Source organism: Streptomyces sp. BK340 (assembly GCF_007827595.1).
Lineage (GTDB): Bacteria > Actinomycetota > Actinomycetes > Streptomycetales > Streptomycetaceae > Streptomyces.
Map to the genome: position 1 here is coordinate 335,330 of NZ_VISR01000002.1, position 114,509 is coordinate 449,838.

A 114,509-nucleotide genomic window follows, 5' to 3' on the forward strand; every position below is an offset into this window, starting at 1 on the left:
CGAGAACCACTCACCGCCGATCGCGATGAACCCGGCGCCGAAGAGCAGCACCAGCATCAGCAGCCCGTAGGTGGACCAGCGCCGGGCCCGGTCGTGATCCTGCCGCGTCCACAGCCAGGTGCCCCGGATCAGGACGAGCGCGGCGACGGTCTCCCACACGATGATTGCGACGTACGCGGTGTCCTGAAGTGCGGTGCTGGTGATCGCCCGCCACATCAGGTTGTCGTCCTTGAAGGTCGTGTCCATCGCGAGGACATGCCGCACGAACTGCTGGTTCGTCCCGAAATCGGTGATGTTCCCGAGGGCGACCAGGGCGATGTAGAGGGCGAGTATGCCGGTGAGCACACCGGCGGCGAGCCTGAGGCCGGTGTGGCGCGTGGGGGTGGTGGTCATGGCTGGATTCTCCCTGACGAACGCCCCCTCCTCCCACGCGCATTGAGCCAGAATGTGGAGGCTGACCTCGGGGGAAGGGCGTACGGATGGCGCGGGCACGGCGGTCGATGCAGGAGCTGATCGGGCGGCGCCGGCGGGCCGGATTCGTCGGCCGGAGCGACGAACGGGCCGCATTCCGGGAGAACCTGGACCTCCCTGCGGAGGACGAACGTCACCGCTTCCTCTTCCACGTCCACGGCAACGCCGGTGTCGGAAAGACGTTCCTGGTCCGGGAGCTGGAGCAGATCGCCCGGGAGCGGGGTGCGCTCACGGCCTACGTCGACGAGGCTGTGGGCAGCGTGCCGGAGGCGATGGCGGCGATGAGCCGCGAATTCGCCGGTCAGGGTCACGAGTTGAAGAAGTTCGACCGTGCGCTGGCCGCCTACCGGGAGCGGCGCCACGAGGCGGAGGCGGTGGCGGCGGGGCTGGAGCCGGAGGGCCCTTCACCGGTGACGGCCACCGCCGTCCGCGCCGGGCTCGCGGGCCTGGGCCTGATACCGGGCGCCGGACCGTTCGTGGGCGCCGTCGACCCGGTCCAACTCGCCCAGTACGCCGACAAATTGAAACGCGGCCTCAGCGCCCGATTCGCCAGCCAGGACGACGTGCAACTCGTCCTGTCACCCGAACAGGTGCTGACACCCAAGCTGCTGGACGAACTGGCCGACCTGGCGACTGCCGTGCCCTGGATCGTGCTCTTCTTCGACACCTACGAGCGGATCGGGCCCTTCGTGGACGCCTGGTTGAACGAGGCGATGACGAGCGACCGGCACGGGACGCTGCCCGCCAACGTGATCGTGGTGACCGCTGGCCAACGCCCCTTCGACACCGCCCGCTGGCCCGGCTTCGCGGACTTCATGACGGACGTACCGCTCGGGTCGTTCACGGAGGCGGAGGCTCGGGGCCTGCTCGCGGACCGGGGTGTGGTGGCCGAGCCGGTCGTCTCAGAGGTACTGCGCCTGACGGGCGGGCTCCCGCTGCTGGTGTCCACCCTGGCCGAACAGCGTCCCGCCGACCCGGACGACATCGGAGACCCCAGCGCCACGGCCGTCGAACGCTTCCTGAAGTGGGAGCCGGATCCGGTCCGGCGGGGTGTGGCACTGGCCTGTGCACTGCCCCGGCGCCTGGACGCCGACGTCTTCCGGGCGGTGGTGGAGCGTCCGGAGGACGAGGCCGAAGTCCTGTACGACTGGCTGCGGGGCCTGCCGTTCGTCAGCGAGCGCGGCGACCGGGCGCAGTACCACGACGTCGTACGCGCCCCGATGCTCCGCCTGCAGCGCCGGCGCTCGCCCCGGGGCTGGACGCAGCGGCAGCGGCGGCTGGCCGAGGAGTTCGGCCGCTGGCGGGAGGAGACGGCCGCGGGACGGGACACCGACGAGCTGTGGGCGGACGCGCAGTGGCGGGAGCTGCGGCTGGCGGAGTCGTACCACCTGCTGTGCGCGGGACCGGCCCGCGAGACCCTGCCCATGGTGCTGGGCGACATGACCGGCGCCTGCAAGGAGGGCGAAGCGGTGGCCCGCCGGTGGGCACGGACCCTGGCGGAGGCGGGCGAGGACGCGGACGACGAGACCGTGCGCGTCTGGGGACGTGACCTGCTCGGCGTGCTGGAGGAGGGGATCTTCGAGGCGCTCGGCCTGCTGTTGGGCAGGGGCGGCCTCGACACGTCGGCCCAGGTGCTCGCACGGGTGCTGCGCGCCCGTGAGCTGAGACTGCGCTCCGACTACGAGCGTGCCGTCGCCGAGTGCGAACACGCCATGGCGGCCGACGCGGACAGCTGGCTTGCGTACTACTGGCGCGCGCTGGTCCGCGCCGACCTCGGCGACCGCGAGTCCGCGGTCGCGGACCTGGTCCGCGCCGGGGAACTCTCGCCGGACAACGCCAGGGTCCTCTACGCGCGCGGCGAGTACCGGCGGGAGCAGGGCCACTACGAAGCGGCGCTCGGCGACCTGGACCGTGCCGTGGCCCTGCAGCCGGGCTACGGCGGAGCGTGGGCGTCCCGGGGCGTCACGCAGTACGCTCTGGGCCGCCTGGACCGCGCGCTCATCGACCTGGACCGGGCCCTGGACCTCGATCCCGAGGACGTGTGGGCCCTGGCGAGCAGGTCCCGGGTGTGGCGCGCCCGGGGCGAACACGACCGCCAGCTCGCGGATCTGGACCGCGCGCTGCGACTCCATCCGGACTCGCCCTGGATCGCCTGCGTACGGGGCGACGCGCTCAGGAACGCGAGCCGCGACGAGGAGGCACTCGCCGAGTACGACCGGGCCCTGCGCACCAACCCCGACTACGCCTCCGCCCACGCCAGCCGAGGCGCCTCCCTGGCCAACCTTGGCCGCCACCGCGAGGCACTCACCGCCCTGGACCGCGCTCTGGAACTCGCGCCCGACTACCCCTGGGCCATGAACCGCCGCACGGAGGTGCTCCTGGTGCTCAACTCCGCGCCGCGAACGTGAGGAACTCCGTCCAGGTGGGGCCGGTGACGGTGAGTCGGGCGCCTTGCTTGTTCTTGGAGTCGCGGATGTGGATGGTGGCGGGGGTTATGGCTACTTCGACGCAGTCGGGACCGTCAGCGCTGCTGTAGCTGCTCTTGAACCACGTCAGCGTGGAGGTGGTCATGCTTCGTCTCCCAGCACTTTCTCGATGAACGCCATCGACTCCCGGGGCGGGAGAGCCTGTGCTCGGATCATTCCATAGCGCATGTCGAGGATCTGTACTTCCCGGGGGTCGCTGATCACTCTGCTGTGCAACTGGACTTCCAAGTGTCCCAGCGTCTTGCCGTTCCGGAGCTTGAGGAGTCGGATGGGTCCGCTCAGCCCGGCGTGATCCTGCCGGTCCGTAGGCATCACCTGGATCTCCACATGCGGCAACTTGCCGACGTCCAGGAGGTGTTCCAGCTGCCGACGCAGAACCTCTTTGCCCCCGACGGGCCTTCGCAGGGTCACCTCCTCCTGAACGAACGTGATCAGCGGGCGCGGCACCCTGGCGAAGACGGACTTCCGTGCCATGCGCGCTGCGACGAGCCGCTCGATCTCGTCCTCTGTGTAGGACGGGCGCCGCAGCGTGTACACCGCCTGGGCGTACTCAGCCGTCTGCAACAAGCCGTGGATGTGAGAGCTGACGTAAGCCCCCATCTCGATGGCCTCGTCCTCCAACTTGGCCAGGTCCCGCACGTTCTTCGGATAGCGGGCCCTCTCCACGTCCTCCTTCATCGCGGACAACTTCCCGCCCGCGCCCAGCACTTCATCGGCCTTGTCGAGGAAGTCGGGCTTGGCGAGCCGACGCCCACGCTCCACCGAGGAGACCATCTCCTCGCCGTACCCGATGGCATCGCCCAGCTCGGTCTGCCGCATCCCGGCCGACTCCCGCCACAGCTTGATCTGCCGTCCGACCGCCTTGAGTACGGCCTCGGCCTCCTCGTCCTCCACCCTCACCCCTCCTGACGTACGAGCCGTACGACGGCACAAGGCACCCGGACAGTCACGTTGCGTACCGTGGTCGTCGCTGTTCAGAGTAGGGAGCGGCGGCCACGCTGGGTGACGTGAATCAGAAAACCCACCTCAGGATCCAGCTCTCCGCCACCCGCAGAGGTGCCCGCCTCGCCCGCCTCCTCACCGAGCGCCAACTGGATGAGTGGGGCGTGCCGTTCGAGGAAGCGGCGCAGGTGGTGGCGGAGCTGGCCGCCAACGCCGTACTGCACGGCCGGGTCACGGGAAGAGACTTCCGGCTCGGCCTGGCACTGCACGACGACGGCACGCTCCGTATCGAGGTGACCGACGCCCGGGGCGACCGGATCCCGCGAACCCCGGACCCGGCGGACGGGGCGTCGGAGTCCGGCCGGGGATTACTGATCGTCGCGGCCTGTGCCCACCGCTGGGGCGTTGACGAGGCCCCCGCCAACGCCAAGACGGTCTGGGCCGAACTCACACCGGGACGCGCCGGGGCGTGACCCGGCGGCTCCCGACGCCAAAGACCAAAGAACCGGGGAAAGAACCAACCCCACCCCCACCGCCCCCGTCGATCACCCGCGGGAGTGAATATGCCCAACGCAACTGGCGCGGTGGGACAGTTGTGGTGCAACGTCGGCGAAAGCAACCCCAGACATGCATCGGCCCTCGCCGGGACGGCAATCCCAGTGCGAGGGCCTGATCACCTAGGAAGAAAGCCCCTTCCCGATGACTGACAAGCAGCCTAGCGCGCCCGCGTGCGCCAAGACCCCGCCTTCCCACTCCGGTGTCACCCATGTGAAGGAACGCCTCGACGGCAACTTCACCGTCATCAGCAATGAACTGCTCCAGCACCCGGAGTTGTCCTCCACGGCGAAGGGCATCGGGGGCTACATCCAATCGCTGCCCGAGGGCGCCCCGGTCGGCATCAAGGCGTTGGCGGAGCAGTTGCCCGAGGGGGAGATCAGGATCGCCTCCGCCCTGCGCGAGTTGGAGAAGTACGGGTTCTACTCACGCCCCAAGGAGCGTCTTTCATCGGGCCAGGTCGTGACCCGCACGATCTGGTACAACAGGCCGCGTCGCGCGGTGGTGGAAGCCGGCCGGGCCCCTCAGGAGTCGGCTGCCGTCCCTGCCCCGCCGAAGGCTCCGGCGCCGCACCACAAGGTCGCCGAACTGCTCGCCGGACTTCGCGCGCACGATTCCCGTCTGCTCCTCACCGAACGGGACGTATGCCGTCTGGGCCCGTCCGTCACCGAGTGGCTGGACAGAGGCGTGCCCCCCACAGTCGTCGTACGCACCCTCACGACAGGTCTCCCCCAGGACCCGATCAAGCACCCGGCGGCCTTCCTGGCCCACCGCCTCACCACCCGACTGCCCCCGCACCTGCCCGATGCTCCGCCCCCGAGCGTCACGCCACCTCGCCCCGACCCGCTCCAGACCTGCGACGGCTGCGATCGGGCCTTCAGGGCCCCGCGGCCAGGGCGCTGCCGCGACTGCCGGGCGCCGTCCGAGCAAGCAGCCTGACCTGCCGAGCTCCCTCAGGAGAGGAATCCGATGACCTACCAGTACCGGCCGACGGACTACAGGTACCGGCCCACGCCCAAGGCACGCATCTTCGCGGGGCACGACGACCTCGCCCAGCACCCGGAGTTGTCCCTCATGGCGATCGGCGTCGGGGTCCACCTCCGGATGCTGCCCGAAGGGGCCCCGACCAGCGTCCAGGCGCTGGCCTCGCAGCTCCGGGACAGCGAGTTCGAGATCGCCGCCGCCCTGCAGGAGTTGAAAGACCACGGCTTCCTCCCCAAGGCCTGACGGCTCCCATGCCCGAGCTGACGCCGGAGGCGTTGCGGGCGGCGGTCGCGTGCATCGCTCCGAGTCGGGTGCGCTGACGCGGCACCTCCTCGAAGCTACGACCAACGCGCAACAGACCCAGAGCCTCGCGCCGCTGTGCGCCTTCGTTCACTCCTGGGCCGTGTTCGTGGCGATCGAACGGCACCCCGAACGTGCCGCCCGACTGAGGGAGCTGGAACGCATCGTGGATGCGGGGGAGCAGGACCCCGCAGAGGCCATCGTGGAGATCCGGTCGATCCGAGAGGCGGCCGAGAGGGAGGCCGGGCTGTGACGGATTTCGCGGCTCACCGCTCCGCCGCCGGGACGAGCCCCGGCGCGAACCGGTAGGAGACCGACTCCATCAGCGGCTTGCGCTTGGTGTTGTGGAAGGCCGCGATGCGCCACGCGCCGTCGCTTCCGCGGACCAGGGTGTACGTCTGGATCTTGGTGAGCTTGCTCGGCCGCTTGCCCTTGTAGGTGTCGCCGCGCCCGTTGACCACGGCCGTGTCCGTTCCGTGGAAACGGATGTCGAGGACCTCGTCGGCGAGCCTGGTGCCTTTGAGGAAGCCCGTGAACAGGGTGCGGTGGCTGTCCACGATGTCCTGGCGCCCCTGGTAGAAGGTGCCGACGTAGGTGATGTAGGTGGCGTCGGCGGTGAACAGCTCGCCGTAGGCGTCGGCGTCGTGCCGCTCCCATGCGGCGACCAGTTCGTTCAGTACGGAGGTGATGGCGGCGACGTCGTGGCTGGCGTTCGACATGGTGGAGGTCTCCTCTGCTCGCTAGACTGCATGCAGATTCTGAACGAAAGCAGTATCTGCATCCGTGCAGATAAATTTAGGAGGGAACTCCGGTGGTGGCAACCCCTGTGGGTGGCGGGGACGAGCACGTGATCTTCCGCCAGTACCTGGACGCGGTGGGCCTCCAGGGCCTGGCCAGCGCGGAGGCCGCCGGTCTGCACACGTCGGAGTGGTACGCGCTCAGCCTGATCGCGGCGGAAGGCGGGCTCACCTCGGGTGAACTGGCCACCAGGACCGGGCTGACCACCGGTGCGACCACGCGCCTGATCGACCGCCTGGAGCGGGCCGGGTACGCGCGCCGCACCGCGGACCCCAGGGACCGCCGACGGGTGATCGTCGAGCCGGTCCCGGACGCGCTCGGCCGGATCGAGGAGGTCGTGGGCCCCGCCCGCCGCCACATCGCCGAGATCCTCGCCCGCTACACCCCTGACCAGCGCGCTGTGCTCTTCGACTACTTCGAGCACGCCGCGCCCGCGTTCCGTGCGGCCACCGAGGAGATCCGCCGGTCGGTGGCGCCCAGGCGCAGGAGGGCCGCGCGGCCCGAGGACGGCGGCTGACCCCTGCGTCACGGTGCTTCAGCGCACCGCCGCGTCCCCCGTCACCACGGGCCGTACCTTGTTCAGCATCAGGTCCAGGAACTGGTCCGGGTGCCGGAAGGACGCGAAGTGGCTCGCCTCCCTGATGAGGGCGAAGTCCTTCACGGGGGCCGTGACGTCCTCGAAGAAGCGGCGGGCCGGCTCCGGTGGGGTCAGGACGTCGCTGTCGCCCTGGAAGAGGAAGAAGGGGAGGCGGAAGGACGTGCCCTCGGCCCGCTCGTCGACCGTCATCGCCTGCGGGCCCAGCTGCTCGGAGAAGTTCATGCCCTTCAGGTACGAGCGCAGCCCGCGCAGGGTGTGGAACGGGGAGAACCACAGCGAGCGGATCACCACCGTCTTCATCGTGTCGTAGGTCAGCGGGTCGGTCGTGACGACGATCTTCGCGTGCTCCGACCACTCGTGTGCGGACCAGGCCGTGCGGTCCGGGCCCATCGCCACCACCTTCGCCAGCTCCTTCTTCTTGCCCGCCTTCTCCAGCCGGGCCAGCAGCGCCTCGTACGACGAGGTGTCGCGGCCACCGCCGATGATGTTCTGGTCGGTGCCGACGTACGCCGAGTACAGCTCGGGGTGGTTGCGGGCCAGCCGCAGACCGGTGACCGTGCCGAAGCTGTTGGCGACGAGGAGGAGCTTGGCGACGCCGAGGCGGGCGCGGACGTGTTCCGTCACCTCCAGGGCGTCGGCGTAGAGGCGGTCGAGCGTCATCTCGCCCTGGCCGGCCGGGCCGCCCGCCGCGAACGTCCTGCCCGCGCCCCGCATGTCCCAGCGCACGATCGTGAAGTGCCGCTCCCAGGCGCGGGTGCGCGGGGTGAAGATCAGGTTGGAGGCGCCGGGGCCGCCGTGGATCTCCAGGACCACGGGGTTCGACAGGTCCTCGCCGCGGATGGAGATCCACTGGTCGATGCCGCCGATGCGGACGTACGACCCCTCGTCGATGCCGTTCGGCGCGGTGATGCGCAGTTTCTTCGCGAGCGACGCGCGCTTGAGGGCCCGGTAGGTGAGCAGCATGGTGTTCCCCCTAAACTGTTTATGCCGTCAGCAGTTGTGTTTACGGTATATACAGTTGGTGGTCGGAGTCAACGGGCTTCGTCCGGACCGAAGGGGAGGGACCGCATGGCCGCCCGGAACAAGGAGCAGGACAAGCCGCGTGACCCGCGGGCGAGCCTCGCGCTGCTGTGGGGCGAGCAGGAGCAGCCCACCCGCGGGCCCAAGCCGAAGCTGTCCCCGCAGCGGATCGCCGCGGCCGCCGTCGAACTGGCCGACGGGGAAGGGCTGGACGCCGTCTCGATGAGCAAGGTGGCCGGCGGGTTCGGTGTCTCGGCGATGGCGCTGTACCGGTACGTACCGGGGAAGACCGAACTCGTCGAGCTGATGGTGGAGGCGGTGCTGGCCGAGGGCCCGGATCTGTCGGGTGTGCCGGACGGTGACTGGCGGGCGGGGGCGCGCGAGTGGGTGCGGCAGTGTGCGCGGGTCTACTCCGCCCACCCCTGGCTGCTCTCCGCCACCGCGATGCGCCGCCAGGTCATGGGGCCGCGGCAGCTGGGCTGGCTGGACGCGGCGCTCGCCGCCCTCGAACCGACCGGCCTCGGCGCCGCCCAGCGGCACCAGGTGTTCCTGCTCCTCGTCGGACTCGTGCGCAACCTCGCCCAGCAGGTGTCCGATTACGACGAGGAGCAGGACCGGGAGTGGGACCGGCTCACCGGCGAGCTCCTCGCCCGGCACGCGGACCGCTTCCCGGCCCTCACCAGGGCGATCGCCGAGGGCGCCTTCGACCCGGCAGGTGTCGATCCGCTCGACTTCGGCCTCGACCGGATTCTGGACGGGGTCGAAGCGCTCATGGCTGTGCGGGAATGACCGGGCGGGCCTGATTTGCCCCCGTGAACCGATCGTCCCTGGTCGATTACAGTGCTGAGCGTCGTACGTACGGACGGTGCCGTGAGGAGGTCTGAGTGAGTACGACGTCCGTTGCCGTCTGGGGCCGCGTGGAACAGCAGGACTTCCGCAGCCGGGTGCGCGGCACCCTGCTCGGCGCGGCCGTCGGCGACGCGCTCGGCGGGCCTGCCGACGCGCTCGCCCTGGACGAGATCCGTTCCGTGTACGGCGGGGAAGGACTGCTCGACCTGGCCTTCGGGCACGGGCGGCGCGGTACCGTCACCCACCACACCCAGCTCACCCTCTTCACGGTGGACGGGCTGATCCGCGCCCAGGTGCGCCGCGACACCGGCGCCTGGCATCCGCCGACCGATCTGCACCGGGCGTATCTGCGGTGGGCGGCCACCCAGCGGGACTGGGGCCCCGACGAGCGCCGCAAGGACGACGGCTGGCTGGCGCGGGAGGAGTGGCTGTACGCCCGGCGGGACCCGACCCGGGCCCTGCTCGTCGGACTCGGCGACGAGACCATGGGCACGCTGGAGGCCCCGAAGAACCCCGGTGAACTGGGCCCGGAGGCCGTGGCCCGCTCCGGCCCCTTCGGTCTCCTGGTCGGCTGGGAACCCCAACTGGTCATCCAGCTGGCCGTGGAGTGCGCCGCCCAGACCCACGGCCACCCCATCGCCTACCTCTCGGCGGGCGCGTACGCCGTCATCGTGCATGCGCTGGCCCGCGGGGAGAGCCTGGACAGCGCCGTGCAGCGGGCCCTCGCCCTGCTCGCCGCCAGGCCCGGGCACCAGCCCGTCTCCGACGCACTCCAGCACGCGCTGGGCGCGGTACGGCAGGGCCTGCCCGGCCCGTCAAGGGTGGAGGAACTGGCCGGCGACGGCACCGCGGACGGCCTGCTGGCCGCGGCCGTGTACTGCGCGCTGGTGGGGGAGGACGTACGCCACGGCCTCTGCCTCGCGGTGAACCAGAGCGGCCCCTCCGCGGCGGCGGGCGCCCTCACCGGCGGGCTCCTCGGCGCCCTCCACGGCGAAACGGCCCTCCCCCCGGCCTGGCTGACCGAGCTGGAGGGCCGTCCGACGATCCTGGAACTCGCCGACGATTTCGCGATGGAGATGACCCAGGGGCCCGCGCTGCACGGCCCCGCGGGGTCGTCCCCGGGGTGGCTGGCCCGATACCCGCGGGCCTGAGCCAGGTGTCCGCTACGGCGCTCCCACCACGTCGTCCCCCGCGCCCGCCGGCACCGGGACCGCCGCCGCGCCGTCCCCGTCCGTGTTGACCTTCTCGATGATCGCCAGGCGTTCGGGGGTGTCCTCCGGCTTCAGGTAGCCGATGAGGACGTACAGGACCAGGGAGACCGCCAGCGGGATCGAGACCTGGTACTGGAGCGGGACTCCGCCGTCGACGTTCCAGTTGATGGGGTAGTTGACCAGCCAGAAGGCCAGCAGGCCCGCCGCCCAGCTGGTGAGTGCCGCCGTCGGGCCGGAGCGGCGGAACGTGCGCAGCAGACCCAGCATCATCGGGATCGCGATCGGGCCCATGAGACCGGCGACCCACTTGATGACGACCGTGATGATGTCCTTGAAGGCGGGGGAGTTGACCTGCGTCGCGACCGTCATGGACAGACCGAGGAAGACGACGGTCGTCACCCGGGCCGCGATCAGGCCCGAGCGTTCCGTCCACGACCGCGCCTTCGTCGACACCACCGGCGCCACGTCCCGCGTGAACACCGCGGCGATCGCGTTCGCGTCCGAGGAGCACATGGCCATCGTGTGCGAGAAGAAACCGACGATGACGAGACCCAACAGGCCGTGCGGCAGCAGCTGTTCGGTCATCAGGGCGTAGGAGTCCGAGCCGTCCGGCTTCTGCGCGTGGACGAGCAGCGGGGACATCCACATGGGGAAGAAGAGGACGACCGGCCAGACCAGCCAGAGGATCGACGACAGGCGCGCCGAGCGCTCGGCCTCGTGCGCGCTGCCCGTGGCCATGTAGCGCTGGGCCTGGTTGAGCATGCCGCCGTTGTACTCGAAGAGCTTGATGAACAGGAACGCGAGCAGGAAGACCGTGCCGTAGGGGCCGACCAGCGGCTTGCCGTGGCCGTGCAGCGCGGGCTCGTCCCAGGCGCCGGAGAAGCCGATGTTCTTGTCGTCCAGCTTCAGCACGACCGCGACGAACATCGATATGCCGGCCAGCAACTGGATGACGAACTGGCCGAGTTCGGTCAGCGCGTCCGCCCACAGGCCGCCGATCGTGCAGTAGACGGCGGTGATCGCGCCGGTGATGAGGATGCCCTGGTTCAGCGACACCCCCGTGAACACCGACAACAGGGTCGCGATCGCCGCCCACTTGGCGCCCACGTCCACGATCTTCAGCAGTATGCCCGACCAGGCGAGCGCCTGCTGTGTGGGCAGGTTGTAGCGGTTCTTCAGGTACTCCAGCGGAGAGGCCACATGGAGCCGGGACCGCAGCCGGTTGATGCGCGGCGCGAACAGTTTGGAGCCGATGGCGATGCCGAGCGCGATCGGGAAGGACCAGGTGATGAAGGAGGTGACGCCGTAGGTGTAGGCGATCCCCGCGTACCCCGTGAACATCACCGCGCTGTAGCCCGACATGTGGTGCGAGATGCCGGACAGCCACCAGGGCATCCTGCCGCCGGCCGTGAAGAAGTCGCTGACGTTGTCGACGCGCTTGTGCGACCAGACGCCGATCGCGACCATCACTCCGAAGTAGCCGATCAGCACGGCCCAGTCGAGACTGTTCATGTGCTCGATCGTGGGTGCGGTCACGTGAACACGACAAGCGACCGTAAGGTCAAGTCAGAGTAAAGATGTTCGACGAGATGACTGACGTTCATCTATATGAACAGCTAGCGCATCAGCTCCCCCGCGTTGACCAGCAGCGACTGTCCCGTGACGGCCCTCGCCCGGTCCGAGGCCAGGAACACCGCCGCGTCGGCCACGTCCCCGTCCGTCGCCAGCTCCGGCAGCGCCATCCGCTCCGTCAGCCGCCCGAGCACCTCCGCCTCCGGCACCCCTTCCGTGTGCGCGGTGAACTGGACGTACGCCTGCACCGGCGGCCCCCACATCCAGCCCGGCAGCACCGTGTTGACCCGGATCCGGTCCGGTCCCAGCTCTCGCGCCAGTGAGTACATCGCGCTGGTCAGCGCCCCCTTCGAGGCGGCGTACGCGGCCTGCTTCACCTGTGAGGGCGCGGCGACCGCCGACTGCGTCCCGACGAAGACGACCGATCCGCCGCCCGCCGCCCTCAGGGCCGGCAGGCACGCCCGCGTCATCCGCAGCGTCCCCAGCAGGTTCACTTCGATGACCGACTGCCAGGTCGCGAAGTCCGCGTCCTCGACCCCGCCGAAGTAGGAGTCCCAGGCGGCCACGTGCACCACGGCGTGAACGGCCCCGAAGCGTTCCCGCGCCAGTGCGGCCAGCGCCTCGCACTGCCTCTCGTCGGTGATGTCGGTCGCCCGGTACGCCGTGTGCCCGCCGGCCGGATCGATCTCGGCCGCGCTCTTGGCGAGGTTCGTCTCGGTGCGCGCCCCCAGCACCGCGTTCCCGCCGTCCCGTACGACGGCCGCGGCGACCTGATGGCCGAGCCCGGCCCCGACTCCCGAGACGACGACGGTCTTGCCTGTGAGCAGTGACATGGCGGACCTCCAGCTGTCCTGGCTCTGGCGCATCATCTGACGGAGCGTCAGAGTATGGGCGAGTGGAGGAGGACGGAAGGGGAGGAGCGTTCATGTCCGAGGAGACCGACACCCGTAGCGAGACGTACGCCGAACTGGCCGCCGTGGGCCCCTACGGCGTCCACCCCGGCCACGCCCTGATCACCATGGTCGAGCCGCATCCCGGCCACGAGTACGCCTACAACCGCTGGTACGAGGACGACCACTACTACGCCGGCGCCATGGCCATGCCCTGGATGTACACCGGCCGCCGCTGGGTCGCCACCCGCGATCTGCAGCTCCTGCGCTACCCGGAGAAGTCGGCCGTCGCCCAGCCCGTCACGGCCGGCTGCTACATCTCCACGTACTGGATCACCGACGGCCGCTACGACGACCACATGAAGTGGACCGTCGCCATCAACAAGCGCCTCAACCGCGACGCCCGCGTCCACCACGCCCGCACCCACGTCTTCACGGCCTTCCAGGACCACGAGAGAACGGTCTACCGGGACGGCGCGGCGGGCCCCCGGGACTTCCACGCCCTCGACCACCCGTACGCGGGGCTTGTGGTCGGGGTGATCGACGCGGAGTCGGCGGAGCAGCGGGCACGGCTCGTCGAGTGGCTGACCGCCCGCCAACTGCCCCGCCGCCTGGCGGGGTCCCCGGCCGCGATGGTGACGCTCTTCCGGCCCACACCCCTGCCCGGCGACCGTATGACCTACGTGAAACAGGTCGAGGGCGTCGACACCCGCCTGACCCTTCTCTGGTTCCTGGAGAAGGACCCGCGGGAGTGCTGGGAGGAGCACTTCACCGGGTGGGACGAGCAGGTGGCGGAGTCAGGCCTGGGCCGGGTCGAACTGATGGCCCCGTTCATCCCCACGATCCCGGGCACGGACCGGTACGTCGCGGAGCTTCGCGGCTGACAGCCGGGCTCACTTCAGCTCGTCGGGGCAGGGAGTACCCCGCGGCAGCTGATACGGCGCGGCCAGGTGGTACGTCCCGGCCTTCGGCGCGAGCAGCGTCGTCCACTTGTCGCCCTTGGAGTCCTCCGGCGACTCCATCAGGCACCCGTTGACGTTGTCGTACGTCAAGCCGTCGGAGGTCTTCTGCGGCGGCTTCAGGCTCTTGCCCTGCCCGTCGACGATGCTCAGCCAGGGCGAGTACGGGATCTTGATCAGGATCCGGCCCGGCTTGTGCACCTGCAGCGTCATCTCGCCCTGCTCGGCCCGGTCCACCACCGTGTTCGGCTCGGCGAGCGACGTCGGATCGGTCACCCGGAACAGCTGCCAGTTGGCATCGCCCCAGATCTGCTTCAGGTACGGCATCCCGCGCTGCAGCAGCTGCCGCTCGCGCTCGCCGCCGTCCCCGTCCGGGTTGTCCTTGGGCAGCACGACGAAGTGCACGGCCCACCGCTGGAGCCACTCGTGGTAGTTCGCCGAGTTGAGCGTGTCGTCGTAGAAGAGCGGGTTGCGCTCCATGTCGGCCTGCCGGTTCCAGCCGCGGGCCAGGTTGACGTAGGGCGCGAGCGCGGAGGCCTCGCGGTGCGAGCGCGCCGGGACCACCTCGACCCTGCCCTTCTCCGCGCCGACGTTCTGGAGCTGGTTGACCAGCGGCGCCAGCTCACGGGCCCAGGACGCGGCAGGGGTCGTGTGGATGATGTCGTCGACCGTCTTGAAGCCGATCCAGCCGACGAAGCCCAGGAACGCCACCACGGCCACGTACCACTTGCGCGAGCGCGGCACCGTGTACGGCAGGGCTGCGATCAGTGCCGCGCCCGCGAACAGCATCGGCAGCCGCGAGATGTTCGAGCCGATCTGCGAGTTGATCAGCCAGACCAGGACGACGCCGAGGCTGTAGACGGCGGCCGTCAGCCGTACCGTGATCCACTCCTTGGGGACGAGGAACAGGCACAGCAGGCCGTACGCCAGGGGCATGATCACCGAGCCGAAGATCATCGGCTGGGTGCCCGAGAACGGGAACAGCCACGCCGAGACGGCGACCACCGCCGTGGGCGCGAGCCCCAGCGCCCACGCGCCGGGCCGCCGCTTCTGCAGGAACAGCGCGACGGCGACCAGGCCCACGAACAGCCCCGCGACCGGCGAGGCCATCGTGGCGAGCGCCGCCAGCGGGGCGGCGACCAGGGCCTTCGCCCAGCGTTTGTACCGCCACCGGTAGGGCCAGCAGAAGACGGCCGCGACCGCGCCGAGCGCGAACATCGTGCCGAGCCCGAAGGTCACCCGCCCGGACACCGCGTTGCAGAGCAGCGCGAAGACCCCGGCCATCGCGGCCCACAGCGGGTTCTTCACCGCCCGGCTGCGGATCAGCACGAGCGTCAGCAGGCCCGCCGAGACCGTCCCGGCGATCATCATCGTCGTACGGACGCCGAGGATCGACATCAGATACGGCGACACCACGCTGTACGAGACCGGGTGCATGCCCCCGTACCAGGCGAGGTTGTACGCCGAGTCCGGGTGCCGGCCGACGAACTCCGCCCAGGCGTCCTGGGCCGCGAGGTCGCCGCCGCTGTTCGCGAACGTGAAGAACCAGACGATGTGCAGGAGGCCGGCGAGAGCCGTGACCGACAGCACGGGGTGCAGCAGGAGCCGCTGCCGCAGGGGCTCGGCAGCGACGAGGAGCCGGGCGAGCCGGCCCTGACGCGCGGTCGTGCGGCCGTACGGTCGGTCGTCCGTACGGCTGTCAGAGCGCTCGTCCGCGTGGCTGTCCGTGTGACTGTCCCTGTGGCTGTCGGTGCGGTCCACGCGATGACCGTCCGTGTCGGCGCGACCGTCCGTGTCAGCCGTGGACAGGCGTATTCGAGGGCCGGAACCCGGGTCCGGGTCGGCGTCGTCCGCGCGTGTCGGCTCGGTTGTGGCCACCTGAAGGCACTCCCCGTGTCCCGTCTTCTGTTCTCGGCCGTGTCCCTCGGTGTTACCGGCCGCTTCCCGTCCAGTTCGCGGCCCCGTCCCACGGACCGGCGAGCTGCCCCGTTTCGTGACGCTAGCACGCACCCCGCCGCGGGGCTCCGTCGGCGGGGTGGGGGAGTGGTGAAGCGGGGCCGCGGCTCAGCGCAGGCGGGTCAGCTTGTCCGTGAAGCCGGGTTCGGTCAGGTCCTTCTGCAGTGCCACCGGGACCGTCACCGCACCGGCCGAACCGTCACCCACGGTGAGCGTGCCGACCTTGGTGCCGGCCTTCGCCGTGTGCGGTACGGCGTCCGAGGTGAAGGACAGCTTCACCTTCAGACCGGCCCAGCCGGCCGCCGTGACGTCCTTCGTCGCCACGATCGGCGTACGGCCGCCGAGGCCGTCGTCGACGTAACCGACGACATCGCCCTTCTTCAGGATCGTCGCCGACTTCAGAGCGCCCTGCGCGGCTCGGATCAGCTTGTCGCCGGCGGCCAGGACGCCGCTGATGATGGTGTTGTCCGAACCGCCGGCGGGCTGGCGCATCGCGGCACCGATGACGGTGCGGGTCTCGCCGCCGACCTGCTGCTTCGCCGCGAAGACGAGGTTGCCGAGGGCCGAGGTGGTGGTGCCGGTCTTGATGCCGACGACGTTGTTGTAGCCGACCAGCCGGTTGTAGTTGTTGTGCTTGACGCCCTTGTAGTCGACGTAGGACATCATCGCGGCGACCTCGCGGAACGCGGGCTGCTCCATCGCCTTCTTGGCCAGCTTGACCTGGTCCACGGCCGTGCTGACCGTCGAGTCCGTCAGGCCCGAGGGGTCGGTGTACGTGGTGTTGGTCATGCCGAGCTTCTTGGCGGCGGCGTTCATCTTCGTCACGAACGCCTTCTCCGAGCCCGAGTCCCAGCGGGCGAGCAGCCGGGCCACGTTGTTGGCGGAGGGCAGGAGGATCGCCTCCAGGGCCTCGCGCTCGGAGATGCTGTCACCGGCGGTGACCGGGACGGTGGACTCCTGGCCCGCGTCCGACTGCTCCTCGGCGGCCTTGTCGATCTTGATCTTCGGGCCGTCCTCGCCGCTCTTGAGCGGGTGGTCGCGCAGGGTCAGGTACGCCGTCATGACCTTCGCGACGCTCGCGATCGGTACGGGCTTCTGGGCGCCGGAGGAGCCGAACGTGCCGATGCCCTGGACGTCGAGGGCGGCCTGGCCGCTGGACGGCCACGGGATGTCGGCCTTGCCGCCCTCGAAGGTGTACGTGTCCTTCGCGGTGAGGGCGAGGGTGGGCTGGGGGAGCGGGCGGAAGGCCTGTACGACCGCAAAGACGATCGCCAGGAGGAGGGCCAGCGGGGTCCAGATCTTGACCCGGCGGACCAGTGTGCGGACCGGGGTCTCCGGGGGCGGGGGCGTGTTCGTCAGCTCGGCCAGCAGGTCCAGCGGGGGCTTGGGCGGGAGGGGCTGCTGGGTGGTGCGTTCGGGGCCGACCTGGGGGAGGGCGGTGGTGGGGGCGGAGGTGTCGTTCTTGAGCGGCACGAACTTGCTGCCGCCGAGCTTGAGGGTGGTGGTGGGCTGGTCGACCTGGGGCTTCTTGGGCTTGACGGCCTTTATGAGGGTGGTCGGCTGGTCGACACCCTTCGCCGCGGGCTTGGCGTCGGCGGGCCTCGCCTCGGCTTCGCCTTCGGCGGTCTTGTTCCCGCCCGCACCGCCCGTGCGGGTCTCGTTGTCGGCTGCGGGTGCCTTCTGCGGGGCGTCCTCGCCGTCGGCGGCCTGCGCCTCGTCCTCGGGCTCGGCGTCGGCCTTCGGCTCGTCTTCAGGCTCGGCGTCGGCCTCCGCCTCGGCTTCGCCTTCGGCGGTCTTGTTCCCGCCCGCATCGCCCGTGCGGGTCTCGTTGTCGGCTGCGGGTGCCTTCTGCGGGGCGTCCTCGCCGTCGGCGGCCTCCGCCTCGTCCTCGGGCACGGCGTCAGCCTTCGCGTCGGCCTCGGCCTCGGCCTCGCCCTCGGCGTCGGCCTTCGCCTCGTCTTCAGGCTCGGCGTCGGCCTTCGGCTCGTCCTCGGGCTCGTCCTCGGCTTCGGCAGCGGCCTTCGCGTCGTCCTCGGGTTCGGCGTCGGCCTTCGCCTCGTCCTCGGGCTCTGCGTCAGCCTCCGCCTCCGCCTCGGTCTTTGCGGTGTCGGTCGGTTCCGACTTCGTGTCAGCCTTCGCGTCCGGCTTCGACTTGGGGTCGGTTCCGGTGGAACCGGGGTCTTCGGGGGTTTTCGGGTCCTCGGCCGAGCGGACCCAGGCCGAGACGGCCTCGCGGAGGTCGGAGTCGTCGTCCTCGGCGCCGGCGGCGACCTTCACGTCCCGGACCGAGAGGACCTTCGTCGCCGTGTCCGTCCTGGCGCCGGAGGAATCCTTTTCGCGGGAGACCGCGAGACGCGGATCGCGGGCTTCGGGAACCGTACCCCCGCTCCCCGACGTCGGTTCCGCCGACGACTCGTGCTGCTTCGACCTGTCGGGGGACTCGCCCGCCACCGATGCCTCCTAGTGCGCCGCACGCCCACTCGCGCGCCCTGTCCGAACCATGTACCAGTGTCCTGTGTGAGGGCTTGGCCCCTGTGGTAGACGAGAACGACATACCTGCCGGTTCCCTCACGAACCGGTCACGCACCCTCGACAGACCAATGTGAGAGGGGTCACCCTGTCTTTCATCCACGCGGGGAGGCATGGATGGGCAGGAGCCGCAGAACACTTCCGGAGGAGCTTCTGCTGCTGGCGTTGGACCCGGCCACGGGTACCACTGCACAGCCGCAGTCGCTCGACCTCGGTCTGGCCGGAGCACAGCTAGTGGAGCTGGCGCTGGCCGGACGGATAGCCCCAGACGGGGATCGTATCGCCGTGGTGGTACCACGGCCGACTGGAGATCCGACTTTGGACTGTGCGTTGGAGTTGCTGCGAAGGCGTGGCGCTCCCGTGCGTGCCGTCCATTGGATCGGCGGGCCCCGGCTGGGGCTGCGTCAGATCTACCTCTCGCATCTCGAACGGTGCGGCATGGTTGCCGCCGTACCGGGGCAGATGTGCGGAGTACTGCCGACGACTCGCTACCAGGCGACGGACACCGACATCAGCCGGGAGATCCGTGCCCGGCTGGATTCCGCGATCCGCACCGGCGTACCGCCGGACCCGCGGACCGCGGCGCTCGCCGCCCTGGCCCACGCCGTCGGACTCGGCAAGCACCTGTACCCGGGGAACGAGGGCCGCTCCTCACGTTCCCGGTTGCGGGACCTGATCCGGCACGACCCCATGGGCGGGCTGGTCGCGCATGCCGTGATGGACGTACAGAACGGCGCCGCGGCCCAGCCGCGGCGTGGACCGGCCACGGCCGGCCGGCAGGCGGGGCACGGAGCCAGGACCGTGGCGGAACCCGCACGCGGGGTTCCGATGCAGCCCAGCCGCGGGTCCATGGCACGCGTCGTGGCCCACTGAGCCGCACCGCCGGTCCCCAAGTCCCGGTACGGGAGCCGCTGGTTCGAGCGGGGCGGAGAGATCCTTGTGGTCTCTCCGCCCCGCTCGGCCGCGTCCGGACCCGAAAATCCGTGCCCGAACTGACGCGTACGCGCCGCATATCCACCGTTTCCCAGCGGTAGAAAGCACCTTGGTGGCAGTCTGCTCAACAGCAGATACGCAAAGTGTTAGGTACAGGCAGGCAGCCGGAGGTGCACGTCCCGTGGCGTCCAGTGTCAATCCCACCGTCAGACGACGCCGGCTGGGCCAGGAGCTGCGCAGGCTCCGTGAGCTCAAGGGCATGACGGCCGAAGAGGTGGCGGAGCGGCTGCTCGTGTCGCAGTCGAAGATCAGTCGGCTGGAGAACGGCCGCAGAAGCATCAGTCAGCGTGATGTGCGCGATCTGTGCGGGGTGTACGAGGTCGAGGACCAGCGGATCGTCGACTCCCTGATGGAGATGGCCCGGGACTCGCGGCAGCAGGGCTGGTGGCACACGTTCGGGGACATCCCGTACAGCGTGTACATCGGTCTGGAGACCGACGCCGAGTCGCTGCGGGTGTACGAACCCCAGCTGGTGACCGGTCTGTTGCAGACCCGCGCCTACGCGGAGGCCCTGGTGCAGGGCGCGTTGCCGGAGACGTCGACGGCGGAGATCGAGAAGCGCGTGCAGGTGCGCATGCGCCGACAGGAACGTATCACCGCCGAGGGCGCCGCCCTTCGGCTGTGGGTGGTGCTGGACGAGGCGGCGCTGCGCCGCGTCGTGGGCAGCAAACTGGTGATGCGTGAGCAGCTGGAGCACCTGATCGAGATGTCCCAGCTGCCGCACGTCACCGTGCAGGTGCTGCCCTTCGAGGTGGGCGCGCACCCGGGGCTCAACGGGCAGTACGCGATCCTGGAGTTCACGGACGCGGCCGACTCCAGCGTGGTCTACCTGGAGGGCGTGACCAGCGACCTGTACCTGGAGAAGGCGCAGGACGTGCAGAAGTACGCCGTGATGTACGAGCATCTGCGGGCACAGTCCCTCAATGTGGAGCAATCCCGGCAATACATCTCCGACGTGGCGAAAACCTACGCCGATTGAGCCCTGCTCCACAGGAAGTGCCGGATCGTACACCGTCGTTACGATTCAGCGGAAGGCTCACTTGGAATATGCCATCCGCTTGAGTGAACGACTACTCCGGCAAAGGCGGTTGCCCGGTAGCGTCGATCACGCCAATCAGACGACAAGGTTGGCGTGAACCGCACCACCAGCAACTCGCAACAGGAGTGGACATGGCACTGATTCAGGGCGCTTCGGAGACGTGGATGAAGTCCTCCTATTCCGCGGGCAACGGCGCCTGCGTCGAGGTCAAGTCGCCCACCACCGCGGAGCTCGCCGTACGCGACTCCAAGGTCACCCAGGGCCCGATCCTGGCCTTCCCCGCCGACGCGTGGAACGCCTTCGTGGCCTCGGTCAAGGCGTAGGGAGCCCTCTCTGACGTTCCCCCGCAGACACGTCCGACGACAACTGCACACGCGTCAACCCGCAGAGCCCTCTCGACGAGTCGCCGTCCTTGCCGAGGGGGCTCGGCCAGGCCCGGCCCAGGGCTACTTCACCGGGAACGCCACATCGCACACCGGATCCCCGGGCCCGGCCGCGTCCCAGTCCGCGAAGTACACCTCGCGGCAGGGACCGGCCATCTCCAGGCCCTCCCCGGCCAGCCACTGCTCCACCGCCCCGAAGGCGGCCAGGATCTGCGGATGGGCCACCTGGGCCTTGGCGATCCGGGTGTAGGCCAGCCGGGCCGCCGGCTCCACCCGTACCCGGGTCGCCCCGGCCCGGCCGTGCGCTTCCACCCACGCCCGGGCCGCCGCCTCGTCCGCCACCGGCACACACGACTCGGCGGGCCCGTCGCTCTCCATCGACACCTCGGAGTGGTAGACGACGAACGGCTCACCCGCCACGCCCCCGCACTCCCGCGCGGCCTGCAGCAGCCGGTCCAGCGATGCGCCGATCCAGGCCGGCAGCTCGTCCGCGAGCGTGTGCCGCGTCTCGGTGATCACCACCCGCGCGGGCACGTCCACCGTCTCGACCACGAACTTGTCGTACATCTCGGAGCTCCTCCCCGACAGTCGTCCACGGAGGTACTCGGCGAGGGTGCGCTGCCCGGCCACCCGGGTCTCCACGTCCGCCCAGTAGGCGGCCAGCAGGTCCGCGGCCGCGGTGCCCTGCGCCCCGACCACCTCGGCGATCCGGGCGAGCGGCATGTCCAGCTGCCGCAGCAGGGCCACCAGACGGGCGTGCTCCACCTGGCCGGCGCGGTAGTAGCGGTAACCGCTGGCCTCGTCGACATGCGCCGGGGCGAGCAGCCCGAGGCGGTCGTACAGCCGCAGCGCCTTGGCCGAAAGCCGGGCCCGCGCGGCGAACGCGCCGATGGTCAGCAGCTCCTCGTTCACGATGTCATCCTCCGTCACCGGGCGGTTCCTCCCGCCCGGTGACAGGGACGCTCGGCCCTGCCCCTGGGGCAAGGTCAACCCATCAGCCCAGCTGGCCCTCGATGGCCGCCACGACCTCCGCGGCCTCCGGCTCGGTCTGCGGCGAGAAGCGCGCGACGACCTGCCCGTCCCGGCCGATGAGGAACTTCTCGAAGTTCCAGCGGATGTCCCCGCTGTGTCCCTCGGTGTCGGCGAAGCCCACCAGACGCTCGTACAGCGCGTGCCGGCCCTCCCCGTTCACCTCGACCTTCTCGGTCAGCGGGAAGGACACGCCGTACGTCGCGGAGCAGAACTCGGCGATCTCCTCGGCGGTGCCGGGCTCCTGCCCGAGGAACTGGTTGCAGGGCACCCCCAGCACGGTGAAGCCCTGCTCGGCGTACCGCTCCTGCAGCCGCTCGAGGCCCGTGTACTGCGGGGTCAGGCCGCACTTGGAGGCCACGTTCACGATGAGAACGCTCTTGCCGGCGTACTGCGGCAGGTTCGCGGAGCCGCCCTTGAGGGCCCCGATCTCGGTGTCCAGTACGGAGCCGTTGTGGTCGTTGGTCGTCATGAGCGGATGCTAACTCCGACGGGTCGCCTCCCCCCGCCCAGGTGCCGAGGGGGAGGCGAGGACACCCGTGCTACGGCTGGTCGGCGCTCTGCTCCGGCTGCTGGGCCGGAACGCTCTCCTGCGCCTGCTGCGCCGGGACGCTCTTCGCGTCGACGCCGGCACCGATGTGCTGTGCGGCCCGGTCGAAGTACCGCAGCAGCTCCACGGGGAACGGCATCACGAGCGTGGAGTTCTTCTCGGCGGCGACCTCGACGACCGTCTGGAGCAGCCGCAGCTGCATGGCCTCGGGCGTGTCCGACATGATCCGCGACGCGTTGGCGAGCTGCTGGGCCGCCTGGAACTCGCCGTCCGCGGTGATGACCCGGGCCCGCCGCTCCCGCTCCGCCTCGGCCTGCCGCGACATGGACCGCTTCAGCGACTCGGGCAGCTGTACGTCCTTGATCTCGACGCGGTCGATGTGGATGCCCCACCCGGCGGCCGGGCTGTCGATCATCAGGGCGAGCCCCTCGTGCAGCCGCTCCCGGTCGCTCAGCAGATCGTCCAGGTCGCTCTTGCCGATGATGGACCGCAGGGAGGACTGGGCGACCTGCCCGACGGCGAAGTGGTAGTCCTGCACCTCGATGGCCGCCCGCAACGGGTCGGTCACCCGGAAGTAGACGACGGCGTCGACCTTCACCGACACGTTGTCCTTGGTGATGCCCTCCTGGGTGGGCACCGGCATGGTCACGACCTGCACGTTCACCTTGCGCATCCGGTCGGCGAACGGGATCAGGAAGGTGATGCCCGGCTGCCGGTGGGCGGGCAGCGCCTTGCCCCAGCGGAACACCACTCCGCGCTCCACCTGGTTGACCACCCGCATGCCGCTCTTCAGCACGAGCAGTACGAACGCGGCCACGACGACCACTGCGACGACGGTGCCTTCCATGGCACTCCATTCTCCGACGCGACTTCCGTCCGGTTCCGGACAACGGGGATGACATCACGGCGGGCGTCCATGGATGCGTGCCGGGTGTCAGGGATCCGTAAAGAAACCGATGCGGGATCGCCGGGCCGGGCGACGAACCCCGCCCCGCCCTTGATCGTCTTCCAGTCGGCCGCGAGACGTACCGCGCGGCCCACCACTGCCAGATCTGCGACCGGGGGCCCACATGCACGATCCGACGTCCGAGGCCGAGCCCTCGTCTCCCGTGCCACCGCCGGAGGCCGGCATCCTGGTCCGCTTCCTCACGGCGGACCCGGCCGGGAGGGTCCGGATCGCGCCGGGTGTCGCGGAAGCGGTCGGCGCCTCCCGCATGGAGGAGATCGTGCAGGGCACCCTCGCCCGCACCGGAACCCCCGTCGCCGTCACGGACAGTCCCGACGGCCTGATCGTCACCGGCCCGCAGGGCAGCGTCCGCGCCTGGGCCCACCAGACCCCCGACGGCGAGAGGATCACCGGCCTGCTCCTGGAGGGAGTGGGCTACGAGCCCCCGTCCCGCCGCCGCCTGCTCCCGCTGCCCGCGACCTGGCTGACGCTGGTCCTCCTGGTCACCCTCTGGAACGTCGGCATGCTCTGGACGGCCGCGGACCGCACCTCCTGGTGCGCCGGCCTGGCCGGCCTCGCGGCCTTCTTCGTCTTCGTCGAGGGCTGCGGCGCCCCCGCCCAGCAGCCGCGCCTGCACCGCCGTGCCGTCGAGGTGACCGCCCTCACCGCCCTCGCCTCGGCCTACCGCCTCCCCGGCCTCCCGGGGGGTCACCCCTCCCTGGACCTCGCGGTGTCCCTGACCGTCCTCGCGGGCGCCGTGTTCCTGGTGACCAGAGGCCGCCTCCACCACTGGCGCACCCCCGTCTCCCAGCCCCTCCTCTTCCCCCTGGAGGGCACCTGGTACGTCGTCCAGGGCGGCGGCCGCCCCCTCAACCACCACGCCCGAGTCCCGGAACAGCGCGCCGCCCTGGACCTGGTCTCCCTGGGCCCGCACGGCACCCGTACCCGCCCCGGCCGAGAGCTGACCGACTACGCCGCGTACGGCCGCCCCGTCCGCTCCCCCTGCCGCGGCCGCGTGATCTCGGCGGCCACGACGATCGCCGACCAGCGCCCGGGCGAGATCCGCTACCAGCCCCTCTACGGCAACCACGTCTTCATCGACACGGGCCGCGAGATCGTCAAGCTGGCGCACCTGCGCCCGGGTTCGGTGGCGGTGAGCCCGGGTGACATGGTCGAACCGGGCGACCTCCTCGGCGAGGTCGGCAACAGCGGCAACTCCACCGAGCCCCACCTCCACTTCCACGCCGAGCGCGACGGCGTCGGCCTGGACCTGCGGTTCACCGATGTCGGGGGGCGGCTGTACCGGGGCCGCAGGATCTGAGGATCCGGCCGGGGCCGCCTGGACGAGCCCCGGCCGGCAGCGGGACCGGTCAGTCGAGGGCGGGGTAGTCGGTGTAACCGCGGTGGTCGCCGCCGTAGAAGGTGGCCGGGTCCGGGGTGTTGAACGGACCGCCGGCGGCCAGGCGCCGGGGCAGGTCGGGGTTGGCCAGGAACAGCGCCCCGTAGGCCACCATGTCCGCGATCCCGTCCTCCAGCAGCTTCAGCTCGTCGGGGCCGGTGACGTCGGGGTGCGTGAACGGGTTCAGGACGAAGGTGCCGGGCCAGGCCCTGCGCAGCGCCGTGGTCAGGCCGCGGTCCGGTCCCTCCATCAGGTGCAGGTAGGCGAGTTCCAGGCCGGCGAGCCGGTCGAGCAGGGCGGGGTAGACCTCGCCCGGGTCGTCCTCGGACATGTCGTTGAACGGGTTTCCGGGCGAGATCCGCAGACCGACCCGGTGGCCGCCGATCGCCTCGGCCACGGCCGTGACGACCTCGACGGCGAAGCGGATCCGGCCCTCGGTGCCGCCGCCCCAGGCGTCGGTGCGCCGGTTGCTTCCGGACGCGAGGAACTGGTGGATCAGGTAGCCGTTGGCGCCGTGGATCTCCACGCCGTCGAACCCGGCCTCGACCGCGCCCCGGGCCGCGTAGGCGAAGTCGTCGACGGTCTGCCGGATCTCCGCCTCGCTCAGCTCCTTCGGCGTCACGAAGTCCTGCGGGCCCTCGTGGGTGTAGACCTGCCCCTTGGCGGCCACCGCCGACGGCCCCACCGGCACCAGGCCGTCGGGCAGGAGCTTCGGGTGGCCGATCCGCCCGGTGTGCATCAGCTGCGCGAAGATCACGCCGCCCTCGCGGTGCACGGCGTCGGTGACCGTCCGCCATGCCCGCACCTGCCCGGCCGTGTGCAGGCCGGGGGTGTCGGGGTAGCCCTGGCCGACAGGCGAGGGCTGGATGCCCTCCGTGACGATCAGGCCGGCGCCGGCGCGCTGCGCGTAGTACGTCGCCATCAGCTCGGTCGGCTCAGCGCCGGGCCCGTAGGCGCGGCTGCGGGTCATCGGGGCCATCACGACGCGGTTCACCAGGCGCCTGCCGCCCAGGACGATCGGTTCGAAAGCAGTGGTCATGGTCTCTTCCTCGGGAAGCGATGCTCGATTTACCTGTCCGAACAGGTAAACCCGCTGAACCCATTCCCGAGGTCGAATGTGAGGTGCATCACGCATGGTGACCTGCTCATATCTTCTCCGAAGTCAGAACGGACGGCCGAGCGGCCTCCGCCGGGGTAGAATTGGCTGCTCGGCCAGGCAGGCGGGGAAGTGAAGCAGTGGGGGAAGCGGGAGAGGAAGATGGCGCAGTCCGAGCCGGAGCCCACCGTCCCGGTGCCGGCCGCGGCCGGCGGCGGACCGGTCAGCCACGCGATCTTCCGCCTGGCCCGTCTGCACCGCATGTTCGCGGGACAGCTGCTGCGCCGCACCGGCCTGCATCCGGGTCAGGAGCTGGTGATGATGCACCTGTGGGAACTCGGCCCCCAGCGCCAGGCCGACCTGGTGCGGCTGCTGGACTCCGACGCCGCCACCATGACCCGCACCGTCAAGCGCCTCGAACAGGCCGGCTTCGTGCGCCGCCGCCCCTCGCCGACCGACAGGCGTGCGTCCCTCATCGAACCCACGGCGGCCAGCCAAGCCCTGCGCCACGAGGTCGAGCAGATGTGGAGCCAGTTGGAGGACCTCGTGACCGCGGACCTCTCACCCGGCGAACGGACCGCGGCCCTGGTCACCCTGGAACGCCTGGAACACAACCTCGCACAGGCCGCCGCGGATCCGGCGGACCCGGAGACGGATGCGGAGCGCTGACGGCGGTCGCCACGTCGGCTGCCCCGTCGGCTGCCATTTGATCGCCTGTCAGCGGACGGGCAAGGGGCCGGGCGCAGCCCTCAGGTAATGCTTTCCGAGTGCCCGTCAGGGAAGACGCACGTGGGGCCGCGGTAGGGGCCGCCCGGGTTGACCGTTCCACCCTGGGCTGTGCACTGATCGGAGGAGATGACCGGATACGTCGCTGCCTGAGCGGTGGCGGCGCCGACGGCACTCACGCCGAGGAGGGTTGCTGCGGCGAGGGCGAGCCCCAGCAGTCGTCGTATGCGCATGGCTTTCTCCTCTCGCGTGCCAGTCGCTGGGACACGCTCTAGTCCCCGCAGAACTTCTTCTCCGCCGCGGCCGCGCCGTCCCTGAATCCTTGCCGGAAGTTCTCGTTGACCGTGACGCCCTGCAGTTGCCGCACGTCGCAATCACTCTTCATGGCCGCGTAACCCGCCTTGTAGCCTGCCGCGTACTGCTCCTGCGCACTCTGGCGTGCCCCTTGCTCGGCCGTGCCGCACCTGGCCGCGGGGCTGCCGACCTGCCGGGCGGTGATGGTGCCGCGGGCCTGAGTGATCGTCGCGGAGAAGTTTCCGCCGGCGTCCGTCCGCACGGTGCCCTGGGCTCCGTGCGCGGACTCGATGAAAACGGCCTTGTTCGGCTGGAAGTCCTCGCCGATGACCTTCAGGTTCGCCCGACCGTCGGCCCGCGAGACAGCGCAGGTGGGCGACACCGCCGCGGCCGGCGAGGCGGCGAGCTCCACCGCCCCGGCTGTCAACGACGACACCACCAGGGGGGCCAGCACCGCCAGGCGTACGCGTCGAGCGTTCATGGGAGGGCTCCTACGTGGCTCGCCCCCCTTCAGCCTCTGCCCTCCAGCGTCTCTCCGACGGTAAGGGGTGTCAAAATGGCGACAAATCCTGGCGGTTGATCGGGATTTCGTGCCCTGTCCCGCAGTGCGCAGCGGGCACGAAAGCGAGTGCGGCTCTGACCCGGATGGCCATGTCTGGCACGGCTGTGGCACGGGGACCGTCTGATGTCCCGCAACATGGCTTCGCGGATGAACACCTGCAGTGGTACTCAACGCGCCATCCCTGACCAGGGAAAGCGGTCGCGTCTGTCGTCGTTGGCTGCCCTCGGACGGTCACCTGCGGCAATGCCCTGATGGCGGCCCGGGGTTGCAGTCGCGGCGACGAGGGATTGCGGCCATGCTGGCAGGGGAGCGTGGCTGGCTTCGCGCGGGCGGTGTGCATCGGTGACCGCGCTGCACAGGAAGGCTGCTGCCATGACAACGGTGCCGAACAGGACACAGCGAGGACACGCGATCATCGACGCCTCCTCGTTCGCCGGGATCATGATGATGCTCAGTGGGCCCCTCAGCATTCTGATGGGCGCAGCCGGAATCGCACAGGACACCCTGTTCACAGCGTCCCGGTACTCCTACCGGTTCGACCTGACGGCTTGGGGCTGGATCCACCTTGTGCTCGGAGTGGCACTCGTCATTGCCGGCCTGGGAGTCCTTACGGGCCAGAGCTGGGGTCGCGGGGCCGGTGTGGCGGTGGCAGCGATCAGCCTGATCACCCAGTTCATGTTCGTTCCGTACTACCCGTTGTGGGCCATCCCCATGATGACGATCGACCTCCTGATCCTGTTTGCGCTGACGAGGGTCCACATCGAGACCAGCGATGGTGAGTGAACCTCACGGCATTGCAACACTCCCGCCGCGTCCGGCTTGAGTCTGCGTGAGCTGATGACCAGGACGGGGCACAGCGCGCCTCGCGCGGCGCTGATCTACCAGCACATGGTCAATGGCTGTGACCGGGAGATCGCCGATCGGCTCGGCTCGATGATCTGCAAGGAGCGGGGTGGCCCTTTCCTGGCTTCGCTATTCCTGCCGCCACAGCGCCGGTGCCTGCAGCCGTGAGGGAGGCCTCAGGGGAGTCACACGCGATGCCGGAGACGCACTGCCAGGGCCGGGCACTGGTTGACGGCGCGGCGGGCGCCGTGCTCCTGCCAGGGGGCGACCGGGATGGTGGTGGAGGTCGGGTAACCGTGCGGGCCGAGGCGAATGAGGTCCGGGGCCAGCACGGCGCACAGACCGTGACCGGTGCAGCGGGACCAGTCCACCTCCAGCCGGGCGCCCTTCGCAGGCGGGAGGGGCAGTACGCCCTGCACGGGACGGCCGCAGCCGGGGCCGGACAGGTGGGCGTCGACGTCTTCGGAGAAGACGTCCAGCGCGGTGAGCAGGAAGCGGGCCGTGCCGTCCGGGTGCGAGCAGGCACCACCGCCCTGGGCTGCGCCGAGGGCGCACCGGGCGTCCTCCAGCACCGCGGGCTCGGCAGCACCGGCGGCCAGCACGGCCAGGGCCTCGGCGGCATCGGGCAGCCCGCGCTTGCACGGTCCGCACTGGCCGGCGGACTCGGCCGCCAGCCAGGCCGCGACCCGGGCGGTCTCGCCGAGCGGGCAGGTGTCGTCGGGGAGCGCGACGACCGCCCCCGCGCCAAGGGTCCCGCCGAGGCCGGCGAGTCCGGCGCGGGAGAGCGGGGCGTCGATGGCGTCCGACGGGTGCAGCCAGGCGCCGTGGTAGCCGCCCACCAGCACGCCGGCGCCCGGCTGGAGGCCGCAGGCGTCCAGTACCGGGCCCAGCCGGGAGCCGGTCGGAACCTCGACCACCAGCGGATCGGCGCCCGGCCGGTTGACGGTGAGCAGGATCGTGCCGGGTTCGGCGGCGGTGCCGACGGCGGCGTAGGAGTCAGGTCCAAGCCGGGCCGCGACGGCGAGTTGGGCCCAGGTCTCGGCGTTGGAGAGCAGCGTCGGACGGCGACGCACCCCGCCCGTTCCGCCGTCGGCCGCGCGGGCCTTCAACGGCGCCGGTACCACGGGCAGACCGTTGACGCCCCGGATCAGGGCCCCGGATTCGCCGGAGACGAAGCGGTCGGGCAGGCATATGGTCCGGGCCGGGCAGGGAAGTTCGCGCTCGGCGAGGGCTGCCGGAACCGAAATCTCACCGGGACTGCCCGCGGCGACGCCGATCACGATCTCCTCGGCGCCGAACGCGGCGGCGGCCAGGCAGGCGCCGTCCAGTACCAGGTGCGGCGTACGGGCGAGCAGCATCTTGTCCTTGGCGCTGGCCGGTTCACCCTCCGCGCCGTTCACCACGACGACCGGCGGTGCCCCCATGCGGTCGGCGACGGCGAGTGCGGCCCGGGCCTTGCGGGAGAACGGGAAGCCGGCGCCGCCGCGGCCGGACAGGCCGACGGCTTCGGCCAGGGCGAGCAGACCGTCCCGGTCCGGTTGGAGGAGCGGCGGGTGTACACGGGTGTGCGCGGCGAGGTCCAGGCGCTGGTGGCGGTCCAGGCCGGCGGTCATCCGGGCCGAATCCAGCCAGCGCACCTCGAGCAGCTTCGGCGGTGCGACCTTCACTCGCTGTTCCCTGGCTGGGCCAGGCGGACCGGCCGGGGCCCTGGTCTCGCGGCGTGCCTGGGCTGGCCGAGCTGGCCGGCACTCCGTGCCGACGGGCGAGCCGCCGACGTCGACGCCGCGGGCCACCCGGGCCGGGCGATCGGGCGGGCACCGGTGGCGGGCCAGGAGGACCGCGCGGACAGGGCGGCCAGCGCGGCCGGGCGGACCGCGGCCGGCCGATATGCATTGGCGCCACGCCGACGCCGACGCAAGGTCCGGTGACGGCCCAGGTAGGAAAGGGCACGGACCAACAGTGCGAGCGCCACCAGGGCCGCGCACAAGCCGTAGCCCCAGAGCACCCACGCGTGCGCCTTGCGCCCCGCCGTCAGCCCGTGTGCCAGTGAGACCGGCCAGCAGACGTACGCAGACGAGTGCAGCACCCGCCACAGCCAGGGGCGGCGGCCGGCGAACCGGCCCCGGAGCACGCCGGTGGCCGTGATCAGGACGAGCAGGTCGGCGGCGATGGTGCCCAGGCTCACCGCAAGGGCGGCGCCGCCGGTGAAGGGGACCACCGCGGTCTGCGGAGCGGCGTGCCGCTCGACGACCTTGACCGCGATGTGAGTGGCCAGGAAGCCGAGCGCCGCGACGGCGCTCGCCCGGTGCACCGACTGCACGGCCACCCGCAGCCGGGGGGTCAGCACCAGCCGGTCGGTGGCGGCGAGCCCGCAGGTGACCACGGCGGTGAGCGAGAGCAGGGTGAAGACGCCGGCGAAGTGGTCCAGGAAGGTCATCACCCGGCCGACTGCTGCGCCCGGCGCGGCAGCGAGCGCAGGACGGGCGAGCAGGGCGACGCTGGACATGGGCACCTTCTTCCTTGCGCTCGGGTCGCGCAGCCGGGCCGTGGAGGGATCGGATCGGGATTCGACATGCCCACGTCGGGGGGACGGCACCGCCGGGGGTGTGGCACCGGCGGCACTGCACGGCAGGGCACATCGTTAGCTCGCACCCCAGCTCAGTGCCAAATGCTTCTGATACGGCCCACGACCGTAGCGACCCCCGGCATCGACGCCGGTTTCCCGGGCGCAGGCGGCAGTTTGCGGTCCACGACCCTGCCTAGTAGATAGCGAAAGTGGCGTGACCAGGCTCACCGTGCAGAAGTCATCGACCGTGTCAAGATCCTGGGCCGGGCGATCACCTGGTCCAGAAGTACTGCCATCACGAAGAGTGCGGTACTCGCGGAGACCGGAATGTCGGACGCCGGGACATTTGCGGGCCGAGGGAGCCGGTGTCGGCTGACTGCGGCGATGAAGTCGGCAGGAGAGCTCCACGCGCGGATCGTGCCGGCTTCGATGAACCTGCCGTACGCCCGCCGATCCGGGGGCTGAACTCCACAGCGGCTTGGCCCTTCACCACTGCTGACGCAGGTCGGACAGCTGAGCCGGATCGAGACCGGGCGCCGGCGCATCAGCCTCGACCAGCTGATCTCGCTGGCCCGCGCCCGGGGTACAGCCCTCGATCAGCTGGTGGAGTCCGTCGACGACGGCGACATCGTGATCCGTCCTCAGCGCGACGAACAACGGGGGACGACCTGGCTGCTGAGCCGCGACTCCGGCCCGTCCGGCGCCACCGTCGCCAAGATGCGCATCACCGACGAAGCCCGCGAGGGCGGCAACGACCAGCTCGGCGTTCACCCCGGCAAGGACTGGTTTTCGCCGTCCTGTCCGGAACCGTCACCCTGTGCTCGGCAGGTTGACGTCGAGGTTGCTCAGTCAAGGACCGCGAGGTGGTCGGCAGCGCCCCCGTGCCACTCGATCATGAACAGGGTGGCGTCGTCGCTGGTGCTCCCGCCCCGTTCCGTCTTCAGCGTGTGAGAGAGCCAGCTCACGCCCGCCCGCACCCCGCCCGACGTCTCCTCCGCAAGGCGGTTGACGCACCGGATGAGGCGTTCCTCACCGAACGGCTCGCCGCCGGTGACGTGTTCCTCGATGATGCCGTCGGTGTAGCACAGCACCCGGTCGCCCGGCTGGAGCAGGTGCTGTCTGATCCGGGGCTGCTCACCGCCGAAGCCGACGGGCAGCGTTGTTGCGCTGTCCAGCTGTCGCACGACTTGGCCATCGCGGATCAGTAGCGGCGCGGGGTGTCCCGCGTTGACCAGCTCCAGCTCACCGGTGGCGATGTTGAGGTGCATCAGCTGCGCCGTGACGAAGTGGTCGGGCCCGAACTGCCGTGAGATGGCGTCGTCCATGTACGCGTACTTCTCGGCCAGGCTGACGAATACGCGCCGGGCGTGCCGGTAGGCGCCGATGGCGATGGTCGCCATCGCGGCGGCGTCCAGGCCGTGGCCCATCGCGTCGATCACGGCCACATGCAGGATGTTGTCATTGAGGGCGTAGTCGAAGCTGTCGCCGGCCAGGCGGTAGGCGGGCTCCAGGGCGCCGGCCACCTCGACCTGCGGCACTGTCATCGACAGCGGCGGCAGCAGGCTCCACTGGATCTCCGCGGACACGCTCATCGGCTCCCGGCGCCGGGCCAGGAAGAACTGGTCGGTGTAGGCGTTCTTGGTGACCAGCATGTCGGCGACCAGCCCGGCGAGCCTGCGCAGCAGGCGCCGGGCGTCGTCGCCGACGGTATCCAGGGTCACGGCCATCACACCGACCTCGTCGCTGCCGTCCAGCAGCGGCAGATATATCCGCACGCCGCCCTGGGCCTGCGGTACCTCGACCACGTCCGCGTGCAGGAAGGCCCGGCTGGCGGGGGAGTCGGCTACCGGCTGGGGCTGGCCGACGTGCAGCTTCCTGCCCGGCAACGGCACCAGCAACTCCTGCGCGTAGTCCTGGAGCAGGATGGAGACGTCACGACCACCGATCCCGGCCGCCTCCTCCGCGACCAGCGGAGCAATCAACTGCGGCGGCAACAGCCGCGCCCGGTCCAGCAACAGGCCGAGCAACCGCTCGCCGAAACCCTCCGACCGGTCCACGCTCTCCTCGCCCATGGCCCGCTTCGCCGCATCCTTCCCGCCACCCACGCCATTCACGGTCTTCGCACAAGACCCGATAAGCCGCCTGAGCGGCCCATTACGCCATGTGTGGCATGTCAGCACACGTTGTCCGCGCAAAGTGAGTTGACTGAGGGAGCGATCACCTCCAGGCATCGGTCCACAGGCGGAGGCCGCGCTGGTGCGCCGATGACGCGCGGAGCGGGACTTGGCTAGCCGTCGAAAGCAGGCCGGGTTCATGTGCCAAGTCCAGAAAGCGGCAGTTCGTGTAATCCGCGGCGCGACGACGGTCCGCGAATCGCCCACCGTCGACCACGACGTGCTCAACATCGCGCAGGAAGTAGCTCGCCGGGGGGCGGTAACACCCCCTCACTGAATCGGGCGGAAGTCCATAAAGCGGACTGCACTGTCGGCGTAGAGTTACCCGAAGTTACTCATCGTGCCGTTCCCGTCAGGTTCCCATCTGAGGCATATCGGCCCTCCATGATACTCGCGGAGGGTCGGTATGCCCTGTTACCAGGTACTTCCTGGCGCCCTCGGCAGGATTCGAACCTGCGACACCTGCTTTAGGAGTTCGATCCGAGCGCAGTCCAGCTGCTGCCGACGACTGATGCGACGCCCGGACGCATCCGCTGGTGTACGCCCCTGTCCGACGTCGTCGATGTCAGCAGTGGATGTCAGACACCTGGTTTTGCGGGGCCGGTGACAGCGCGGCGCGGGCGGCGGAGAGCACCTGCCCGGACAGTGGGGAGTTCTTGGTGGCGCGGGCCAGGAGAAGGGCGCCGAGCATGGTGCACAGCCGGGCGATGCCGTCCTCGTCGTCGGTGGCGAGCCACTGGGTGAAGTCCTGTACCCCTTCGGCGTAGGCGCGGTGCGCTGCGTGGTCGCCACTGTCCCGGGCCATGTCGGTGGCGAGCGCGGCGACGGGGCAGCCCGAGGCGGGAGTGTCCCGGTGCCGGACGGACAGGTACCCGTCGATCAGGGACTGCTGGGCCTCGACACGGTCACCCTCGTGCTCTTCGAGTGTGGTGGCGTGGAACTCGGCCAGTTCGCCGAAGGCGTGGGTGACCGCCTCGTCGATCAGGGCCTCTTTGGAGGCGAACTGCTTGTAGAAGCCGCCGTGCGTCAGGCCGGCCGCCTTCATCAGATCCGCGACGCTCACGCCCGTGCCCTGCTCGCGGAACAGTTGCGAGGCCCGTTCCACGACCCGCTGGCGGTTCGCCTGTGCCTGTGCCTGTGAGACGCGACCCATAGGGCACCTCCCTTTTGGATGCTGGACGACATCTATCGTACGGTGCTGTTTAGATTGCCTGCATCATCTATTTGGGGCGCCCCCTCCCCTCGTCCAAGGGCGCGCCCCCCTTCACGGGAGACACTTCATGGCCACTCGCCTCGGCCCGGCCGCCGAAGCCGACCTGACCACCGCCACCGCCACCTCCGCAACTGCGCCACCGGTCCGGCTCTGGCTCCAGCCGACCGTGATCGCCCTGGTCGTCGTGGCGGCCTTCATCGGCTGCTACGTCGGTCTGCAGCGCAACCCCCAGCCGCACCGGGTGCCGGTGGCTGTCGCCGGCCAGGAGCTTTCGGGCGAGATAAGCCAGGTCCTGGGTGACAGCGTCGATGTCCATCCTGTCGCCGACGCCGCCACGGGGCGCGCTGAGGTCGAGCGCCGCGATGTCGTGGCCGCGCTCAGTGGCCGCGCGGCCTCCGACCGGTTGCGCCTGGAGATCGGCGGGGCCAACGGGCAGTCGACGACGACGGCCGTCAAGAGCCTGATCGGCGCCTATGCCCACGCATCGGGCCAGCGCCTGACCACGGTGGATGTCGTCCCGTTCGCTCGTTTCGACTCGCGTGGACTGGCCGGGTTCTACATGGCGTTCGGCGTCACACTGGCCGGCTTCGTCCTCGCCCAGAACGTTCTGGGTCTCGCGAACCATCTGCACCTGCACCACCGGTTCTGGCTACTGTCCGGCGCGTCTGTGGCCATCGGCATCGTCGCCACCGTCATCGCCGGCCCCATCCTCGGGGCGGTGCCCGCGCCGGTGATGCCGCTGGCCTTCGCCCTGACCCTGCTTGCCGCGGCAGCCGCGTTCACCACCAAGCTGCTGGGCACCTACCTCGGCCCGGTCGGCGTGCCCGTCGCCACCCTTTTGCTGCTCACGGTCGGCAACTCCACCAGCGGAGCGGCCATCGGCCCGGACCTCCTGCCCTCCGCCGCACACGCCGTCTCCGCCCTGCTGCCGCCGGGTGCGGCCGTTCGCGCCGTGACCGACCTGAGCTACTTCCACGGCGCGCAGGCGGTGCAGCCACTGACCACCCTCGCGCTGTGGGCGGTGATCGCCGCCACCCTGGTGGGCCTTCGTCCCCGCCTGAGGCGGCGGCGCACGCGGGTTACCGCCTGACCCCCCTTTCCCTGGCTTCACCGTTCATGCTGGTCAGCGCGGCGGAGTCTTCCGGATCCTTCCGGTCCTTCCCTGTCTTTATTCGGCCTTCCGTTCCCATGGCGTTCCCATGAGGGGCCCTCGGAGGCCCCCGGGGGCTGGGGTGGGGGAGTCGGCTGAGACCAGCCGCGGTCGCTGAAGCGCTGAGCACCGCAGACCCCTTCGGGGCGCCAAGGGCCCCGCACTGAGCGGGGTTGTCCGGGCCCTCAGCGTTCAGCACGCCCTGGAGCGCGTCGGTGACCTGGCCGAGTTCGGCGCGGCACCGGGCTGCCTGGGCGCGGCAGGCGCGGAGGACTGGCGCTTCACCCGGACCCCGGGGACCTCCCGTGCCTTCGCCGGCGGGTTGGACACCGTACGGCTGGCGAGGATCAGCCGGTCGTAGTGGTGGTGGAGGCCGTCGGTGTCGCCGACGTCGACAGGTCCGCCGACCCGGTCAGGTCGATGTCCGCGAGCCCGCGCCGGAACGCCTTGAGCGTCGCCGCGTTCTCGGTGAAGCGCCAGTCCGCGCCGCCGCCCTGTTCCCGGTCGCGTTCGAACCAGATGAAGCCGATGACGTCGTCCTGCTCGCTCTTCCCGAGCCACTTGAAGAAGTCGCTGATCCACGCCGCCTTCGACGTGCCGGGCTGCGCGCCGGCCTCGGTGATGACGATGGGGTGGTCGGTGAGCTTGCGCAGCTTCTTCAGCGTCGGGTCGAAGACGGCGGCCGCGGTCTTCTCGTGCACGGCGTAGCCGACCGTGCCGACCCAGTCGGTGTAGTCGTCGCCGGGATACAGCTCGGCCAGGCTCACCTCGGGCACCGGGCGCAGGATGTTGGGGCTCCACAACCAGATGACGTTGTCGGCGCCGGCCTGCTCGAAGAGGTCGTGGACGTGCCGCCAGGCCTTGACGTAGTCGCCCTTGTGGTTGCCGCTGCGCTGCTCCGACCAGGGGTACCAGGCGCCGTTCATCTCGTGCGCGAAGCGGATCACCACGGGCCACTTGTGGCCGGCGACGGCTTTCGCGAAGCGCGAGACGTACGTGTCGTACGTGCCGTCGGCGATCTTTGAGAGTGCGTACTTCGGCTGGTCGGTGCCGTGCTTCCGGTCGGCCCAGGGCTGCCAGGAGATCACCGGGAGCATGCCCTGCCGGTAGGACGCGTCGACGGCGGTGGGGTCGAAGTCCTCGTTCCAGTTGACGAAGTACTCGGACATGGTCGGCCGCTGCCCGGCCGCCTTCGCCAGGGTGTTGGTCTTCTTGGACGACCAGGGGACCTGGGTGCTGCTGAGCCCGAAGTACTTGCCTTCGGGAGCGGTGAAGGAAGCTTTCTCCGGGACGGTGGTGCGGGCGGCGGACGCCCCGGACGTGAGCCGGTCCTTGATGCCGGGCTTGGCCGCGGGGACACCGAGGCCCTGGTAGACCGGCTCGGAGCTGGAGTTGGCGAGGAGGTAGACGCCGTAGCTGAGCAGCGACAGCACGAGGACGTTGACGGCCATCCACAGCCGCAGCCGGACACCGCTGCCGCGGTTCCACCAGTGCAGGCGCTTGGCGCGGGACCGGCCGGAGGACTTGCCTGCCTTAGACACTCATCATCACCGATCCGAAGAGCAGGGCGGCGCCCAGCAGGTAGGGGACCACGACGAGGGGGCTGCGGGTGCGTTCGCCGGCGAAGCTGTCGGCGCGGGTTCCCCAGCTCGCGTTGTGGGCCATGCGGAAGAAGCCGAGGAGGCGTACCGGGAGCAGGAGCAGCGTGTTGATGATCATGAAGACCGGCAGGAAGACCATGTCCTTGGGCCGGTAGGCGAAGTGGCGGCCGAAGCGGATGGCCATGGAGATCAGGGACATGAGGGCGGCCAGGCCGAGGACGAACACCAGCGCGTGCCACGGGGTGTGCGGCAGCGGCAGCTGGTTGTAGATGCCGGGCTTGTCGCGCCGCCAGGCGGCGACGGCCCAGGACGCGAAGGTGCCGAGCAGGACGAAGGGCACCAGGATGTCGGCGATGTAGAACAGCCAGAGCATCTTCGCGTGGCGCAGCATCCACCAGAACATCCGCAGGGTGTTGTACTGCGAGCCGCGCGCCCAGCGGTACTGCTGCTTGGCGAGCTTCCGCAGCTCCAGCGGGGCGTCGGTGTAGACCAGCGAGGTGGACTGGTAGACGCTCTTGTACCCGGCCTTGAGGGTGTAGTTGGTCAGTGTCCGGTCGTCGCTGACCTCCAGGAAGACGCCGAGGAACTTCTCGTTGAGGAAGTCCTCCATGCAGTCCTCCAGGATGCTCCGGCGGAAGGCGATGGTCCGGCCGGGCAGGCAGCCCACCGTGCCGACCACGCTCATCGCGGGCATCGAGTAGTGGCAGCGGACGCTCTCCAGCCAGTCGGCCCAACGGGTGAGCACCGAGCGCCCGGGGTCGAGGATCCGCTGTCGGGTGGTGACACCGCCGACCTCAGGATCGCGGAAGGGCTTCACCAGTTCGGTCAGGGTGTCCGTGGTCCAAATGGTGTCCGAGTCGACGAGTACGGCGATCTCGCCGGTCGCATCCTCCAGGCCGACGCGCAGCGCGTTGCGCTTGCCGGGTATCTCGGTCCAGCGCCAGTCGACACCCATGTCGGTGCAGATGTCCTCCAGAACCGGGTTGCGTCGGCCGTTGATGACGACGATGACCTCGGTCGGCTGCTGCTCGGTTATTCGCTGGAGTACGGAACGGAAAAGGTCTTCCGGCTCGTCGACGACGGGAATGATGACCGAGGTCGTCGTCTGCCAGGGTCGCTTCCATGGTTTGTAGCGGCGGGCCAGCAGAATGCGGATGATCCAGAGCGACCAGACCATGGTCATGAAAACGGCGAACGGGTAGACGACTCCGTTGTTCCGCCATTCTCTCAATTCCAGCAAATACGCAAGCATGACCTTCCCTGAGCCGTGGAATCGGAGATTCAGGCACGGAAGGTCGTGTGCCGGCAGGCCGTGCCGACTGCTCCGCCGGGCCTGTGCGGCCCCGGTCGCCCTCCTACCCCTGGTGTCGGCGACATCGATGCTGATCTCGCCAACTGGCCGGAAACTAGCAGGAGTTACAGTGTGCTAAATCATGAAAAACACCTCAAAACGGCACATCAAGATCGTTCGTTATTCAATGGAGATGTGAAAGATGTGTGAGGGTTACACGTTCAAGGCGTGGAAGATCACGCTCGTGTGACGGTTGCGTGACATGGGTCGGCGCGGTCGATCCGCTCTCTTCCCCGGGTTATGGTTCCGCTCTCCACAGACCTCCAAAGGGGTCACTGAGCACCATGTGCGGAAGGCGATTCAGTGTCTGCCCGTGTGACAGTCATCGGCACCGGATATCTCGGTGCCACGCATGCTGCCTGTATGGCAGAAATAGGCCACGAGGTTCTCGGGCTCGACGTCGACCCGGACAAGATCGCCGCACTGCGATCCGGCCGGGTCCCTTTCTATGAACCCGGCCTGGAAGAGCTTCTGGCCAAACACGTGGCCACCGGGCGGCTGCGCTTCACCACCTCTTACGAGGAAGTCGCCGAATTCGGCGAAGTCCACTTCTCCTGCGTCGGCACCCCGCAGTCGCCCGGTGGCAACGCGGCGGACCTGCGCTACGTCGACGCCGTCATCGAGCACCTGGCCCCGCTTCTGGCCGGCCGGAACGCGCTCGTGGTCGGCAAGTCCACCGTTCCGGTCGGCACCGCCGAGCGACTCGCGGCGATGCTGCCCGAGGACGCCGAACTCGCCTGGAACCCCGAGTTCCTCCGGGAGGGCTTCGCCGTCGAGGACACCCTGCGGCCGGACCGGCTGGTCTTCGGCGTGCGATCGACGGCGGCGGAGGCGCGCCTGCGCGTGGTCTACGCCCCCGTCATCTCGAACGGAACTCCGGTCGTCGTCACCGACTTCCCGACGGCGGAGCTGGTGAAGACCTCGGCCAACGCATTCCTGGCCACCAAGATCTCCTTCATCAACGCCATGGCCGAGGTCTGCGAGGCCGCCGGCGCCGACGTCAGCCTCCTCGCCGAGGCCCTGTCCCACGACACCCGCATCGGCGGCCGCTTCCTGCGCGCCGGAGTCGGATTCGGTGGAGGCTGCCTGCCCAAGGACATCCGCGCCTTCATGGCTCGAGCGGGAGAGTTGGGCGTGGACCAGGCACTGGCCTTCCTCCGCGAGGTCGACCACATCAACATGCGCCGCCGCAGCCGGGTCGTGGACCTGGCACGCGAAGCGGCCGGGGGCAGCTTCCTCGGCCGCCGGATCGCCGTCCTGGGCGCTGCCTTCAAGCCCGACTCCGACGACATACGGGACTCCCCGGCCCTCAACGTGGCCGCGCAGATACAGCTCCAGGGCGGCAACGTCAGCGTCTACGACCCCAAGGCCATGGACAACGCTCGCAAGGCGTTCCCGACCCTGGCCTACGCGACCTCCGCCGAGGACGCCCTGTGTCAGGCCGACGTCGTCCTCCACCTCACCGAGTGGCAGGAGTTCCGGGACCTGGACCCCGCCGTAGTGCGGGACATGGTGGCGCGGCCGTACGTCATCGACGGCCGCAACGCCCTGGACGACGGACGGTGGCGCGCGGCGGGATGGACGTACCGCGCGCTCGGCCGGCCCTGAACGCGGCCGACGCGCCGCATGTGCGCGCCGACCAGAACGGCCCCAGGGCGCTCATCCACTCTCCCGCGCCCCGGGGCGCTTTTCTTCCCGACCACTGCCGAGAAGTTCAGGAAGCACACCGCCCGTACGGGGGGCGCTGGACCGAGCTCGGCATCGCGGTCGGCCTGTCGGCCGTCGCCGCCGCGTCCGGCGCTCGTCTGGACGGCGCCGCCGGGTCGTCCTCGGCAAGGTCCACCATGGGGCGATCAACCCGGCCCGTACGCCGCCACCGCTGATCCCCACCGCACGAGTGGAAGCCTGACACCGCGCGGCGCCTGCGGCCGGAAGCCCGGCCGCCTTCGCCAGCGCCGATCCGATCGGGTCGGACTTGGCCCGGACCTGCCTGAACGGTGCTGTCCGTCGCTGAACGAGACGGAAACTGAGACGGCCCGACGCCCGCCTGACCAGGTGCGCTCCCCGATGCGAACTACGGGTACGCCGGGGAACGGGCCGGACGCTGAGGCCAGCCTGCCGGGGTCAGGAACGGATGAACGCGAGGATGTCCGGGTTGAGGACCTCCGGGTGCGTCGACAGCATCCCGTGCGGATAGCCCTCGTAGGACTTGAGGGTCCCGTTCCTCAGAAGCTTGACCGTCAGGGGTGCCGAGTCGTCGTACGGAACGACCTGGTCGTCGGTTCCGTGCGCGACGAGGACGGGCACCTCGATCTGCTGCAAGTCCTCGGTGAAGTCGGTCTCGGAGAACGCCGCAACGCACTCATAGTGCGCGTTCGCCGCGCCCATCATGCCCTGGCGCCACCAGTTGTCGATCAAACCCTGCGACACCTGCGCTCCGGGACGGTTGAAGCCGTAGAACGGCCCCGAGGGAATATCAATGAACGACTGAGCCCGGTTGCCGGCAACGCCCTCACGGAAGCCGTCGAAGACCTCCATCGGCAAGCCGCCCGGGTTGGCCTCCGTCTTCAGCATCAGCGGTGGCACCGCGCCCACCAGGACCGCCTTTGAGACACGGCCGGGCTTAGCGCGGGCGACGTAGCGGGCGACCTCGCCACCGCCGGTGGAGTGGCCGATGTGCACGGCGCCCCGCAGGTCGAGTGCGTCGGTCAGGGCGGTCACGTCCGCGGCGTAGGTGTCCATGTCGTGGCCGGTCGCGGTCTGGGTGGAGCGTCCGTGGCCACGGCGGTCGTGGGCGATGACTCGGTAGCCCTGCGCCAGGAAGAACAACATCTGATTGTCCCAGTCGTCGGCGCTCAGCGGCCACCCGTGGTGGAAGACGATCGGCTCCCCATCCCGAGGACCCCAGTCCTTGTAGAAGATCGTGGTGCCGTCGTCGGTCGTGACTGTACCCATCGCAGATCCTCCGCTCGTCCGGGCGCACCCCAGTCACGGAGCAATGGGTGGGGGGCACGCGGGACTTCACGCCCAGCGGGCGCGGTCCGGATGTATGGCCCACGTTACGCCCTGTCCCTGCGGGCCACATCCGCAGCTTGTCGACGTCCGCCAAGTCTCGGAGATCTTCTCAACTGGCTTGATCGTTAGGCTGGCGGCCGTAATGCTGCCGCTGCGGCATCCATCCTCCTCAACCCACCACTTGCCCCAGCTCCCATCCCGTCTGCCGTCGACCCACACACCGTGGAGCGGGCGTGGTTCCTGGCGTCCAGGTGGAGCGCGCCGCTGTACGAACGACCTGGACGCCAGGGGCCGTGTCTGCTCGGCTCTGCCTGGGGCGACGGCGGACGGGATGGGAGCACCCTGCGCACGTCACACTCGGCTTCACCGTTCCTACTGGTCAGCGGGGTGCAGCCTTCCGCCCTTGCCTGATCGTTCCCCGCCTTTGCTCGGCCTTCCGTTCCCATGACGTTCCCATAGGGCCTCCACGAACCCTTGGAAACTAGGGGCTGGGGAGTCCGCTGAGGTCAGCTGCGGTCGACGAAGCGGTGAGCACCGCGGGTTGCGTCCATGGAGATGGTGTACGGGTTCGACCTGATCCGGGGGTTTGCTCCGGCGTCGGGGTGAGGACCGCATAGACGAACGGCCACCGGCTGATCTTCGAGGTGTCGAAGCTCGAAGGAGATCAGCACGATGACCGCACCTGACAGTGTGCCCCTGCACGCCCTCGCCGAGGACAACCTCGCCGCGGCGAGTCCGGATCTGCGGCGCGCGATGGTCAAGACATTCGCCGACGCGTTGATGTCCGCCGAGGCCGACGCCCTATGCGGTGCCGAATATGGGCAGGTCAGCGACGAACGCGTCAACCACCGCAACGGCTACCGCCCGCGCGAGTGGGACACCCGGGCCGGCACCGTCGAACTGGCCATCCCCAAGCTGCGGCAGGGCAGTTACTTCCCGCACTGGCTCCTGGAACGCCGTCGCCGGGCCGAGCAGGCTCTCGTCTCGGTGGTCGCGACCGCCTACCTGCTGGGAGTGTCCACCCGCCGGGTCGAGAAGCTCGCCGAGTCCCTCGGCGTGACCCAGCTGTCGAAGTCCCAGGTCAGCGCGATGGCCCGGCATCTGGACGAGCAGGTCGCCGCATTCCGCAACCGGCCCCTGGATGCCGGTCCCTATGCGTTCGTCTGGGTGGACGCGCTGACTCAGACGAAGTCCGTACGGTCGGCCGCGGAACCGTCGTCGGCCACGCGGTGCTTGGAGACGCGGCGGCCGAGCGGGTCGTACGCGTACCGCCACCGGCTGCCGTCCGGGGCGGTCGCCCCCGTGAGGCGGTCCTCGGCGTTCCAGGTGTAGGTCCAGGTGCGGGTCTGGCCGTTCAGCAGCTTGCGGGTCCGGCGGACGAGACGGCCCTCGGCATCGTACTCGTACGACGTGCGGCCGGCCGAGCGGACGAGCGTGCCGTCGAACTGGCGCTCGCCGAGAGCCTCATGGGCGGGCGATGTGGCGTGCACCAGGTTGCCCGCCGGGTCGTACGCGTACGTCTCGCTCCAGCCGTGGGCACGCGTTCCGGTGACGCGGCCCAGACCATCCAGATCGAAGCGGCGGGTGCCAGACGTCAGCTCCCGGATCTCGGTGAGGTAGCCGTCTGCTCGGTGGGCGTACGTCCGGTGCTGGAGGAGGCGGTCCGAGGCGGCGGCGGCCAGGGTCTGCGCGGTCAGCAGCCCCGCCGCGTTCCATGTCTGGGCCAGGGTGGCCTCCGTACCGAGGGCGCGCTGTGTCTCGCGGCCCGCGGCGTCGTGGGCGAAGTCCAGCGAACCCGCGGACGACCGCAGAGCGAGCGGTTGTCCTGCCGGGTCGTACGTCCACTCGGAGACCAGCCCGGAAGGTGTCACCCGTCGGGTACGGCGACCGACGGCATCGTGGACATGGGTGGTCGTCCGGCCGTTCACGGCCTCTGAGAGCGTCCGGCCGAGCATGTCTCGCTCCAGCACGACCTCGGCGTCCGCGTTGGCCGCACGGCACAGCCCGCCGTCGGGGCCGTAGGCGAACGTCGTGACATCACCGGCGTCCGAGTGCTGCTCCACGACCCGTCCGAGCGGGTCCCTCGCGAAGCTCAGAGTCTCTCCGGCGCCGTTGGTGCGGGCAGCCAGCCGCCCGTCGGCACTGTGCGTGTACGTGAGGGTGCGGCCGTTGAAGTCCGTCTCCGCGGTCAGTCGGCCCGCTTCGTCGTAGGTGTACGACCAGACCAGGCTCTGCGGGTTGGTGACGGCCGTCAGCCGCAGCTCGGTGTCATAGACGAATTCGTACTGCGCTCCGTCAGGGTCTGTGCGGGTGGCCGGCACACCGAAATGGCTCACCGTGTGCTGGGTGGTGTTCCCGGCGGGGTCTGCGTGGGTGAGCAGGTTGCCCTGGGCGTCCCAGGTCCACGACTCGCGCGTGCCGTCGGGCTGCTCGCGCCAGGACGGCTTGCCCTCCGTCGTCCAGCCCAGGCGGGTGGCGTGGCCGAGAGGGTCCTTCACCTCGATGACTCGGCCGAAGCGGTCGCGGCGGATTGTGGTCGTGTGGCCCAGTTCGTCCGTCAGGGCGAGGGGCAGGCCCGCCGCGTCGTACGCCACCGTGCGGGTATGGCCGAGGGCGTTCGTGATCGCCGTCGGACGGCCCGCATCGTTGTACGCGTACCGTGTCTCGGCGCCGAGCGGATCGACCGTCGTCAGCAGGTTGCCCCGCTCGTCGTACGTGTGCCGCCAGACCGCACCGCCCGGCTCGACGACCTCCGTCGGCAGGCCGAGCGCGTTGTATGCAGCCTGGGCCACCGAGCCGTCGGGCAGGGTGAGTTCGATGACGTTGCCCGCGTCGTTGTAGGCGTATCGGGTGGTGTGGCCCAGGGCGTCGGTGACCGACAGTGGCTCGTCGCCGTACACGTCCCACTCCGTGCGCGTGACATGCCCCAGCGGATCCGTCTCCTCCACCACGAGCCCCTCGGCGTTGTACCGGTGGACCGAGGCATGGCCCAGCGAGTCCGTGTACGTCGTCGTGCGGGCCGTGTCGTCGTAGGTCAGGGTGCCGGAGAGGATGCCGTCGACGCCCTCGGTGATCGTCATGCCCGGCTGCATCGCTCACCCGCGTGACGCGACGGCGACGCGCGAATCACCCGCGGGCCGTCTATGACACGCCCCGCATCACCCAGAAAGCAGCCTGCCGGGCGCAGTAGAGCCTCATGCGATGCAGTAAGACTCCATAAAATTCCCGCACCGCATGATCGGTCTAAAGTTGCCCAAATCCCCCATCATCCCGTACCCGGGATGTTCCCATCGAGCACACAAAGGACCCCCCCGTGGCGTCCACGGAGGGTCCATGTGGCCTCTGACCAGATATTTCTCTGTGCCCCGGCAGGATTCGAACCTGCGACACCCGCTTTAGGAGTGGGATCGAATCCCTGCCGAGGGCTGCCTGGCGCTGCCGTACGGTGCTGTTTTCCCTGGTCAGAACCGCGCGGCGAGCCGCTTGATCCGGCTCATTGCGCCCTGTATCGGGTAGTCCGCTCAAGCATCGCTCACGCGTCGCCGACTGCCAAGCAGTGCATGGTCAGACCTGGCCGAGGTCGACCTCCACCGGGAAGGGGGCCGCGACCTTGAGGACGCCGGTGAAGACGTCTCCGTCCCGGTAGGTCTTCGTCGCGGGGTCGAGAACGTAGGTGTACACGAGGGGAACGCCTGTCGCGGCCTGCTCGATCCGCCAGTAGAAGCCGATGCCTGCCTTGGCGTACTGGTCGACCTTCACGATCCGGTCGGTGGTCTCCGAGCCTGGTGACACCACCTCCGCGACCAGCAGCACGTGCTCAGGGCGGGTGGGGGTGATGTCGATCGTGTCTGCGCGGTACACGACGACGTCCGGGCGGCGATTGGTGAGCGGGACGTCTTGAAGCCGGACGTCGAAGTCCGTGTCGGCGTTCCACTCCGGGCCCGCGGCGGCGTCCAGGGCGTTCGCCAGAATACGGGCCAGCCGGTTGTGCCGCTTGGAGGCACTGGGACTCACGACGACCATCCCGTCCACGATCTCGATGCCTGCGCACTGCTCCTCGGACCAGGACTCGTACTCCTCCGCCGTGATCTGCTCATGCATCCACGCCGGGGCTACCATCTCGGCCGTCATGAAGCACCTCCCGGACACTGTGCTGCGGGCCCGATCCCGCTGGATTCAGCGTACTGTCTGCCGTCCTTCCGGCACGCTGATCTCGCTCACGCTCCCTCCCGTCGGCCGACATCCGACCAGCAAGCCCACGACCGGGGGAAACCGGCGCGGTGGACTCGTCGCCAGAGGATCGGAACACGGCCGGCGGTACCACTGACTTGGCGGCCACACCGGTGAGCGCTGAACCACCCGGCGACGTGACCGTCGCGAAACCCTCGGCCGCAGAGCAGCACGGTTTTGGCGATGCTGCTTCCGGAGGACCCGGGTCAGGAAGCCGAACCGTCGAGGCCGAGGCGGATCACGGCGAGTGCCTCGGCGATCTCGGTGGTCATCTCGTCGTCGGGGCCGAACACCATGCACATGTCCTGGTGGAGCGGTTCGAGGACCTGCCGGGCTTCGGCGGCCCTGCCCTGTGCGAGCAGCAGCATGCCGATGTTGTGCCGTAGCTCCACGGCTTCCTCGCTGACGTCGCTGTCGACGGCCCGCACGACGTTCAGCACGCCCTGGAGCGCGGCGAGCGCGTCGGTGACCTGGCCGAGTTCGGCGCGGCACCGGGCCGCCTGGGCGCGGCAGGCGCGGGCCTGCTCGCCGGTGGGTCCGGCGATGCGGGCGTACGCGTCGGCGAGGGCGTCGAACTCGGGCAGGGCGGCCCGGTAGTCGCCGCCGAGGAGCCGGATCGCCGCCCGCTGGCGGCGCAGCGCCAGGACCTGCTTGCTCTCGGAGCCGAGGGCGAGGGCCGCGGGTTCGATGACCTCGCCGAGCACCTCGGCGGCCTGCGCGAACCGCTCCTCCTCCAGCAGGGCGTCGGAGTGTGCGTACGCCTCCTTGATGTCCTCGCGCAGCCGGCCGGGGACGGGAACCGGCTGGGCCCCCGGAAGGACGGCCGTAGGCGTCGAACCGCCGGGTGCGGGGGCCTGGGCGCGGGCGCGGGGCGCGAACGGGTGCCGGAACACGCCCGTCGGGTCGGGCGCCCCGGCCGGCCCGGCATCGGCCGCGCCGGGCTCCTGGCCTGGCGGCGGGAGGAACGGCAGCAGCCGCGCGTACACCTCCTGCGTGTCGGCGGGCCGCGCCTCGGGCGCCTTGCGCAGCAGGTGCAGGACCAGCTCCTCCAACGCCTCGGGAACGTCGGGCCGCAGCTGTCGCAGCGGGGTGGGGGCGGCGTTGACGTGCTGGTACATCAGCAGGTATTCGCTCTCCGCCTCGAACGCGAGGCGCCCGCTGAGGAGTTCGTGCAGTACACAGCCCAGCGCGTACAGGTCGGTCTGCGGGGTGATGCGCCCTCCGCGGACCTGCTCGGGCGACATGTACTGGTGGGTGCCGATGGGGCTGCCGGTGGCGGTCAGTTTGGTGACGTCGGTGCGCAGGATCGCCGCGATGCCGAAGTCGAGGACCTTCACCGTGCCGTCGCGTGCGACCAGGATGTTGCCCGGCTTGAGGTCCCGGTGGATCACCGGCACGTCGTGCGCGTACGACAGCACGGTCGCCACCTGCGCGGCGACGGCGGCCGCCCAGCTGACCGGCAGCGGCCGGCCGGGGTCGAGGTAGGCGGACAGCGGTACGCCGTCGACGAGCTCCATCACCAGGAACAGCCGCTCGTACGACGCGTCGAGCACGGCGTCGTAGACCTGCGGCACTCCGGGGTGCTGGATGCGCGCGGTGATGCGGGCCTCGCGGCGGAACCGCTTGGCGAACTCCTCGGCCAGCTCGGGGGAGGTGACCGACGCCTGCCGGATGAGCTTCACGGCGACGGGCCGGTCGAGCACGGCGTCGTAGCCGCGCCACACGTCACCCATGCCGCCGTGGCTGAGCTCCTCCAGGAGTTCGTAGCGGTCGGAGATCGCCTCCTGCGGCACCTTGCCCCCGGTGTGCGTGATGAACAGTCACGGTCAGGGGTCAAGTGTGACCGCAGCGTTGATCCGCCGTCCAGCGGTCGGGGTGCGACAGGGGCTCGAGCGCGGCGGTGGACGACGGGCAGGAGGGCGCGTCGGCCGGTCAGCCTCCGGCCGACGGCAGGACGTATTCCGCCCAGACCGTCTTGCCGGGGCCGCCCTGGCGCGGGTGCCAGTCCCAGCGGTCGGCGAGGTGCTCCACCAGGAGCAAACCGCGGCCGGTGTCGTGGAGGTCCGTGGGCGTCGCCACGACCGGTACGCCTTCGGTGCGGGTGTCGGTGACCTCGATCCGTACGGCCCTGGCGTCGCGGGCCAGCGAGAGATGGAAGTCGCGGCCGGGGACCCGGCCGTGCCGAACGGCGTTGGCAGCGAGCTCGGCGACGATCAGCGTCAGCGCGTGGTGCGCGTCGCAGTCGTAGGGGATGCCCCACGCATCGAGCCGCTGCCCCGCGAGACGCCGGGCGAGCCGCGCGCCGCGCGGGGTGGAGCTGAAGCGCATCTCGAAGTGGCCGACGAGGCTGGTGGGCCTGGCGATGCCGCCGGGCAAAGCGGTCTCACTGTTCATGCCCCAACGGTCCCGGTGGTGGCGTAGCGTGACCAGTGGTGACTCGCGGTCGCGTGTCGGTTGTACGCGACTGGGCGGGGCCTGTACGAGGCGCGCCGCGTGACCGGCTCGGGGCGGGCGCGTTGGGCCGGGGAACTGGGCCGGGGAGGAGGTGGAGCCCATGGAGTCGGTGGAGCAGGCCGAGGGTGTGCGCGAGGACGCCGGGCCGAGGCCGGAGGACGAGCCGGGGTCGGGCGTGGTGACGGCGTTCGGGCGGCAGTTGAAGCTGCTGCGGGTACGGGCGGGCCTGGAACGGCCGGAGTTCGGGAAGCTCACGGGCTACGCGGCCCAGTCGATCGCCTCCTTCGAGCAGGGGCGGCGGATTCCCTCGCCCAGGTTCATCGACCGCGCGGACGAGGTGCTGGACGCCGGGGGCGTCCTCAAGGCGCTGAAGGAGGAGGTGGGGCGGGCGCAGTATCCGGCGTTCTTCCGGGACATGGCGCGGTTGGAGGCGAGCGCGCTCGGCCTGTCTGTGTACGCGGCTCTTGCGGTGCCCGGCCTGTTGCAGACAGCGGAGTATGCGAAGGCCGTCTTCCAGATGCAGCGCCCCCTGCTCGATGACGACGTCATTGAACAGCGCTTGGCGGCCCGGTTGGCGCGGCAGGAAATTTTCACTCGTCGTCCAGCCCCACTTCTGAGCTTCATCATCGAGGAAGTGGTGCTCCGCAAGCCGATCGGTGGACTGGCAACCCTCTGCGAGCAGTTGGAGCAGCTCCTGCTCGTGGGGCAGAACCGGAACGTGGAGATTCAGGTGATGCCCACCGACCGAGAGGACCATGCGGGGCTGGGCGGACCCTTCAACCTGATCGACAACGCCGAAGGTCGGCGCATCGCGTACACCGAGGTTCAGGACGACAGTCGCCTGTACACCGGTGCGGGAAAGATCCGTGAGCTCGAAGCTCGATATGGCATCCTCCGGTCACAGGCGCTCACCCCTCGTGAGTCGCTGGACTTCATCGAGGAACTGCTGGGAGTGAAATGACCTTGCGAAGCACCGAGTTGACTGTGTCGGAGTCGGCCTGGTTCAAGAGCAGTTACAGCAGCGGCGGGGGTGGCGAGTGTGTGGAGGTCGCAGCCGCCGTGGACGCCGTACACATCCGCGACTCGAAGGTCCGATCCGGACCGGTTCTGACGGTCGCCCCCGACGCGTGGGCCGGGCTCGTCCGGCTGGCCGCCGACCAGACCGTCTGAGCCGTACGGTCGTGACCCGTGGGGCGCCCATCCGCTCATGCGGCTGGGCGCCCAGTTTCGTACGGCCGGCTCGACGGAAGCCCCCGCTCCGCGCAGCCGGGGCCCGACCACCGGATCGGCCAGGTCGTTACTTTCCGTCCCCGAACCAACGGCGCGCTCGCCCGGCGAGCTCGCTCGAGAGCTTGTTCGTTACCGAGCCGGCCAGGTCGAGCGTCTCGCTACCGACGCGCCAGGCGGCATCGACGCCCTCTTCTCCTGCCTCGAGCACCTTGTCCATCGCCTCAGCGGCCGCGTCCGTCCATCGTCTCTCCTGCGAGGACTGGCGTCCGGACTCGATGCCGAGCCGTCCGTGGAAGTTATGGACACTGGCCGAGACATGGTTGCTCGACCGGACCACAGCCGGGGACGCGGCCGGGTTCAGCAGCACCTTCGCGTTGGCCGAGTCGGCGGCCGCGTTCATCCGGGCCACCAGACGCTCGGTGCTGAGCGTGATCCGTTCCAGCCGGTCCTGCCGGGCATCCTTCAGCCCGCTGCGATGCCCGTCCAGCTCCTCCGGAGACGCGTCCAGCACCCGGTCGAGTTCGAGAACGGCGATCGCGTCCTGCAGCTGGAAGCAGCGTGCCAGCACGGCGAGCCACTCCCGAACCGCCGACTCGGCTTCCTTGGCCGTCGCGGCCAGATCACCCATGTCGGTCTTGCGCTCCATCTTCTCCGCGAGGGCGTCGAGTTGACGCAAGGCGTAGACCTGGGTCTCTGCGATCGTCGTCGGCGCGGTCTGCACCTTCGACCACATGATCTCGTCGACCCTGCCCCTCTTCTCCCGGATGGTCATGGTCTCCTCGATGACCAAGCCCACTCCGATCATGCGGGCCAACGCGGTGTCCTTCTGGGCGCGCAGCACGTCGTCGACCTTCTCGTCGATGGTGGCGAGATAGTCGGCGATCTCGGCCATGCTCTGTTGCATCGCCACCTGCGCCATGATCCCCGCGGCACCCGCAAGAATCGCCGGGTTGGTCAGAAGCGATCGGGGCGCCTTCACGACCTCGATGAACCCTCTGATCTGGCCCTTTGGTCCTCTGACCACGCCTGTGCTGAGACCCGTCTTCGAGCTCTTCCTCAGCCCGTACTTCTGGACACTGTGTGCCGACTCCCGCGTCAGCTTCACCCAGCGACCGGAGTTGGCGGCGATCTCCGAACCTGCCTGCGCGACTACGGCCCCGGTACCGACGGCGGACTTGAGCCGTTCCAGTCCGAGGTCCTGGGACGCCAGCCCCTCCGAGACGAGGAAGTGATCGACATCCGTCGGATTCCCGATGACCGCCAGTCCGTCACCGTCACTGATCAGCTGAATCTCGTTGTCCATCGCCCGCTCCTGAAGTGTCTTCTCGTGGTCGAGGGGAGGTGGAAGGCCGCGGCAGCCGGCACCAGCTCGTGAGCCTTCTTCTCCGCACGGCTACGGCGTGCGGAGCACGAGGGGTGCCCCGGCCGGCACATTCAGCCGGGGCATACGAGTCGGACGTCAGTCGTCCAGGCCTTCCTCTCGGCGGATCATCCGCCAGGCGGCCTTACGGGCGCTGCGGTCCAGGCTGGACTTGAAGCCCTTGTCGGGGCCGAAGTACTGGCGGCCCATGCCCGCGATGGTGTCGATGTGGTCGGCCATCTTGTCCGCGAAGACGTTGTCGAAGACGAGGCCGAAGTTGTCCTCGTCGTTGACGACGGCCGCCGCCCGCACCTTCGGGTCGGCCTTAGCCTCCTCGAACGGGCGGATGACGTCCTGCTCGGTGAACTCGGTGCCGAAGCGTTCGTTGAACTTGTCGATCAACTGCGACAGCAGCGACTTCTCCGCTTCCTTCGGGCCGCCCGAGCCGTCGCCGAAGCCCTTCATCGTCGTCGGCCCCTCGGAGGTGAGGGAGACGTCGTACTCGCCGGTCTTCTCCACCCGCATATGGCTGAGGTCGATCTCGCCTATGTCCACGCCGCCGTCCGCGCGGCGCGGGAGCCGGTTGAGGAGGTAGCGGCCGTAGAGGTGCAGCCGCTCCAGCTCGGCGTCACGGTAGGGGACGATCTGCGCGAGGAAACCGTACTTCCTGACGTAGTCGTTGAGGTCGGCGCGGAAGCCCTCCGCCGTCTCCTGGTCGTCCTCGTCCTCGCTCTCCAGCAGGGGTGTGAAGCGGGCGACGGCGGGGGAGAGCAGCCGGTACAGCTCGGCGTGCAGCTTCTCCCACTTGGACTGCGAGCCCGCCGCCTTCTCCTTGGCGGCGAAGTACGCGGCGGCGAACTCGTCCATCTCCTGCCCGGACAGAATCCCGGCCTGCATGACCCGGCTCTGCGCGGTGTAGAGCAGGTTGGGGTCGGAGGGGAGGGTGTTCGCCTCCTCGAAGTACGGGCGGAAGGCGTCCTGTATGTCGTTCGCGTCGTTGACGAAGTCCAGGACCGCCAGGTCCGCCTGGGCCTTGCGCTCGGCGGTCCGGTTCAGCCGGGACAGGGTCTGGACGGCGGAGATGCCAGTCAGCGACTTGTTGACGTACATCGTCGTGAGAAGCGGCTGGTCGAAGCCGGTCTGGTACTTCTCCGCCACGACCAGGATCCGGTACTCGCGCTGGCCCGCACCGCCGGCTCGGGCGGCCTTGTCGTCGGCGCGCGTGTACGCGAACGCCTTCGGCAGCGCGCTCTCCGACAGCCCGCCGTTCTCCTTCGGCTCGGTGGTTTCCTTGCCATCCAGGGTGAGCGAGCCGGAGAAGGCGACCAGGACACCCAGGTCGGGGTACTCGGTGTCGTAGTCCCGGTCCTTGATGTAGCTCTTGATGGCGCGCGCCATCTGCACGGCGGACTGCCGGGAGGCGGTCACCACCATGGACTTGGCCCGCCCGCCGAGGCGGCCCCGGCTGTGCGCCACGAAGTGCTCCACGATCACCTGGGCGTGCTGGGCGACCGTCGAGTCATGGGTCAGCGCGTACCGGGCGAGCAGGCCGTTCGCCTTCGACGGGTCGACCTCCCGCTCGTCCGGATTCTGGTTCACCAGCTTCCAGTACGTGTTGTACGTGACGTAGTTGCGCAGCGGGTCGAGGATGAAGCCCTCCTCGATCGCCTGCCGCATGGAGTACGTGTGGAAGGGCCGGTAGGCCGCCTTGCCGTCGATGTCCTGGAGCGTGCCGAAGAGTTCGAGGGTCTTGGCCTTCGGCGTGGCGGTGAAGGCGAAGTAGGAGAGGTTCGCGGCGCGGGAACGCTGCTCGGCCCTCTTCTTGAGCTGCTCGTCGAGGGTGGCGGCCTCGGCCTTGACCGTGGTCGCGCCCGCGTCTTCCGAGTCGGAGTCCAGGCCGAGGTCGCGCAGGGCGGACCGTACGGCGGTGGCGGCGTCGCCGGACTGCGAGGAGTGCGCCTCGTCCACGATGATCGCGAAGCGGCTGCCCTGGATCTCGGTGGGGTTGCGCTGGAGGTAGTCGAGCAGTGCCGGGAAGGAGTGCAGGGTGACGGTGACGATCTTCCCGGTGTCACGGGAGAGGGCCTTGGCGAGCTGCTCGCCCTTCGCCCCGTGCTTCTCGTCGATCTTCACGACGAGGCCCGCGGTCTGCTCGAAATTACCTACCGTTTCCCGGAGTTGGGCGTCCAGGTTGCGGCGGTCGGTGATGACGATGACCTTGTCGAAGACCGGCACGCCCGGCTTGAGGCCCTTGGCCACGGCCTCGGCGTCGAGCTCCGACGGGTCGGTGGGGGTGTGCAGGTCGCTCAGGCGGTGCGCGAGCCAGCCGATGGTGTTCGACTTGCCCGAGCCGGCCGAGGCCATGACCAGGTAGTCGTGGCCGGCGCCGTGCGTGGCGGCGTGCGCGGTGAGCTTCTTGACCACGTCCCACTGGTGGAACCTGGGGAAGATCATCGTCTTGGTGCTGCCGCCGCCGGGCGTCTTGCTCTTGTGCAGGTGCACGAACCGCTGGAGCAGGTCCAGCCAGTTGTCCGGCTGCCAGACTTGCTCCCAGAGGTAGGAGGTCGCGTACGTGCCGAATGCCGTGGGGGCCGGGTTGCCGGCGCCGCCCGGCTGGCCGGGTCCGTTGGAGCCGGTGTTGAACGGGAGGAAGCGGGTGTTCTTGCCCTTGAGCTGCGTGGCGACGAAGACCAGGTCGGGGTCCACGGCGAAGTTCGCGACGACCCGGCGCGTGAAGATCAGCTCGGTGGGGTCGCGGTCGGTGCGGTACTGCTCCTTGGCCTGCTCCACCCCTTGCTTGGTCAGCGGGTTCTTCAACTCGGCCGTGGCGAGGGGGATTCCGTTGAGGAAGAGGGCGAGGTCGAGCCGGTTGCCCCAGTCGGCCTGCTTCGTCGCGTACTCGAGTTCGCGGACGACGGTGAGGCGGTTGGCGCGGTAGCCGTCGAGCACGGAGTCGTGGGCGACGAGGTTCGGCTTGAAGTACGCGACACGGAGCAGGACGCCTCGGTCCTTGACGCCGTTGCGGAGGACATCGAGGAGCCCGTTGGTGGCGATGGCCTGGTCGAGGCGGCCGGCGAACCCGCGCTGGGCCTCGTTCGGGTCGCCGCCGTAGACGGTGAGCAGCTCGCTCCACTCGTCGGGCTGGGTCGCCCCGATGAAGGTGAACAACTCGTGGGTGTCGAGGCCGAGATCGGCCTGGTAGTCCTGCGGGCGAGCCTCGCGCCAGCCACGCTCGACCATGGCGGCGACGATGGCATCACCGAAGGCGGACTCCGTGTGGATGGGGCTCATGGCTACGCGGTGACTCCGTCCGTTACGCTGCGTCCGCTGGCGGTGGAGACGTCGAACTGGCCGGTTACGGCGGCGGTGATGAGGGCTTGGCGGCGTTCAGCGAGCAGGTCAGCCTGTTTCCCTGTAGCTGCCCGCAGCCTGTCAGCGTGATCCAGTGCGCTACTTACTCGCCCTACGATTTGACGCTGCTCGTCGAGAGGCGGGTAGTAGATGCGCAGCTTCAAACAGTCGTGAACTCGCATGTGTGAGTGCGCAGCACCGTCACTGGCTAGTTCGAACTGCCGCTTCATGAAAGAACTCAAAAAGTTGTACAAGAGAAACTCGGGGATCGTGCTTAGTGGATTTGGGCGGTACAACATGACCTGTTGCCCAAGGAACACAGGTGCGTCAGAGGTAAGCAGTCCAGCCTCACCAACGGGGGCTTGTCTGGTGAACAGAACATCACCGATCCGAGGGGCGCCGCGCCGATTCCATTGTTTGAACGTCTCTTCCGATACCCGATAGGTGTCGTCAACGTTTACTTGCCCATCTCGGACGTTAGATGTTCGGAGCATGCGGTATGGAGTCTCGCCAGCTTCGATTGGGGCAGTCTTGTTGACACAGTCCAAGACCAGCTCGCATGCGCTGGTCACAGGCACGACACAGTCGTCGGAAAGGGCTTCAAGTTCCGCGTCAATAACGGCCGTGCGGCGAGCCACCGCCAGTTGCCCGGCTTTTCTCACCAGGCCTTCAATCTGATCCAGCCGGGCGGTCTCGGCGTCGAGGAAGTCCGCGATGCGGCACTGCTCATCCAGAGGCGGAAGCGGCAAGGGGAAACTCTTGATCTTGCTGCTATTGGTGGAAGCCAGGTTTGTGGTTCTCGTGCCGGTGCTCTCGAAATAGTGGCGGCCGTAGAGAGACTGGGTCACGTAGGCGAGGAAGCGGCCGCTGAGTCGCTGTGCATCGGGGCGCACCGCGAAGATGTGGTTCTGGTGCAGGCACCGGTCAAGTTCGCCCTGCCAGACCGTCCCACGGCCCAGCTTGTCCAAGTCCCCTCCTTCGGTCATCAGGACGTCACCTGGACGAAGGGTGCTGCGTTGGGCCACACTTCGAGGCACAGTGATCTCGGTGACCGATTCGAGGTCGAGGCTCCCTGCTTGGACATTGGCGACACGCAAGTACGGACTGGTGACGACGTCACCAGTTACGTCCCGTTTGGCATCGACGGTCAGTCCATTCTGCAAGCGCGCGACATATCCGAGGCGTACAAGTTCGTAGGCGTCAGAGGGTTTGGGGGAAGGCGGTGTGACGGCTGAGGTGTTCACGGGGCCACTTCCCTGAGCAGCTCCTGAATCTCCGCCTCCAGCGACTTCAACTCCGCGTCGATCTCTGCCAGCGGCCTCGGCGGCTTGTACACGTAGAAGTGCCGCGTGAACGGGATCTCGTAGCCGATCTTCGTCTTCGTGTGGTCGACCCACGCGTCCGGCACGTGCGGCAGCACCTCGCGCTTCAGGTACTCCTCGACGTCCTCGCCCAGCGGCACGTTCTCGTAGTCCCGCAGGTCCGCGTCCGGCTCCGGCGCGCCCTTGACCTTCTGGACCTCGCCCTCCGGGTCCCGTACGCCGATCGTCTCCCGTACCGCCTTCGCGAACGGCGCTCCCGGCGGCCAGGTCAGCCCGGCCGCGACCACCGCGTCCTTGAGCGCGATGAACGCCTCGGACTTCGTCATCCAGGACGAGCCGAGCAACGTACGCACCGCCGCGACGAACTCCTCACTCCGCTCCAGCTTGGCCACCGGCTTGGCCTCCGCCAGCGCCGCCAGCGTCTCCTCAGTCACCTCGAACCGCAGCTTCAACGGCCGCTCCACGGTGATGCGCTGGTAGCCGAAGTCCTCGTTGGCGAAGACCTTGACCTTGCCGTGCAGAGCGTGCTCCGGGTCGCCCGCGACCTGGAGCGCCTCCGCGTACAGCCGCGTGATGTCACCGATGTGGTCGGGGCGGCCGTTCGTCCCGTCGCCGAGCTCCTTGCGCTTGTCGCCGAGCGACTTGCGCATCTTCTGCCACTGGTCGCGCGCGTCGAGCAGGACGACCTTGCCCTTGTGGTCGGCGTCCTTGCGGTTGGTGAGGATCCAGAAGTACGTGGAGATGCCGGTGTTGTAGAAGAGCTGGTCGGGGAGGGCGACGATCGCCTCCAGCCAGTCGTTCTCCAGGATCCAGCGGCGGATGTTGGACTCGCCGGACTCGGCGGCGCCCGTGAACAGCGGGGAGCCGTTGAAGACGATGGCGATGCGGGAGCCGCCCCCGCCGTTCACGTCCACCGGCTTCATCTTCGAGATCATGTGCTGGAGGAAGAGCAGCGAGCCGTCGTTGATGCGCGGCAGGCCCGCGCCGAAGCGGCCGGCGTCGCCGAGCGACTTGTGCTCGTACTCGACCTCCTCCTTGACCTTCTTCCACTCCACGCCGAACGGCGGGTTGGCGAGGATGTAGTCGAACTTCCGGCGGGAGTGGCCGTCGTCGGAGAACGAGTTGCCGAAGCGGATGTTCTCCGGGTTCTGGCCCTTGATCATGAGGTCGGACCGGCAGATCGCCCACGACTCGGGGTTGAGCTCCTGCCCGTACACCTCGACCGTCGCGTCCGGGTTGAGGGCCTTGATGCGGTCGTCGGCGGCGCTGAGCATGCCGCCCGTGCCGCAGGCCGGGTCCATGACCGTACGGACGACACCGGGCAGGCTGAGGGCGTCCGCGTCGGGCGCCACCAGCAGGTTGACCATCAGCTTGATGACCTCGCGCGGGGTGAAGTGCTCACCCGCGGTCTCGTTCGACTGCTCGGCGAAGCGGCGGATCAACTCCTCGAAGATGTAGCCCATGTTGTGGTTGGGCACGACGTCGGGGTGCAGGTCGAGGTCCGTGAACTTGCCGATGACCTGGTAGAGGAGGTTCGCGCCGTCGAGCTTCCTGACCTGCTGGTGGAACTCGTACTTGTCGAGGACCTCGCGGGCGTTGTCGGAGAAGGCGCCGACGTAGATCTGCAGGTTCTTCGCCGCGTTCTGCGGGTCGGCCGCGATCTTCCGCAGCGTGAGGTCGCTCTTGTTGTAGAAGGAGTGGCCCGAGGCCTTGCGCAGGAAGTGGTCGGTGTCGATGTCCTGGCCCGCGAACCTGGCGACGGTCTCGACGACCTTCTCGCGCGTCGGCTCCAGGACGCACTCCAGGCGGCGCAGCACGGTGAACGGCAGGATGACCTTGCCGTAGTCGGACTGTCGGTAGTCACCGCGCAGGAGGTCGGCGACGGACCAGGCGTGGTTCGCCAGCTCCGTGTGCTTGCTGCTGTTCAAGAGGTCCCGGCTTCCTTCCGAAGAGCGCCGTCCGGGCGTGGGACGGCAGGGATCCAGTGTGGTCGTGTGCGGGGGGACGCGTGGGGCGTTTCAGGCGGAACGGCTGTCCGGGGTGTCCGGTGGCAGGAGTACGCCGGCGGTGAGGCCGGTGGTGAGGGTGGCCGCGGTGTCGGCGGCGAGGTCGGCGGTTCGGCGGACGGCCGCGCGCAGCTCGTACACGCGGCGGAAGGCCTCCCCGTAGCGCCGCTGCTCCTCCAGGGGCAGCAGGGGTACGCGCAGCCGGCCCGGTGTGACGTGCACGTGGGTGCTGCCGGTGGACGCGGAGGCGATGTTGTCCTCGGCGCCGAGGAACCCGGCCAGGAACCACGGGTCGAGGCGGGCGGGGTCGGGGCGCAGGAGGTGGATGTGCGGACCGAGCAGGGCTCCGGCGTCCTGGTCGTCCGCGACCCGGGTCATCGAGGCCGCGGCGCCGCCGCCCCCGAGGGCGCGTACGAGGACGTCACCGGCGGCGACGGGTTGCGCGGCGTCCGCGTGGAGGTCGACGGCCCTGATGGACGGCGGGTTTCCGGCGGAGATGTCCGAGGCCGTGAGGACCGGTCGGTCCATGGTGGGGGCGGCGGAGCCCTTGGAGCCTCGGGTGCCGGACGGCGCCGCCCGCAGCACGGTCAGTGCCCCGCCGCGTGCCAGGTCGGAGACGGTCGCCGTACGCCACTCGCGGGCCGAGGCCCCGGACGGCTGCCACCCGCCGGACGCGGAGGCGGCCGCCAAGGCGGCTACCTGGTCGGCCAGTTGGTCGTGCAGGTCGTGGACGCGGCGGGCGAGGGCGGCCGGGTCGATGTCGGCCGCGGTCGCCCGCACATGGCGGGCCGGGGTGACGTCGACGACGTCGTCGAGGAGGTCGACGAGCGGCACCGCGCGGGCGACGCCGGGCTCGTCGGCGTAGGTGTCGGGGGCGGTGGTGAACGCGGCCCACTGGCCGAGGACCCGCTCGGTCAGCCCCTCCCAGTCGAAGGAGGAGGCAGAGGCGGAAGAGGCAGAGGAGGCGGCGGAGGAGGAGGGGCCGGATCGGCGGGGGCGTGAGCCGCCGCGGGTCCCGGCGCCGGCCGTGGCCATGTCGGTGGCGGACGGTGTGCCCGCGGCGCCGTCCCGCTGCTCGCCCTCCCCGTCCACGAACAGCACCGTCGTACGGTCCGTGCCGCCCGGCTCGGGGCGTTGGAGCACCCAGATCTGCAGGCCGATGTGGAGCGGATACGCGGCACGCGCCGGAAGTGACACGACGGCGCGCAAGGCCCCGCTGCGGATGAGTTCCGCGCGGATGCGGCGGCCGGAGGAACGGAAGGCGAGCGCGGGCGGCAGCAGCATGACCGCGTGGCCGCCGGGCTCCACGTGCGCGAGAGCGTGCTGCACCCAGGCCAGTTCTGATTCGAAGCGCGGCGGGACCCCGTACGCCCACCTCGGGTCGTAGGCCAGCTCGTCGTGACCCCAGTCGCGGTCGCCGAACGGCGGGTTGCACAGGACGGCGTCCACGGTGACGTCGGGGAAGGCGTCGGCGCGCAGGCTGTCGCCGACGCGGATCGCCGTCTCGGCCTCGGGCGCGGCGAGCAGCAGCCGGACCGCGGTGCGCCGGCCCTGGACGGGGAGCGAGTCCTGCCCGAACAGCTCCTGTGCGCCCTGCCGGGCGGCGGCGGCGAGGAGCGTGCCGCTGCCGCAGGCGGGGTCGAGGACGCGGGACGCGCCGGCGGGCAGGAGCCGTGCCATGAGCAGGGCCAGGCCCTCCGGGGTCTGGTAAACGCCGCTGGCGGCGCCCTCGTCCAGTTCGCGTTCGGCGAGGACGTCGAGGGCGGCCTGGGCCCCCGCCTCACGGACGCAGCCCAGCAGCGCGCGGACCGCGCCCGCGTCGTCCGGGCCGTAGCGGACCGGCTCGGCCTCGGGCACGGTGGCCGGGAGCTCGCCGGCGGCCTTCTCCGCTCGGGCGAGCAGCTGGTCGTCGGGCACGGCGGCGAGTTCGGCCAGCTCGTCCGGCGCGCGGCGGGACGCGGCAGCCACCAGGGGGAACAGCCGCGCGGCCACGCCCGAGCCGGGTCCCAGCAGCCGTAGCGCCGTACGCAGCTCCTCGGTCGGCGAGGCGGTGGAGGTGTGCCCACGTGCCCGCAGCCATGCCTGGACGGCCGGCAGGTCGTAGAGCGGGCTGGTCTCCGTGCCTGCGCTGGGGGCCGGGAAGTCGTCGTGGCGGCGGCGCCAGTTGCTCACGGTGGCGCGCGTGACCCCCGCGATGCGGGAGATCTCGGCGGCCGTCACATGCGCGGAGGGCGCCGGCTGGGCTGGTGGCTGCTGGGGCATGGCGTGGGGTTCCGCACCTCTCGGGCCAGTCGGATAGTGAACGGTTAACACATTACTGCAGTCGTCAAGCCTGTGAAGCTGATTGACGGTGCTTTCAGTGTTGTGCTTATCTGGTTACGCTTCCGAATGGAAGCATGCGCCGTGACTCCGCAACCGCACCGTGAAGCGTCCTGGCGCCGTACCGCGCCACGCATCCGATCTCTCCCGGTCCCTTTTTGTTGCAACGCCACACCTCGGGGCCATCCACTCCGCGTCCATTCCGCACCGCAGTCGCCACCCACCGCACACACGGGAGGAACCCGCATGACCGTGACGGAACAGCCCCGGCAGAACGCACACCACCCCACCGACCCCGCCCGTCCGGTCCCGGCCGACCAGCCCGTGAGCGTGGCCGGTCTGGTGGAGGCCCGCCTGGCTGAGGAGGCGCTCACCGAGCCCGTGAAGGTGCTCCTGAAGGAGGCCCTGGGTGACGGAGAGCCCCGGGGGACCTCCTCTGTCGGCCGGATCTACCTCGAATCCGTCGCCGTCGCCCGGTTCCGTGGCATCGGACCGCGCGCCTGGCTCAAGCTCAGCCCCAGACCCGGCGTGAACCTGGTCGTGGGTCGCAACGGCTCCGGCAAGTCCAGCATCGCCGAGGCCATCGAGACAGCCTTCACCGGCGTGAACATGCGCTGGCAGGGGCAGCACGCGATGCGCAGCAGCAACTGGCGCAACCTCCACGACACCGACGGCAGGCCGGAGATCGAGGTCAAGCTCGCCGTCGCGGGCGACACCGGCCGCAGCACCCTCACCCGCACCTGGGAGGGCGACGACTTCGACGCCTCCCAGGCCGAGCTCAAGCGACCCGGGCACGACCGCGCCCCCCTCGACCAGGCGGACTGGAAGCAGGCCCTGCGGGACTTCCGGCCCTTCCTGTCGTACGTCGACCTCGACCGCATGATCAGTGGCAAGCCCTCCGAGATGTACGACGCCATCGCCACCATCCTCGGCCTGGGGCAGCTCAGCGCCGCCGACGGCCGGCTCCGCCAGGAGGCCAAGGCGCTCGAAGACGCGGACAAGGCGGCGAAGGCGGAGCTGCCGGGCCTCAAGGACGCGCTGTACGAGTTGGAGGACGACGACCGGGCGGTCCAGGCACTCGTCGCCGTCGACACGGCGGGAACCCCTGACTTCGCGACCGTCGAAGCCCTGGTCGCCGGTCTGCCCACCGACACGGACGATGGCCTGCTCTCCGGGCTGCGCGCCGAGGCCGACGTGCAGGGACCCGAGATGGCGCAGGTCCACGCGGCCCTGGACCGCCTGCGCAATGCTCTCGCCGATGCCGAGGACCTGCGCGGCACCGGCGCCGAGGACGCCCTGCGGCGTGCGGAACTCCTCGAACGGGCTGTGGCGCACCACGACCGTCACCCCGACGCGGCCGCCTGCCCCGTGTGCGGGACCGACGGGATGCTGGACGCGGCATGGGCCGCGGACGCCATCGCCCAGATCGCCGCACTGCGGCAGGAGGCGGAGGCAGCCGCGGGCGCGCGCAGCGAACTCCGGTCGGCCGCGCGGGCCGTGCAGGACCTCGTCCACACGCCCCGACAGATCCCCGCCGCCCTGGCCGACCCGTGGCGCGCCTGGACCGCCTGCCGGACGATCAGTGATCCCGGCGAGCTCGCCCAGCGCGCCCACGAGGCCGCCGCGACCCTGGCCGATGCCTGCGCCGCGGTCAAGGAGAACGCCGTCAGGGAACTGGAGAAGCGGGACGAACGCTGGCGCGGGCTCGTCACCCGCCTGGCGGGCTGGGCGGAGAGGGCCCGTGCCGTGGAGGCGAACAAACCCCGGTTGCGGGACATCAGGAAGGCGAGCACCTGGATCAAGGCGCTGGCCGCCGAGTTGCGGGAACAGCGGATGGAAGGCTTCGCCGACCAGTCGCAGCGCATCTGGGAGCGGCTCCGCCAGGAGAGCAACATCGACCTCAAGGCCGTGAGCCTGAAGGGCAGCGAGAAGGCCAACGTCCGCAAGCTCGTCATGGACGTCACCGTCGACGGCCATGAGGCCTCGGCTCTCAGCGTCATGAGCCAGGGCGAGCAGCACTCCCTCGCGCTGTCCCTGTTCCTGCCTCGGGCCGCCACCGCCGACAGCCCGTTCGGCTTCATCGTCATCGATGATCCCGTGCAGTCCATGGACCCCGCCAAGGTCAACGGACTCGCCCAGGTCCTGCACGAGCTCGGCGAGCACCGGCAGGTCGTCGTCTTCACCCACGACACCCGGCTCCAGCGGGCGTTCACCAGCCAGGATCTGCCCGTGACGGTGTTCGAGGTCGAGCGGGCCAAGTCGTCCAAGGTGAAGGTCAAGCCGGTGACAGACCCGGTACGGCAGGCACTCGACGACGCGCGGGCCCTCGCCAGTACCAGTGGCCTGCCGTCGGCGGCACGGACCCACGTGCTGCCCAGCCTGTGCCGTATCGCCCTGGAGAACGCCTTCCTCGAAGCCGCCTGGATCCGGCATCACCGCTCCGGCGCGCCCGAGGACGAGCTGCAGGCCGCCGTCGGCAGCGCCGACAAGCTCATGAAGGTCGCGGCACTGGCCCTGTTCGGCGACGCCGGCCGGACCGGCGACGTCTACCGGGAACTGCGCACCCTTTGCGGACCGCGTGCGGTGGACCTCCTCAAGGAGTGCCAGAACGGCGCCCACGCCAGGGGAGCGCAGATCACCGACCCCCACCGCTTCGTTGACGACATCGAGATCATGGCGCAGAAGGTGCGCAAGCCGGGGGTGACTGCGTGATGAGCACTCCCACCACCTCGGTCGAGGAGCTCCTGCTGACGGCGGATCAGCTGCTTGCCGCCCGTACGGGCGCCACGACCGCCGGCCGACACCGCGGAGCCTCCCTCGCTCTGCGGACCGCCCTGGAGCTCTCCATCGACCGCGTGCTCGACGCCGCGGTGCCGGGGCTCGCCGACACCACGACGCGGGCCAAGATGCTGTGCCTCCACTGCTACACCGCGGCGGAGACCGCTCGCCGCACCAACGCCGTCTGGTCGCACCTCTGCCTGGGATGCCACTACCACCAGTACGAGATCGGCCCCACGCACGACCAGGTTCGCGCCTGGCGGACGGAGGTCGGCGAGCTGGTCGGGAGGTTGACCATCTGACTGTTTGTTACCAGCAGGTCTCTGATAGTTATTTCGACGGGGCCGGGCGTATGCCCGTCGCAGCGTCCTCCGGGGTGCTGCAAGGGGAGGGGATATGTACATGGGCACCACCACGCGCGAAGAGATCATCGCCCTCGAGCAGAAGGCGGTGGATCGTGCCTACGACTGCTATGCCGCGCGGCTGGCCGAAATGACCGGGGGCTCGGTCGCCTTGGCCTCCGCCAGCGGCAAGGACAGCGTCGCCAACCGGATCGTGGCCGAGGAGCGGGCCGCGGCATACGACGGACTCGGCAACGAGTCGCTGGTCATCGGCCGCGTCGACGCACCGGACGAGGACGAGCCCGGCAGGGGGCCCAAGACCTGGTACGTCGGCCGACGTGCCGTTTCTGACGTCCGTACCCGCGACACCATCGTCGTACTGTGGACCAGTCGGCTGGCCAAGAAGTGGTTCGAGGCGCTGCCCGATGCCCCGGGCGAGGTGCTCCTGCGGCGGCGACTGCGCTGTGTACAGCGTGTCGTCGAGGACTATTTCGACGAGATCACTGCCACCGCCCCCGTCCCGCAGCCACGGCCGGCGGCAGACGACGCCCAGCGGGAGGCCCAGCCCGCGGAGCCGGCCACCGTCACGCAGAAGGAGGGAGCACCGAGCCCGCCCGTCCCCACACCCGCCGACATCGCCCGCGTCCAGCGACAGAAGCCGCTGCAGCCCGACGACTTCCTCCTGCGTGAGCTTCAGCGCTCGCGCAGCGGCAGCATGCGGGACATCGTCGAGACCATCCGCCGAGACCAGATGGCCCTGGTCACCGGCTCGCCCTCGGACATCCTCGTGGTGCAGGGCGGCCCGGGTACCGGCAAGTCGGCGGTCGGTCTGCACCGCGTGACCTGGCTCGTCAACAACGGGCACTTCAAAGCCCAGGACGTCCTCGTCGTCGGCCCCCACCAGCGGTTCCTGGACTACGTGAGCCAGGTGCTGCCCACGCTCGGCACCCGGAACGTCAACGCCGTGCAGGTGACCCGTCTGTGGGACGGCGAGGTCCTCGGCACCGACACCCCCCAGGCGCGGGTGGTGAAGTCCGACGAGCGTATGGCGGCCGTCCTGCGGCGGCGCGTCGAGATCGAGTGCCGTCCCGAGGCCGTCGACGAGTTCACCACCATTGCCTCTTACGAGGGAGCCAAGCCTGAGCTCACCGTCACCGTCGGCAGCACGACCCTGCGTGTCCCGCGCTCCGAAATGCTTTCGCTCCTCGAAGACGTGCGCCAAGGCGACGGCTCCTACCGTGAGCGCCGCGACCGCTTCCGCGGGCTGCTCGTCGACCGCCTGCTGCGGGAACTCGTCGCCGTCGCCCCTCGCCGCAGCCGCGACGACACGATCCGCCGCGACCTGGAACGCAACCGTCAGGTTGAGCGCCTCATCGAACGTGTCTGGCCTTCGCCCGGCGCCAGGGAAGCCCTCCGCACCCTCTACGACTCGGAAGACCTCCTGCGCACCTGCGCCGAGGGCATTCTCGACGCCTCAGAGCAGGCCGCTCTGCGCCGTCCTCGGGCCGACACGGCCGACGCCGATCCCTGGACGCTCGACGACCGGGTCTGCCTCGAAGAACTGCGGTATCTCATCACCGGGGAGACCCCGCAGCGGTACGGGCACATCGTGGTCGACGAGGCGCAGGACCTGACACCCATGCAGGCCCGCTCCCTGCGCCGGCGCTCCGCCGCGCAGGGCTCCATGACCATCCTCGGTGACCTCGCCCAGGCCACCGGCCCCCACACCCACACCGACTGGGACCGCCTCGGCACCCTCCTGTCCGACCACGGCGACTGGCGCGTGGCCGAGCTGAACACCAGCTACCGCGTGCCCGCCGAGATCATGGAGTTCGTCGCCCCCCTGGCCCGTACCGTCGCCCCCACGCTGCCGTACCCGCAGGCCGTGCGTGCGGCGGGAGAAGACGCCGTACGGACGGTCGCGACCGAGCCGTGGAAACTCCTCGGCGACACCGTGGCCCAAGCCACCCGCCTCATCGGCACCAGCGACGGACACACCTTGCGCTCCGTGGCGGTCATCGTCCCCGACGACTCCGGCTGGCTCGACGAGATCAGCCGCCAGCTGGACCTGGCCGAGGGCATCACCGAGCAGGGACGCGAGGCGGTGTCCGTGCTGGCCGCCGCCCAGGCCAAGGGCATGGAGTACGACCACGTCCTCGTCGTCGAACCCGCCACCATCGCCGACCGGGGCCCGGCCGGCCTGCGCCAGCTGTACGTCGCGCTCACCCGCAGCACCCAGAGCTTGACCGTCCTGCACACGTCCCCGCTCCCGGAGGCCCTCACGAACACCGACGGCCGCAGTACCGAACCAGCACCTGCCGAAGGCGAACCAGGCATGGCAGACGCTGACGTCCCCGACATCGGTACGGACGTCCGAGTCCGCGTGACCGGCCGGACACCCGGTGGCTGGTACAGGGTCAAGGCCCTGTCTCCCGCGATCGACGTCCCTCTGGTCCTGACCGTCCGCCACGGCTCGGTGCCCCCGCGCCCCGGCGACGAACTGGACTGCTGGGTGTTCGCCCACGAGACGAACCACTGCCTGCTCACCGCGGACCAGCGTGGCCGCCAGCCCATCTCTCCCACCATGGCGGATCGCTATGTGGCGGCGCTCGGCGTCTTCGACGACCTGACCAACGGTGACGGAACCATTCCGGAGAACGCCCGTGATCGTCTGTCCGAGCTCAAGGGCATGGCCAACCGCGTTCTTCGCCGTGACCAGGCGGACTGGGTGGACGTGCGTCGTGTGCTCGGATCCCCGGACAAGCACCGCCTCAGCCTCCTGCGCGACCTGGCGGCGCACACCAACCGCATGCTCAAGGACAACAACCTGGACCTGAACCGACTCCAGGCGGACCTGGCACGCGCCGACTGGGCCCAAGCCCTGAACGCGGCCCGAGAGGCGCTCCAGCACCGCCGGGCCGCCCAGGGCGAACCGGAAACCGAGAGTGCGCCCACCTCCGTCGAACAGCCGTCCGAGCAGAAGGAAGCAGAGCCCGTGACCTCCGAAGGCATGCCCGCCACGCCGGCGCCCGCCACGCCCGCCAAGGGACTTCTGCAGTCGCTGGAGACCACGGCGGCCGCCGACCGCGCGTGCAAGAAGCACGAGGCGGTGCGCCATGCTCTCAAGGCGGCTCTGCTCTGGGCGGACCTGCAGCCGACCGACTCCCCGGTCATCGATGTCAGCCGCACCGCGGAAGACGGCCACTTCCTCTACGAGGTCCTCGGTGCCGGCCGCTCCACCTACGCCGACCTCCGCTCGGGAGCCACCCGCCTCCTGGAGATCAACCACACCCTGCCCGCTCCTGCCGACCGCCTCTACCTGGTGCTCTCCGAACCGCCCGCCGAGGACTGGTCGGCCGACACCGTGTTCGGTGTCTTCGGGGTTCAGGTCCTGTGGCGCACCCCCGACAGTTGGGGCGGCCACGACGCGGAAACCGCCCTGGGCTCCGGAGAGGCGTAACCACTTTCGACAGAAGCGCGATTCTTCCGTGCTCGCTCGGGCGCTCCTTGGGTGCCTGAAGCGGAGCCAGAGCCCGATGGCCCGGAGAAGACCGGGCCGGAGTCCGTGCCGGATGATGCTTGTCCGCTGGAGAGATATCGGGGATCAACTCTCCGTCCGCTCACGCAAACGGCCCCGGACGAGGAGTCCGAGGCCGAGTAGGAGCCCTCCCTGGGGGACAAACCCCAGGTCGGAGCGGCAATGCATGGTGCCCCCGGCAGGATTCGAATCTGCGACACCCGCTTTAGGAGTTCGATCCGAGTTTGCTCCAGCAGCTGTCGTCGACTGGTGCGACGGCTGGACAGATACGTTGGTGTACGCCTCCGTCCGGCGTCGTTGATGTCAGCTGTGGATGTCAGAAGCCGTCTGCTCAGTAGCTAGAAGGGCCGGCTGGCATGCGTCGACGGCACCTGCTGGCCATCCCTCTCGAAGCCGGTAGTCGGCAGGTCTGCTCTGAACCTGCCGTCCCCACTTCGCGTCGGCATGCCGATGTGACTCCGTCGTGGACGTCTCATCCGTCCTCGAAACTAGCGGAAACTGCCTCTAGTTCTGCACGCGCCGTCATGGCCTCATCAATCCGGCGTGAGATTTCGTCCACGACCTGGAGGTGTTCCTTCTTCTTGCGTGAACCACTGGCAAGCATGGCAATAGCCCAAGTGATGTACCAGAACTTAACCCGCTCATACTGCTTCACACGTCGATCGCACAGAGTGACTGCATCCGCAATGCGGGAGCGAACGGAAGCAACGTCATTGCCCAGCGCGTGATACGTTGCGGCCGAGAGCACAGCTAGCCGACATGCATCAGCCGTCGCCTCAAGGGCTGCCACTGGGTGGCGGACGCGATGCACGGTCCTGCGACGAGTGCTCATGAGGACTTTCGAGCGGGCGGTGTAGGCGGCCTCAAGCAGGGGGAGTGCTGCCTGTAACTTCTGCTTCTGAGCGTCGCCGCTGCGGTCTCGTGCTTCGCGTAACAGCCGCGCAGCTGCTTCTGCGTTGACATCGCTGATCACATTTAGAGCCCCGATGACCTGCTCTTCTGTGATGAGATCGCACAAAGATTTGAATGCTGTCCCTGCCCTGAAGGCATCCTTGAGGACTAACCATTCGATAGCCATGGCGACAGTCTGGCAGGCAACATCCAATGGAGGACAGTCCTGTCCTGTAAGTCAATGACTGAGTCAGCCGATGGTATGCCGCCCATCAGCCAAGACGGCGCAGTGGGCCCGATGCGGGCTTTGAGGTCTGGCCTCATCCTTATCAGGTCGATCACAGGGTATCGGCGCCATCGGGCAACGCGTCCCAGAGCAGGGCAAGCCGTTCGCCTCGATGCGTCTTAGATCGCTGACGTTCGCCTCTGTTGGTGTCAAGCATTGGTGTCAGGAACTAGGGCCGCCCTTGACGGCCTCGGCTCATCGCACTACCGCCCAGGTTGGCTGCGAACGACAGCGCTTGCCAACACGCGAGCAGAGGACGGAAGCTGAACGCTCGGAAAACGGCCGGTTCGTCGTCCTCGCTGAAACCACGCGTCGAACTCTTGGCTCACTTGCTTCGACGTCAGCAACACAACCACAGCCATCGAACGGGTCCTGCCACCTTCCAACGTGGTCACCTTGAACCACCCACCTGCGTCCAAGGTCAGCTTCTCCTTCGGCCAGATCTCGCTGCCGTTGGGAATGCGGTGAACGATCCACAATTCATGATCTTGAGGTAGGTCAAGGACTCTGCCTTTGACATGGATCTCAGTGTCGAAGCCATCGCCCTCGATCGGGCTGGTGAGCCAGGCCCGGCTCCCTTGTCCCGATCCTGCCTGAGCTTCGCGTCTTACTCGCCGCCGTTGCGGATAGGACAGTAACCGAGCCAAGAGTTCTTGTCCGCCACGGGTACACGCAACACAGGCGGACACGAGGATGGTGCTCAACGCACCACCCAATGCCCCTATCAGCATATTGATCATCTTTATAGGCTGCGCACCGGCGTGATCGTCGCTGCACGCCTCCCCCTCACCCGAGGAGACTAGGCGCCGGACGGCATCTCTCACGGGTTCCTTGCGTTTTCGTGATTTTTGCTTGGATTGGTGTGCAGCGAAGCCTCCCCGTGCACAGCCTCAACCCACCACTCCGCCCAGCTCCCGTCCCGTCCGCCGTCGACCCACACACCGTGGAGCGGGCGTGGTTCCTGGCGTCCAGGTGGAGCGCGCCACTGTACGAACGACCTGGACGCCATGGGCCGCGTCTGCTCGGCTCTGCCTGGGTCGATGGCGTACGGGATGGGAGCACCCCACGCACGCCACAACGGACCCGCGGGCGGCAACGGCGCCCCCTCCATCCCGGTGCCGGCCGATCCCCCGCCGGAGGCAGGAGCGCAGGCCCGGCCGGGGGCCCGGCCGGGCGGGGCAAGCCGCCTTGGACTAGTAGAGAAAATTGTGACTCACGCTGCTGGACGGGGGTTGAAGTCGTAGGCGCAGGCTGGGAGTTCGGTGGCCTCACGGTGGGCGAGCGGCAGGTAGGTCACCGGGCGGCCGGAGTCGCGCCCCGAGTGGTGATGGAGATCCTCGGGCACTCCCAGATCAGCATCACCATGGACGTGTACACGCACGTCGTCCAGGACACCCAGCGCGAAGCCATGAGCCACATGGATCGGCTGCTCGGAGGCGCGCCCCCGGTCGTCAGTGACCACCCGTGTTGATGTCAAAACTGGATGTCAAAGGCCCCGGACCATGATCGGTCCGGGGCCTTTTTCCCTTGTGCCCCCGGCAGGATTCGAACCTGCGACACCCGCTTTAGGAGAGCGGTGCTCTATCCCCTGAGCTACGAAGGCGAGGATCTGCACCGACAGTGTAGCGGCTGCCGTCGTGGGAGGTTCGAGCGTTTGCGGTGGCCGGCGGGTGGGAGTGGTCGGGGAGGGCTACTCGGCCAGTGCGGACACGCGGCGGAGTACCTCGTCGCGGCCCAGCGTGCGGGCCACGGCGAAGAGGTCCGGGCTGCGGGTCGAGCCGGTCAGGGCCACCCGGATCAGCTGGGAGGCCTCGCGGATCGAGCCGGGGTAGGCGTCCGGGTTCTTCTTGTGCTCCTTGGGCGAGGGGGCGAAGCCGTGCTTGGCGGCGAGCGTCCGGATCTGGTCGAACCAGGCCTGGGGATCGTCCAGTTCCGCGTACTGCGCCGCGAAGTCCCGCGCGAAGGTGCGGGTCAGGTCCTCGTCGAGGCCGCCGAGACGCTCGTCCCCGGCGGCGACGAGCGTGAACAGCTGCGGGAAGAAGAAACCGTAGGCCTCGCGGAAGTCCGACCACTTGCGGAGATCCTTGCGGGGGTTGTCCACGCCCACCCGCTCCACGTCCACGGCCGCCAGCGCGAGCGCCCGCTCGGTGTCCAGCACCGGCACGAGGCCGGGGTCGTGGGACAGGGCCCACTCGCGTACGGCGGTAAGGATCTGCTCGCTGCTCAGCGTGGCGATGTGGTCCGCGCTGATGCCCTCCAGCTTCACCAGGTCGACCAGCGGACCCGCCACCCCGCAGTCCTCGAGCCTGATGGGCTCCTGAAGGGCCTGGGCGAGGGGGAGTTCGGCCAGCCGGCCGTTCGCCAGACCGCGGAGGTAGTGGAGCACCGGCTCGGCGGGGTAGCCCTCGCCGAGGTAGAAGTCGACCGTGGACTCGGGGTCCTTGCGCTTGGAGAGCTTCCGCTTGCCGCCCTTGATCTGCTTCATCAGCGGCGCGATGTGCGCGTACACGGGCGGTTCGAAGCCGAGCGCCTCGAAGAGCTGGAGGTGCACGGGAACGGAGGAGATCCACTCCTCGCCCCGGATGACGAGGTTGACCCGCATCAGGTGGTCGTCCACGACGTGCGCGAAGTGGTAGGTGGGCAACCGCACCGCGCTGTCGGAGGACTTGAGGATCACCACGTCGTTGCGGTTGTCCTCGTGCTCCAGGCGTCCGCGGATGGCGTCCGTGAAGGACCGGCGGGCACCGCGCAGGGCGGGCGAGCGGAAACGCACCACGTAGGGCGCGCCCTCGGCGAGCCTGGCCGCGACCTCGCCGGAGTCGGCGTCCCGCCAGATCGCCCAGTCGCCGTAGTAGCCCGTCGGCACCTTGGCGTCCTCCTGCCGCTGCCGGATGCCGGCCAGCTCCTCCTGGGTCGCGAAGCAGAGGTAGGCCTGTCCGGTCCGCAGCAGCGCACGCACGTAGCTGAGGTAGATCTCCTGGCGTGCCGACTGGAGGTAGGGGCCGTAGTCGCCGACGGCCGTGGCGTTGTCGGCGGGCAGGGCGAAGTAGTCGAACGCCCGGTTGAACTGCTCGATCGCGCCCTCGACCTGGCGCGACTGGTCGGTGTCCTCGATGCGGAGCAGGTACGTGCCACCGGTGCGGTGCGCGACGGCCTGGTTGATCAGGCCCGCGTAGATCCCGCCGATGTGGACGAAGCCGGTCGGCGACGGCGCCAGCCGGGTGACCTGCGCGCCGGCGGGCAGGTCGCGGGCCGGGTAGCGCTGCTCCCAGTGCGCGGGCTCCGGAAGGTCCGCGGGGAACAGTGCGTCGATGGTGCTGGCGTCGAGCATGGAGGGTCTCGGTTTCCGAACTGGAAGGGGCGTGGAAAGGGTGCAATAGGGGCGTAGAAGGGGCGTAGAAGGTGTTTGTCCAGGTTACCAACGGGCCTGTTCGGCCTTCGGCGGGGTTGATGCGGGCCGGGGGCGTCGGGCCGGTGCTCAGGCCGGCGGGACCCGCGTGAAGCGGGAGGCGGTGCGCAGGTCCGTCCGGATGCGGTCGGCGGTCGCGCGGAGGGCGGGGAGGAGGTCGTCGACGCACTCCTCGAGGGTGCGGCGGGCCGGATGAGTGGCCACGTTCACCGCGGCGACCGCCCGGCCCGTGCGGTCCCGTACGGGTACGGCCAACGACCGCAGGCCTGACTCCAGCTCCTCGTCGACGAGTGCGTAGCCCTGCGCGCGGACCTCGGCGAGGGCGGGGGACAGGGGCTCGGCGCCGTCCGCGAGGAGGACGCGGCCCAGGGAGGTCGACGCGGCCGGCAGCCGCGCGCCCACCGTGATGTCCACGGTCAGCACCCGGTTCGCGCCCGCCCCGGCCGTGTACTGGATCTCCGCCTCCGCGCCCGGCACCAGGACCGCCAGTGCCGTCGGCTCGTGCAACCGGCCGGTGAGGGCCCGCAGATGGGGCTCGGCGAGGCGGGGGAGCGTGGTGCGGGACAGCGGCGGGAAGCCCAGGTCAAGAACGCGGGGCGTGAGGGTGAAGGCGCGGTCGGCGCCCGCGGCCACCAGGCCCAGGTGCTCGTACGTGATCAGCGCCCGCCGGGCCGTGGCGCGCGTCAGGCCGGTCGCCCGCGCCACCTCGGTCAGCGGCAGCGCGGAGCGGTCCGCGCCGAACGCGGTCAGCACGGTCAGGCCCCGGGCCAGGGACTCGACGAACTCCCGGCCCAGTTCGTGCTTGGACGCCGTCGTCCAGGTCGCCAGGCCCGAGGGCGGCGGGCCGGGCTGCGGCCGCGGTGCCTCGCGCAGGTCGGCCTCCATCGCCGCCACCGCCGTACGCAGCCGGGGGAGCAGGGAGGTGCGCAGGCCGGCCGCCGAGTGGCGGCTGGTGTGGCTGACCACGCTCGCCACGCACGCCACCCGGCCGGTGTCCGGCTCCCGTACCGGTACGGACACCGCGACCAGGCCTGGTTCGATCAGCTGGTCGTCCAGTGCCCAGCCGTGCCGGCGGGCCCGTTCCGCCCGCCGTTCGAAGTCGTCCGCTGCGGATGCCGGCCGGGGCGGTACGGCGGGGAAGGAGGTGTCCTTGGGGTCCTCGGCCCGCCGGGCCCGCCACCGCTGCCAGTCCGCGTCCGTCCAGTCGGCCGCGAACAGCGGTCCGGGCGCGGTGCGTTCGGCCGGCAGCAGGTCGCCGATGCGGAAGCTCACGGACATCGCGCGGCGGCGGGTGGCCTGGTGGATGAAGCGGATGCCGTCCAGGTCGGCCACCGCGAGCGACACCGACTCGTCCAGTTCGTCGGCCAGGGCGTCCGCGCGCGCGCCGAGCAGCGCGGGCAGGCGCAGGGCGGCCAGGTAGGCGTTGCCCAGCTCCATCACACGGGGGGCGAGGACGACGTCCCGGCCGTCGAGGCGGACGTACCCGATGCGGGCCAGGGTGGCGGTGATCCGGTCGACCGTGGACCGGGCGAGCCCGGTGGCCCGCTCCAGCGCGCTCGGGCTCAGCGTGCCGCCCGCCTCGGTCAGCCGTCGCAGCACGGCGATCCCGCGGATCAACGGCGCGACCGCCTCGGCCGGCACCCCGGCGCGGGCCTCGGCATCCAGTGCGGTGTTCGCGGGCATCAACTCTCCGATACGGCATCCAGGCACGCCTACGGTAGACCCGCCCGCGCTGCGGCCGCCCCGCCTGTGCCCGGTCCCGCTAGGGGGTTTCGTTCGGTTCAGCCCGGGTCCGCGACGGCCGGCACGGCACCTCGCCGCGTTGTCGGACCACCCGGGTACGCCCAGTACGCGGGTGATCCTCCGCCTTGCGATGCACCGCACCGGACGCCGCGGCCTGATCCGACCTGATCCAGACGAAACCCCCTAGCTCCGTGTGATCCGCACCTTGTAGTTCCCGGAAGCGTCCGCCCCCAGCACCTCGATCGTGATGCCGTGGCGTGGGTCCTTGAAGGACTCGCCGGTGGTGAAGGGTGCGTCGGAGAGTTCCGCCTGGACGTTGGGGCTGCGGGTGCAGCCGCCGCTGCCGCGGTGGGCGTCGTACACGGTGACCGGGCCGCGTCCGGTGTCCACGGTGGCGTCGACCTTGTAGACGAGGATGCCCGGCTTGCACACAGCCTCGTCGTTGCCGCCGGGGGCGCGCAGCTCCAGCGCGTACGTGGTCCGCGCGTCGAGCGGCACCAGGACCAGCTTTCCGCCGCCCTCCTCGTACAGCGGGGTCAGCGTGTAGTCGACGGTGCCCGGGGCGGCCGCGCAGCCGACCTGGTTGCCGTCCAGCCAGCCCAGCTTCCACTTGTGCCAGCCGAGCAGGTCGTTGTTGGCCCCCCAGTCCTCGCTCATGATGTCCCAGTGCCCGACCGTGCTCCCGCCCTCCTGGGTGTAGAGGTCGGGCAGTCCGAAGGTGTGGCCGTTCTCGTGCGGCAGGACGCGGTAGCCGGTGCGGGAGTAGGAGCCGGAGCCGTCGTCCTGGCGGGAGTAGACGAAGGACGCGTTGGCGATGGGGACGCCGTCGGCGACCGGGGCGTCGGCGTTGCCGGCGAAGGTCACGGACAGCACCGTGTCCAGGGCGGAGGGGCCGGCGTTCGGGGTGACCAGCACGTTCAGCAGGTCGTACGAGCGGAAGTCCACCTCGGGATCGGCGGCGGCCACGATGTCCTGCACCAGCTGCCGGTAGCCGGGGTCGAAGGGCGCCCCGCGCTCTATGCCGTATTCCTTGAAGGGCTTCGGCATCCGCAGCCAGGACGTGATCGGGGTCTCGGGGTGGTAGTCGAGCCGGCCGTACGACGCCGCGCGGAACCATTCCTGGGTCTGCGGGAAGAACTCGTGGAAGCGGTCGAGCGCGCTGCCCTGCCCGGGCGCGTCGGAGAAGTCGACCATCAGGGTCAGGGCGTGGACCGAGCCGGTGGAGCGGGAGTAACCGGCCGCGGTGGGCAGGCCCTCCGTCATCTGGATGTCCAGGCCGCTGTGGATCAGGCACGGCGAGAGGGTGGAGCGGGCCAGGCCTATCGGCCCGGCGGTGGTGGGCGCCGCCAGGTGACCGGTCCCGGCCGAGGTGCTGACCGCGAGGGTCAGGACGGTCACGGCGACGAGGGCGGCCACGCGGCGCGGGCGTATGCGGCGGCGGGGCGAGTGCGGCATGCATGGACCTTCCGCTCCACGGCAGCCGCCCGTCGCCGGCTGCACCCTTGCGCTCACCCTGTGTCGACAGGGTGGGGGGCGCGCGCTGGAGGAGACCGATCGTGGGAAATCCCCGCGCGGGCGGGTGGGAACCGTGCCCGGCAAGTGTGGTTCAGGTCACAGGAATTCCTTCCGGGTCGGGAAATAACCGGGGAGCCCTTCCCCGTTTAGACCTGTGTCCGAGCGAAACGGGGAGTCCTTCCCCGGATCGCCCGGCGACCCCCGACCACCGTCAACGACTCAGGGAGCACGCCGTGCAGACCGCAACCCCGACCCGCAAGGTGACCCGGCCGCGAGCCGACGCCCTGCGCAACCGGGAGCGGATCGTCACCGCCGCCCGGGAGATGTTCGTCGAGCACGGCCCGGACGTGCCGCTGGACGAGATCGCCCGCCGGGCCGGCGTCGGCAATGCCACCCTGTACCGCAACTTCCCGGACCGTGACGCCCTCGTCCGTGAGGTCGTCTGCTCCGTCATGGACCGCACGGCCGAAGCGGCCGAGCAGGCTCTCGCGGAGACCGGGGACGCCTTCGCCGCCCTGGAGCACTTCGTGCACGCCGCCGCCGACGAGCGGATCAGCGCGCTGTGCCCCATGGTCTCCAGCACCTTCGACAAGGACCACCCCGATCTGGTGGCGTCCCGGGAACGGGTCGAGCAGCTGATCGAGGAGGTCATGGGCCGGGCCAAGGAGGCGGGCCAGCTCCGCGCCGACGTGGGCGTCGGCGACGTGATGATCGCCGCCGCCCAGCTCAGCCGGCCGCCGGCCGGCACCGACTGCCTGAGCAGCGACCGCTTCGTCCACCGCCATCTGCAGCTGTTCCTGGACGGGCTGCGGGCCCCCGCCCGCTCGGCCCTGCCGGGGACGGCCGTGACCATCAAGGAGCTGCGCCGGTGCTGAGCGATTAGTTCCGGCCGCGCCGGCGGTCTTCCCCGCACCAGCACCCCGGTCGTCAGCGACGACGAGCCGGCCCTCAGCACGCCACGCCCGACAGCTTTCCGTTTTCTGATCTTTTTCCGTCACGAAGTCCCGAAGTGGGTATCCCCATGTCCGAAACAGCCCTCAGGGCTCCCGGCGCCGCCGCACCGAGCGGTGACGCCAACCGCTGGAAGGCGCTCGTCTTCATCGCGCTCGCCCAGCTGATGGTCGTCCTCGACGCCACCATCGTGAACATCGCCCTGCCCTCCGCCCAGCAGGACCTCGGCATATCCGACGGCAACCGGCAGTGGGTCGTCACCGCCTACGCCCTCGCCTTCGGTGGTCTGCTGCTCTTCGGCGGCCGCATCGCCGACCTGTGGGGCCGCAAGCGAGCCTTCGTCCTCGGCCTGACCGGCTTCGCCGCCGCCTCCGTGCTCGGCGGTGTCGCCACCACCGGCGCGATGATGTTCGGCGCCCGCGCGCTCCAGGGTGTCTTCGGCGCCCTGCTCGCCCCGGCCGCGCTGTCCCTGCTCGCCGTGATGTTCACGGACGCCAAGGAGCGCGCCAAGGCGTTCGGCATCTACGGCGCGATCGCCGGTGGCGGTGGCGCCGTCGGCCTGATCCTCGGCGGCTTCCTCACCGAGTACCTGGACTGGCGCTGGACCTTCTTCGTGAACGTCCCGTTCGCCGTCGCCGCCGCGCTCGGCGCCAACTTCGTCATCCGTGAGCCGGAGGGCGGCCGCAACCGCTCCCCGCTCGACATCCCCGGCGTGATCCTGTCCACCCTCGGCCTCGTCGCCCTCGTCTACGGCTTCACCCGCGCCGAGTCCGACGGCTGGAGCGACGCCGTGACCGTCTCGATGTTCGTCGCGTCCGCGGTGCTGCTGACCGCCTTCGCGCTGGTCGAGTCCCGGGTCAAGGCCCCGCTGCTGCCGCTGCGCGTGGTCACCGACCGCAACCGCGGCGGGATCTACCTCTCCCTGGGCCTCGCGATCATCGGCATGTTCGGCCTGTTCCTCTTCCTGACCTACTACCTGCAGGTCGTGAAGGGCTACTCGCCGGTCAAGACCGGCTTCGCGTTCCTGCCGATGATCGCGGGCATGATCACCGGCTCCACCCAGATCGGCACCCGCCTGATGACCCGGGTCCCGGCCCGCTTCCTGATGGGCCCCGGCTTCCTGGTCGCCGGTCTCGGCATGCTGCTGCTGACCCAGCTGGAGGTCGACTCCTCCTACACCACGCTGCTGCTGCCCGCGATGCTGCTGCTCGGCCTCGGCATGGGTACGGCGTTCATGCCGGCCATGTCCCTGGCCACCTCGGGCGTCGAGCCCCGGGACGCCGGTGTCGCCTCCGCGATGGTCAACACCTCGCAGCAGGTGGGCGGCGCGATCGGCACCGCCCTGCTGAACACGATCGCCGCCTCCGCGACGACGTCGTACGTCAAGGACCACATCGCCGGTGCGGCCTCCAAGCCGCAGCAGCAGCTGGTCCAGCTGCAGGGCATGGTGCACGGCTACAGCGCGGCGATCTGGTTCGCCGTCGGCATCCTGGGCCTCGCCTCGCTGATCGCCTTCACCTTCGTCAACGCCGGCCGCCCGGGCACCACCACGGTGGCCTCCGGCGAGGGTGCCGAGGACGAGGTGCCGGTGCCGGTGGTCGCCCACTGAGCGCCCGTACGGTGAACCGGTCGGCTCGGCCGGCCTAGCGGAGCCAGGGCAGGTCCGCACCCGCTTCGTTGGGCTGAAGGCCCTCGGCGACGATCTCCATGATCTCACCGAGGGTCTTCTGCTGTTCCGGGGTCAGCCGCTCGAACAGCGCCTGCCGTACGGCGGTCACATGGCCCGGCGCGGTCCGGCGCAGCACCTCGGTGCCCTCGTCGGTGAGCACCGCGAACTGGCCGCGCTTGTCGGAGGGGCAGTCCTCACGGCGGACCCAGCCGTTCTTCTCCAGGCGTGCGATGGCGTGCGACAGCCGGGAACGGGTGATCTTCGCCTTCATCGCCAGCTCGGTCATCCGCAGCCGGCGGCGCGGCGCCTCGGCGAGGCTGACGAGCAGGCCGTAGTAGATGTGCGGCATGCCCGCGTCCCGCTGCAGCTGCCGGTCGAGGTGGTCCTCAAGCAGGGTGGTGGCGTGCAGATAGGCGCGCCAGACGCGCTGCTCCTCGTCGGTCAGCCAGCGGTGCCGGCCGGCGGAGTCCGTTGCCGTGTTCATGCATTCCACTGTACGGGGCATCTTCTTGAAACTTGAACAAGTCGGGCGTACCCTGTCCCCAAGAGCTTGAGAGTTAAAACATCTGGCCCGCAGTACCGGGACCGCACCAACAGCAGTACCGACCGACGCATTGGGAGCCGCCGTCATGTCCGCCGCCCAGGAGCGCATGCCCGCCCTGTATCTCAGCCATGGCGCCCCGCCGCTCGCCGACGACCCGGTCTGGCCCGGCCAGCTCGCCGCGTGGTCCGCGGACCTGCCGCGCCCCAAGGCGATCCTCATGGTCTCCGCGCACTGGGAGGAGGCCCCCCTCGCCCTCGGCGCGACCGGGACCGTCCCGCTCGTCTACGACTTCTGGGGCTTCCCCGAGCACTACTACCAGGTCCGGTACCCCGCCCCCGGCGCGCCCGGACTCGCCGAGTCCGTCCGCAAGCTGCTGCGCGCCCCCGGCACCCCCGTCCAGGACATCCCCGACCGCGGCCTCGACCACGGTGCCTACGTCCCCCTCGTCGAGATGTTCCCGGCCGCCGACATTCCCGTCCTGCAGGTCTCCCTGCCCACCCTCGATCCCCGGCGTCTGATGGACATCGGCCGCAGGCTGGCCCCGCTGCGCGACGAGGGCGTGCTGATCGTCGGCTCCGGCTTCTTCACCCACAACCTGGCCGCCCTGCGCCACACGGGCGGGGGCGTGCCGAGCTGGTCCTCCGAGTTCGACGACTGGGGCCGGCGGGCCCTGGAGACCCGTGACTGGGACGCGCTGCTGGACTTCCTCCACAAGGCCCCGGCCGGCCGCTACGCCCACCCGCGCACCGAGCACTTCGCCCCGCTCTTCGTCACCATGGGCGCGGCGGAGGCGGGCGGCGAGCTGGACGCGCAGAAGTCGGTGATCGACGGGTTCTGGATGGGAATGGCGAAGCGGTCGGTGCAGTTCGGCTGATCCGGAGGTCCTTCCGGCCTCCGGCCGGCCTAGGTCCTGTCGTCAAATTCCCGTCGTCGCCCGAAGGGCGGCCTCGCGGCGTCTGGTGCGTGCTCTCGGCGTGCCGGGCGGAAGTCCTCGTACTGGACGTACTTGGGCTTTCGCCCGGTGCGGCGAGAGTGCGTGCCAGGCGTCGTGGGGCAGACGGGAATTTGACGACAGGGCCTAGAGGTCCTTCTCGTACCAGGCCACGTCCCAGTAGCGGCCGAACTTGCGCCCGACCTCCCGGTAGGTGCCGACGTACCGGAAGCCGAAGCGTGTGTGCAGCCGCTCGGAGGCCTCGTTGGGCTGGGCGATGCCGGCGTAGGCGCGGTGGATGTCCTCGTCGGCCAGAGCCTTGAAGAGGGCGTCGTAGAGCAGGGTGCCGATCCCGCGGCGGCCGGCGTCCGGAGCGACGTACACCGAAGTCTCCACGGATGTCGCGTACGCGGGCTTCACCCGGTAAGGGCTGGATGTGGCGTACCCCAGAATCCGCCGACTTCGTCCGTCCGTGGCAACCATCAGGCGGTACGGCCCGTCTTCCGGGTGGGAGAGCAGCCACGAGCGGCGCTCCTCCGGCGTGAAGATCACGGTGTCGAACGTGATGGGCGTCTCGCGTACGTAGTGGTTGTAGATGTCCGTGAGGGCTTCGAGGTCGCTCTCGACTCCCGGCCTGACCTGCACTTCTGCATACGCCGACGGCATCCGGCCTCCCTGTGGTCGGACAGGGTACTGCAAGATCAGAAAAATTGAGGGTCGGGTTGGGAATTCTGTCCGGATTCCAGTCGTTGTTTCCTTCGGATGCCGGGCACTCGTGGAGAGTCCCAGGAGTTCCAGGAGTGCTGAGCATCCCTTAAGGACCACCGCCCGCCCACCATCGCAAGGGAGCACGCATGGCAACCCGTGCCGTCGCCCGTCGTCAGTCCGCCACCGGCGAGACGGCCGACTCGGCCCGCAGTCTTCGCGCCCATGGCGGCGAGATCGCCGATCGCGACCTGGTCGGTATGTATCTCGACGAGATCGCGCGCACGCCGCTGCTCGACGCCGCCAAGGAAGTCGAGCTGTCCCAGACCATCGAGGCGGGTGTGTTCGCGCGGCAGGTCCTCGACGGCGAGGAGGAGTCGCAGACGGACGCCTCCCGCGAGGAGTTGGAGGCCCTGGTCGCCGCGGGTGAGCGGGCCAAGGACGTCTTCATCCGCTCCAACCTCCGCCTGGTCGTGGCGGTGGCCCGGCGCTACCCGCGCAGCGGCCTGCCCCTCCTCGACCTGATCCAGGAGGGCAACGCCGGTCTGGTGCGCGCCGTCGAGAAGTTCGACTACCGCAAGGGCTTCAAGTTCTCGACGTACGCCACCTGGTGGATCCGTCAGGCCATCACCCGCTCCATCGCCGACCAGTCCCGCACGATCCGGCTCCCCGTCCACCTGGTGGAGGAGCTGGGCCGTATCCGCCGCGTGCAGCGCGAGTTCAACCGCGAGAACGGGCGCGAACCGGAGCCCGCGGAGATCGCCGCCGAGCTGGACTCGACGCCGGAGCGCGTGACCGACGTGCTCGACTGGTCCCGTGACCCGGTCTCGCTCAACATGTCCGTGGACGACGACGGCGACACCCAGTTCGGCGACCTCCTGGAGGACACCTCGGCGGTGTCACCGGAGCAGTCGGTGCTCACGCTGCTGCGCAGTGAGGAGCTGGACGACCTGATCGGCCGCCTGGACCAGCGCACGGCCTCCATCATCAAGATGCGGTACGGCATCGAGGACGGCCGTGAGCGCACCCTGACCGAGGTCGGCAAGGAGCACGGCCTGACCCGCGAGCGCATCCGCCAGATCGAGAAGCACGCGCTGCTCGAACTGAAGAAGCTGGCCCGCACCACCGGCTTCGACGCGGCGGCGTGACGGACGGGGAAGTGCGGCCATGACGAAACCGGGCGTACGCCCGGTGGCGAAAGACGGCGCAAACATGGCGTGGTCCCATCGCTTCAACCCCGGGGCCCGAGGGAACAACCCTTCAGGGCCCAGGAGTTGGGCCCCAGGGTTCGCACTCCCGCCCTTCGCGGACACCCCACGTCTGCCATGACGAGCACGTCGTAGGTCTTCTTCGTCAGTTCCTGCCCGACAAGTGAGCCACGTCCCCGCGCCATCCCCCCCCCGGCGCCGGGACCTTCCCAGAGCCGGGCTTCGGCGCCTACCCCCCCAGGCGCCGGGGCCCGGCTTCTTGCCATGGGCGCGGGGGAGGAGAGCGGGGAGGAGAGGGAGAGGGCGGGCTCGCCGAAGGCCGACGGTGCGGACATGCTGGATCGGCGGGCCACCCCGTACCTGAACCCCGGGGTGGCCCGCCGGATGGCAGATTCTGCCACATCGGCATAGCCTGCCGAGGTGAGCACCCCCAGCACCACGGGCAACACCGCGCACCAGCCTTTTTCCGCCTCGGCACCCGCCCCGGCGTCCCTGACGGAGCGCCGCAAGGCGGAGACCCGCATGGAGATCGCCCGCGCGGCGGCCGCCCTTTTCGTCCGCCAAGGGCTGCGTGCCACCCGCGCGGAGGACATCGCCCAGGCGGCGGGCATCGCCCCGCGCACGTTCTACCGCTACTTCGCCTCGAAGGAGGAGGCGGTGGCCCCTCTCTACGCGGCGGGTGCCCAGCTCTGGACGCAGGCGGTGCGCGAGGCCCCGCCGGCCCTCACCGTCCCGGAGGCCCTGCGCCACGCGGTCCACCAGACCCTCACCCCGGGCGCCGCCGTCTCGGCGTCCTCCTGGGAATGGGTCCGCACCCTGATCCGCCTGGCCGACGCGAGTCCCGCCCTGCGCAAGGTCTGGGCGGAGGTCTGCCAGTCCTCGGAGAAGACGCTCGCGGAGATTCTGGCGGAACGATCGCCGGTGTCCCGAGGGCGGACGGACTCCGCCGATCCGGAGTCCGGCGACAACGTTGCCCGCCCGTCCGTGATCCCCCCGCGCGTCCATTTCGCGGCGGCGGTGGCCGGCGCGGCGGTCCGGGTGGCCGTCGAATCCTGGTCCACCACGACGTCCCCACCCGCCGGCCCCACCGGCCCGGCAGCCCTGGCCCTCCAGAACCTGGAGGCGCTGGGGGAGTTCGAGTGGGGCGAGGAGTAGCCGGCGCCCCTGGCCCCGACACCCCAGGCCCCGACTCCCGTGGCCGACGGCCGCTGTTGGACTGCAGGCGGTGTGCGGTTGCGGCTGCGGTGCGCTGGGCTGCTCGCGCAGTTCCCCGCGCCCCGGGGAGTTGCAGTCCGGTCGGCCGCATCGGCGCCGTAGCCTCACAGCCGCAGACAGCGGCCGGCCGCCCGGAGCCCGTCTAGGGTGCCACGGCTCCCCCCGCCCGGCTCAACCGCTCACCCAACTCGCGTACGCACACCGCGAGTTCGGCCGGTCCCCGGACGAAGAACCCACACCCCGTCATCGCCAGCCGCACCGCCAGCCACTCCACCGGATCCCCGCTGCTGCCCCGCACCACGCACCAGCCCTCCCCGTCCGCCTCCGGCACCCCGACCCACCCGGGCACCCGCGACGACACCTCTTCCACGGACCCGGCGAACCGGACCTCGAACTCGTACGTCCCGGTGTCCGGCCGCCGCTGGATGGACCGCCGCAGGTACTCCGCCGCGCTCCCCATCGGCAACTCCCGCGGAGCGAACCGCACGCCGGTGGCGCACGGCTCCCGTACCCGGTCCACCCGGAACGTCCGCCAGTCCTCGCGCCCGAGGTCGTACGCGACGAGGTACCACCGCCGCCCGGTGGACACCAGCTGATGGGGCTCGGCCAGCCGCTGTGACTCGCTGCCGTCCTTGTCCCGGTAGGCGAACCGCAGCCGCTCGTGCCCGGCCACCGTCGACGCCATCACGGTCAGCGTCTCGGGCGCGATGCTCGCCCCGTCCCCGCTGGTCAGCGCCGTCGTCGCGGCCTGCAGTGTCGAGACCCGGTGCCGCAGCCGCGAGGGCAGCACCTGCTCCAGCTTCGCCAGCGCCCGCACCGACGCCTCCTCCACCCCCTCCACCGCGTGTCCGGCACCGGCCCGCAGTCCGACCGCGATCGCCACCGCCTCCTCGTCGTCGAGTACGAGCGGCGGCATCGCCTTGCCCGCGACAAGGCGGTATCCGCCGTCAGCACCTTTGCTGGCCTGCACGGGATAGCCCAGCTCCCGCAGCCGGTCGATGTCCCGCCGCACGGTACGGCGGGACACCCCGAGCCGGTCGGACAGCTCGCCGCCGGGCCACTCGCGCGGGGTCTGCAGGAGGGAGAGCAACTGGAGGAGCCGAGCCGGAGTGTCCGTCGTCATGTGTTCGAGAATGCCCTACAACTAGGACACGATCTGACCTAATAGGGTCCTAGCTTGTACGCATGACCTCCACGGAACAGACCCTCAGCGCAGAGCAGAGCCCGGGCGACCGCCGCCGGTGGTTCGCGCTCGCGATCGTGATGACCGCGGCCTTCATGGACCTCGTCGACGTCACGATCGTCAACATCGCGATCCCCTCGATCCAGCACGACGAGGGCGCCTCCTTCAGCCAGATCCAGTGGATAACCGCGGGTTACGCCCTGGCCTTCGCCGCCGGTCTGATCACCGGCGGCCGCCTCGGCGACATCCACGGCCGCCGCCGGGTGTTCCTCATCGGCATCGGCGGCTTCACCCTGGCCTCGGCCCTGTGCGGCTTCGCCGCGAACCCCGAGATGCTGGTCGCCTCCCGCATCCTGCAGGGCGGCATGGCGGCGATGATGGTCCCGCAGGTCCTGTCGATCGTGCACGCCACCTTCCCCGCCCATGAGCGCGGCAAGGTCTTCGGTCTCTTCGGCGCGATCGTCGGCCTGGGCGCGGTCTCCGGCCCGCTGCTCGGCGCCCTGCTGACGGAGTGGAACCTGTTCGGGCTCGAGTGGCGCCCGATCTTCCTGATCAACCTCCCCGTGGGAGTCGCCGCCTTCCTTCTCGGCCGCCGCTTCATCAGCGAGTCCCGCGCCCCGAAGGCGCTGAAGCTGGACCTCGTCGGCGTCGCCCTGGTGACCCTGGGCCTGCTGATGCTGCTCTACCCGCTCACCCGCGGCCGCGAGCTGGGCTGGCCGCTGTGGGGGTACGTCTCGATGGCCGGAGCGTTCGGCGTCTTCGCGGCGCTGGTGGCGTACGAGCGGCGCAAGGCGGCCCAGGACGGTTCCCCGCTGATCGAGCTGTCGCTGTTCCGTGTGAAGAGCTTCGCCGCCGGTATCGCCGTGCAGACCGTCTTCGGTGTGGCGCTCGGCATCTTCTTCCTGGTCTGGACGCTGTACATGCAGGTCGGGCTGGGCTGGAGCCCGCTGCGGGCCGGCCTGACGGGTGTGCCGTTCTCGCTCGCGGTCTCGACGGCGGCCGGCATGTCCGTGCAGAAGCTGGTCCCGCGCTTCGGCCGCAAGGTGCTCCAGGCGGGCGCGCTGGTGATGGGTGCGGGCGTCCTCGTCTACATCTGGGAGTCGCACCGGTACGGCCTCGGCATCGCCTCCTGGCAGATGGCCCTCCCGCTGGTCGTGATGGGCGCCGGCATGGGCCTGATCGTGGCCCCGCTGACGGACGCGGTGCTCTCGGAGGTGCCGCGCGAGCACGCCGGGTCCGCGTCCGGCCTGATCAACACCGTGCAGCAGATGGGCAACGCGCTCGGCCTCGGGCTGGTCTCGGTGGTGTTCTTCGGCGTGATCGACGACCGGCTGACGCGCGCCGAGGTGGGCCCGGCCTTCGTCCACGGCTTCCAGCACGCGCTGTGGTGGGTGGCCGGCGTGATGGGCGTGATCTTCCTGCTGATGTCCGCTCTGCCGAAGCGTCCGGCGCAGCACGTGGAGGGCGCGTCCGACGCTCCGGCGGTGGAGAGGGAACCCGAGCTGGTGTCCTGACCAGGCAGGAGGGGGCCCGGTACCGACCAGGTACCGGGCCTTTCTGCTGTCCGGACAGAACCGGAAGCCCGTTCATGCCCGATTGTGGCCCGAACCTGTTTACTTCCCGAAAATCGAGGCGTAGTCTCGCGGTGAAACCACACGTTCGGGCATGAGGCGGAGGCAAACGGACATGTACGCACCGGAGCGGCAGCAGGAGATCCTCCGGATCGCCCGTGACGGTGGCCGGGTGGACGTGCTGTCGCTGGCCGAGGAGTTCCAGGTCACGGCGGAGACGATCCGCCGTGATCTGAAGGCCCTCGACCGCGCGGGCCTCGTCCGCCGGGTGCACGGCGGTGCCATCCCGGTCGGCCGCCTCGACTTCGAGCCGGACCTCGCCGAACGCGAGTCCACCGCCGCCGACGAGAAGGACCGCATCGCCAAGGCGGCCCTCGCCGAGCTGCCCGTCGAGGGCACGATGGTCCTCGACGCCGGTACGACGGTGGCGCGGTTGGCCGCGGCCATCCCGCTGGAGTCCTCCCTCACCGTCGTCACGCACAGCCTGCCGATCGCCGCCCGCCTCGCCGACCACCCGGGCATCCAGCTGCACCTGGTCGGCGGGCGCGTCCGGCACCGCACACGCGCCGCAGTGGACGCCTGGGCGCTGCGCGCGTACGGCGAGATCCGCGCCGACGTCCTGTTCGTCGCCGCCAACGGCTTCTCCGCCGAGCACGGTCTGACCACCCCCGACCTCGCCGAGGCCGCGGTCAAGCGCGCGGCCGTCGCCGCCGCCCGCCGCGTCGTCCTCCTCGCCGACTCCGCCAAGCACGGCCAGGAGCACTTCGCCCGCTTCGGTGACCTGAGCGACGTGGACCTGCTGATCACCGACAGCGGGCTGAGCCCCGAAGACGCCGCCGTGATCGAGCGCGGCGGCACGGAAGTAGTGCGCGCATGATCCTCACCGTCACCCCCAACCCGTCCCTCGACCGCACCTACGAGGTCCAGAAACTGAAGCGCGGCGAGGTCATCCGGGCCGAGACCGAGCGCATGGACCCCGGTGGCAAGGGCGTGAACGTCTCGCGCGCCGTCGCGGCCGCCGGGCGGCGCACGGTCGCCGTACTGCCCCTGGGCGGTGCGCCGGGTGCGCTCGTCGCCGATCTGCTCGACGCGCAGGGCATCGAGGTCGCGCCGGTCCCGGTCGCCGGAGCCACCCGCTCGAACATCGCGCTGGCGGAGGCGGACGGGGTACTCACGAAGATCAACGCGCCGGGCCCCGAACTGTCCCCGGCCGAACAGGAGCTGCTCCTGGACACCGTCCGCGAGCAGTCCCGCGACGCGGACTGGATCGCGTGCTGCGGAAGCCTGCCCCGGGGCCTCACGCCCTCCTGGTACGCCGACGTCGTCACGCGGGCGCACGCCAGCGGCGCACGCATCGCCCTGGACACCTCGGGGCGCGCGCTCCTGGAGGCGCTGCGCGCCCGGCCCGACGTGGTGAAGCCGAACGCCGAGGAGCTGGCGGAAGCCGTCGGGCGCCCCCTGGCGACGGTGGGCGACGCGGTGAAGGCGGCCGAGGAACTGCGCGAGATGGGCGCGCGCGCCGTGCTCGCGAGCCTGGGTGCCGACGGGCAGCTGCTGGTGGACGGCGCGGGCGCCTGGTTCGGCAGCGCGCACGTGGACGCCGTACGCAGCAACGTGGGCGCAGGTGACTCCTCCCTCGCCGGCTTCCTGATCGCCGGCGGCCGCGGCCCGGAGGCCCTCGCCTCCGCGGTCGCCCACGGAGCCGCCGCGGTCCGGCTCCCCGGCAGCGTGATGCCGACCCCCGCCGACCTGGCCCCGGCCGCGGTGACGGTCACGGCCGACATCCCGGTCGACCGCGAACTGACGGAGCCGGTGTCATGAACGTCCACGAGCCCCGCACGGCCGCGCCGATCACGCCGGCCCTGCCGCCGGTGCCGCTGCGGCCACCGGCCATGAAGCGGCGGGGCTCCCCGTTACCCGCCGCCTCGGCGGGCCGGCAGGACGCCCCGATCCGCCCTGCCACCCCCAGCAGTCAGGGTCTCCCCGGCCAGGCCTGCGCCCACCCCGCCGCCTCCCCCCGCAGCACCCCCCTCCCCACCTCCGCCCACCCCACTCCCCGGGCGATACGCGTGCATAGGAGCCCGCGATGAGCGACATGATCACCGCGGACCTGGTCGACCTCGACCTGTCCGCCGACACCAAGGAAGCGGCGGCGCGCGCCCTCGCCGAGCGCATGGTGGCCCAGGGCCGGGTGACCGACCTGGAGGGCTTCCTCGCCGACGTGGCCGCCCGGGAGGCCCAGATGCCGACCGGCCTCGACGGCGGCATCGGCATCCCGCACTGCCGCAGCGCCCATGTCACCGAGCCGACGCTCGCCTTCGGCCGCAGCGCCGCCGGCATCGACTTCGGCGCCGCGGACGGTCCCGCCGACCTGATCTTCCTGATCGCGGCCCCGGCCGGCGCCGACGACGCCCACCTGACGATCCTCTCCTCGCTGGCCCGGCAGCTGATGAACACCGAGTTCACGGACGCGCTGCGGTCGGCGGGCGACGCGGGGACGACGGCGGCGCTGATCCGCGGGGAGGAGGCTCCGGCGACCGCGGACAGCGCGTCCGCCGGTGCACAGGCGTCCGAGGACGCCTCCGAAGACTCCGCTGCGACGCCGGTGGCGGCCTCCGCCGGCGCCGCAGCGGGCAGCACGGCCCCGGCGCCGGGCGCGGCCACCGAGAGCGGCTCCGCCCCGGCGCCGGGCGCCACGGGTGTGACGGGTGCGACGGGTGTGACGGGTGCGACGGGAACGGGCGAACGCCCCTTCCGTATCGTCGCCGTCACCTCATGCCCGACCGGCATCGCCCACACCTACATGGCGGCCGAGTCCCTGGAGAACGCGGGCCACGAGGCGGGCGTCGAGGTCGTCGTCGAGACACAGGGCTCGGCCGGCTTCACCCGGCTCGACCCGGCGGTGATCGCGGCGGCGGACGGCGTGATCTTCGCGCACGACGTCCCCGTACGCGACAAGGAGCGCTTCGCGGGCAAGCCGACGGTCGACGTCGGCGTGAAGGCGGGCATCAACCGCCCCGCCGAGCTGATCTCCGAGGTGCGCGGCAGGGCCGAGCGCGGCGAGGTCACCGCGGGCGCCGCCGCCGGGACGCCGGTCGAGCGTGCGGGCGACTCCACCGAGGGCTACGGCACCAAGCTCCGCAAGTGGCTGATGTCCGGCGTCAGCTACATGGTTCCGTTCGTCGCGGCCGGCGGTCTGCTCATCGCCCTCGGCTTCGCGATCGGCGGCTGGAAGGTCAACAAGGCGCCGTCGGTCATGGACCACTTCGTCTGGACCCAGTCGGGCAGCTGGGGCGCGCTGCTCTTCCAGATCGGCGTGGTGTCCTTCGGCTTTCTCATCCCGGTCCTGGCCGGCTACATCGCCTACGGCATGGCGGACCGCCCCGGTCTCGTCCCCGGCTTCGTCGGCGGCTCGATCGCCCTCACCATCAACGCCGGCTTCCTCGGCGGTCTGGCGGCCGGTCTGATCGCCGGTGGTGTGGTGATGGCGATCCAGAGGATCAACATCCCGGCGGCGTTGCGCGGCATCATGCCGGTGGTGGTGATCCCGCTGATCTCCTCGGCGATCGTCGGGTTCCTGATGTTCGTCGTGATCGGCAAACCCATCGCGTCCGCCCAGAAGGGCCTGACCGACTGGCTGGGCGGCCTCACCGGTGCCAACGCCATCCTGCTCGGCGCCCTGCTCGGCCTGATGATGTGCTTCGACCTGGGCGGCCCGGTCAACAAGGTGGCCTACACCTTCGCCACCGCGGGCATCGCGGTCGCCAGCCCGAGCGACTCCGCGATGAAGATCATGGCCGCGGTGATGGCGGCCGGCATGGTCCCGCCGCTGGCGATGGCCCTGGCCACGACGGTCCGCGGCAGGCTCTTCACCCAGACCGAGCGCGAGAACGGCAAGGCCGCCTGGGTGCTGGGCGCCTCCTTCATCTCCGAGGGCGCGATCCCGTTCGCCGCGGCGGACCCGCTGCGGGTCATCCCGTCCGTCATGGTGGGCGGCGCGATCACCGGCGCGCTGTCGATGGGCTTCGGCGCCACCCTGCGCGCCCCGCACGGCGGCATCTTCGTGGTCCCGCTGATCGGCAACCCGTTCCTCTACCTGATCGCCATCGCGGTCGGCGTCTGCGTCAGCGCGGCCCTGGTCGTCCTCCTCAAGGGCATGCGCAAGCAGGCTCCGGAGGCCACGGCCACGGACCCCGCCGGCAACCCCGCCACGACGCCGAAGGAGGCGAAGCAGCCCGTCGCCGCCTGACGGGGTACCGCCACTCTTGCCCCTTTGGTGAGCTGTGAGTTGTTCACGGCACCTGCGAGATACGTCACGGTCCGGGACCAAAGTCCCGGACCGTGGTGTCTACTGGACGGCATGCCTGAGCAAGTCCCGACTCTTCAGCTGATCGGCGTGACCGTCCTCACTCTGGCGGGCGTCGTCTGGGCCCTCGCGGTGACCCGCATCATGCGCCGCGCCCGTGTGGAGGCTGCTCTGGCGGCCTTCCCGCACCAGCGCTTCGGCCCTCCGCCGCAGGAGTACGTCGAACTGAGCGCGGCGGAAGAGGACGCCTTCGCCGGCCTCGTACGACGACTCGGAAGCCGCTGACGGAAGCGGGCCCCGAGGCTACTGTCAGGCCTGCCGCGCCGCGCGCCGTTCCATGGCATCCCGGGCCGCTTCCTCCGACGTGTAGACCTCGCACATGTGCCGCCCGTCGGGCGTCGCCGTGTGCTCGACCTCCCACAGCGAGACCTCCCGGCCGTCCGGCAGCAGGAACGCGTGCTCGTACAGCGCGAAGCTCAGGCCCGCGCGGCCGGTCCGGCCGGGCCGCCCGAACGCCTGGGTGATCTGATGCGCGGCCGCCGTCGCCAGCAGCGCCGCCGTCTCCGCGTCCGGACGGTCGGGATTCTCCGCGCGGCGCAGCAGCCGGCGTGCGTGGTCCGCCGAGTCGTCCCGGGCGTACACATGCCGGGGCTCGGGGATCGCCGACAGCTGCATCAGCACCGGCAGCTCGAAGTCCGGAGTGTCCGCCGGCAGCGCGAGCCGGGCGGTGGCCGTGTGCAGCTCCTCCTCGTCGACGTACACCTCGTGCTGGGCGTCGCCGCCCGGCACGGTGTTGTGGACCAGCTCCCACAGGGTCACCGCCGAGCCGTCGGCGAGCAGCCAGGTGTGCCGGTACGTCTCGCGGTGCAGTCCCGCGCTGTGGTGGGCGGAGTGCAGGGAACTGTCCTGCGCCAGAGCGCAGTCGAGCTGCCGTAACACCTCGTCGGGCAGTTCGAAGGAGTTCAGGGCACGGCCGAGGAGCCGCTCGAGATGCTCCTCCGGAGACTCGGGCGACTCGGCTGGTTCGTACGCTGCCGTCTCGTACGGAACGCTCAAGGCTTCTCCCGGCGTTGCTGCATGTCACCTTGTGGGTGCATACCGTAGCCCCTCGGTCGGACATCATGTCCGGGAACCGAGAAAACGTATGCCCGGAAAACGCGCGGGCCGCGCGAGAAGTTCCCGCGCGGCCTCACGGACCGTCAGAACCGGCCGGTCAGACGGCGCTTCCGGCGGTCCAGGCGCTCCACGACATGTTCCAGCCGTTGAGGCCGTTGTCCGGGGACACCGTCTTGTCCGGGGAGTTCTTCACGATCACGACGTCACCGATGAGCGAGTTGTCGTAGAACCACTTGGCCGTCGTGTCGCCCTGCGCGCCCTGCACGTCCGCCAGGCCGACGCAGCCATGGCTGGTGCCCTCCCGGCCGAACGGCGGGTTGCCCTTGTTGTACCAGTAGTTGCCGTGGATGAACGTGCCGGAGGTCGTCAGGCGCATCGCGTGCGGCACGTCGGAGATGTCGTACTCCCCGCCGAAGCCGACGGTCGAGCCGTTCATACGGGTCTGCACGAACTTCTCGGAGATGACCATCTGGCCGTTGTACGTGGTGTGCTGCGCGCTGCCCGCGGAGATCGGCACCGACTTGAGCGTCTTGCCGTCCCGCTGCACCGTCATCGTCTGCGTGTTGACGTCGACCGTGGAGACCTGCGAGCGCCCGATGGTGAAGGACACCGTCTTCTTCTGCACTCCGTAGACGCCGTTCGCGCCCTGCACCCCGTCCAGGTCGATCTTCATCGTGACCTTGGAGCCGGCCTTCCAGTACTCGTGTGGCCGGAAGTCGAGCCGCTGGTTCCCGAACCAGTGCCCGACGATCTGCTGACCGCTGCTGGAGCCGACCGTGATGTGCGACTGCACGGCCTTCTTGTCGGTGATGGCCTTGTCGAAGGTGAACGACACCGGCATGCCCACACCGACGGTCGAGCCGTCGTCCGGGGTGTAGGTGCCGATGAAGCTGTTGGCGGAGCTGACGGTGGTGAAGATGGAGTTGGCCGCCGCCGTACGCCCGCTCGCGTCCTTCGCGGTCGCGTCGATCTCGTACTTCGTGCCGCGCTCCAGCTGCCCCTTCGGCTTCCAGCTGCTGCCGTCCGCCGATATCGCCCCCTGCACCGCCTGCCCCGACCCGGCCACGGTCATCTTCACGTCCGTCAGCCTGCCGCCGCTGACCTTCACACCGGTGGCGTTGATCGACGCGCCGGTCGAACCGTCCTTGGCCGAGATCACGACCTTCGCCGTCGACGTCCTGGGCGAGTCCTTGCCGCCCTTGCCGTCGTCGTTCGAGGCGTTGGCGCTGCCACCGCAGGCGGTCAGGGTCAGGGCGCCGACCACCAAGGCGGCACAGGCCCCCAGTACGCGCCGCGCTGCAATGTCCGGCGTTGTCACGGGCTGCTCCAGGTTCGTGTGATGTGCGTGATCCGTTCCAGTGCGTCATGAAAGAGGGCCCGGGTCCGGGGGGAGGTTCCCTCCGGAGCCGGTTGACGTCATCACGTGACAGAACCGCGACAATCCATGGCTCAACCCGCGGCCACGAGGGCCGCCGGGGCTCAACGCTGCCCGTACAACTCCCCGTACGACGGCCACGCTCCACCCGGCCCGTCGACCGGCTCGGCGGCGCGCACGGCCCGCACGATCGCCCGGGTCACGACGTCGGCGCCGGCCGCGAGGACGTCGTTGAGCGCCAACGGGCCGGTGCCGTCGAGCGTGCGGGTGCCGGTCGCCAGCGCGAAGACCGTGTCGCCGTCGTGCAGCAGGTGCACCGGCCGCACGGCGCGTGCGATGCCGTCGTGCGCCGTGCCCGCCATCTTCTGCGCCTGCGCCTTGGTGAGGTCCGCGTCGGTCGCGACCACCGCGAGCGTCGTGTTCAGCGGCGGCGGCGCGTTCCTCGCGGCCACCTCGGCGAGACGCCGACGCGCGGCCTCGTGCACGCGCTCCTCCGGATACCGAACGCGCCCCTGGAACAACTCCCCGTACAGGACGCCCGTGTCCGGATCCAGCACCGACCCCGCCGCGTTCACCACCACCAGCGCGGCCACCGTGATCCCCGAGTCCAGCACCGCACTCGCGGTGCCCACCCCGCCCTTGAGCTGCCCCGCCACGGCGCCCGTACCGGCGCCCACGCACCCCTCGTACACTGCCGCGCCCCGCCTGCTCGCCGCGGCCGCCTCCACCGCCGCACGCCCCGTCGCCGCGTCCGGACGGGCGCGGAAGTCCCCGCCGCGCCCCAGATCGAAGACGCACGCGGCGGGCACCACCGGCACGACGTGCCCCGGGTCCGGCCCGACCCGCACCCCGCGCCCCTGCTCCTCGAGCCAGGCCATCACCCCGGACGCCGCGTCGAGCCCGTAGGCGCTGCCTCCGGTCAGCACGACGGCGTCGACCTTCTGCACCACGTTGCGCGGATCGAGGGCGTCGGTCTCCTTGGTGCCGGGACCGCCCCCGCGCACGTCCACGGCGGCGACCGCGCCGCCCTCGGGCGCGAGGACGACCGTGGTGCCGGTGAGCCGGCCGTCCCCGCCGAGGGTGGCGTGCCCCACCCGCAGCCCGGCGACATCCGTCAATGCGTCAACTGTCATGGGGTCAGTCTGGCCCAGCCCCAGGACGCGTCCGCGGGCTTCAGGCGGCCGGTGCCGTCGCGTTCGTGCGCCGCCCGCTGGAGACCGTGCGCGTCGTGAGCGTGACCCCGACCACCACCGAGGCGGCGCACACGAGCCCCGCGGCGAGCACCGCCCACTCGCCCAGGAAGGTGCAGCAGACCACCACCAGCGCCGTGCCCGGAAGCACCAGCTGCTGGCTGATGCCGACCTTGAAGTGCCGCGAGTGCAGCGCCCACACGGTCAGCAGGTACAGCGCCGTCGGCAGGGTCACGGCCGCCGAGGCGGACAGCGTCGAGATGTGCGCCTTGCCGACCGCCTGCTCCACCGCCACCTCCAGACCGGCGCCGATCGCCGCGGTCGAGGCGAAGATCAGGTAGTGGCCGTAGCCCCAGAGGAACGCCTGCCTGCTGGAGCGCAGGTGACCGTGGATGGGCACCACGAAGTAGATCCACCACGCGGCGAACACGATCAGCAGGCCGCCCGCCGCGATCGGCAGCAGTTCGCCCAGCGCGTCCTGCTCGTCCAGCGCCGACTTCACGGCGACCGTGGCCGCGGCGATCGTCTCGCCGAGCACGATGATCGTGAACAGGCCGTACCGCTCGGCGATGTGGTGCGGATGCCAGGACGTCGCACGGGCCTTCTCCGCGTACAGCGGCACGGACAGCTCCACGATCACCATCACCAGGAACACCCAGGGCCGGGCCGGCTCCGGCAGCAGGATCAGCCCCAGCCAGCCGACCTGGCACAACAGCACACCGCCCACGTATCTGAGCGCCATGGTCCGTTCCGGCCCCTCGGCCGATCGCGCCGCTCTCAGCCACTGTGCGACCATCGCCAGCCGCATGATCACGTAGCCGAGCCAGACGACCAGGAAGTCGTGGTGCTCGAACGCCCGGGAGACGCCCGCCGCCAGTACCAGCACACCGGCGATCTGGACCAGGGTCACCACCCGGTAGAGCGCGTCGTCGTTGTCGTACGCCGAGGCGAACCACGTGAAGTTCATCCAGGCCCACCAGATGGCGAAGAACACCATCGCGTAGTTCAGGATCCCGTGGCCCGCGTGCCCCTCGGCCACGGCGTGCACGAGCTGCACGCCCGCCTGTGCGATGGCCACCACGAAGCACAGGTCGAAGAAGAGCTCCAGCGGGGAGGAGACCCGGTGCGCCTCGTCGCGCCTGCGCGCGGTGAGCGGCCGCAGGGGCCCCCGGGACTTGTGCGCACCCGAGGCGGGCGCCGGAGCGGAACTGGACGTCATGCGTCCCAGCACAGCAGAAAACCGCGGCAAAATCTTGTGAAGGGATTCACAATTCGGTCGGGATCCGAAGCGTCGGAAAAACCTCCAGGTCAGAGGCTTCGCGGGGGCGCCCGGGCCGGGGCCGTACCCTGGGGACATGAGCACCGCCCCCGAACCCGAGTCGCGCGACCCGAAGCCCGCGCTGATCTTCGACGACCCGTTGAGCCAGCAGTCCTCGGACGACACCGACCGCGGGTGGGGCGAGCGCCCGGACGGCGACAGCGCCGCCGACCTGAAGCGCTTCCTCGACGAGAAGCCGCCCCACCACCTCTGAGCCGCCCGCGGGAGCGCCGCTAGCGCTCGTCGTGTCCCGATCCGCGCTGGGCGACCAGCGCGTCGCGGATCTCCTTGAGGACCTCCAGCTCGGTCACCTCGATGATCTCGTGCGTGCCCTCCCTCGCCTTCCGGCGGGCCTCTATCCGGGCCAGGTACTTCGCCATCGGCAGGACCATCAGGAAGTACACGACGGCCGCGGTGATCACGAAGCTCAGCGTCGCGCCGAGGACCGAGCCCCACATCAGCTGGATGCCCTGGTCGCCCTTGCAGCTGCTGCTCAGGCACGAGCTGTAGTGGTCCAGGTTCTGAGTGCCGATCGCGCCCACCAGCGGGTTGATGAGCCCCTTCACCACCGAGTTGACGATGTTGGTGAAGGCGGCGCCGATGACCACCGCGACTGCCAGATCGACGACGTTGCCGCGCATCAGGAAGGCCTTGAAGCCGTGCCAGATGCTCGGTTCCTTCTTCGCGTTCACCTCGGGGACTCTCCTCGCGTGCACAGGGTGTGGAACCAAACGCTCCGCAACCTACGGCACGGTGCGGCCATTGTGTCCAATTCCGTAGCTCGATCTTCGGACTTGACGGCGGGTCGCAGAGACATCGGCCGCGGTGACTCAGCACAGCGTCACCGCCAGCCGTGCGGTGGCGCTCGCGCCCACGAGCCGCGCCGCCATGGCGCGCGGCACCGACAGGACGACCAGCGCCCCGCTCTCGGACGCATCCTCCAGCGGCTCCGGCACCCTCGTCACCCGCACTCCCCGCGCGAGCACCCGGGCGCCGCCTCCGGCCGAGGGGTCCTCGGCCGCGACGACGTCGACGCGGTCGCCGGGCCGGAGCAGCCGGACGGTGGCGGCGTCCGAGATCCGCACCGGCGCCGTCACCATGCGCACCGATCCGTGCCGTCGTGCGGGTTCCGTGACCGGGTGCCCGCGGGCCCGTTCGGCGCGGTGGGGTTCGGCCGCGGTCCGCGGCCCCGCCGCCACGAGCGCGGCAGCGGTCACGGCGAGGCCGGCCGCGACGGCCCGCCTGCGCTGCCGTACGAGCCGTTGCAGCTGATACAGCCCGCCGCGCACGCGCACCGGGGCGAAGAGCGGGACCTCGCAGGTCGCCGGGGCGTCGGTGCCGAGGGGAAGCGGGAGACGGAGGGGAGGCGCGGCCGGAGCGGGGGACGACGGGGTCAAGGGCATGGGGATCACCGCCTGCGACAAGGGGATTTCGGCTTGCCCTGCCACGATGACGCCTCACGCCGAAGCCCGCCGGAGCCGGTGGACCACGGAGAAGTTGTGGACAACCCGCCCACCCGAACGGGGACTTCCGCTCACCCGTCCCTCGCGTTGACTTGTCCCTCGCGTCGCCGTCCCTCGCGTCGACTTGTCCCTCGCGTCGCCGTCCCTCGCGTCGACCCGTCCCTCGCGTCGCCGTCCCTCGCGTCGCCGTCCCTCGCGTCGACCCGTCCCTCGCGTCGCCGTCCCTCACCGCGCACCGTTGCCGGTGTCGCCCGGTCCCTCCGCTACGGCAGTTCGAAGCCCGGATCCATCCCGCCGAGCGCGTTCTTGCAGAGGCAGTCACGCGCCCCGGTCTCCGGCAGTGCCGCCACCGCGTCGAACAGCACGCCCCGCAACCGGTCCACGTTGGCCGCGAACACCTGCAGCACCTCCTCGTGGGAGACCCCCTCGCCGGTCTCGGCACCGGCGTCCAGGTCGGTGACCAGGGTCAGCGACGTGTAGCAGAGCTCCAGTTCACGGGCGAGAGCCGCCTCGGGGTGGCCGGTCATGCCCACCACCGACCAGCCCTGCGCCTGGTGCCACAACGATTCGGCGCGGGTCGAGAAGCGCGGCCCCTCGACCACGACCAGCGTGCCGGCGTCCACCGGTTCCCACTCCCGTCCGCGCGCCGCCTTCAGCGCGGCGGCCCGGCCGGTGGGGCAGTAGGGGTCGGCCATGGACACGTGCACCACGTTGGGCACCGTGCCGTCGGGCAGCGGCAGCCCGTCGAAGTACGTCTGGACCCTGGCCTTCGTGCGGTCCACCATCTGGTCCGGTACGAGCAGGGTGCCCGGGCCGTACTCGGGGCGCAGCCCGCCGACCGCGCACGGTCCGAGGACCTGCCGGACGCCGACCGAGCGCAGGGCCCAGAGGTTGGCGCGGTAGTTGATCCGGTGCGGTGGCAGGTGGTGGCCGCGGCCGTGCCGGGGCAGGAAGGCGACCCGCCGGCCGGCGATCTCGCCGAGGAAGAGGGAGTCGCTGGGCTGCCCGTAGGGGGTGTCCACCTGGACCTCGGTCACGTCGTCGAGGAACGAGTAGAAGCCCGACCCGCCGATGACACCGATCTCTGCGTTCGCCATGACGAGCACACTAGCTGGCCGCGAAAAGGCGGGGAGCCGGTGCCCGGGTACACCTGGGGCCCTGCCGTCACGTGACGGCAGGGCCCGGGGAGCGCGATCTCAGGCCGCGGAGCTGCTGCTCGAGGAGCCCGACGAAGTCGAGGACGAAGAGGACGCCGAAGACGTCGAGGACGCCGGCGGGGACGACTTCGAGTCGGTCGACGAGGAGCTGGACGACTTCGTCGCCGGGCTGCTGCTCGACGTGGAGCCGCGGGAGTCGTTGCGGTAGAAGCCGGAGCCCTTGAAGACGATGCCGACCGCGGAGAACACCTTCTTCAGGCGGCCACCGCAGTTGGGGCACTCGGTCAGGGCGTCATCGGTGAACTTCTGAACCGCCTCGAGGCCCTCGCCGCACTCGGTGCACTGGTACTGGTAGGTCGGCACTGTCTTCCTCCTGGCACTCTGACTCAATGAGTGCTAACGACGGTCCATAGTGACGTATTCCCGGGGATCAGTCCACCGTCACCGGCACGCGGTGACCGACGCCACGTGCGACCGTGCGGGTCTGGGCCCGGGCGACCAGCCGCGAACGCAGGGCGACCAGGGTGACCAGCGCGAGCACGGTGCCGGCCATCGGCACCAGGAAACCGGCACCGCCCCACAGGCGGTCCTCCAGCTGTCCGGCGACCGTGACGGCGGCCGCCTGACCGAGCGCGACGGCACCGGTCAGCCAGGTGAACGCCTCGGTGCGGGCCTCCGCCGGCACCAGGCCCTCGACCAGCGTGTAGCCGGTGATCAGAGCCGGCGCGATGCACATGCCGACCAGCAGGCCGAGACCGGCCAGCAGCAGCACCGAGTGCGCCGTCCACAGCGCGGACGCGGTCAGCGCGAGCGCGGCGTAGCCGATGACCAGGCGCCGCTGCGGGGCGGCCTTCCAGGCGATCGCACCGCAGACGATGCCGGAGAGCATGTTGCCCGCGGCGAAGGTGCCGTAGAGGACACCGTTGAGGCCGGGCTCGCCGATCGACTCGGTGAACGCCGCGAGCGCCACCTGCATGCCGCCGAAGACCGACCCGATGCCCAGGAAGGTCACCACCAGCACCCGGACGCCCGGGACGCGCAGGGCAGAGGTGTGCTGCACGCGCGCGTGCCCGCTCCCGCCGGACACCGACGGCTGCGTGCTCTTCTGCGCGGCGAACAGCAGACCGCCGACGAGCGTCAGCGCGGCCTCGGTCACCAGGCCCGCGGACGGGGTGACGGCGGTGCACAGCGCGGTCGCCAGCAGGGGCCCGAAGACGAAGGTCAGCTCGTCCGTGACGGACTCGAAGGCCGCCGCGGTGGTCATCAGGGGCGAGCCCTGGAGCTTCACGCCCCAGCGCGCACGCACCATGGGGCCGACCTGCGGCACCGAGGCGCCGGTCGGGACGGCCGCCACGAACAGCGCCCACAGGGGCGCGTGCGCCAGCGCGAGCGCCGTCAGCGTCAGGCCCGACAGCGTGTGCACCAGGACACCCGGGATCAGGACGGCGCGCTGCCCGTAACGGTCGGCGAGGCGGCCGCTGTACGGCGCGAACAGCGCCATGGAGACACCGGTGGCGGCCGCGGCGGCGCCTGCGGCGCCGTACGAGCCGGTGGTGTGCTGCACGAGCAGCACGATGGAGATGGTGAGCATCGCGAACGGCTGGCGCGCCGCGAAGCCGGGGAGCAGGAACGTCCAGGCGCCGCGGGTGCGCAGCAGCTGTCCGTATCCGGGGCGGGAAGGGGCCGGCGAGGTCGTCTCCGGTGCGGTGGTGCTGACCGTGGATCCCACGGCCCGTGCCTTTCTGCCGCCTGGTAGCGCGTGCCCCGTTGCGGGCCCGGGCGCCGAGAGCTGTCCTCTTGCGCAAACTGCGGTAGATACCGGCGCCCACTGTGGGTGGGAGAGGCCCGGCCGCCATACGGTCGCGCCAGCTCTGCGTCAGGCAGAGTTGGTTCGATCAGGGTGCGCCTTCATCGTACAGGTGGCATTGCCTCGTCCACCTGTGAAAATGAGCACCACCCGCGGCGGTCACCTGTGATTGCCGAGGGTGTGAACCGTACGAAACGCCCCCTTAACGTGAGCTGCCCGCCCCGTCCGTGCCCAGCCAGCCGGCCAGCTTGCCGCCGTGGGCGACCGCGCGCAGGCGCCGTTCCGCCGCGTCGCGCACGGGGTCGGTGGCGACCACGAGGAGTTCGTCCCCGTGCCGCAGCACCGTCGTGGGCAGCGGAACAAACGATTTTCCGTCCCGGACGACGAGGGTGACGGCGGCGCCGGGCGGCAGCCGCAGCTCGTTCACCTCGACGCCGTGCATCCGGGATCCCTCGGGGATCGAGACGGACAGCAGATGCCCGCGCAGCCGCTCCAGGGGTGCCGACTCGATGCCGAGGTCGGACGCCTCGCCCGCCCCGCCGAGGCGCAGCCGGCTCGCCAGCCAGGGCAGGGTCGGCCCCTGCACGAGGGTGTAGACGACGACCAGCACGAAGACGATGTTGAAGATCCGCTGGCTGCCCGCGACGCCGTTCACCATGGGGATCGTCGCCAGGATGATGGGCACGGCGCCGCGCAGCCCGGCCCAGGACATCAGTGCCTGCTCCGGCCACGGCACCCGGAACGGGGCCAGGCTGAGCACGACGCTCAGCGGGCGGGCCACCATGGTCAGCGCGAGCCCGATGACGAGGGCCGGCCAGATGTCGTCGCCCAGCTCGTGCGGGGTGACGAGCAGGCCGAGCAGGACGAACATGCCGATCTGGGCGATCCAGCCGAGCCCCTCGGCGAAGCCGCGCGTGGCGGGCCAGTGCGGGAGCTTGGCGTTGCCGAGCATCATCGACGCCAGGTAGACGGCGAGGAAGCCGCTGCCGTGGTTCAGCGCGCCGGCGGCGTAGGCGACGACGGCGATCGCCAGCACGGCGATCGGGTAGAGGCCGGAGGCGGGCAGGGCGACCCGCTTGAGGGTCCAGGCCCCGAGCCAGCCCACCGTGAGACCCACGGCCGCGCCGATGGCCAGTTCCAGCGCTATCTCGCCGACCAGGACGTACCAGTGCTCGACCGGGCCGGCCGTGGAGAAGGCGACGACCAGGATGACCACCGGGGCGTCGTTGAAGCCGGACTCCGCCTCCAGCGTGCCCGTCACGCGCGCGGGCAGGGGGATCCGGCGCAGGACCGAGAAGACCGCCGCGGCGTCCGTCGAGGAGACGACCGCGCCGATGATGAGCGCCTGCCGCCAGTCCAGCCCGACCAGATAGTGCGCGCCCGCCGCGGTCGTGCCGACGCTGATCGCGACCCCCACCAGAGCCAGCATGGAGGCGGACCCGAGGACCGGCCGGATTTCCTTCCACTTCGTGCCGAGACCGCCCTCGGCGAGGATCACGACCAGGGCCGCGTACCCGATGACCTGGGTCATCTCGGCGTTGTTGAAGTGGATGTTCCCGACGCCGTCCTGGCCCATGAGGACGCCGATCCCCAGGTAGACGAGCAGGCTGGGGAGCCCGCTGCGTGAGGAGATCCGGACGGCCGCGACGGCGACCAGGAGGACCAGGGAGCAGACGAGCAGGAGCTGGTCGAGGTGGTGAACAGTCAGCGGCGGTTCCCTTCCTTGGCCCGCGCGGGGAGCGCGCGGGCTCACGTACACAAGACCCGAGGCTGCGGCGCACCGCACCCAAGTACTTCGTTACCTTACCTAACTCTTGACGCTTTCTTGACACTCGCCAGGGCAAGATCGAACGTCCGTGCGCGCCGGTTCCCGACTCCGCGTCAAGCGGCTCGGGGCCCTGCGCCTATGGTTGCTCCAGCGCTCATTCAAAGTCACAGCCCGACCTGCCGCTCGCGTTAGGACAGCAAGGACAGCGATGCCCCCCAACACCACCGCCACAACGGGTGACGCCGCCACAACGGGTGCCACGTCCGTCAAGTCCGGCAGGAAGAAGGGGCGCAAAGCCCGACTTGTCGTGCTTGTGCTCGTCCTGGCCATCATCGGAGGCGTCGCCTACGGGGCTTACTGGTCGATCAGCACCGTCCGCGCCTCCTTCCCGCAGACCACCGGTTCGATCACGCTCCAGGGCCTGTCGGGGCCCGTCGACGTCAAGCGGGACGGGAACGGCATCCCGCAGATCTACGCCTCGTCCGACGAGGACCTGTTCATGGCGCAGGGCTTCGTCCAGGCGCAGGACCGGTTCTACGAGATGGACGTGCGCCGGCACATGACCTCCGGGCGCCTGTCGGAGATGTTCGGCAAGGGGCAGGTCAAGAACGACGAGTTCCTGCGCACCCTCGGCTGGGACCGGATCGCCAGGCAGGAGTACGACACCAAGCTGTCGGCCTCCACGAAGAAGTACCTCGACGCCTACGCCAAGGGTGTCAACGCCTACCTCCAGGGCAAGGACGGCGAGGACATCTCCCTGGAGTACGCGGCCCTGGGCTTCACCAACGACTACAAGCCGCAGAAGTGGACCCCGGTCGACTCGGTCTCCTGGCTCAAGGCGATGGCCTGGGACCTGCGCGGCAACATGCAGGACGAGATCGACCGCGCCCTGATGACCAGCCGGCTCGGCCCGCAGCAGATCGAGGACCTCTACCCCGAGTACCCCTACAGCCGCAACAAGCCGATCGTCCAGGAGGGCCGGTACAGCGACGTGGCCAAGGCCTTCCAGCAGGGCGGCGCCACGAGCGGTTCTCAGGGCGCGACCGGCACGACCGGCTCCTCCACCTCGGCCACGGCGGGTTCGGCACTCACGAGCCAGCTGGCGGGCCTCTACAAGGTCCTGGACAGCGTGCCCACGGCGGTCGGCGTGAACGGCCAGGGCATCGGCTCCAACTCCTGGGTCGTCGCCGGGAAGTACACCATCACCGGCAAGCCGCTGCTCGCCAACGACCCGCACCTGTCGGCGTCGCTGCCGTCCGTCTGGTACCAGATGGGCCTGCACTGCCGCACCGTCTCCAGCAAGTGCCAGTACGACGTCACCGGCTACACGTTCGCCGGCATGCCCGGTGTGATCATCGGCCACAACGCGGACATCGCCTGGGGCATGACCAACTCCGGGGTCGACGTCACCGACCTGTACCTGGAGAAGCTCAGCGGCGACGGCTACCTGTACGACGGCAAGGTCCGGCCCTTCAGGAGCCGCGAGGAGACCATCGAGGTCGCCGGCGGCAAGTCGAAGACGATCGTCGTGCGCCAGACCGCCGACGGGATGCCGCTGCTGTCCGACCGTGACGACGAACTCGTCCAGGTCGGCCGGAAGGCCGCCGTCAACACGGCCGCACCCGACCGCGGTGACGGCTACGGCATCGCCCTGAGGTGGACGGCCCTCGACCCGGGCACCTCCATGGACGCCGTGTTCGCCCTGGACAAGGCGGCCGGCTGGAACGACTTCCGCTCCGCGGCCGCCCTGTTCGACGTGCCCTCGCAGAACCTGGTCTACGCCAGCACCGACAACCACATCGGCTACACCCTGCCCGGCCGGATCCCCACCCGCTCCTCGGTGGACGACGGCTCCATCCCGGCGCCGGGCTGGGACTCGAAGTACCGCTGGACCGGCTTCATCAAGCAGGACGAGCTGCCCTACGAGTACGACCCCCGACGGGGCTACATCGTCACCGCCAACCAGGCCGTGGTCGACAAGGACAAGTACCCGTACACGCTCACCACCGACTGGGGCTACGGCGCCCGCAGCCAGCGCATCACCGACCTGATCGAGTCCAAGATCAAGGGCACGGGCAAGATCTCCACCGACGACATGCGCCAGATGCAGCTGGACAACAGCAGCGAGATCGCCAAGCTGCTGGTGCCCAGGCTGCTGCGGATCAACCTCGACGACAAGAACGTCCGGGAGGCGCAGAAGCTGCTGGAGGGCTGGGACTACACCCAGGACGCCGACTCCGCGGCGGCCGCCTACTTCAACTCCGTGTGGCGCAACATCCTCAAGCTCGCCTTCGGCAACAAGCTCCCCAAGGAGCTGCGCGTCAAGGGCCAGTGCCTGTGGGTCGACAAGATCGACAACACCGGCCCGGTGGACGACGACACGAAGGTGCGCGAGTGCGGCCAGCGCGACGCCGACCAGGCGCAGCCGGACGGCGGCGACCGCTGGTTCGAGGTCGTGCGCACCCTCATGGACAAGCCGAACAGCGACTGGTGGAAGACTCCGGCCGGAGTGGGCGACCGCAACAAGGCCGACAACCGGGACGAGCTGTTCAGGCGCGCCATGATCGACGCCCGCTGGGAGCTGACCGCCAAGCTCGGCAAGGACATCGACACCTGGAGCTGGGGCCGGCTGCACCGCCTGTTCCTGAAGAACCAGACGCTCGGCACCGAGGGGCCCGGGTTCCTCCAGTACGTCCTCAACCGCGGTCCCTGGAAGCTCAGTGGCGGCGAGGCCACCGTCAACGCGACCGGCTGGAACGCCGCCGGCGGCTACGGCGTCGTCTGGGTTCCGTCGATGCGCATGGTCGTCAACCTCAAGGACCTCGACAAGTCCAAGTGGATCAACCTGACCGGAGCCTCCGGCCACGCCTACAGCGCCCACTACACCGACCAGACCGGCAAGTGGGTCAAGGGCGAGCTGCTGCCCTGGTCGTTCTCGGACAAGGCGGTCGACGCGAGCACGAGCGACACACTCGTCCTCAAGCCGTGATCCGCTGACGGCAGGCATCCGGGACGGGCCCCCTCCACACGCGCGTGGAGGGGGCCCGTCCCGGATGCGGACCAGGCGCCCCGCCCGGTCAGCCGCCCGTGAAGCGGCGCACACCCGACGGCGTCACCACCGCGTGCACCGGCTGGTCGTGCGCCTCCTCCGGGACGTGTGCGACGACTTCCGTGTCGTACAGGAGCACCACGAGCGCGGGGCGCGCGCCCGCCCGCTCCAGGCGTGCGAGCACCCGGTCGTACGACCCGCCGCCGCGCCCCAGGCGCATCCCGCGCGCGTCCACCGCGAGCCCGGGCAGCAGAACGACGTCCGCCGCGATCACGGCGTCCGGGCCGAGGCGCTCGCCGGAGGGCTCGAACAGGGCCATTTTTCGGCCGTGTTGGATCCGCTCCAGAGAGTCCGGGCCGGTGTAGTCGCCCCAGTCCAGGTCGTTGTCGGGCAGGAGTGCGGGGAGCAGGACGCGCACGCCCCGCGCGCGCAACGCGTCCAGCAGGGCGAGCGTGCCGGGCTCGCTCCCGACGGAGACGTACGCCGCCACCGTGCGCGCACGCGCCAGTTCGGGCAGGTCAAAAGCGCGCTCGGCCAGCGTGTCACCCGCCTCCCGTACGACATCCTCCGGCAACCTGTTCCTCACCGCGAGGAACTCCCGTCGCAACGTTCGCTTGTCAGGCTCGCTCGTGCGTCCGTCGTGTACCACTGGTCGTTCTTGCACCCTTCTTAATGTGCTCATATGAGGGCCAATTAACCGGAGCCACAGATTCCTTACCAAAGGCACCGGATAAGGTTGCGAGCATGACTCAGTCGCACCCCAGGATCAGCAAGGCTGTCATTCCCGCAGCAGGCCTCGGTACCCGGTTCCTGCCGGCGACCAAAGCCACTCCCAAGGAGATGCTGCCGGTCGTGGACAAGCCGGCGATCCAGTACGTGGTCGAGGAGGCCGTGTCGGCGGGGCTCGACGACGTCCTCATGATCACCGGACGCAACAAGCGTCCCCTCGAGGATCACTTCGACCGCAACTACGAGCTTGAATCGGCGCTCCAGAAGAAGGGTGACGCCGGGCGGCTCGCGAAGGTGCAGGAGTCCAGCGACCTGGCCACCATGCACTACGTGCGCCAGGGCGACCCCAGGGGCCTCGGCCACGCCGTCCTGTGCGCCGCCCCGCACGTCGGCCACGAGCCCTTCGCGGTCCTCCTCGGCGACGACCTGATCGACCCGCGCGACCCGCTGCTCCAGCGCATGATCGAGGTCCAGGAGCAGCACGGCGGCAGCGTGATCGCGCTCATGGAGGTCGCGCCCGAGCAGATCCACCTGTACGGCTGCGCGGCCGTCGAGGCCACCGCCGAGGGCGACGTGGTCAAGGTGACCGGCCTGGTCGAGAAGCCGGACCCGGCGGACGCCCCGTCGAACTACGCGATCATCGGCCGCTACGTCCTCGACCCGCACATCTTCGACATACTGCGCAAGACCGAGCCCGGTCGCGGCGGCGAGATCCAACTGACCGACGCCCTGCAGCAGCTGGCCCAGGACGAGAAGGTCGGCGGCCCGGTGCACGGCGTCGTCTTCAAGGGCCGCCGCTATGACACCGGCGACCGTGGCGACTACCTGCGTGCCATTGTCAGACTTGCGTGCGAACGTGAAGACCTGGGCCCGGACTTCCGGGCCTGGCTTCGCAGTTACGTAGCCGAGGAGATGCAGCAACGTTGAGCAGCGCCGCGACCAGCCCCGCCGGCCCGGACCACCTCTGGTCGGTGGACGAGCACCTGGAGGACATCCTCACCACCGTCCGTCCCCTCGAACCCATCGAGCTGCAACTGCTCGACGCCCAGGGCTGCGTCCTGGTCGACGACATCACGGTGCCGGTCTCCCTGCCGCCGTTCGACAACAGCTCCATGGACGGGTACGCGGTGCGGGTCGCGGACGTCGCCGGCGCCACCGAGGAGTTCCCGGCCGCCCTCGAGGTCGTCGGGGACGTCGCGGCCGGCTCGGCCGACCTGGTCCGGGTCGGGCCCGGCCAGGCCGCCCGCATCATGACCGGTGCTCCGCTGCCGCCCGGCGCCGAGGCCGTCGTGCCCGTCGAGTGGACCGACGGAGGGCTCGGCGAGGGCCCCGTGAGCGGGATGCAGGCCCGCAGCCTGGCCCCCGACGGCGCCGAGGGACAGGTGCGCGTGCACCGCCCCGCCGAGGCGCGCGCGCACGTGCGCGCCAGGGGCAGCGACGTGAAGGCCGGAGACCTGGCCCTGGAGGCCGGGACGATCCTCGGTCCGCCGCAGATCGCGCTGCTCGCCGCGATCGGCCGGGGCACCGTGCGGGTGCGCCCGCGCCCGCGCGTGGTCGTCGTGTCCACGGGCAGCGAACTCGTCCAGCCCGGGGAGGAGCTGGGCAAGGGCCAGATCTACGACTCCAACAGCTTCGCGCTCACCGCGGCCGCCCGTGACGCGGGCGCCATCGCCTACCGGGTGGGTGCCGTCGCCGACGACGCCGACATCCTGCGCTCCACCATCGAGGACCAGCTCATCCGCGCCGATCTGCTGGTGACCACGGGCGGGGTGAGCGTCGGGGCGTACGACGTCGTCAAGGAGGCGCTGTCGCACGTCGGCGACGAGGACGAGGCGGGCGGCGGCATCGACTTCCGCAAGATCGCCATGCAGCCGGGCAAGCCCCAGGGCTTCGGCTCCATCGGCCGCGACCACACACCCCTGCTGGCCCTGCCCGGCAACCCCGTGTCGTCGTACGTCTCCTTCGAACTGTTCGTCCGCCCCGCGATCCGCACCCTGATGGGCCTCGAGGACGTCCACCGGCCCCGCACCCGGGCCACCCTCAAGGCGGACAAGGCGCTCGGCTCACCCAAGGGGCGCCGGCAGTTCCTGCGCGGCAAGTACGCCGACGGCGAGGTGACCCCGGTGGGCGGCGCGGGTTCCCACCTGATCGCGGCGCTGGCGCAGGCCGACGCGCTGATCGTCGTCCCCGAGGACGTGGAGTCCGCCGAGCCCGGTACGGACGTGGAGGTCGTGCTGCTCGGCTGACGAGCGGGCGGTACCGTGTCGCGCACAACAGGCCCGTGCACCGCACTGCGACGGGCCCGGACCGGGAGCGCCACACACCATGACTGTGCCTTCCCGGGGGGAGACCCCCGGACGCCCTGAGCAGGACCGCCTGACGCACATCGACGACGCGGGCGCGGCCCGCATGGTCGACGTGTCCGGGAAGGACGTGACCGCGCGCACCGCCCGCGCGAGCGGCCGGGTCCTGGTGTCACCGCGGGTGGTCGAGCTGCTGCGCGGTGAGGGGGTGCCCAAGGGGGACGCCCTGGCGACCGCGCGCATCGCGGGCATCATGGGCGCCAAGCGCACCCCGGACCTGATCCCGCTGTGCCACCCCTTGTCGGTGTCCGGTGTGAAACTGGATCTGTCGGTCGCGGACGACGCCGTGGAGATCCGCGCCACCGTGAAGACGACGGACCGCACGGGCGTCGAGATGGAGGCCCTCACCGCGGTGACGGTCGCCGCGCTCACCGTGATCGACATGGTCAAGGCGGTCGACAAGGGAGCGGTCATCACGGACGTGCGGGTGGAGGAGAAGACAGGCGGCAAGTCGGGCGACTGGAGCCGGTCATGACGTACCGCGCACTGGTGGTCACCGCCTCCAACAGGGCTGCCGCGGGAGTCTACGAGGACAGGGGCGGCCCCCTGGTCGCCGACGGCCTGCGGGGCTTCGGCTTCGAGGTCGACGGCCCCCGGGTCGTCCCGGACGGGGACCCGGTGCGGGAGGCGCTGCGCGCCGGTGCCGACGCCGGCTACGACGTCGTCGTCACCACCGGCGGCACCGGCCTCTCGCCCACCGACCGCACGCCCGAGGCGACCCGCGCGGTGATCGACTACGAGGTGCCGGGCATCGCGGAGGCCATCCGGACGTTCGGACGGGAGAAGGTGCCGACCGCGGCGCTGTCCCGGGGGCTGGCCGGGGTGGCCGGACGGACCCTGATCGTCAATCTGCCGGGCTCCACCGGCGGGGTGCGGGACGGTCTCGCCGTCCTGGAGCCGCTGCTGGTCCACGCCGTCGACCAGATCCGCGGCGGCGACCATCCGAGACCCAGTAGTGGGGGTGCGAGCTGAACAGCCCTTCCTGGCCGGTCGTGCTGGCGGACGGAGATGTCGTCCTCCGGCCGATAAAGCTGCGCGACCAGCGGGCCTGGCGTGAGGTGAACCGGCGCAACAGGGACTGGCTGCGCCCCTGGGAGGCGACCATCCCGCCGCCCACGCCGAGCGGGCCGATCACGCACCGGCCGACCTACCGCCAGATGGTCCGGCATCTGCGGTCCGAGGCCCACGCGGGCCGGATGCTGCCGTTCGTCATCGAGTACCAGGGGCAGCTCGTCGGGCAGTTGACGGTCGCCGGGATCACCTGGGGGTCGATGTGCTCGGGCCACGTCGGCTACTGGGTGGACGAGTCGGTGGCCGGGCGCGGGGTGATGCCGACGGCCGTCGCGCTCGTGGTGGACCACTGTTTCCGCACCGTCGGACTGCACCGCATCGAGGTCTGCATTCGCCCCGAGAACCGGCCCAGCCGCCGGGTCGTGGAGAAACTCGGATTCCGCGAGGAGGGGCTGCGGCCGCGTTATCTGCACATCGACGGAGCCTGGCGCGACCACCTCGTCTTCGCGCTCACGGCGGAAGAGGTGCCGGAGGGGCTGCTCGGACGCTGGCGGCGGGCACGCTCCCAGCAGACGCGGCACACGCAGGAGAACACCCCAGGGAATCCCGTCCAGGACAGAAATTGAATACGTGTTCGAAATTGATCGACCGATGACCGTCTCGGTGCATTGAATTGGCGGCTCGGACGGTCCACTGATCGCATCGGTCGCAAAAAAAGCTGGAAATATCAGCCAGATCGTGCGACACACCGGCCCAATTGGCGGATGGCCTCACGCAAACCCCTCTACCGTGTGAGGCGTGAGCAGCAGCGGCCTCATCTACGCAGTCATTGTCGGGGCCTGGGCCGCCTACTTGGTGCCCATGTGGCTCCGTAGGCAGGACGAGCTGAACGAGGCCCGTCCGACGGAACGCTTCAGCACCGCCATCCGGCTGCTGTCCGGACGGGCGGGGATGGAGCGCCGGTACGCCAGGGACCTGCGGGCGCGCTCCGCCCAGGAGGGGGAGCCGGACGCCAGTGATCCGGACGCCGCCACCGACTCGGTGGACGTCCGGGCCTTCGCCATGCCTCCGACCCGCCGTCAGGTGCGTGCGGAGGCCGGGGCGGAGACGTCCGGGCGGGCGGAACCGGTACCCGGCCGGCCTGTCATCCCGGCGCCCAAGTCTCCCTCCGCGTCCGCGCACCACTCGCCCGGTGCCTCCGCTCCCGCCTCCGCGCAGAAGCGAGTGCCGGCCGCGCGGCGCGCGCCCTCGGCGCAGGCGTCCGCAGCACGTGCCCGGCGCTCGAAGGCGCTCGCGCGCCGTCGGCGTACCACCGTGATGCTCTTCGTCGCCTTCACCCTCGGCGCGATCGTCGCCGCCGTCGGAGGCCTCCCCTTCCTGTGGGCGCCCGGTGTACCCGCGGTCATGCTCAGCGCGTACATCGGCTACCTGCGCGCCCAGGAGCGCCGCCGGTTCGCCTACCAGATGGACCGCCGGCGCGCCGAGGTCGCGGCCCAGCGTCTGCGCGAACGCCAGCCGCGTCGGCGCGCGTCCCTCGACGCGGGCCCCGCCGCCGACGAACCGGACGAGGGACCAGAGACCGAGACCGACCCCGGCCTCTCCGCACTCGCCGCGGACCGCCGCGCCCTCGTGGAGCAGACCGACCACGCCGAGTGGGTCGATCAGCAGCAGCGTGAGCGCCAGCGGCGGCCCGGGCACGGGGACAGCTGGGACCCGGTGCCGGTGCCCCTGCCGACGTACGTGACCGCGCCGGTCGCGCCGCGGGCCACCTCCGACGTGGACCTGGGGGCGCCCGACACCTGGAGTTCGGCGCGTTCCAGCTCCGTCGTGCCGGAGCAGGAGGCGAGCCGTGCGCCGGAGGCCGGGGAGGCCGAGGCGGCGCTCGAGTCCGAGGACAAGTCGGCGGACGGCCGGAGCGACGCCCGCCGCGCGGCCTCCGCCCGCCGCTCGCGCGAGCGCGGACGCACCCCCCTCTTCGATCAGTACGAGGACGGTGACCGGCCGCGCGCGGCCAACGAGTGACCGCCGTCACGCGGCTGGAAGCCTGCCTCTGACCAGTCAGGGAACGGATTTCCAAGCACCCCGATGGGGATGCTAGAGTTTCACTCGTTGCAAGGGCCTGTGGCGCAGTCCGGTAGCGCACCTCGTTCGCATCGAGGGGGCCAGGGGTTCAAATCCCCTCAGGTCCACGCATCATGAAGCCCCGGTCGGCAGTAGCCGACCGGGGCTTCATCGTGTTCTACAGCTGCTTCGCGTAGCAGAGGCTCTCCTCGTGGTGGCGGTAGTAGCCGAACTTGGCGCAGGGCTCGTAACCGCTCGAGGTGTACAGGGCGATGGCCTCCGGCTGCTTGGTGCCGGTCTCCAGGACCATACGGACGCGGCCGGCCGCGCGGGCGTCCTCCTCCAGGGCGGCGAGGATGCGGCGGGCGAGGCCCCGGCCGCGCATCGCGTCGACGACGAACATGCGCTTGAGTTCGGCGTCGCCGTCCTCGTTGCCCTCCTCGTTGAGGTCCTGGCTGCGCCAGCCACCGGTGGCCACCGGGCGGTCGTGCTCGTCGTAGGCGATCAGGTACGCGCCCCGCGGCGGGGCGAAGTCGGCGGCGTCGAGGAGCGTGGCGTCGCCGCCGTCGCCGTAGCGCAGGTGGTACTCGGCCTGGACCTCGTCGTTGAGCTTGACGGCGTCGGGGTGATCGAAGCGAACACGACGTATATTCATGCTAAGTATCGTACTTCTATGCAGAGGATGGGAGGGACGGACCCGACCAGTGTGCCGGTATCGTGCCCTGGTGCTGACTGTGACCTCGGTGAACGTGAACGGGCTGCGGGCCGCCGCCAAGAAGGGCTTCGTGGAGTGGCTCGCCCAGACCTCCGCGGACGTCGTCTGCCTGCAGGAGGTGCGCGCCGAGCCCCACCAGCTGCCGGAGGAGGTCAGGCAGCCCGACGGCTGGCACGTCGTGCACGCCCCGGCGGCCGCCAAGGGGCGCGCGGGCGTCTCCCTGTACATGCGGCGCGAGCCCGACCGTGTCCGGGTCGGCTTCGGGTCGGCCGAGTTCGACGGCAGCGGGCGCTACGTCGAGGCCGACCTGCCCGGTGTGACCGTCGCCTCGCTCTACCTGCCCTCCGGTGAGGTCGGCACCGAGCGCCAGGACGAGAAGGTCCGCTTCATGGGCGAGTTCCTCGTCCACCTCAAGGAGCTGCGCGAGCGGGCCGCCGCCGACGGGCGCCAGGTGGTCGTCTGTGGCGACTGGAACATCGCCCACCAGCAGGCCGACCTCAAGAACTGGCGCGGCAACACCAAGAACTCGGGCTTCCTGCCCGAGGAGCGGGAATGGCTCGGCCGGGTGCTCGCCGCGGAGGACGGCGGCTATGTCGACGTCGTACGCACCCTGCACCCGGACGTCGAGGGGCCGTACACCTGGTGGTCGTACCGGGGGCGGGCGTTCGACAGCGATTCGGGTTGGAGGATCGACTACCACGTGGCCACCCCGGGGCTCGCGGCGAAGGCCGTGAAGGGGCTCGTGGAGCGCGCGGCCACGCACGCCGAGCGGTGGTCCGATCATGCGCCGGTGACCGTCGTGTACGACCTGTAGGGGCGCCGCTCAGTCCCGCTTGCTGAGCCGCCGGTCCAGGGCCAGGGACAGTTCCGCCTCCACGACGCTCCGGGCGAGCGGGCGCAGGCGGTGCAGGTCCTCCTCGGGGGCGTGGCGCAGGATCAGGTCGCGGAAGAGTTCGGCGAGGGCGTCGGCGTGTTCGCGGACGCGTTTGCCGGCGGCCAGGACCTCGGCGAGGGGTATGCCCTCGCGGACCAGGGCGGAGGAGACGTCCAGCAGGCGGCGGCTGATGTGGACGATCTCGTCACCGTCGGTGCCGAGGTAGCCCAGCTCCATGGCGGCGGCGAGGTTCTCGGGGGTGACCTCGCCCTCGAAGCGGGCGGCGAGTTCCTCGGGGGTGAGGTGGACCGGCTCCTCCTCGGTGGGGGTGCCGATGCCGAGCAGGTCGGCGACATCGCGGCCCTGGTCGAGGGCCTCCGCGAGTTCCGCGATGCCGTTGAGGGTGTGGCCGCGCTCCAGCAGCGCGGAGATCGTGCGCAGGCGGGCCAGGTGGTGGTCGTCGTACCAGGCGATACGGCCCTCGCGGCGGGGCGGCGAAAGCAGCTTGCGCTCGCGGTAGAAGCGCAGCGTGCGCACGGTGATGCCGGCCAGGCGGGCCAGCTCCTCCATGCGGTACTCGCGCGGTGCGCCGGCCCGGCCGCTGCCCTGCCCGTCCTTGTGCTCGCCGTCGTCTGCCACCCCCGAAGCCTATGTTGTACCGCCGGTAACTTTCCCTTTCCCACCCCCTACCGCTCGGTACGGAGCTGCTCTACAGTCCCATTGCGCCAGTGTTCACTGGCAGAGTCCAAGGCGATGCGTGGAGGCTTCGGGATGGCCGAGCACGAGCATGTACGAGTGGCGGTGATCGGGTCCGGTTTCGGCGGACTGGGAGCCGCGGTGCGGCTGCGCCGCGAGGGGATCACCGACTTCGTCGTCCTGGAGCGGGCCGGCAGCGTCGGCGGCACCTGGCGGGACAACAGCTACCCCGGGTGCGCCTGCGACGTCCCCTCCCACCTGTACTCCTTCTCCTTCGCGCCCAACCCGGACTGGCCGCGCACCTTCTCCGGGCAGCGGCACATCCGTGCCTACCTGGAGCACGTCACCGACGTCTTCGGGCTGCGCCCGCACATCCGCTTCGGCTCCGAGGTGAAGCGGATGACCTGGGACGGCGAGCGGCTGTGCTGGGAGATCGAGACGGCCCGGGGGACGCTGACCGCCGACGTCGTGGTGTCCGCCACCGGGCCGCTGTCCGACCCCAAGATCCCGCAGATCCGGGGGCTCGACACCTTCCCCGGCAAGGTGTTCCACTCGGCCCGCTGGGACCACGACCACGACCTGCGCGGCAAGCGCGTCGCCATGGTCGGCACCGGCGCCTCCGCCATCCAGATCGTCCCCGCCATCCAGCGCCAGGTCGGCCGGCTCACCCTCTTCCAGCGCACCCCGCCCTGGGTGTTGCCCCGTATGGACCGTGCCATCAGCGGCGCCGAGCGGCGGCTGCACCGGGCGCTGCCCTTCACCACCCAGCTGCGGCGCGGGCTGCTGTGGGGGCTGCGGGAGCTGCAGGTGCAGGCGTTCACCAAGCATCCCGACGAACTCGGCCTGGTCGAGCAGCTCGCCAAGCGCAACATGGCCCGTGCCGTCAAGGACCCGGCCCTGCGCGCCAAGCTCACCCCGGACTACCGCATCGGCTGCAAGCGGATCCTGCTGTCCAGCGAGTACTACCCGGCGCTCGCCCGGCCGAATGTGGACGTCGTCGCGAGCGGACTCAGCGAGATCCGCGGGTCGACCGTGATCGCCGCCGACGGCACCGAGGCCGAGGTCGACGTGATCATCTTCGGTACGGGCTTCCACGTCACGGACATGCCCATCGCCGAGCGCGTGGTCGGCGCGGCGGGCGGCACGCTCGCGGAGTCCTGGAAGGGCGGCATGCAGGCGCTGCGCGGCGCCTCGGCCGCCGGCTTCCCGAACTGGATGACGATCATCGGGCCCAACACCGGCCTCGGGAACTCCTCCATGATCCTCATGATCGAGTCCCAGCTGAACTACATGGCCGACTACCTGCGCCAGCTCGACGTCCTCGGAGGCCGCGCCGCCCTCGACGCGCGGTCCGCGGCCGTCGACGACTGGAACGACAAGGTCCAGGAGCGCATGAAGCGGACGGTGTGGAACACCGGCGGCTGCACCAGCTGGTACCTCGACGCGAGCGGTCGCAACACCACCATCTGGCCCGGTACGACGAGCGAGTTCCGGCGTGAGACCCGGCGGGTGGACCTGGCGGAGTACGAGGTGATCCGCAAGGCCGAGGAGAAGCCGGAGCCGGAGAAGAAGCCGAAGGCCGAGGAGCGACCGAAGACGGCCTCCGCCGAGAAGAAGACACCCGAGAAGGCCGGGAAGAAGAGCGAGGCCGCCGCATGAGCCGTCCGACCTCCGTGGCCTCCGGCCCCTACGTCCCGCCCGCCCCCGCCCGTACCCTCACCGCGGTCTCCGCCGACGGCGCGCACCTGTACGTCGAGGTCCACGGGCCCGAGGGCGCGCCCCCCGTCGTCCTCTCCCACGGCTGGACCTGCTCCACCGCGTTCTGGGCGGCCCAGATACGGGAGTTGGCGGCCGGCCACCGGGTGATCGCGTACGACCAGCGGGGGCACGGGCGCAGTCCCGCGAGCCCCGCGTGCACCACCGACGTGCTGGCGGACGACCTCGAAGCGGTGCTCGCGCAGACGCTGGAGCCCGGTGAGAAGGCTGTGGTCGTCGGCCACTCCATGGGCGGGATGACGGTCATGGCGGCCTCCGCGCGCCCCCGCTTCCGCGAACACGCCGCCGCCGTCCTGCTGTGCAGCACCGGCAGCTCGCGGCTGGTCGCGGAGTCGCGGGTGGTGCCGCTGCGTGCCGGGCGCGTGCGCACCTGGATAACCGGCCACATCCTCGGTTCGCGCGCTCCTCTCGGCCCGGTCACGCCCGTCGCGAAGCGCATCCTCAAGTACGCCACCATGGGCGCCGGTTCGGCCCCGCACATGGTGGAGGCGTGCGCGCGGATCGTGCACGCCTGCCCGCGTGCCGTGCGTCACACCTGGGCCGCCGTGCTCGCGGGGCTCGACCTCGACCACGGCGTACGGGAGTTGCACGCCCCCACCGAGGTGGTGCACGGCGCGTCCGACCGGCTGACGCCCCCCGTGCACGCCCGCGCGCTGGTGGCCGCGCTGCCCCGGTGCATCGGCCTCACCGAACTCCCCGGCGTCGGCCACATGACTCCGATCGAGGCCCCGGAGTTGATGACCGGCAAGATCCGGGAACTCGTCACCACGTACGTCACGGGGAACGCCCCCGAGTCCCACCCCACCCCCGCGCAGCAGATCAAGGAGGGCGCATGAGCAGGGTCAGCCTCGAAGGGCAGGTCGCCGTCGTCACGGGAGCGGCGCGCGGCGTCGGCGAGTTGCTCGCGCGCAAGCTGTCCGCGCGCGGTGCCGAGGTGGCGCTCGTCGGCCTGGAGGAGGAGGCGCTCAAGGAGGTCTCCGAGCGGCTGCACAGCGACAGTGCGCACTGGTACGCCGACGTCACCGACCACGAGACGATGAGCCGGGTGGCGCAGGAGGTCAAGGAGCGGTTCGGCAAGGTCGACATCGTCGTGGCCAACGCCGGTGTGGCGACCGGCGGGCCCTTCGCCGACTCCGATCCGCAGGCCTGGCGGCGCGTGATCGAGGTGAACCTGATCGGTTCGGCGGTGACGGCCCGGGCCTTCCTGCCGGTGCTCACCGAGAGCCGCGGCTACCTGCTGCAGATCGCCTCGCTCGCCGCGATGACCCCCGCGCCGATGATGACGGCGTACTGCGCCTCCAAGTCGGGCGTGGAGGCGTACGCGCACAGTCTGCGCGCCGAGGTCGGCCACCAGGGCGTGCGCGTCGGCGTCGGATACCTGTCCTGGACCGACACCGACATGGTGCGCGGGGCCGACCAGGACGACGTCATGCGGGAGCTGAGGCAGCGGCTGCCGTGGCCGTCGAACAAGACCTACCCGCTGGGTCCGGCGGTGGACCGGATCGTCGCCGGTATCGAGCGGCGCTCGGCGCACGTGTACGGGCAGTGGTGGCTGCGCGGCATGCAGGGCGTGCGCGGATATCTGCCGGCGCTCATCGGCACCGTCGGCCAGCGCGAGATGCGGCGGTTCGGGCCCCGTCTGCAGGGGATGCGTTCCGGGCTCGTCGGCGCGGGCGGCGCGGCCGACGAAGCAGCGAGGACTACGCACCGTAACTGATCGAAGTGCGCTCCGTGTCCACCCGTGTGAATCTGGTCGAGGCCCCTCCGAGGGGCCGACCCCCCCACCCACACCCACCACGGGAGTGAACCCACATGGGTATGAAGGACAAGTCCAACAAGCTCGGTCAGACCAAGGAGAAGGCTGGTCAGCAGGGCCAGCCGCAGCGTGGTCAGCAGGGCCAGCCGCAGCGTGGCCAGCAGCCGCAGCGCGGTCAG

At 70.3% G+C, this 114,509-nt stretch carries 97 protein-coding genes, 2 tRNA genes and 3 pseudogenes (2 of these 102 running past the window's edge); 48 read left to right on the forward strand and 54 right to left on the reverse strand.

Going from position 1 to position 114,509, the window contains the following annotated elements; all coding sequences use genetic code 11:
* A protein-coding gene (locus FB157_RS04905; RefSeq protein WP_145876301.1) for a DUF2165 domain-containing protein crosses the window boundary here: on the reverse strand, positions 1–393 show its 5' portion. It extends 117 nt beyond the left edge of the window; the window shows 393 of its 510 coding nt (coding positions 1–393); the start codon lies at positions 391–393; its stop codon lies beyond the left edge, outside the window.
* 86 nt (positions 394–479) lie between these two features.
* Between FB157_RS04905 and FB157_RS04910 the strand changes: the two genes are divergently transcribed.
* Positions 480–2,879 (forward strand): tetratricopeptide repeat protein, encoded by a 2,400-nt coding sequence (locus FB157_RS04910; RefSeq protein WP_145876303.1) that lies wholly within the window; start codon positions 480–482, stop codon positions 2,877–2,879.
* Here FB157_RS04910 and FB157_RS04915 read toward each other — a convergent pair.
* Together FB157_RS04915 and FB157_RS04920 are read right to left on the reverse strand one after the other, a co-directional pair.
* Complete coding sequence (locus FB157_RS04915) at positions 2,857–3,042, reverse strand: DUF397 domain-containing protein (protein WP_145876305.1); 186 nt, start codon at positions 3,040–3,042, stop codon at positions 2,857–2,859. The genes FB157_RS04910 and FB157_RS04915 overlap by 23 nt on opposite strands.
* Complete coding sequence (locus FB157_RS04920) at positions 3,039–3,851, reverse strand: helix-turn-helix transcriptional regulator (RefSeq protein WP_145876307.1); 813 nt, start codon at positions 3,849–3,851, stop codon at positions 3,039–3,041. The genes FB157_RS04915 and FB157_RS04920 overlap by 4 nt, the downstream gene beginning before the upstream one ends.
* 104 nt (positions 3,852–3,955) lie before the next feature.
* On the opposite strand from FB157_RS04920, the gene FB157_RS04925 reads away from it, so the two are divergent.
* The 4 genes from FB157_RS04925 to FB157_RS04940 all read left to right on the forward strand — a co-directional run bounded on the left by FB157_RS04925 (position 3,956) and on the right by FB157_RS04940 (position 5,991).
* A complete protein-coding gene (locus tag FB157_RS04925; RefSeq protein ID WP_398946261.1) occupies positions 3,956–4,372 on the forward strand; it encodes an ATP-binding protein in 417 nt (138 codons plus the stop codon).
* A 226-nt stretch (positions 4,373–4,598) separates the two neighbouring features.
* Complete coding sequence (locus FB157_RS04930; RefSeq protein WP_145876309.1) at positions 4,599–5,393, forward strand: helix-turn-helix domain-containing protein; 795 nt, start codon at positions 4,599–4,601, stop codon at positions 5,391–5,393.
* Between the two features lie 30 nt (positions 5,394–5,423).
* Positions 5,424–5,681 (forward strand): hypothetical protein, encoded by a 258-nt coding sequence (locus FB157_RS04935; protein WP_145876311.1) that lies wholly within the window; start codon positions 5,424–5,426, stop codon positions 5,679–5,681.
* A 49-nt stretch (positions 5,682–5,730) separates the two neighbouring features.
* Positions 5,731–5,991, forward strand: coding sequence for a hypothetical protein (locus FB157_RS04940; protein WP_398946190.1), 261 nt, complete (start codon positions 5,731–5,733; stop codon positions 5,989–5,991).
* Positions 5,992–6,004: 13 nt separating this feature from the next.
* Here FB157_RS04940 and FB157_RS04945 read toward each other — a convergent pair whose 3' ends face one another.
* On the reverse strand, positions 6,005–6,457 hold the full coding sequence (locus FB157_RS04945; RefSeq protein WP_145876314.1) for an SgcJ/EcaC family oxidoreductase: 453 nt from the start codon (positions 6,455–6,457) through the stop codon (positions 6,005–6,007).
* A gap of 95 nt (positions 6,458–6,552) precedes the next feature.
* Between FB157_RS04945 and FB157_RS04950 the strand changes: the two genes are divergently transcribed.
* Positions 6,553–7,053 (forward strand): MarR family winged helix-turn-helix transcriptional regulator, encoded by a 501-nt coding sequence (locus FB157_RS04950; protein WP_145876316.1) that lies wholly within the window; start codon positions 6,553–6,555, stop codon positions 7,051–7,053.
* An 18-nt stretch (positions 7,054–7,071) separates the two neighbouring features.
* On the opposite strand, the gene FB157_RS04955 is transcribed toward FB157_RS04950, so the two are convergent.
* Positions 7,072–8,097 (reverse strand): alpha/beta fold hydrolase, encoded by a 1,026-nt coding sequence (locus FB157_RS04955; protein ID WP_145876318.1) that lies wholly within the window; start codon positions 8,095–8,097, stop codon positions 7,072–7,074.
* Between the two features lie 105 nt (positions 8,098–8,202).
* Between FB157_RS04955 and FB157_RS04960 the strand changes: the two genes are divergently transcribed.
* Positions 8,203–8,943, forward strand: a complete 741-nt coding sequence (locus tag FB157_RS04960; RefSeq protein WP_145876320.1) for a TetR/AcrR family transcriptional regulator — start codon at positions 8,203–8,205, stop codon at positions 8,941–8,943.
* A 95-nt stretch (positions 8,944–9,038) separates the two neighbouring features.
* Positions 9,039–10,154, forward strand: coding sequence for an ADP-ribosylglycohydrolase family protein (locus FB157_RS04965; protein ID WP_145876322.1), 1,116 nt, complete (start codon positions 9,039–9,041; stop codon positions 10,152–10,154).
* A gap of 12 nt (positions 10,155–10,166) precedes the next feature.
* Here the strand turns inward: FB157_RS04965 and FB157_RS04970 are convergent, their stop codons facing one another.
* Both FB157_RS04970 and FB157_RS04975 read right to left on the reverse strand, forming a co-directional pair.
* Complete coding sequence (locus FB157_RS04970; protein WP_145876799.1) at positions 10,167–11,726, reverse strand: sodium:solute symporter family protein; 1,560 nt, start codon at positions 11,724–11,726, stop codon at positions 10,167–10,169.
* Between the two features lie 104 nt (positions 11,727–11,830).
* Positions 11,831–12,619, reverse strand: coding sequence for an SDR family oxidoreductase (locus FB157_RS04975; protein WP_145876324.1), 789 nt, complete (start codon positions 12,617–12,619; stop codon positions 11,831–11,833).
* Between the two features lie 92 nt (positions 12,620–12,711).
* Between FB157_RS04975 and FB157_RS04980 the strand changes: the two genes are divergently transcribed.
* On the forward strand, positions 12,712–13,560 hold the full coding sequence (locus FB157_RS04980) for a hypothetical protein (RefSeq protein ID WP_145876326.1): 849 nt from the start codon (positions 12,712–12,714) through the stop codon (positions 13,558–13,560).
* Between the two features lie 9 nt (positions 13,561–13,569).
* Here FB157_RS04980 and FB157_RS04985 read toward each other — a convergent pair whose 3' ends face one another.
* Positions 13,570–15,513, reverse strand: a complete 1,944-nt coding sequence (locus tag FB157_RS04985; RefSeq protein WP_186581347.1) for an MFS transporter — start codon at positions 15,511–15,513, stop codon at positions 13,570–13,572.
* A gap of 186 nt (positions 15,514–15,699) precedes the next feature.
* Entirely contained in the window at positions 15,700–18,042 is a 2,343-nt protein-coding gene (locus FB157_RS04990; protein WP_145876328.1) for a D-alanyl-D-alanine carboxypeptidase, read from the reverse strand.
* Positions 18,043–18,237: 195 nt separating this feature from the next.
* Here FB157_RS04990 and FB157_RS04995 point away from each other — a divergent pair, with 195 nt between their 5' ends.
* The 3 genes from FB157_RS04995 (at position 18,238) to FB157_RS05005 (ending at position 20,475) form a co-directional block, all read left to right on the forward strand.
* The gene (locus FB157_RS04995) at positions 18,238–18,993 is read left to right on the forward strand and encodes a GPP34 family phosphoprotein (RefSeq protein WP_145876331.1); all 756 of its coding nucleotides are present in this window, start codon (positions 18,238–18,240) and stop codon (positions 18,991–18,993) included.
* A gap of 241 nt (positions 18,994–19,234) precedes the next feature.
* Positions 19,235–20,092: a helix-turn-helix transcriptional regulator gene (locus FB157_RS05000; protein WP_145876332.1), complete on the forward strand. Its 858-nt coding sequence runs from the start codon at positions 19,235–19,237 to the stop codon at positions 20,090–20,092.
* Between the two features lie 191 nt (positions 20,093–20,283).
* Positions 20,284–20,475: a DUF397 domain-containing protein gene (locus FB157_RS05005; RefSeq protein ID WP_145876334.1), complete on the forward strand. Its 192-nt coding sequence runs from the start codon at positions 20,284–20,286 to the stop codon at positions 20,473–20,475.
* A gap of 123 nt (positions 20,476–20,598) precedes the next feature.
* Here the strand turns inward: FB157_RS05005 and FB157_RS05010 are convergent, their stop codons facing one another.
* The 3 genes from FB157_RS05010 to FB157_RS05020 form a co-directional block, all read right to left on the reverse strand.
* Positions 20,599–21,465 carry a MerR family transcriptional regulator gene (locus FB157_RS05010; RefSeq protein WP_145876336.1) on the reverse strand — a complete coding sequence of 289 codons (867 nt, stop codon included), beginning with the start codon at positions 21,463–21,465 and terminating at the stop codon, positions 20,599–20,601.
* A gap of 64 nt (positions 21,466–21,529) precedes the next feature.
* Entirely contained in the window at positions 21,530–22,036 is a 507-nt protein-coding gene (locus FB157_RS05015) for a glutathione peroxidase (RefSeq protein WP_145876338.1), read from the reverse strand.
* A gap of 70 nt (positions 22,037–22,106) precedes the next feature.
* Positions 22,107–22,961 carry a slipin family protein gene (locus FB157_RS05020; protein WP_145876340.1) on the reverse strand — a complete coding sequence of 285 codons (855 nt, stop codon included), beginning with the start codon at positions 22,959–22,961 and terminating at the stop codon, positions 22,107–22,109.
* A gap of 223 nt (positions 22,962–23,184) precedes the next feature.
* Between FB157_RS05020 and FB157_RS05025 the strand changes: the two genes are divergently transcribed.
* A complete protein-coding gene (locus tag FB157_RS05025; RefSeq protein ID WP_145876342.1) occupies positions 23,185–24,381 on the forward strand; it encodes a M23 family metallopeptidase in 1,197 nt (398 codons plus the stop codon).
* Between the two features lie 49 nt (positions 24,382–24,430).
* Here the strand turns inward: FB157_RS05025 and FB157_RS05030 are convergent, their stop codons facing one another.
* Positions 24,431–25,498, reverse strand: coding sequence for an alkene reductase (locus FB157_RS05030; RefSeq protein ID WP_145876344.1), 1,068 nt, complete (start codon positions 25,496–25,498; stop codon positions 24,431–24,433).
* 219 nt (positions 25,499–25,717) lie between these two features.
* On the opposite strand from FB157_RS05030, the gene FB157_RS05035 reads away from it, so the two are divergent.
* The gene (locus FB157_RS05035) at positions 25,718–26,224 is read left to right on the forward strand and encodes a MarR family winged helix-turn-helix transcriptional regulator (RefSeq protein ID WP_145876346.1); all 507 of its coding nucleotides are present in this window, start codon (positions 25,718–25,720) and stop codon (positions 26,222–26,224) included.
* 80 nt (positions 26,225–26,304) lie between these two features.
* Here FB157_RS05035 and FB157_RS05040 read toward each other — a convergent pair whose 3' ends face one another.
* Together FB157_RS05040 and FB157_RS05045 are read right to left on the reverse strand one after the other, a co-directional pair.
* Positions 26,305–26,514, reverse strand: coding sequence for a hypothetical protein (locus FB157_RS05040; RefSeq protein WP_145876348.1), 210 nt, complete (start codon positions 26,512–26,514; stop codon positions 26,305–26,307).
* 38 nt (positions 26,515–26,552) lie between these two features.
* A complete protein-coding gene (locus tag FB157_RS05045; RefSeq protein ID WP_145876350.1) occupies positions 26,553–27,056 on the reverse strand; it encodes a hypothetical protein in 504 nt (167 codons plus the stop codon).
* Positions 27,057–27,479: 423 nt separating this feature from the next.
* Between FB157_RS05045 and FB157_RS05050 the strand changes: the two genes are divergently transcribed.
* Entirely contained in the window at positions 27,480–27,920 is a 441-nt protein-coding gene (locus FB157_RS05050) for a hypothetical protein (RefSeq protein WP_261386172.1), read from the forward strand.
* Between the two features lie 245 nt (positions 27,921–28,165).
* On the opposite strand, the gene FB157_RS05060 is transcribed toward FB157_RS05050, so the two are convergent.
* From FB157_RS05060 to FB157_RS05080, 5 genes are all read right to left on the reverse strand, one after another.
* Entirely contained in the window at positions 28,166–29,647 is a 1,482-nt protein-coding gene (locus FB157_RS05060; protein WP_222440914.1) for an NADH-quinone oxidoreductase subunit NuoF family protein, read from the reverse strand.
* Positions 29,644–30,486, reverse strand: a complete 843-nt coding sequence (locus tag FB157_RS05065; RefSeq protein ID WP_145876352.1) for a hypothetical protein — start codon at positions 30,484–30,486, stop codon at positions 29,644–29,646. Before FB157_RS05065 ends, FB157_RS05060 begins: the two co-directional genes overlap by 4 nt.
* Before the next feature lie 546 nt (positions 30,487–31,032).
* Positions 31,033–31,317, reverse strand: coding sequence for a hypothetical protein (locus tag FB157_RS47125; RefSeq protein WP_186581348.1), 285 nt, complete (start codon positions 31,315–31,317; stop codon positions 31,033–31,035).
* Between the two features lie 74 nt (positions 31,318–31,391).
* Entirely contained in the window at positions 31,392–32,618 is a 1,227-nt protein-coding gene (locus FB157_RS05075; RefSeq protein WP_145876807.1) for a PP2C family protein-serine/threonine phosphatase, read from the reverse strand.
* A gap of 667 nt (positions 32,619–33,285) precedes the next feature.
* Positions 33,286–33,873, reverse strand: coding sequence for a TetR/AcrR family transcriptional regulator (locus FB157_RS05080; RefSeq protein ID WP_145876354.1), 588 nt, complete (start codon positions 33,871–33,873; stop codon positions 33,286–33,288).
* Between the two features lie 127 nt (positions 33,874–34,000).
* Between FB157_RS05080 and FB157_RS05085 the strand changes: the two genes are divergently transcribed.
* Positions 34,001–35,023 (forward strand): hypothetical protein, encoded by a 1,023-nt coding sequence (locus FB157_RS05085; RefSeq protein WP_145876356.1) that lies wholly within the window; start codon positions 34,001–34,003, stop codon positions 35,021–35,023.
* Between the two features lie 407 nt (positions 35,024–35,430).
* On the opposite strand, the gene FB157_RS05090 is transcribed toward FB157_RS05085, so the two are convergent.
* Both FB157_RS05090 and FB157_RS05095 read right to left on the reverse strand, forming a co-directional pair.
* Entirely contained in the window at positions 35,431–36,624 is a 1,194-nt protein-coding gene (locus FB157_RS05090) for a glycoside hydrolase family 26 protein (protein WP_145876358.1), read from the reverse strand.
* Complete coding sequence (locus FB157_RS05095) at positions 36,617–37,936, reverse strand: glycosyltransferase family 2 protein (RefSeq protein ID WP_145876360.1); 1,320 nt, start codon at positions 37,934–37,936, stop codon at positions 36,617–36,619. The genes FB157_RS05090 and FB157_RS05095 overlap by 8 nt, the downstream gene beginning before the upstream one ends.
* 402 nt (positions 37,937–38,338) lie before the next feature.
* On the opposite strand from FB157_RS05095, the gene FB157_RS05100 reads away from it, so the two are divergent.
* Positions 38,339–39,643, forward strand: a complete 1,305-nt coding sequence (locus FB157_RS05100) for a UDP-glucose/GDP-mannose dehydrogenase family protein (protein ID WP_145876361.1) — start codon at positions 38,339–38,341, stop codon at positions 39,641–39,643.
* A gap of 516 nt (positions 39,644–40,159) precedes the next feature.
* Here the strand turns inward: FB157_RS05100 and FB157_RS05105 are convergent.
* Positions 40,160–40,990 carry an alpha/beta fold hydrolase gene (locus tag FB157_RS05105; protein ID WP_145876363.1) on the reverse strand — a complete coding sequence of 277 codons (831 nt, stop codon included), beginning with the start codon at positions 40,988–40,990 and terminating at the stop codon, positions 40,160–40,162.
* 732 nt (positions 40,991–41,722) lie between these two features.
* Between FB157_RS05105 and FB157_RS05110 the strand changes: the two are divergent.
* Positions 41,723–42,229: pseudogene (locus tag FB157_RS05110) on the forward strand (transposase); the annotation flags it as partial.
* A 2-nt stretch (positions 42,230–42,231) separates the two neighbouring features.
* Here FB157_RS05110 and FB157_RS05115 read toward each other — a convergent pair.
* The 4 genes and pseudogenes from FB157_RS05115 to FB157_RS05130 all read right to left on the reverse strand — a co-directional run.
* A pseudogene (locus tag FB157_RS05115) lies at positions 42,232–44,121 on the reverse strand (RHS repeat protein); the annotation flags it as partial.
* 493 nt (positions 44,122–44,614) lie between these two features.
* Entirely contained in the window at positions 44,615–45,181 is a 567-nt protein-coding gene (locus FB157_RS05120; protein WP_145876367.1) for a Uma2 family endonuclease, read from the reverse strand.
* A 305-nt stretch (positions 45,182–45,486) separates the two neighbouring features.
* Positions 45,487–47,073, reverse strand: coding sequence for a serine/threonine-protein kinase (locus FB157_RS05125; RefSeq protein ID WP_145876369.1), 1,587 nt, complete (start codon positions 47,071–47,073; stop codon positions 45,487–45,489).
* Between the two features lie 139 nt (positions 47,074–47,212).
* On the reverse strand, positions 47,213–47,674 hold the full coding sequence (locus FB157_RS05130) for an ATP-binding protein (protein WP_261386173.1): 462 nt from the start codon (positions 47,672–47,674) through the stop codon (positions 47,213–47,215).
* A gap of 160 nt (positions 47,675–47,834) precedes the next feature.
* On the opposite strand from FB157_RS05130, the gene FB157_RS05135 reads away from it, so the two are divergent.
* Together FB157_RS05135 and FB157_RS05140 are read left to right on the forward strand one after the other, a co-directional pair.
* Positions 47,835–48,695, forward strand: coding sequence for a helix-turn-helix transcriptional regulator (locus FB157_RS05135; protein WP_145876371.1), 861 nt, complete (start codon positions 47,835–47,837; stop codon positions 48,693–48,695).
* The gene (locus FB157_RS05140; RefSeq protein ID WP_145876373.1) at positions 48,692–48,904 is read left to right on the forward strand and encodes a DUF397 domain-containing protein; all 213 of its coding nucleotides are present in this window, start codon (positions 48,692–48,694) and stop codon (positions 48,902–48,904) included. The genes FB157_RS05135 and FB157_RS05140 overlap by 4 nt, the downstream gene beginning before the upstream one ends.
* 127 nt (positions 48,905–49,031) lie before the next feature.
* Here the strand turns inward: FB157_RS05140 and FB157_RS05145 are convergent, their stop codons facing one another.
* From FB157_RS05145 to FB157_RS05165, 5 genes are all read right to left on the reverse strand, one after another.
* Positions 49,032–50,267, reverse strand: a complete 1,236-nt coding sequence (locus tag FB157_RS05145) for a hypothetical protein (protein WP_145876375.1) — start codon at positions 50,265–50,267, stop codon at positions 49,032–49,034.
* Positions 50,268–50,423: 156 nt separating this feature from the next.
* A complete protein-coding gene (locus FB157_RS05150) occupies positions 50,424–53,615 on the reverse strand; it encodes a type I restriction endonuclease subunit R (protein WP_145876377.1) in 3,192 nt (1,063 codons plus the stop codon).
* A gap of 2 nt (positions 53,616–53,617) precedes the next feature.
* Complete coding sequence (locus tag FB157_RS05155) at positions 53,618–54,919, reverse strand: restriction endonuclease subunit S (RefSeq protein WP_145876379.1); 1,302 nt, start codon at positions 54,917–54,919, stop codon at positions 53,618–53,620.
* A complete protein-coding gene (locus FB157_RS05160) occupies positions 54,916–56,925 on the reverse strand; it encodes a class I SAM-dependent DNA methyltransferase (RefSeq protein ID WP_145876381.1) in 2,010 nt (669 codons plus the stop codon). Before FB157_RS05160 ends, FB157_RS05155 begins: the two co-directional genes overlap by 4 nt.
* Positions 56,926–57,015: 90 nt before the next feature.
* Positions 57,016–59,223, reverse strand: a complete 2,208-nt coding sequence (locus tag FB157_RS05165) for an N-6 DNA methylase (protein ID WP_145876811.1) — start codon at positions 59,221–59,223, stop codon at positions 57,016–57,018.
* A 345-nt stretch (positions 59,224–59,568) separates the two neighbouring features.
* On the opposite strand from FB157_RS05165, the gene FB157_RS05170 reads away from it, so the two are divergent.
* The 3 genes from FB157_RS05170 (at position 59,569) to FB157_RS05180 (ending at position 65,901) form a co-directional block, all read left to right on the forward strand.
* On the forward strand, positions 59,569–62,034 hold the full coding sequence (locus FB157_RS05170) for an AAA family ATPase (protein ID WP_145876383.1): 2,466 nt from the start codon (positions 59,569–59,571) through the stop codon (positions 62,032–62,034).
* Positions 62,034–62,402, forward strand: coding sequence for a hypothetical protein (locus FB157_RS05175; RefSeq protein WP_145876384.1), 369 nt, complete (start codon positions 62,034–62,036; stop codon positions 62,400–62,402). Before FB157_RS05170 ends, FB157_RS05175 begins: the two co-directional genes overlap by 1 nt.
* 100 nt (positions 62,403–62,502) lie before the next feature.
* Positions 62,503–65,901, forward strand: coding sequence for an AAA family ATPase (locus FB157_RS05180; protein WP_186581349.1), 3,399 nt, complete (start codon positions 62,503–62,505; stop codon positions 65,899–65,901).
* Positions 65,902–66,451: 550 nt separating this feature from the next.
* Here the strand turns inward: FB157_RS05180 and FB157_RS05185 are convergent.
* Both FB157_RS05185 and FB157_RS05190 read right to left on the reverse strand, forming a co-directional pair.
* A complete protein-coding gene (locus tag FB157_RS05185) occupies positions 66,452–67,057 on the reverse strand; it encodes a hypothetical protein (protein WP_145876388.1) in 606 nt (201 codons plus the stop codon).
* A gap of 302 nt (positions 67,058–67,359) precedes the next feature.
* A complete protein-coding gene (locus FB157_RS05190; protein WP_145876390.1) occupies positions 67,360–67,896 on the reverse strand; it encodes a hypothetical protein in 537 nt (178 codons plus the stop codon).
* 560 nt (positions 67,897–68,456) lie between these two features.
* Here FB157_RS05190 and FB157_RS48220 point away from each other — a divergent pair.
* A pseudogene (locus FB157_RS48220) lies at positions 68,457–68,627 on the forward strand (oxidoreductase); the annotation flags it as partial.
* Between the two features lie 59 nt (positions 68,628–68,686).
* Here FB157_RS48220 and FB157_RS05200 read toward each other — a convergent pair.
* The 4 genes from FB157_RS05200 to FB157_RS05215 form a co-directional block, all read right to left on the reverse strand.
* Positions 68,687–68,759, reverse strand: a tRNA-Arg gene (locus FB157_RS05200).
* A gap of 87 nt (positions 68,760–68,846) precedes the next feature.
* Entirely contained in the window at positions 68,847–70,487 is a 1,641-nt protein-coding gene (locus FB157_RS05205; protein WP_145876392.1) for a glutamate--tRNA ligase, read from the reverse strand.
* A 147-nt stretch (positions 70,488–70,634) separates the two neighbouring features.
* Entirely contained in the window at positions 70,635–72,248 is a 1,614-nt protein-coding gene (locus tag FB157_RS05210; RefSeq protein ID WP_145876394.1) for an IclR family transcriptional regulator C-terminal domain-containing protein, read from the reverse strand.
* 243 nt (positions 72,249–72,491) lie between these two features.
* Positions 72,492–73,763, reverse strand: a complete 1,272-nt coding sequence (locus FB157_RS05215) for a M6 family metalloprotease domain-containing protein (RefSeq protein ID WP_145876396.1) — start codon at positions 73,761–73,763, stop codon at positions 72,492–72,494.
* 293 nt (positions 73,764–74,056) lie between these two features.
* On the opposite strand from FB157_RS05215, the gene FB157_RS05220 reads away from it, so the two are divergent.
* Together FB157_RS05220 and FB157_RS05225 are read left to right on the forward strand one after the other, a co-directional pair.
* Positions 74,057–74,698, forward strand: coding sequence for a TetR/AcrR family transcriptional regulator (locus FB157_RS05220; RefSeq protein WP_145876398.1), 642 nt, complete (start codon positions 74,057–74,059; stop codon positions 74,696–74,698).
* A 146-nt stretch (positions 74,699–74,844) separates the two neighbouring features.
* Positions 74,845–76,383, forward strand: a complete 1,539-nt coding sequence (locus tag FB157_RS05225) for an MFS transporter (RefSeq protein WP_145876400.1) — start codon at positions 74,845–74,847, stop codon at positions 76,381–76,383.
* 34 nt (positions 76,384–76,417) lie between these two features.
* On the opposite strand, the gene FB157_RS05230 is transcribed toward FB157_RS05225, so the two are convergent.
* On the reverse strand, positions 76,418–76,927 hold the full coding sequence (locus FB157_RS05230; RefSeq protein WP_145876402.1) for a MarR family winged helix-turn-helix transcriptional regulator: 510 nt from the start codon (positions 76,925–76,927) through the stop codon (positions 76,418–76,420).
* Between the two features lie 145 nt (positions 76,928–77,072).
* Between FB157_RS05230 and FB157_RS05235 the strand changes: the two genes are divergently transcribed.
* Positions 77,073–77,861, forward strand: coding sequence for a dioxygenase (locus FB157_RS05235; protein WP_145876404.1), 789 nt, complete (start codon positions 77,073–77,075; stop codon positions 77,859–77,861).
* Positions 77,862–78,065: 204 nt separating this feature from the next.
* Here FB157_RS05235 and FB157_RS05245 read toward each other — a convergent pair whose 3' ends face one another.
* Positions 78,066–78,584, reverse strand: a complete 519-nt coding sequence (locus FB157_RS05245; RefSeq protein WP_145876406.1) for a GNAT family N-acetyltransferase — start codon at positions 78,582–78,584, stop codon at positions 78,066–78,068.
* A 188-nt stretch (positions 78,585–78,772) separates the two neighbouring features.
* On the opposite strand from FB157_RS05245, the gene FB157_RS05250 reads away from it, so the two are divergent.
* Positions 78,773–79,771: an RNA polymerase sigma factor RpoD/SigA gene (locus FB157_RS05250; RefSeq protein ID WP_145876408.1), complete on the forward strand. Its 999-nt coding sequence runs from the start codon at positions 78,773–78,775 to the stop codon at positions 79,769–79,771.
* Positions 79,772–80,353: 582 nt separating this feature from the next.
* Positions 80,354–80,986 carry a TetR/AcrR family transcriptional regulator gene (locus FB157_RS05255; protein ID WP_145876813.1) on the forward strand — a complete coding sequence of 211 codons (633 nt, stop codon included), beginning with the start codon at positions 80,354–80,356 and terminating at the stop codon, positions 80,984–80,986.
* A 202-nt stretch (positions 80,987–81,188) separates the two neighbouring features.
* Here FB157_RS05255 and FB157_RS05260 read toward each other — a convergent pair whose 3' ends face one another.
* Positions 81,189–82,169: a YafY family protein gene (locus tag FB157_RS05260; RefSeq protein ID WP_145876410.1), complete on the reverse strand. Its 981-nt coding sequence runs from the start codon at positions 82,167–82,169 to the stop codon at positions 81,189–81,191.
* Positions 82,170–82,231: 62 nt separating this feature from the next.
* Between FB157_RS05260 and FB157_RS05265 the strand changes: the two genes are divergently transcribed.
* The 5 genes from FB157_RS05265 to FB157_RS05285 all read left to right on the forward strand — a co-directional run bounded on the left by FB157_RS05265 (position 82,232) and on the right by FB157_RS05285 (position 88,391).
* Complete coding sequence (locus FB157_RS05265) at positions 82,232–83,743, forward strand: MFS transporter (protein WP_145876412.1); 1,512 nt, start codon at positions 82,232–82,234, stop codon at positions 83,741–83,743.
* A gap of 172 nt (positions 83,744–83,915) precedes the next feature.
* Entirely contained in the window at positions 83,916–84,677 is a 762-nt protein-coding gene (locus tag FB157_RS05270; protein ID WP_145876414.1) for a DeoR/GlpR family DNA-binding transcription regulator, read from the forward strand.
* Positions 84,674–85,621, forward strand: a complete 948-nt coding sequence (gene pfkB / locus FB157_RS05275; RefSeq protein ID WP_145876416.1) for a 1-phosphofructokinase — start codon at positions 84,674–84,676, stop codon at positions 85,619–85,621. The genes FB157_RS05270 and pfkB overlap by 4 nt, the downstream gene beginning before the upstream one ends.
* Positions 85,622–85,886: 265 nt before the next feature.
* Entirely contained in the window at positions 85,887–88,049 is a 2,163-nt protein-coding gene (locus FB157_RS05280) for a fructose-specific PTS transporter subunit EIIC (RefSeq protein ID WP_145876418.1), read from the forward strand.
* 111 nt (positions 88,050–88,160) lie between these two features.
* Positions 88,161–88,391, forward strand: a complete 231-nt coding sequence (locus FB157_RS05285) for a hypothetical protein (protein WP_145876419.1) — start codon at positions 88,161–88,163, stop codon at positions 88,389–88,391.
* Positions 88,392–88,415: 24 nt separating this feature from the next.
* Here the strand turns inward: FB157_RS05285 and FB157_RS05290 are convergent, their stop codons facing one another.
* The 4 genes from FB157_RS05290 to FB157_RS05305 all read right to left on the reverse strand — a co-directional run bounded on the left by FB157_RS05290 (position 88,416) and on the right by FB157_RS05305 (position 93,006).
* Positions 88,416–89,162 (reverse strand): DUF6227 family protein, encoded by a 747-nt coding sequence (locus FB157_RS05290; protein ID WP_145876421.1) that lies wholly within the window; start codon positions 89,160–89,162, stop codon positions 88,416–88,418.
* 157 nt (positions 89,163–89,319) lie between these two features.
* A complete protein-coding gene (locus tag FB157_RS05295; protein ID WP_145876423.1) occupies positions 89,320–90,540 on the reverse strand; it encodes an Ig-like domain-containing protein in 1,221 nt (406 codons plus the stop codon).
* Positions 90,541–90,701: 161 nt separating this feature from the next.
* Entirely contained in the window at positions 90,702–91,730 is a 1,029-nt protein-coding gene (locus FB157_RS05300) for a P1 family peptidase (protein ID WP_145876425.1), read from the reverse strand.
* 40 nt (positions 91,731–91,770) lie between these two features.
* Positions 91,771–93,006 carry a low temperature requirement protein A gene (locus FB157_RS05305; RefSeq protein WP_145876427.1) on the reverse strand — a complete coding sequence of 412 codons (1,236 nt, stop codon included), beginning with the start codon at positions 93,004–93,006 and terminating at the stop codon, positions 91,771–91,773.
* A gap of 136 nt (positions 93,007–93,142) precedes the next feature.
* Here FB157_RS05305 and FB157_RS05310 point away from each other — a divergent pair, with 136 nt between their 5' ends.
* Positions 93,143–93,319 carry a hypothetical protein gene (locus tag FB157_RS05310; protein WP_145876429.1) on the forward strand — a complete coding sequence of 59 codons (177 nt, stop codon included), beginning with the start codon at positions 93,143–93,145 and terminating at the stop codon, positions 93,317–93,319.
* 19 nt (positions 93,320–93,338) lie between these two features.
* Here the strand turns inward: FB157_RS05310 and mscL are convergent, their stop codons facing one another.
* The 6 genes from mscL to FB157_RS05340 form a co-directional block, all read right to left on the reverse strand.
* Positions 93,339–93,797, reverse strand: coding sequence for a large conductance mechanosensitive channel protein MscL (mscL, locus tag FB157_RS05315; protein ID WP_145876431.1), 459 nt, complete (start codon positions 93,795–93,797; stop codon positions 93,339–93,341).
* Positions 93,798–93,935: 138 nt separating this feature from the next.
* Positions 93,936–94,508 carry a hypothetical protein gene (locus FB157_RS05320; protein WP_145876433.1) on the reverse strand — a complete coding sequence of 191 codons (573 nt, stop codon included), beginning with the start codon at positions 94,506–94,508 and terminating at the stop codon, positions 93,936–93,938.
* Positions 94,509–94,831: 323 nt separating this feature from the next.
* Positions 94,832–95,665: an S-methyl-5'-thioadenosine phosphorylase gene (locus FB157_RS05325; protein WP_145876435.1), complete on the reverse strand. Its 834-nt coding sequence runs from the start codon at positions 95,663–95,665 to the stop codon at positions 94,832–94,834.
* A 99-nt stretch (positions 95,666–95,764) separates the two neighbouring features.
* Positions 95,765–96,088 carry an FmdB family zinc ribbon protein gene (locus FB157_RS05330; RefSeq protein WP_145876437.1) on the reverse strand — a complete coding sequence of 108 codons (324 nt, stop codon included), beginning with the start codon at positions 96,086–96,088 and terminating at the stop codon, positions 95,765–95,767.
* A 67-nt stretch (positions 96,089–96,155) separates the two neighbouring features.
* The gene (locus tag FB157_RS05335; protein ID WP_145876440.1) at positions 96,156–97,454 is read right to left on the reverse strand and encodes an MFS transporter; all 1,299 of its coding nucleotides are present in this window, start codon (positions 97,452–97,454) and stop codon (positions 96,156–96,158) included.
* Positions 97,455–97,734: 280 nt separating this feature from the next.
* The gene (locus FB157_RS05340; protein WP_145876442.1) at positions 97,735–99,285 is read right to left on the reverse strand and encodes a potassium/proton antiporter; all 1,551 of its coding nucleotides are present in this window, start codon (positions 99,283–99,285) and stop codon (positions 97,735–97,737) included.
* A gap of 223 nt (positions 99,286–99,508) precedes the next feature.
* Here FB157_RS05340 and FB157_RS05345 point away from each other — a divergent pair, with 223 nt between their 5' ends.
* Positions 99,509–102,289 (forward strand): penicillin acylase family protein, encoded by a 2,781-nt coding sequence (locus FB157_RS05345; protein ID WP_145876444.1) that lies wholly within the window; start codon positions 99,509–99,511, stop codon positions 102,287–102,289.
* 88 nt (positions 102,290–102,377) lie between these two features.
* Here the strand turns inward: FB157_RS05345 and FB157_RS05350 are convergent, their stop codons facing one another.
* Positions 102,378–103,031 carry a 5-formyltetrahydrofolate cyclo-ligase gene (locus FB157_RS05350; protein ID WP_145876445.1) on the reverse strand — a complete coding sequence of 218 codons (654 nt, stop codon included), beginning with the start codon at positions 103,029–103,031 and terminating at the stop codon, positions 102,378–102,380.
* Positions 103,032–103,093: 62 nt separating this feature from the next.
* On the opposite strand from FB157_RS05350, the gene galU reads away from it, so the two are divergent.
* The 7 genes from galU to FB157_RS05385 all read left to right on the forward strand — a co-directional run bounded on the left by galU (position 103,094) and on the right by FB157_RS05385 (position 108,641).
* On the forward strand, positions 103,094–104,005 hold the full coding sequence (gene galU / locus FB157_RS05355; protein ID WP_145876446.1) for a UTP--glucose-1-phosphate uridylyltransferase GalU: 912 nt from the start codon (positions 103,094–103,096) through the stop codon (positions 104,003–104,005).
* Positions 104,002–105,324: a gephyrin-like molybdotransferase Glp gene (gene glp / locus FB157_RS05360; RefSeq protein ID WP_145876447.1), complete on the forward strand. Its 1,323-nt coding sequence runs from the start codon at positions 104,002–104,004 to the stop codon at positions 105,322–105,324. Before galU ends, glp begins: the two co-directional genes overlap by 4 nt.
* Positions 105,325–105,403: 79 nt before the next feature.
* Entirely contained in the window at positions 105,404–105,916 is a 513-nt protein-coding gene (moaC, locus tag FB157_RS05365; RefSeq protein ID WP_145876448.1) for a cyclic pyranopterin monophosphate synthase MoaC, read from the forward strand.
* Positions 105,913–106,413, forward strand: a complete 501-nt coding sequence (locus FB157_RS05370; RefSeq protein WP_145876449.1) for a molybdenum cofactor biosynthesis protein B — start codon at positions 105,913–105,915, stop codon at positions 106,411–106,413. The genes moaC and FB157_RS05370 overlap by 4 nt, the downstream gene beginning before the upstream one ends.
* Positions 106,414–106,433: 20 nt before the next feature.
* Positions 106,434–107,078 (forward strand): GNAT family N-acetyltransferase, encoded by a 645-nt coding sequence (locus tag FB157_RS05375; RefSeq protein WP_186581352.1) that lies wholly within the window; start codon positions 106,434–106,436, stop codon positions 107,076–107,078.
* 172 nt (positions 107,079–107,250) lie between these two features.
* Positions 107,251–108,474 (forward strand): gephyrin-like molybdotransferase receptor GlpR, encoded by a 1,224-nt coding sequence (glpR, locus tag FB157_RS05380; protein WP_145876451.1) that lies wholly within the window; start codon positions 107,251–107,253, stop codon positions 108,472–108,474.
* A gap of 93 nt (positions 108,475–108,567) precedes the next feature.
* Positions 108,568–108,641, forward strand: a tRNA-Ala gene (locus tag FB157_RS05385).
* 50 nt (positions 108,642–108,691) lie between these two features.
* Here FB157_RS05385 and FB157_RS05390 read toward each other — a convergent pair.
* Positions 108,692–109,168 (reverse strand): GNAT family N-acetyltransferase, encoded by a 477-nt coding sequence (locus FB157_RS05390; RefSeq protein ID WP_145876452.1) that lies wholly within the window; start codon positions 109,166–109,168, stop codon positions 108,692–108,694.
* A 70-nt stretch (positions 109,169–109,238) separates the two neighbouring features.
* On the opposite strand from FB157_RS05390, the gene FB157_RS05395 reads away from it, so the two are divergent.
* Positions 109,239–110,042: an exodeoxyribonuclease III gene (locus tag FB157_RS05395; RefSeq protein WP_261386177.1), complete on the forward strand. Its 804-nt coding sequence runs from the start codon at positions 109,239–109,241 to the stop codon at positions 110,040–110,042.
* Positions 110,043–110,051: 9 nt separating this feature from the next.
* On the opposite strand, the gene FB157_RS05400 is transcribed toward FB157_RS05395, so the two are convergent.
* Positions 110,052–110,672 carry a MerR family transcriptional regulator gene (locus FB157_RS05400; protein ID WP_145876814.1) on the reverse strand — a complete coding sequence of 207 codons (621 nt, stop codon included), beginning with the start codon at positions 110,670–110,672 and terminating at the stop codon, positions 110,052–110,054.
* 201 nt (positions 110,673–110,873) lie between these two features.
* Between FB157_RS05400 and FB157_RS05405 the strand changes: the two genes are divergently transcribed.
* The 4 genes from FB157_RS05405 to FB157_RS05420 form a co-directional block, all read left to right on the forward strand.
* Positions 110,874–112,457 carry an NAD(P)/FAD-dependent oxidoreductase gene (locus tag FB157_RS05405; RefSeq protein ID WP_145876454.1) on the forward strand — a complete coding sequence of 528 codons (1,584 nt, stop codon included), beginning with the start codon at positions 110,874–110,876 and terminating at the stop codon, positions 112,455–112,457.
* On the forward strand, positions 112,454–113,410 hold the full coding sequence (locus FB157_RS05410) for an alpha/beta fold hydrolase (RefSeq protein ID WP_145876455.1): 957 nt from the start codon (positions 112,454–112,456) through the stop codon (positions 113,408–113,410). Before FB157_RS05405 ends, FB157_RS05410 begins: the two co-directional genes overlap by 4 nt.
* Positions 113,407–114,291, forward strand: coding sequence for an SDR family oxidoreductase (locus FB157_RS05415; protein WP_145876456.1), 885 nt, complete (start codon positions 113,407–113,409; stop codon positions 114,289–114,291). Before FB157_RS05410 ends, FB157_RS05415 begins: the two co-directional genes overlap by 4 nt.
* 95 nt (positions 114,292–114,386) lie before the next feature.
* Positions 114,387–114,509, forward strand: the 5' portion of a protein-coding gene (locus FB157_RS05420; protein ID WP_145876457.1) for a hypothetical protein. The gene runs 87 nt beyond the window's last position; only the first 123 of its 210 coding nucleotides appear in the window; it begins with the start codon at positions 114,387–114,389; its stop codon lies beyond the right edge, outside the window.

Bases quoted from the DNA above. Each gene is read 5' to 3' on its own strand.
- FB157_RS05030 (WP_145876344.1), bottom strand. From the start codon at position 25,498: ATGACCACTGCTTTCGAACCGATCGTCCTGGGCGGCAGGCGCCTGGTG.
- moaC (WP_145876448.1), top strand. From the start codon at position 105,404: ATGACTGTGCCTTCCCGGGGGGAGACCCCCGGACGCCCTGAGCAGGAC.
- FB157_RS05075 (WP_145876807.1), bottom strand. From the start codon at position 32,618: ATGGGCGAGGAGAGCGTGGACCGGTCGGAGGGTTTCGGCGAGCGGTTG.
- FB157_RS05170 (WP_145876383.1), top strand. From the start codon at position 59,569: ATGACCGTGACGGAACAGCCCCGGCAGAACGCACACCACCCCACCGAC.
- FB157_RS05020 (WP_145876340.1), bottom strand. From the start codon at position 22,961: ATGGAAGGCACCGTCGTCGCAGTGGTCGTCGTGGCCGCGTTCGTACTG.
- FB157_RS05280 (WP_145876418.1), top strand. From the start codon at position 85,887: ATGAGCGACATGATCACCGCGGACCTGGTCGACCTCGACCTGTCCGCC.
- FB157_RS04910 (WP_145876303.1), top strand. From the start codon at position 480: ATGGCGCGGGCACGGCGGTCGATGCAGGAGCTGATCGGGCGGCGCCGG.
- FB157_RS05035 (WP_145876346.1), top strand. From the start codon at position 25,718: ATGGCGCAGTCCGAGCCGGAGCCCACCGTCCCGGTGCCGGCCGCGGCC.
- FB157_RS05045 (WP_145876350.1), bottom strand. From the start codon at position 27,056: ATGAACGCTCGACGCGTACGCCTGGCGGTGCTGGCCCCCCTGGTGGTG.
- FB157_RS05080 (WP_145876354.1), bottom strand. From the start codon at position 33,873: ATGGGTCGCGTCTCACAGGCACAGGCACAGGCGAACCGCCAGCGGGTC.
- FB157_RS05270 (WP_145876414.1), top strand. From the start codon at position 83,916: ATGTACGCACCGGAGCGGCAGCAGGAGATCCTCCGGATCGCCCGTGAC.
- FB157_RS05230 (WP_145876402.1), bottom strand. From the start codon at position 76,927: ATGAACACGGCAACGGACTCCGCCGGCCGGCACCGCTGGCTGACCGAC.
- FB157_RS04935 (WP_145876311.1), top strand. From the start codon at position 5,424: ATGACCTACCAGTACCGGCCGACGGACTACAGGTACCGGCCCACGCCC.
- FB157_RS05225 (WP_145876400.1), top strand. From the start codon at position 74,845: ATGTCCGAAACAGCCCTCAGGGCTCCCGGCGCCGCCGCACCGAGCGGT.
- FB157_RS05175 (WP_145876384.1), top strand. From the start codon at position 62,034: ATGAGCACTCCCACCACCTCGGTCGAGGAGCTCCTGCTGACGGCGGAT.
- FB157_RS05260 (WP_145876410.1), bottom strand. From the start codon at position 82,169: ATGACGACGGACACTCCGGCTCGGCTCCTCCAGTTGCTCTCCCTCCTG.
- FB157_RS04960 (WP_145876320.1), top strand. From the start codon at position 8,203: ATGGCCGCCCGGAACAAGGAGCAGGACAAGCCGCGTGACCCGCGGGCG.
- FB157_RS04915 (WP_145876305.1), bottom strand. From the start codon at position 3,042: ATGACCACCTCCACGCTGACGTGGTTCAAGAGCAGCTACAGCAGCGCT.
- FB157_RS05255 (WP_145876813.1), top strand. From the start codon at position 80,354: ATGGAGATCGCCCGCGCGGCGGCCGCCCTTTTCGTCCGCCAAGGGCTG.
- pfkB (WP_145876416.1), top strand. From the start codon at position 84,674: ATGATCCTCACCGTCACCCCCAACCCGTCCCTCGACCGCACCTACGAG.
- FB157_RS04945 (WP_145876314.1), bottom strand. From the start codon at position 6,457: ATGTCGAACGCCAGCCACGACGTCGCCGCCATCACCTCCGTACTGAAC.
- FB157_RS05400 (WP_145876814.1), bottom strand. From the start codon at position 110,672: ATGGAGGAGCTGGCCCGCCTGGCCGGCATCACCGTGCGCACGCTGCGC.
- FB157_RS05405 (WP_145876454.1), top strand. From the start codon at position 110,874: ATGGCCGAGCACGAGCATGTACGAGTGGCGGTGATCGGGTCCGGTTTC.
- FB157_RS05135 (WP_145876371.1), top strand. From the start codon at position 47,835: ATGGAGTCGGTGGAGCAGGCCGAGGGTGTGCGCGAGGACGCCGGGCCG.
- FB157_RS05415 (WP_145876456.1), top strand. From the start codon at position 113,407: ATGAGCAGGGTCAGCCTCGAAGGGCAGGTCGCCGTCGTCACGGGAGCG.
- FB157_RS05085 (WP_145876356.1), top strand. From the start codon at position 34,001: ATGGCCACTCGCCTCGGCCCGGCCGCCGAAGCCGACCTGACCACCGCC.
- FB157_RS05065 (WP_145876352.1), bottom strand. From the start codon at position 30,486: ATGTCCAGCGTCGCCCTGCTCGCCCGTCCTGCGCTCGCTGCCGCGCCG.
- FB157_RS05265 (WP_145876412.1), top strand. From the start codon at position 82,232: ATGACCTCCACGGAACAGACCCTCAGCGCAGAGCAGAGCCCGGGCGAC.
- FB157_RS05285 (WP_145876419.1), top strand. From the start codon at position 88,161: ATGCCTGAGCAAGTCCCGACTCTTCAGCTGATCGGCGTGACCGTCCTC.
- FB157_RS05390 (WP_145876452.1), bottom strand. From the start codon at position 109,168: ATGAATATACGTCGTGTTCGCTTCGATCACCCCGACGCCGTCAAGCTC.
- FB157_RS05320 (WP_145876433.1), bottom strand. From the start codon at position 94,508: ATGCCCTTGACCCCGTCGTCCCCCGCTCCGGCCGCGCCTCCCCTCCGT.
- FB157_RS05005 (WP_145876334.1), top strand. From the start codon at position 20,284: ATGGCACTGATTCAGGGCGCTTCGGAGACGTGGATGAAGTCCTCCTAT.
- FB157_RS05345 (WP_145876444.1), top strand. From the start codon at position 99,509: ATGCCCCCCAACACCACCGCCACAACGGGTGACGCCGCCACAACGGGT.
- FB157_RS05305 (WP_145876427.1), bottom strand. From the start codon at position 93,006: ATGACGTCCAGTTCCGCTCCGGCGCCCGCCTCGGGTGCGCACAAGTCC.
- FB157_RS05245 (WP_145876406.1), bottom strand. From the start codon at position 78,584: ATGCCGTCGGCGTATGCAGAAGTGCAGGTCAGGCCGGGAGTCGAGAGC.
- FB157_RS04955 (WP_145876318.1), bottom strand. From the start codon at position 8,097: ATGCTGCTCACCTACCGGGCCCTCAAGCGCGCGTCGCTCGCGAAGAAA.
- FB157_RS05145 (WP_145876375.1), bottom strand. From the start codon at position 50,267: ATGGACAACGAGATTCAGCTGATCAGTGACGGTGACGGACTGGCGGTC.
- FB157_RS05180 (WP_186581349.1), top strand. From the start codon at position 62,503: ATGGGCACCACCACGCGCGAAGAGATCATCGCCCTCGAGCAGAAGGCG.
- FB157_RS05150 (WP_145876377.1), bottom strand. From the start codon at position 53,615: ATGAGCCCCATCCACACGGAGTCCGCCTTCGGTGATGCCATCGTCGCC.
- FB157_RS05350 (WP_145876445.1), bottom strand. From the start codon at position 103,031: ATGAGCACATTAAGAAGGGTGCAAGAACGACCAGTGGTACACGACGGA.
- FB157_RS05025 (WP_145876342.1), top strand. From the start codon at position 23,185: ATGCACGATCCGACGTCCGAGGCCGAGCCCTCGTCTCCCGTGCCACCG.
- FB157_RS05105 (WP_145876363.1), bottom strand. From the start codon at position 40,990: ATGGGTACAGTCACGACCGACGACGGCACCACGATCTTCTACAAGGAC.
- FB157_RS04975 (WP_145876324.1), bottom strand. From the start codon at position 12,619: ATGTCACTGCTCACAGGCAAGACCGTCGTCGTCTCGGGAGTCGGGGCC.
- FB157_RS05190 (WP_145876390.1), bottom strand. From the start codon at position 67,896: ATGATCAATATGCTGATAGGGGCATTGGGTGGTGCGTTGAGCACCATC.
- FB157_RS05095 (WP_145876360.1), bottom strand. From the start codon at position 37,936: ATGCTTGCGTATTTGCTGGAATTGAGAGAATGGCGGAACAACGGAGTC.
- FB157_RS04970 (WP_145876799.1), bottom strand. From the start codon at position 11,726: ATGAACAGTCTCGACTGGGCCGTGCTGATCGGCTACTTCGGAGTGATG.
- FB157_RS05300 (WP_145876425.1), bottom strand. From the start codon at position 91,730: ATGACAGTTGACGCATTGACGGATGTCGCCGGGCTGCGGGTGGGGCAC.
- galU (WP_145876446.1), top strand. From the start codon at position 103,094: ATGACTCAGTCGCACCCCAGGATCAGCAAGGCTGTCATTCCCGCAGCA.
- FB157_RS05185 (WP_145876388.1), bottom strand. From the start codon at position 67,057: ATGGCTATCGAATGGTTAGTCCTCAAGGATGCCTTCAGGGCAGGGACA.
- FB157_RS04995 (WP_145876331.1), top strand. From the start codon at position 18,238: ATGGGCAGGAGCCGCAGAACACTTCCGGAGGAGCTTCTGCTGCTGGCG.
- FB157_RS05210 (WP_145876394.1), bottom strand. From the start codon at position 72,248: ATGCCCGCGAACACCGCACTGGATGCCGAGGCCCGCGCCGGGGTGCCG.
- FB157_RS05120 (WP_145876367.1), bottom strand. From the start codon at position 45,181: ATGACGGCCGAGATGGTAGCCCCGGCGTGGATGCATGAGCAGATCACG.
- FB157_RS05325 (WP_145876435.1), bottom strand. From the start codon at position 95,665: ATGGCGAACGCAGAGATCGGTGTCATCGGCGGGTCGGGCTTCTACTCG.
- FB157_RS05235 (WP_145876404.1), top strand. From the start codon at position 77,073: ATGTCCGCCGCCCAGGAGCGCATGCCCGCCCTGTATCTCAGCCATGGC.
- FB157_RS05215 (WP_145876396.1), bottom strand. From the start codon at position 73,763: ATGCCGCACTCGCCCCGCCGCCGCATACGCCCGCGCCGCGTGGCCGCC.
- FB157_RS05040 (WP_145876348.1), bottom strand. From the start codon at position 26,514: ATGCGCATACGACGACTGCTGGGGCTCGCCCTCGCCGCAGCAACCCTC.
- FB157_RS05015 (WP_145876338.1), bottom strand. From the start codon at position 22,036: ATGACGACCAACGACCACAACGGCTCCGTACTGGACACCGAGATCGGG.
- FB157_RS05310 (WP_145876429.1), top strand. From the start codon at position 93,143: ATGAGCACCGCCCCCGAACCCGAGTCGCGCGACCCGAAGCCCGCGCTG.
- FB157_RS05205 (WP_145876392.1), bottom strand. From the start codon at position 70,487: ATGCTCGACGCCAGCACCATCGACGCACTGTTCCCCGCGGACCTTCCG.
- FB157_RS05130 (WP_261386173.1), bottom strand. From the start codon at position 47,674: ATGAACAGTGAGACCGCTTTGCCCGGCGGCATCGCCAGGCCCACCAGC.
- FB157_RS05140 (WP_145876373.1), top strand. From the start codon at position 48,692: ATGACCTTGCGAAGCACCGAGTTGACTGTGTCGGAGTCGGCCTGGTTC.
- FB157_RS04980 (WP_145876326.1), top strand. From the start codon at position 12,712: ATGTCCGAGGAGACCGACACCCGTAGCGAGACGTACGCCGAACTGGCC.
- FB157_RS05370 (WP_145876449.1), top strand. From the start codon at position 105,913: ATGACGTACCGCGCACTGGTGGTCACCGCCTCCAACAGGGCTGCCGCG.
- FB157_RS04930 (WP_145876309.1), top strand. From the start codon at position 4,599: ATGACTGACAAGCAGCCTAGCGCGCCCGCGTGCGCCAAGACCCCGCCT.
- FB157_RS05410 (WP_145876455.1), top strand. From the start codon at position 112,454: ATGAGCCGTCCGACCTCCGTGGCCTCCGGCCCCTACGTCCCGCCCGCC.
- FB157_RS05250 (WP_145876408.1), top strand. From the start codon at position 78,773: ATGGCAACCCGTGCCGTCGCCCGTCGTCAGTCCGCCACCGGCGAGACG.